This is a genomic window from Arenimonas donghaensis DSM 18148 = HO3-R19 (assembly GCF_000743535.1).
Taxonomy (GTDB): domain Bacteria; phylum Pseudomonadota; class Gammaproteobacteria; order Xanthomonadales; family Xanthomonadaceae; genus Arenimonas; species Arenimonas donghaensis.
Window position 1 is genome coordinate 1 of record NZ_AVCJ01000048.1, and the last position, 98,953, is coordinate 98,953.

The window sequence follows — 98,953 nt, forward strand, 5'->3', positions numbered from 1 at the left end:
CGCCCGCCCCTCCGGCTCCCCCGGCGCCCCCCGCGCCCCCGAGTCCGCGCGCCGCACCCACGCCGCCGCCTCCGCCGCCGCCCGCTGAAAATGCATCGGTCGTTTTCGCTGACGGCGTCGTGTCCCGCATCGCCACCCGGGCGCCGCGGGTCGACTGAAGGCCGAGGATTGCGGCGAGGGTTCCCGCGGGGTTCAATGCACATTGAACCTTCGCGGAACCTCCCTTGAATCGAAACCAGTCCCTTGCCCTCGCGCTGGGCCTCATCGGCGTCGCCGCGGCGCTGGCGTGGCGCTGGCATTCAGCCTCCGGGCCGGAGATGCCTCTTCCGCCGGCCGCCGACGTGCCCGCTGAAAGCGGGCACCCGGTTGATCCGCCACCGGCAGGCACCCCCGTCGCCGTGGCGCGCTTCGACGACGCTGGCCCTGCCCGCCCATTGGCCATGCCGGGGCCCATCGAGGACCTGGCCGCCCGCGCCGGCGCCGGCGATGCCCTCGCGGCCTGCCAGCTGGCCCGGGAACTGGGGGAATGCCGGAGCAAGAAGTTCCTGAGGGACATCGCAACGGAATCGGACGAGTACGGGTCAACGCCACGCTGCGAGGTGCTCTTGGCGCAGCACCGCGACAAGCACTTCGACTGGTTGCGCCAGGCGGCCCACGCCGGCGAACCGGAGGCCATGCTGCGCTATGCGCAAGGCGAGGGGTTCGGCATGTCCGGCGCCAGCTTCGACTACCTGCGCTCACCGAGGTTCGACACCTGGCGGCGCGAAGCCCCGGCGATGCTGGAGGCGTTGGTCAAGGCCGGCTACCCGGAAGCGCTGGTCACCCGGATGATGGCCAACGATCCGCTGATGGGCGGACCCCTGGCCGGCGCGCTGCCTCCCGACCCCGTCACCGACCAGGCCTATGCCGACCTTTTCCTGCTGTTGCAGGGCGACGGGAGGTTGCGGGCGCTGGCCCAGGCACGACTGCGCAACCAACCCGACAGCGTGGTGCGCGAACAGGCCCGGGACCTGGCCATGCGCTGGCACCAGGACTACTTCAAGGGCCACACCTACGATTTCCAGGCGTTTGAAGCCAACGGTGGATTCGCTTTGATGCAGGCGCAGGGCAAGACCTGCAGCGTCGCGCCCGGCGAGGCGACGCCATGAGCCGGCGCCGCCGTTGGCTCGGATTCGTATTGCTGGCGTTGGCTTGCGTCGGGGCGGTCACGCTGTGGACCCGGAGCGATGACCCGCCGCGCGCCCTGGCCGAACAGCAGCCCACGCCGGCGGAGCCGGATGTATCGCGGACGCCGACGTCCGCCGTGAATCCTGCCAGTCCGGCGAGCACCGAACCCCTGCCACCCGAAACCCTGGCCCTCTCCCAACGCCTGGCCGAGCTCGAACGGCTGGCCGAGGCTGGCCATCCGGAGGCGAGCTGCCAGCTCGTGGTCGAACGCCTGCGCTGCGGCTTCCTGCAGCGCTGGCAGCCCGAACGCGGCAATCGCTCGCGCGAGCTGCAGCTCGAGGCCCAGGGCCAGCTTGAAGAAGCCAATCGCGCCGCCGAAGCCACGCTGTTGCGGATCGAGCAAAAAAACGCCTGCGGCACCGCACCGCCGATCGAGTCGGTCGATTCGCTGGCCCTGCTGGGTCCGGCCGCTGCCGCGGGCCACGCGCCGTCGGCGGTGCTGTATTTCGAACTGGGCCACGAGTTCCGGAACGAGCGCGGCATCTTCCGGCACCCGCACTTTGACGGCTGGCGCCGCAATGCGGCCCGGCACCTGCAGGCTGCCTTCGAAGCCGGCCATCCGGGCGCCGCCCGGGCACTCGGCCGGGCCTACCTGGACGACGGCGATTTCGCCAACGGCCTGGTGCCGGATGACCCCCGCCGTGCGTTCCTGCACCTGCAGCTGGCGGCGCTGCTGGACGGTCAGCAGGGGCGGCTCGTACCGGAGCGCTCGATGGGCCTGGACGCCGACGAGCGTGCCCGGCTCAAGGCCGAAGCGATGCGCCTGCACCGCGACCGCTTCGGCGGACGCACCTACCAGGGCCCCGAGCTTTCCGCGCGCGGCCCGTACCGGCAGCCCGGATTCAGCGCCTCGGATTTCTGCAACCTGCCGCGGCCGCAGTAACCCGGGCGCGGGCCCGGCTTCACTGCGCCGACGACGTCGTTACGCGCATCGCGACGCGGGCAAGCCAGGTGGACTGATCCGGCAGCGCTTGCCCGGGGCAGCAGCGCGGGTTTGAATGGGCCTCCTCCCCCGGGAATGCAGGCGCATGCCAGGCAGTCGGTCGAGCAAGGCTTGGATCTACGCGCTTTTATTGCTCCTCTTGGCCGCTGCCTGGTGGCTGGCCTACGCCCGTCCGGACGACAACCGGCCTGCGCCTGCCGCTAGTACCACCGAGGATATCCCCGCGGTGTCCCGCACCGCGCCCGCTGACCCGATGCGCGTCGGCACCGTCGTCGACGCACCGCGCCTGCCGCCCGAACTCGACGACCTGCGCATCCGCGCCGAAAGCGGCGACCACGTTGCTGGCTGCCGGCTCGGCGCGCGCCTGGTCTACTGCGGGTCGGTCGTGGAAGCGACCAGCGAACGCGTCATCCAGTTCCACCGGGACATCGAGGAAAGAGCCAGCCAGGCCGGCGACCTGGAGAAGGCGAACCGCGCCGCCGAAAGCCTGCTCAGGTCGGTCGAGCTCGCGCGCCATTGCCAGGGGCTTCCGGAACGTCCCGACCTACTCGGCTACCACTACCTTCGCCAGGCCGCGCTCGGTGGCAATGCCGATGCGATCATCCTGCACGCCAGCGGCAGCAGCCTGGGAACTTCCATGCGGCATGGCTGGGACTTTCTCCGCGACGGGCGTTTCGACCAGTGGCGCAGCGAAGCCCCCGCCATGCTGCAGAAACAAATAGAAAAAGGTGACCCGGCGGCGGTGCTCGCGCTGGTCAAGGCTTACAACGACAGCACAATGCTCGCGTGGATCCTGCCGCCGGACCCTGATCGGGCATATGCACTGGACCGGCTGGCGGAAATGCTGATCGATCCGCCGGGGCATGCCCCCTCCCTGGACATGCGTTCCCTGCCCACACGTGCACAGTTTGCCGGCGCACGCGAGACAGCCCGGGAGTGGCACGCGACCTATTTCGGCGGGCGCAAGTACGCCTCCGGTCCCCAGCTGCAACGCCTTGTCCCGCCGGCAAGGGACTGGCGGGACGAAGGGCCTGCCTCAGACACCTGCACCGGCGCGGAATCGTGGCCATGAAAATACTCCGGCCAATCATTGTCCTCTCGCTTGCAACCTTGCTGGTGTGGGTCGTCTTCGGGCTGTGGCCACGATCCGCGGAGGAAGACGCTGGCCCAGCAGAAAGGGGCGATGCCAATGCCACTGCCGGGAAACCGGCGCCGGCGATGACCGCGGCGGGAGAGGGCGAGGATCTTCCGCCCTTGCCTCCCAAAGGCATACCCATTGACCAGGCTGCGCCACTCCTGGCCGCCCATGCCCGCGCAGGGCATGCCCGTGCTGCCTGCCGGCTGGCGCTGGAACTGCTCAGTTGCCGCTTCACGCTGGGCCAGGACGGCCTGCGTGGACTCCATTCCCTCAGCGCGGAGCGGCACGCTGCGCAAGGAAACCTGGAGGCGGCGATCCGGATCGACCAGCAGAGCATGGCAGTAGCAGAAAGCGCGAGCGCGTGTCGCAGGGTCGAACCCGCGCTCCACGAAGACGCCGTGTCCTTGCTGTCGCAGGCGGCCAGGGCCGGCGTTCCCTATGCCATGTACCTGTATGGCACCGGCGAGCATTACCGCTACCGGGACATCGGGTTCGCCGCCACGCCGGAGTTCGACCAATGGCGTCGCTCCGCCCCTGGCATGATGCTGGCGGCGCGCGACGCCGGCATTCCCGAAGCCGCCGCGTTTCTCGCCCGGGCCTATTCGCAGGATGTCGGCCTGGCGTATGCGCTGTTTCCCGACGACCAGGTCCAGGCCAACGCGCACTGGCAGCTGCAGTCCTTGCTCGGCTCCGGCGCCACGTCGGGGCATTTCCCCTTCATGTTCGACCGCCTGGACGCCGCGCAGGAACGCGAAAGCATCGAGCGCGCGCGTCGATGGCACAAAGAGGCTTTCGCAAGCGGTGTTTTCCACAACCTGTCGAGCTCCGACATGCCCTACTTTCCAGGCACGCACGGATCGATGGCGTCCTCGGATTGCCAGGGTCCCGCGCCCCGGACTTCAGTAGGGACTCTCCGGCAAGCCGGCGATTGAATGCGACGCTCTGCCCGGGCCGTAATGGGCCTTGCACCCCTGCTGCTCCGACGCCGGCCCGCGTCCCGCCCAAGCCACAGCCGTCCTGGCCTGGAGCCGGGCCTCATTGCGCCGACGGCGCCAGCACGTACTTGTCGAATACAGCCTGGATGTCGCCTTCGGCAATCTGCTCACCTTTCTCCACCTTGCCGGCCTGGGTGAAGGTCGCGACGATCACCGGCATGCCGTCGACCTCGGTCTTGAGATGCACGCCGTCGTTGGCGTCGAAGCGCGCCTGCCACAGCGCGCGCACCTTCGCCCAGTAACCCTGGGTGGCGTCCCAGTAGCGATAAGCCGGCCCGAAGTCGAAGTCTTCCACCTTGCGATAGTTGTTGAACCCGAACTCACGCACCAGCGTGTGGTCGGTGCTGCCGTCGGCGCGGCGCACGACCTTGGTGTTGTCCTGTTCGTGGGTCCAGCCGCCGGGGACCATGGTGTGGCGGTTCTCGACGTTGAGCGCGTTGTAGTCCTCACGGGTGGTGTACTCGCGCCGCGGCAGCGGTCGCCAGCTGCGGTCCGAGGTCCAGGTGGCGACGCCGTACTTGTGGTTGAAGCGACCGGTGCCGCAGTAGCGCGGGGCGTCGCTGACCTCGAACACGCACTGGGTCCAGGCGCCGCGCGTGCTGGCGGGATCAATTGCACGCATGCGCCAGGTCTGGTCGGCGGTGAACTCGAAACGTTCGGTGGCCTGGTAGTGCCAGTCCTGGCGCCAGTGCTTGGTGACGTGGCCGTCCCTGGACACCAGCAGGTGCTGGAGCACGATGCGATCGCCGGCGTCTTCGACCAGGATCACCACTTCGTTGGCACCACTGTGCTTGGCGGGACGGGTCTGGTAGCCGGACCGGAGCGCCACGGTCTCCTGGAAATCGAAGCTGACTTCGTATTCGCCAAGCATCGAGAGGATCGCCTGCCGGTCGGCGTCGTAGTCGGCGGCAAGCACCGGTGCAGGCGGAGTGGAGGCCCCGACCGCAGTCGGCGCAGAAGCGGGCGTGGTCGCGCAGGCCGCCAGGGCCAGCGCCGTCGTGGCGAGCAAAAGATAGCGGGTCATCGTGGGTCTCCGTGGTTTACCACTGAACGTGCAGGCTGAGCGCCACGTGGCGCCCGGGTCGGGTGTAGCGGTCCAGGACAGCGCTGTTGGCGGCTACGCCGGGCACGTCGGCCCAGTCCCAGACCTTGCGGTCGCCGAGGTTGAACAGGCCCAGGTTGACCGTGGCGCCGGGCGCGAAGTCCCAGTGCGCGAGCAGGTCGAGCACGCCGTAGCCGGGCGGCGCAAAGGCCGGCTGGCCGGGAGAGAGTTCGGCCAGCCGGTCCTTGCGCTGCGCGAAGCTGCCCACCAGCTCGACGCCCCAGGCCCGGGCTTCGTAGCCGAGCCCGAGCACGGCGCGCGCCGGGTCGACCGAACGCAGCGGTTCATCGGCCACGCGGTCGTCGCCGTGCTGCCAGGACAAGGCCGTGCGCAACCGCCACCCCTCCAGCCCGTCCGACAGCGCGCCCAGGTCCAGGCCGGCCTTGAGTTCGGCGCCGCGGATACGGGCCTCGTCGACGTTTTGCGATTGGAACACCATCAGCCCCAGGTCGTTGAAGCCGACGAAACGCAGCGACTCGATGAAGTCCTGGTAGTCGTTCTGGTACGCCGACAGGCTGGCCCACAAGGCTTCGCCGCCGTAGCGCAGGCCGGCTTCGATGCCATCGCTGGTCTCGGGCTTGAGATCGGGGTTGGGGATGGCGGTGTAGCCGAAGGCGAAGTTGGTGAAACCGAGGTTGACGTCGTTGTAGGGCGGCGAGCGAAAGCCGCGGGCGTAGCCGCCGAACAGCGACCAGCGGTCGGCGAAGTGCCAGACGGCGCCGAGCTTGGGCGACACGCTGGTTTCCTCGATGCCCGATAGCGCCACGCCCGGATTGTCTTCGCTGAAGATCGGGTCCGCTTGCGGATCCAGTTCGTAGCGGTCCACGCGCAGCCCCGGCACCAGCCGGAAGTCGCCGTCGGCGAACAGGATTTCGTCCTGCAGGTACAGGGCCGCCGCCATGGTTTCGCTGACCGGGAAGTCACGCACCGGGAAGACGTCGGGCATCAGCACCGGGCTTGCCGCGCCGGTGGTCAGGTTGATGGCCAGGCCGTCGCGCTTTTGCCGGAATTCGGTATGGGCCAGGTCCAGGCCGTAAGTCAGCTGGTGGCGCACGCCGCCGGTGGCGAAGTCCTTGTGCGCGGTGAACATCACGCCCTGCACCCGCTGGTCGAAATTGAACTCCCGTTCGCGGCGCGTGTTGTTGCTGCGGTCCTCGAACGTGTACTGGGTGGTTTCGCTGTCCTGGCGATAGACCTGCCAGTCCAGCGCATCGGCCCAGGCCGCGTCGATCACGTCGATTTCGTGCGCCAGCGCGATGCGCGCACGGGTCTGGTGGTCTTCGCCCACCAGCGCCAGGGTCGTGGCATTGACCGACGAAAGTGCCTGGGTGTCGGTGGTGTCCTCGTTGCCCTCCACGGTCAGGCGGAACCGCTGGGTACCGTTGGGAGCGAACACCAGCTTGCCCAGCAGCGACTTGCCGCGCGTGTCCTGCGGGTTGGGTGCCGTGCGACCGGCGCCGGTGGATTGATCGTCGCCAAAGTTTTCGGTTTCCCGGCCCTTGCGCGTGCTGACGGCCAGCAGGCTCGACCAGCGTTCACCGGCAAAGGCGGTGGTCGCACCGGCGAACAGGCCCGTGTTGTCGCCCTGGTAGCCGAACGTGAGCCCGACGTGCTGGTCGCGGCCGTCGTCCAGGTAATCCTCGGGATCCTTGGTGACGAAGGACACCACGCCGCCGAGGGCGTCCGAGCCATACAGCGCACTGGCCGGGCCGCGCACGATTTCGACGGCCTTGAGCGTGTCGAGGTCGACGACGTTGCGGTTGGCGTTGGAAAAGCTGCCGATCGAAAACGCGTCCGGCACCGCAATGCCGTCGGTCTGCATGCGCACCCGGTTGCCGTCCAGGCCGCGGATGCGGAATCCGCCCAGTCCGAAGCGACCAAAACTCGAGGTCACCGACACGCCGGGTTCGTAGCGCACGAGGTCCTTGAGGTCGCGCGCCAGCAGCCTGTCCAGCTCATCGCGATCGAACACGCTGACCGTAGTGGGCACCTCGTCGAGCGCCCGCTCGGTGCGAGTGGCGGTGACCGTGATGGTTTCGAGCGTGGCGGTGGCGCCGTTGTGCGTGACGGCAGCGGCGCCGACGGCGGGCGCGGCCAGAAAGGCCAGGGCCAGCCCGAGCGCCTGGGCCAGGGGGGTGCGATGCATGGCGTGGGTTCCTGCGTGCGGCCATCGCGGCGAGGGCGACGGCGCGTTCCGGTGGTCGGCTGGCAACGCAGGAGGCCGATGAAGGCCTGGAGGAGCGGCTGGCTGGTCCGCACATGATAATCATTCGCATTTGACTCGGTCAACCGGTCCGCGAATGCCGTTATCATTCGCCCCACCTTGGACGCATTGCTCGTATCCACCCTCGCCGTCGCCATCGCGGAAATCGGCGACAAGACCCAATTGCTCGCGCTCGTGCTGGCGGCTCGCTACCGCAAGCCCTGGCCGATCGTGGCCGGCATCCTGGTCGCCACCGTGCTCAACCACGCGCTGGCCGGCTGGCTGGGCGCGCTGGTGTCGGGCTGGGTCAATCCCGATTACCTGCGCTGGGGCGTGGTGCTGTCCTTCCTCGCCGTCGCGGCCTGGGCGCTGGTGCCGGACAAACTGGACGAGGACGACGCCAAGGCGCCGCGCTTCGGGCCCTTCGTGGCCACGCTCATCGCCTTCTTCCTGGTCGAGATGGGCGACAAGACCCAGGTCGCCACGGTGGTGCTGGCGGCGCAGTACGAACCGCTGTGGCAGGTCGTGGCCGGCACGTCGCTGGGCATGATGCTGGCCAATGCGCCGGTGGTGGTGCTGGGGGCACGTTTTGCCGCGAAGTTGCCGCTCAAGGCGGCACGGTACGCCGCGGCGGCGCTGTTCGCGGGCCTGGGGCTGTGGGTCGCCTTCGCCGGCTTGCCGGGCTGAGCCGGCGCACGCGCTTACCGCCGACCAGGCACGCGGGTATGCTGGCAGCCAAACCCACCAGGCCACGACCCCCGGCGTGAGTACCCTGCGCGAAACCCTCGAGGACCTTACCGGCGCCCTGCGCGAACGTCCCGACGACCTGCTCCTGGAAATCGGCGCCGGCGGCGAATTGCTGGTGGCCCGCCTGCGGGTGTTCGTGTCCTGCCTGTTGATGCTGCTGCCCGGCCTGAACTGGCTGGGCGGTGGCCTGGTCAATGATTCGCTGGCCGGCCTGGCCGGCACGCTCGGCGTCCTGCTGTTCTCCCTTGCCTGGCTGCGGCTGGCCTTGCGCAGCCGGCGCCCGGCATGGCTGCCGATGCTCTCCTCCTGCTTCGACGTCAGCCTGGTCAGCGGGGTCCTGCTGCTGCTTGGCCTGTGGAGCACCCCGGTGGCCACGGTCAACAGCACGGTGGTCTGGTCCTGCTACCTGCTGGCCATCTTCGCCACCGCCCTGCGCCACGACCTGCGCGTGACCCTGGTCGCGGGCGTGCTGGCGATGGTGCAGTCGGCCCTGCTGTGGACCTGGGTGATGACGACCGCAGACGGCCCGCTGGTGTCGGCCGATTACGGCAGCGTGTCCAGCTCCACCCAACTGCAGCGGCTGATGCTGCTGGCGGTCGCGACCGTGGTTTCGGCGGTGATCGTGTTCCGGGCCCAGCGCCTGGCGCAGTGGTCGGCCACCGACGGCCTCACCGGCCTGCACAACCGCAACTACCTCAACTCCCAGATACCCACCAAGGTCGAGGCGGCGCGCCGCGAAGGCCGCACCCTGAGCCTGGCCCTGATCGACCTGGACAACTTCCGCCACATCAACGCCGAGCTCGGCCACCTGGCCGGCGACCGCGCCCTGCGCCATGCAGTGGCGGTGATCCGGCGCGAACTGGGCCGCGAGGAGCCGATGATCCGGGCCGGTGGCGAGGAATTCGTGCTCATCATGGCCCTGCCCATCGGCGCCGCCTGGGAGCGCATGGAGGTCCTGCGGCGCAAGCTCGAGGCCGCGCCCTTCGTGCCTGAACCCGACGTCGAGCCGCGCCGGCTGACGCTCAGCGCCGGCCTGGCCAGCTGCCCGCAGGACGCCAACGACCTGTCGGGCCTGATGAAACGCGCCGACGAACGCCTGCGCGCCGCCAAGGCCGCGGGCCGCAACCGGGTGCTGGCCCGGGACGGGGAATGATCGCCCCTTGAATCGCGCCTTGCCCGGGCCGGGGGCGTGAACTAACCTGCCGCATCCTTCCGCGGCTTCCTATCCCATGGTTTCCAGCATCTTGTTCGGCCTGTTCGGGCTGTCGGTCCTGATCGGCATCGCCTGGCTCTTCTCCAACAACAAGCGGGCCGTGGACTGGCGCCTGGTGCTGACCGGCATCACGCTGCAGATCGCCTTCGCCGCACTGGTGCTGCTGGTGCCGGGCGGGCGCGAGGTGTTCGACTGGCTCGGCCACGGCTTCGTGAAGATCCTGGAGTTCGTCTCCGCTGGTTCGACCTTCATCTTCGGCAGCCTGATGGACACCCAGACCTACGGGTTCATCTTCGCCTTCCAGGTGCTGCCGACCATCATCTTCTTCGCGGCGCTGATGGGCGTGATGTACCACCTGGGCGTGATGCAGTTCATCGTGCGCATCATGGCCGCCGCCATCACCAAGGTGATGAAGGTGTCGGGTGCGGAAACCACCAGTGTCTGCGCCAGCGTCTTCATCGGCCAGACCGAAGCACCGCTGACGGTGCGCCCGTACATCGCGCGCATGACGGAGTCCGAGCTCATCACCATGATGATCGGCGGCATGGCGCACATCGCCGGCGGCGTGCTGGCGGCCTACGTCGGCATGCTCGGCGCCGGCGATCCCGAGCAGGGCGCGTTCTTCGCCAAGCACCTGCTGGCGGCGTCGATCATGGCGGCGCCGGCCACCCTGGTGATCGCCAAGCTGCTGATCCCGGAAACCGGAAACCCGCTCACCCGCGGCACGGTGAAGATGGAAGTCGAAAAGACCACCAGCAACGTCATCGACGCCGCGGCCGCCGGCGCCGCCGACGGCCTGCGCCTGGCGCTGAACATCGGCGCGATGCTGCTGGCTTTCATCGCCCTGATCGCGCTGATCAACGCGCCGCTGACCTGGGTGGGTGAAGTCACCGGCCTGGCCGCCGTCCTGGGCAAGCCCACCGACCTGGCGACCATCTTCGGCTACCTGCTGGCGCCCATCGCCTGGGTGATCGGCGTGCCGTGGCAGGACGCGAACACCGTCGGCTCGCTGATCGGCCAGAAGATCGTCATCAACGAATTCGTCGCCTACCTGCAGCTGGCCGAAATCGTCAACGGCCGCGTCGAAGGCGTGGAGCTCACCGAGAAGGGTCGCCTCATCGCCACCTACGCGCTGTGTGGCTTCGCCAACTTCAGCTCGATCGCCATCCAGATCGGCGGCATCGGCGGCCTGGCGCCGGAGCGCCGGCAGGACCTGGCGCGCTTCGGCCTGCGCGCCGTGCTCGGCGGCACGCTCGCCACGTTCATGACCGCCACCATCGCCGGCGTGCTGATGTCCCTGGGTGCCTGACATGGCCGGACGGGTGCTGGTGGTGGGCTCGTTCAACCTCGACCACGTCTGGTCCGTCGACGCCTTGCCCGCCCCGGGCGCAACCCGGCTGGCCAGCTACGCCGGCGGGCCGGGCGGCAAGGGTTTCAACCAGGCCGTCGCCGCCACGCGTGCCGGCGCCGAGGCCAGCTTCGTCACCGCCCTGGGCGAAGACGCCGGCGCCGCCGTTGCCCGGCAGCTGGCCGACGAGGAAGGCATCACCCTGCTGGCCGAGACCTTCCCCGAGGCGCCCTCGGGCACGGCCGGCATCTTCGTCGATGCCAGCGGCCGCAACATCATCGCCGTGGCGCCGGGCGCCAACGCCCTGCTGTCGGACGCGCACGTCGCGTCGCTGGACGACGAGCTTGCAGCCGCCAACGTCGTGCTCGCCCAGCTCGAAGTGGCCCCGGCCGCGGTGCACGAGGCGCTGGAACGCGCCCGCGCCCACGGCGCCACTACCGTGCTCAATCCGGCGCCAGCCAACGCCCCGACGACATCGGCGATGCTGGCGCTCGCCGACGTGCTGACCCCGAACGAAACCGAATTCGCCGGCCTGCTGGGCCGCCATGGCAACCGCTCGGCCGACCCGGCCACCCTGCACGCCTGCACCGACGAAGCGCTGCACGCGCTGTGCCAGTCGCTGCAGCCCGCCACCTGGGTGATCACCCTGGGCGGCCACGGCGCCTTTGTCTCGCACGCACCCGCCCAGCTGCACGGCGACGACGCAGCCGCCTACCGGGTGCCCGCCCACCCCGCGCGCGTGGTGGACACCACCGGCGCCGGCGACGCTTTCAACGGCGCGCTGGCCGCGGCGCTGGCTGGCGGGCCATCGGCGCCCTTCCGCAGCGCGGTCGAATTCGCCACCCGCTATGCGGCCCGCTCGACCGAACGCCACGGGGCCGCCCTGGCCATGCCCAGGGGGCACGAACTGGGTTAAGTCGGTTGCGAGTGCGAATCATTCTTATTATCATGCGCGCCGAATTCCTGTCCGGATCGCGCCATGCCCCGTCTTGCCCTGCTCACCGTCGCCGTCCTCGGCGCCCTCTCGCCAACCGCCCGTGCCGATGACGACCTGGCCGTCCTGGACGAGGTCACCGTCTCGGCCAGCACCAGCCGGATGCCCTGGTCGGAAGCGGCCCTGCCCAACACCATCACGGTGATCGACCGGGCCCAGCTCGAGCAGCAGCTGGCCCTCACCAACGACCTGTCCCAGGTACTGGCGAACCTGATTCCCGCGTTCGCGCCCTCGCGCCAGAAGATGACCAGCTTCGGCGAGTCGCTGCGCGGCCGGCAGCCGCTGTACATGGTCGACGGCGTGCCGCAGTCCACGCCGCTGCGCGATGGTTCGCGCGACGCCCACACTATCGATCCGGCGATGATCGAACGCATCGAGGTCATCCACGGCGCCAATGCCCTGCAAGGCCTGGGCGCGTCCGGCGGCATCATCAACATCATCACCAAGCGCGCGCCGCGCGAGGACGGGGCGACCTGGAACGACGTTTCCCTGGGCGCCAGCACCGCGCTGCCGACCGAAAGCGACGCCGTGGGCACCCGCGCGTCCTGGCTGCTGGGCACCCGCCGCGGCGCGGTGGACTTCGTCGGCGGCGCCTCGCACGGCACCGAAGGCCTGCACTACGACGGCGATGGCCGGGCCCTGGCCGTGAACGGCGTGCAGGGCGACCTGATGGACTCCAGCTCACTCAACCTGTTCGCCAAGCTGGGCTGGGCCCTGGCCGACGACCGTCGCCTGCAGCTCACCGCCAGCCATTACGAACTCGAGGGCGACGGGCGCTATGTCTCGGTGGACGGCGATATCGCCACTGGCCGGCCGGCCACGTCGGTGCGCGGCGAACGGCCGCTGGAGCCGCCGGGCAATCGCTCCGACCAGGTGGCCCTGGACTACACCGACCGCGACCTGGCCGGAGGTTACCTGCAGGCCCAGGTCTACTGGTTCGACTTCGCCGCCCGCTACGGGTCGTCGCCCTGGGTCGATTTCTTCCGCAACGATCCCGGCTCGATCTGGCAGGACCAGTCGCGCAATCTTTCCGAAAAGCTCGGCGGCAAGTTCAGCTGGTCGCACCCGGAACTGCTGGGTCTGCCGCTGCAGGCGACCTTCGGCCTGGACCTGGCCAAGGACACGACGGAGCAGGAGCTGATTGAAGCGGGACTGGCCTGGGTGCCGGAAACCACCTATTCCTCGGTGTCGCCGTTCGCCCAGCTGGTCTGGACCCTCGGCGATGTCAGCCTGGTCGGCGGCCTGCGCCATGAGCGCGGCGAGCTGGAGGTCGACGACTACACCACGCTGCCGATCTACGGCGCCCAGCGCGTCACGGGCGGCAATCCCAAGACCACCGAAACCCTGGGCAACGCCGGCATCACCTGGCAGGCCACCCACGCCCTGGCCTTCTACGGCTCCTACGCCGAGGGCTATACCGTGGCGGACATCGGCCGCGTGCTGCGGGCGATCAACGTGCCGGGCCAGGCGGTCGACCGCCTGGTCGACCTGTCGCCGGTGGTCGCCGACAACCGCGAGATCGGCGTGGACTACGACGACGGACGCTGGACCGCGCACCTGGCGGCCTACTGGTCCGACTCCGACCTGGGTTCGCTGCTGGTCTACGACCCGGTGTCGGACAACTACAACGTGCGTCGCCAGACCACGGAAATTCGTGGCATCGAAGGCAACGTGGCCCTTCGCCTGGATTCCGGCGACCGCCTGGGCCTGGCCTATGCGCGCACCGAAGGCCGCTACGACCGAGACCAGGACGGCCGCGTGGACACCGACCTGGAAGGCATCAACATCAGTCCTGACCGCGCCACCGTGTTCTGGGAGCGCGCCTGGACCGACCGCGTCGCCACCCGTCTGCAGGCCAGCCATGCCTTCGACCGCGACTTCGATCGGTTCGGTGCCCAGGTCGCGTCCTTCGACGGTTACACCACGCTCGACCTGCAGGCGCGCTTCGGCCTGCCGGTGGGCAGCCTGTCGGTCGGCGTCGAGAACCTGCTGGGCGAGCAGTACATCAGCTACTTCTCGCAGACCACGCCGTCCAACGACGACTACGTCGCCGGCCGCGGCCGCGTCCTCAGCCTCGCCTGGTCGCACCGCTTCTGAGCCCGGGCATGGCACCGCGACAGGCGACGCCGCGCCCGCCCGGCCGCTTCGGGCGGCGCGTGCGCGCGGTCGTTTCCTGGCTGCACCTGTGGCTGGGCCTGGTGGCCGGCACGCTCTTCGCCCTGGTGGCGCTGGCCGGTTCGGTGCTGGTGTTCCACACCGAGCTGCTGGTCGCGGGCGAACCGCGGCTGGCCGCGCATGAACCCATCGCCGACGGCGCCGTCATGGGCCGGCTGCTGCACCAGTGGTCGCCGCACGGCCTGACCGTGCTCGACCTGCCCCGCGACGACCTGCCGGTCTGGCAGGCCTACTTCGCCGACGGCCGCCGCGCCTATTTCGCGCCCGAGGATGGCGAACTGCTGCTCGTGCGCAGCCACCACGATGACGGCTTGATGTGGCTGCACCATTGGCACGTCGAACTGCTGGGCGGCCCCGTCGGCAAGGAAGTCCTGGGCGTGGCCGGCTGGGTGGCGATGTTCCTGCTGCTGGGCGGGCTGTACCTGTGGTGGCCCCGGCCCGGGCGCCTGGGCGAGCACCTGCGATGGCGCAAGGGCCCGCCGGCGCGGCGCTGGCTGAGCTGGCACCGCAGCACCGGCGCGATCGCGCTGCCGCTGCTGGTGCTGGCCACCCTCACCGGCCTGGGCATGATCTACCACGCGGGTTTCCGGGCGGTGATCGTCGGCGCACTGGGCGCCGCGCCGGCACCGGTGGCGGCGACGCCCGCGGTAACGCCAGCGGCGACCGACTGGACGCGTGCGCTGGCGCAGGCCCGGGCCGCACTGCCCGGGAGCCGGCTGGCGCGCGTCGCCGTGCCGGCAGCCGGGACCACGACCGTCAGTTTCCGCGGCCAGGCCGTCGGCGAATGGCATCCGGTGGGCCGCAGCGTGGTGGTGGTCACCCGCGACGGCAGGCAGGTCCTGCTGCGCCACGACGCCACCGCCGACCGCGCGGGTGCGCGGCTGACCAACGCCATCTATCCGCTGCACGTGGCCGCCGTCGGCGGCCTGCCGATGAAACTGGCGATGGTCGCGGCGGGCTTGCTGCCGGGCTTCCTGCTGGTCACCGGTTTCCTGTTCTGGCGCCGCCGGCGGGCGCGCAGACAGGGCACCCGGGCAGCGGGGACGCCGGGCGGCTAGAATGCCGCCCCATGCAGATCGGCCCCTACGCCATCGAACCGCGCGTGGTGCTGGCTCCGATGGCCGGCGTCACCGACAAGCCCTTCCGGATGCTGTGCAAGCAACTGGGCGCGGGCCTGTGCGTGTCGGAGATGACGACCTCGGACCCGCGTTTCTGGAACACGGCCAAGTCCCTGCACCGCATGGACCACGCCGGTGAGCCGGCGCCGATCAGCGTGCAGATCGCCGGCACCGTGCCCGAAGTGATGGCGGACGCGGCGCGGCACAACGTCGAACACGGCGCGCAGCTGGTCGACATCAACATGGGCTGCCCGGCCAAGAAGGTCTGCAACGCCTGGGCCGGGTCGGCGCTGATGCGCGACGAGGCGCTGGTGGCGCGCATCCTGTCGGCGGTGGTATCGGCGGTGGACGTGCCGGTGACGCTGAAGATCCGCACCGGCTGGGCCGCCGACCAGAAAAACGCGCTGGCCATCGCCCGCATCGCCCAGGACAGCGGCATCGCGGCGCTGGCCGTGCACGGCCGCACGCGCGACCAGCAGTACACGGGCGTCGCCGAGTACGACACCATCGCCGCGGTCAAGGCCGCGCTGCGCATCCCGGTGCTGGCCAACGGCGACATCGACTCACCGCAGAAGGCCGCCTTCGTGCTGCGCCACACCGGCGCCGACGCGGTGATGATCGGCCGCGCCGCCCAGGGCCGGCCGTGGATCTTCCGCGAGGTGGCGCATTACCTGGCGACCGGCGATACGCTGCCCGAACCGACCGTCGCTGAAGTGCGCGACATCCTGCTGGGGCACCTGCAACACCTGCACGCCTTCTACGGCGAGGAATCGGGCGTACGCATCGCCCGCAAGCACCTGGGCTGGTACGCGAAGGACCGCCCGGAAAATGCCGCCTTCCGCGGCGTGGTCAACCGCGCCACCACGGCCCCGGAGCAGCTGCGCCTGACCCGCGACTACTTCGACGCGCTGGTCGCCGGCGTGTCGCCGGAATTCGCCGCGGCGGCCTGAACCAGCGGGGTGCCGGCGGCGATCGCCGCTATTTCGGCCTCGGGCCGGGTCCAGATGCGGTCCCACATCGCCGCCAGGCGGCGCCGCGCCTCCCAGGGCCACTGCGCCTGCTCGGGAACGATGGCGCGCCAGCCGCTGCCATGTTGCTCGGCGACGACGAAGCGAAAGCTGTAGTCGGGCTCGGCGCCCATGCGCAGGTCGGACAGCACCAGCTTGCGGTCGCGGACCTCGGCCTTCATGTAGCCGTGGTTGAACCATGCCAGCCGTTGCACGACCGGCAAATCCCGTGCCCGGGCGTAGGCCACGGTGTCGGACCGGTATTGGCGAAAGACCATGGGCCCCTCGTCCGCGACGAGCGAACGCTCCCCTTCCAGATAGCCCTTCGGCGTCATCACCACCACGCGCCACAGCAGCGTGTTGAACGGCATCGGCACCGAGAACCGGGGCGCGTCCTGCAGGCCGACCGTCGCCAGCGTGGCTTCGGCGGCGCGGTCCACCAGCGCCTTGGCCACCAGCGACCAGCCCAGGTAAACCGAACTCAGCGCCAGGCCGACCACCAGGGCCTTCTGCGCCGCAGGACGCCAACCGCGTACCAGCGCGACCAGGCAGCCGAGCAGCAAGGGCAGCGTGTAAAGCGGATCGATGATGAACAGGCTCGACCACATCGCCGGCGACGGCGGCAGCGGCCACCACAGCTGGGTGCCGTAGACGGTGAACGCATCAAGCAGCGGGTGCGTTACCAACGCCAGGGTGATGGCCCAGTACCAGCGTTTGGGGGCTTCGGCGACGCGCCCGCCACTTTGCTTGAACAGCCACCACAGCAGCGCCGCCAGCGGCACCAGCACCAGCAGCGAATGCGAGGGTCCGCGATGCCAGGTCATGTTGGTCACCGGGTCCAGGCCCATGAACCACATCGGCAGCGAATCGAGGTCGGGCAAGGTACCGAGCGCGGCGCCGGCAGCCAGGGCGGCGCGGCGATGCCGGGCCGGGGCGATGGCGCCCGCGACGGCGGCGCCCAGGACGATCTGGGTGAGCGAATCCATGGCCGGATGCTAACCGCTGCGCGGGTCGCCGCGGCGTGAGGCGCAAGAAGCGGATAGCAGGCAGGGCCGCCGCGCCCTAACTTGCCGTCACCCCACCCAGGAGAACCCCATGGACATCCGCATCCGCGGCCTCGAGGCCGCCCCTTTCCACGCCCTGATGCAGCTGCCGCCCGAGGCCCAGGCCGAGCATCTGGCGACGATGCGCACGGCCGACAGCCACCCGGGTTTCCCCTGCCGCGTCAGCCTGGACGACGCCCAGCCGGGGGAAACCGTCCTGCTGGCCAACTTCCAGCACCAGGACGCCGCCACGCCCTTCCGGGCCAGCCACGCGATCTATGTGCGCCTGGCCGCCAGGCAGGCCTACGACGCCATAAACACCGTGCCGCCGGCGCTGGCCCGCCGCACGCTGTCACTGCGGGCCTTTACCGCCGGCGGCTGGCTGGTGGGCGCCACGCTGACGCCCGGCACCGACGCGCTGGACGCCGCGCGAACGCTGCTGGCCCGCGACGAGGTGGCCTACCTGCACGCGCACTACGCGGCGATGGGGTGTTACGCCGCCTGGCTGGGCCGTGCGGCCTGAAGCCTGGGTCGGGCACGGCCGGGCAGCCGCGCCAGCTCGCTGCCGTCGTGACGCAGCAGCACCAGGCTGCCGTCGGGCTCTTCGGCCAGGGCGGTGAGGCTTTCGACCCAGTCGCCGTCGTTGGCGTAGACCAGGCCGCCGCGCTGGAACAGGCCGGCGCGATGGATGTGGCCGCAGACGATGCCGTCCAGGCCACGGCGGCCGGCGTCGTCGAGGCCGGCCTGGACGAAACGCGCGATGTAACGTTCGGCGGCGCCGCTGCGCGACTTCAGGAAATCAGCCAGCGACCAGTAGCGCAGGCCCAGGCGCCGGCGCACGCGATTGGTGAGCCGGTTGCCGGCCAGGATGCGTTCGTAGAGCCAGTCGCCAAAGCGTTCCTGCAGGTTGCCGAACTGGGTGAGCGCGTCGTAGTCGTCGCCGTGGGTCACCAGCAGGCGCCGGCCGTCGCCGGTGACGTGGATGGTGCGCCGGCGCAGGCGCATGTTCGGCAGCACCAGGCCGCAGAAGTTGCGGATGGGGCGGTCGTGGTTGCCGGGCACGTAGACCAGTTCGGTGCCGGACCGGGCCAGGGCGTGCAGGCCTTCGATGACCTGGCGCTGGTGCGGGCCCCAGGCGGCCCGGCGTTCGGCCAGCCACCACAGGTCGACGATGTCGCCGACCAGGTACAGGCGCCGCGTGCGCAGGGTCGCCAGGAAGTCGGCCAGTTCGGCCGCGTGGCAGTGCGCCGAGCCCAGGTGCACGTCGGAGATGAAGACGGCCCGGTGGCGGGGGGCCGTCGCGGTGCTCACGCGGCCTCCGGCCCGGCCAGGGGCATGGCCTCGGGCGGTGCCAGGTAACGGCCACGTTTGCGCGGACGGACCTGGGCCAGGTCGAGTTCGATCAGGCCATCGACGGCGTTGTTGAAGTCCGGGTCGACACCGAAGGCCAGGAAGCGTGCGCCGCCTGGCTCGCAGAGTTCGGTGTACTGCTTGTACAGGGTCGGCACGCGGGCACCGAGCGCGCCCAGGTTGGCCTTGAGCAGGCGGAAGGCGTCGTCGGCACCCAGTTCGCCGAAGTCAGGCGGCGCGGCCAGGAAGCGGAAGGGGCGGTTCGCCGCCACGCCCTGGCCGTCGTCGCCGAAATAGCGCGCGTAGTAGCCGACCATCTGCTCGCGCGCCGCCAGCGGCAGGTCGGCGCTCATCGACACCGGCCCGAACAGGTAGCGCACGCCCGGCTGGTGGCGCAGGTAGGCGCCGATGCCCAGCCACAGGTAGTCCAGGCTGCGGCTGCCCTGGTAGGCGGGTGCGACGAAGCTGCGGCCCAGTTCCATGCCCTGCATCAGCCGCGGCAGCAGGTGGCACGGATAGGTGAACAGGGACGCGGTGTACAGGCCCCGCAGCCCGCGTTCGGCGAACACACGCTCGCAGGGTGCGACGCGATAGCCGCCGGCGATTTCCAGGGCTTCGCCGTCCCAGAGCACGATGTGGTCGTACCAGGTGTCGTAGGCATCCAGGTCCAGGCGTTGGCCGGTGCCTTCGCCGGCCGCGCGGAAGGTGAGTTCGCGCAGGCGGCCGATTTCGCGCAGCAGCGGGGAGTCGGCGGCGAGCGGGCCGCCGTGGATGCGTTTGCCGTCCGGCGTCTGGCCCAGCAGGGGCAGTCGCGAGAGCTCGCGCACCAGCAGCCGGCGGTCGACGGCGTGGGCCAGCGGCTGGGGACCGGCGGGCCGCGTTTCCCGGCGCGAGCCGATGGCGCTGACGGCCCGGCGCACGGCCCTGAGTGCGAGGCGATCGGTTACGTCCGGGGCGATGCAGCGGGCCTGGCCAATGCGCAGGCCGATGCGGCTGCCGCGGCGGGCGAACACCTCCCGGGCCAGCATCAGCATGCCCGCGGGGCGGTACAGCGCCGACACGCCGTAGAAGAACATCGAATTGCGCGCCTGCACTTTCACCGGCAACACCGGCGCCCCGGTGCTGCGGGCGAAGCGCAGGAAACCCCGGCGCCAGCGGCCGTCGCGGATGCCGCGCCAGCCCAGGCGCGAGACTTCGCCGGCCGGGAAGACGATGACGCACTGTTCCTGTTCCAGCGCCGCCTCCACCGCGCGCAGCGAGTCCGGCGTCGGCCGCCCGCCGAGGATGCGAACCGGCAGCAGCAGGTCGCGCAGCGGCGACACCGTGCCCAGCAGGTCGTTGGCGACCACGCGCACGTCCTTGCGCACGCTGCCGACCAGGTGCAGCAGGGCTAGCGCATCCAGGGCGCCGCTGGGGTGGTTGGCGACGACCAGCAGCCGACCGGTTTCCGGGATGCGTTCGCGCTCGACCTGGTCCACCGTGTAGCGCACGTCCAGGTAGCGCAGGGCCGATTCGACGAAGGCCAGGCCGCGCAGGTGACCGTGTGTTTCCAGGAAATCCCTGGCCTCGGCGAGCCGCGAAGCCTTCTGCACCCTGGCCACGAGCGGCTTCACCAGCCCAGCGTGCGGGCCACGGAACCAGGCGGGATGGCGGGATGCCAGTTGGCGCTCGAGATCAAGCATGTGATGTCCACGAACCCGGGAAATTGCCGCGAAGCTTGCGTGGGCGCCCTTGCAGCCCGGTTACCCGCAGGCGTCAGCCCGGTGACAGCCGTGGCCATGAAACAAAACAGGCCGGGCACCTGGCCCGGCCTGTCGGTGTTACCCGGTCGACGCAAATCAGCGCGCGGCGACCGCCTCGACGAAGTCAATTACCAGCGCGACGCGGCGGTTGGCCAGGCCGTCGTCGCCCCAGGCGCCGGGGCGGATCTGGCGGTTGTCGGCTTCGCCGTAGCTGACCGTGCGCACCTGGTCGGCGTCCAGGCCCTGGGAGACCAGGAAGTCGCGCACGGCGTCGGCACGGCGCTGGCCCAGGCGCTTGTTGTAGCTGGCCGAGCCGGCCGGGTCGGTGAAGCCTTCGACCGTGACCAGGACGCCTTCGTGATGCGCGGCCAGGGTCTTGGCGAAGTCGGCCAGCATCGGCTTGTCGGCTTCACGGACCTCGGCCTTGCCGTAGGCGAAGTGGGCGGTGGTTTCGACGTGCAGCCGGCCCTCAAACTGGGCGAAGCGGGCGTCGTAGTCGGCAAAGCGCTTCTCCAGCGTGGCCTGGATCTGGTCCAGGCGCTGGTCGTGGCGGGCGTCGTTGGCGCGCAGCTCGGCGATGGTGGCGTCGTACTCGTCGCGCTTGACGTAGCTGGCACAGCCCACAAGACCGGCTACGACAAAAGCGGCGACCAGGGGGCGCAGGCCGCGGGTAAGGGTTCGGACAGGGGTTCGCATGCGGGGTATTCCTCATGTGGCCGGGGGTGGCAGACCCGACCCTACCCCCCTCCCCCGCCAGGGCCAAGCCCGGGGCTTAACGCTGCGGAAACGGCGCGGCCGGCAGGATGCACCCCGGGGCCAGAGCATGTATCATCTCGCCCCTTCATCCATCCTTTCATCGCAATCAAAGGATATAAGCCCGAATGTCCAGCTACCTCTTCACCTCCGAGTCGGTTTCCGAAGGCCACCCGGACAAGCTCGCCGACCAGATTTCCGATGCCGTGCTGGACGCGATCCTGACCCAGGACCCGCATGCCCGCGTTGCCTGCGAAACTCTGGTGAAGACGGGCGCCGCGATCGTCGCCGGCGAGATCACCACCACCGCCTGGGTGGACATCGAGGACCTGACCCGCAAGGTCATCAACGACATCGGCTACGACAACTCGAACGTCGGCTTCGACGGCCACACCTGCGCCATCGTCAACATGATCGGCAAGCAGTCGCCGCACATCGCCCAGGGCGTGGACCGCAAGAAGCCTGAGGAACAGGGCGCCGGCGACCAGGGCCTGATGTTCGGCTACGCCTGCAACGAGGCGCCGGAATACATGCCGGCCCCGATCTATTATGCCCACCGGCTGGTCGAACAGCAGGCCAAGGTGCGCAAGTCCGGCAAGCTCAAGTGGCTGCGCCCGGACGCCAAGAGCCAGGTGACCCTGCGCTACGACGGCAACAAGATCGTCGGCCTCGACGCCGTCGTGCTTTCGACCCAGCACGAGCCGGGCGTGAAGCAGAAGGACCTGGTGGCGGGCGTGATGAAGCACATCCTCGAGCCGGTGCTGCCCAAGGCGTGGCTCAAGGCGCTGCCGAAGTCGAAGATCCACATCAACCCGACCGGCAAGTTCGAGATCGGCGGCCCGGTGGGCGACGCCGGCCTGACCGGCCGCAAGATCATCGTCGACACCTACGGCGGCATGGCCCGCCACGGCGGCGGCGCGTTCAGCGGCAAGGACCCGTCCAAGGTCGACCGTTCGGCCGCCTACGCCGCGCGTTACGTCGCCAAGAACGTGGTCGCCGCCGGCCTGGCCGACAAGTGCGAAGTGCAGGTGTCCTACGCGATTGGCGTGGCCGAGCCGACCTCCATCTCGGTCACCACCTTCGGCACCGGCAAGATCAGCGACGAGAAGATCGAGAAGCTGATCCGCCAGCACTTCGACCTGCGCCCCTACGGCATCATGAAGATGCTCGACCTGCTGCACCCGATCTACCGCCTCACCGCGGCCTACGGCCACTTCGGCCGCAAGCCCAAGCAGATCACCTACACCGACGCCAAGGGCAAGAAGCACACCGCCACGGCGTTCTCGTGGGAGAAGACCGACAAGGCCGAAGGCCTGCGCAAGGCCGCCGGCCTCAAGAAGTAACCGGCATCCCTGTAGGAGCGCCTTCAGGCGCGAATCTTGTGACCAAAACGGGCCGCGAAAGCGGCCCGTTTTCATGCCAGAACCGGCTGCATTCATCCCCCCATCGCGAGACAACGATATAATGCCGGCCGGCCCCCCGGGGCCCACCCCGCCGAGGGGCGCTGCAAGCCCGGCCCCGCAAGGGGGCAAGGGATCAGGCTCGGCGAAGGTTCCCGTACAACCGCGCCCGTTAACTTTGAGACGAGCCTTCGGGGCTGAAGCCCCTCCCACAGGGGTTGCCCTGGGCCTCTCGATAACGACGGAGCTTCAACCCATGAACGCTGTCACTCCCCTCAAGCACGACTTCAAGGTCGCCGACCTGTCCCTGGCCGATTGGGGCCGCAAGGAAATCGACATCGCCGAGCACGAGATGCCGGGCCTGATGTCCATCCGCCGCAAGTACGCCAAGGACGCCCCGCTCAAGGGCGTTCGGGTCACCGGCTCGCTGCACATGACCATCCAGACGGCCGTGCTGATCGAAACCCTCAAGGACATCGGCGCCGACGTGCGCTGGGCGTCCTGCAACATCTTCTCCACCCAGGACCACGCCGCGGCGGCCATCGCCCAGACCGGCACCCCGGTGTTCGCCTGGAAGGGCGAGACCCTGGAAGAGTATTGGGACTGCACCCTCGACGCCCTGTCCTTCCCGGACGGCAAGGGCGGTTTCCTCGGCCCGCAGATGGTCGTGGACGATGGCGGCGACGTCACCCTGCTCATCCACAAGGGCTACGAGCTCGAGAAGGGCGACGACAGCTGGGTCAACACCAAGGGCGCCAGCCACGAAGAGCAGGTGATCAAGAACCTGCTCAAGCGCGTCGCCCGCGAGCGCCCGGGTTTCTGGACCACCGTGGTCAAGGACTGGAAGGGTGTTTCCGAAGAAACCACCACTGGCGTACACCGCCTCTACCAGCTGGCCGAAGCCGGCAAGCTGCTGGTGCCGGCCATCAACGTCAACGACTCGGTCACCAAGTCCAAGTTCGACAACCTCTACGGCTGCCGCGAGTCGCTGGCCGACGGCCTCAAGCGCGCGATGGACGTGATGCTGGCCGGCAAGGTGGCCGTGGTCTGCGGTTACGGCGACGTCGGCAAGGGTTCGGCCCATTCGCTGCGCGCCTACGGTGCCCGCGTGGTGGTCACCGAGATCGATCCGATCTGCGCCCTGCAGGCGTCCATGGAAGGCTTCGAGGTCAACACCGTTGAATCGACCCTGGGCCGTGGCGACATCTACGTCACCACTACCGGCAACAAGGACGTGCTGACGCTCGAGCACATGAAGGCCATGAAGGACCAGGCCATCGTCTGCAACATCGGCCACTTCGACAACGAAATCCAGGTGGATGCGCTGTACAACTCGGGCGCCAAGAAGACCAACATCAAGCCGCAGGTCGACAAGTTCACCTTCGACAACGGCAACTCGATCTTCCTGCTGGCCGAAGGCCGCCTGGTGAACCTGGGCTGCGCCACCGGCCACCCCAGCTTCGTCATGTCCAACTCCTTCGCCAACCAGACCCTGGCCCAGATCGAGCTGTGGGCGAACAAGGAAAGCTACGAGCCGAAGGTCTACATCCTGCCCAAGAAGCTGGACGAGGAGGTGGCGCGTCTGCACCTTGAGAAGATCGGCGTGAAGCTGACCACCCTGACCACCGAACAGGCGGAATACCTGGGCGTGGCCAAGGAAGGGCCGTACAAGCCGGAGCATTACCGCTACTAAGGGATTCGCGCCTGAAGGCGCTCCTACAGAGTGGAACGGACGGGCGCCTCGGGGCGCCCGTTCTTTTTGGGCGGCCGCACGGCCTGTGAATGTAGGTTTTGCCGTCTTCCTTCGTGGAGCGACCTGTTCCTACGTATGAGGCACCTAACGAGGCCAGTGCAAGCGACCAGCAGCAGTTCCGCCGTTCCATGTGGAATGGCCGGTTGCCTGAACCCGGCGTTGCCGTCCATCTCCCGAAGAAGGATCCGCGCATGAAAACCGCTTGTCTTGCCATGGCCATCGCCCTGGCTACTACCCCGTTCGGATCCGCGCAGTCCCTGGCCGCCGAGCCCCGCTACGCCACCGGCAATCCCGCCGACTGGCCAGCTGAACTGGACGCGGTCGTCGCGGCCCCGGACAACCACGAAGTCCTGCTGGAAAACGACACCGTGCGCGTGCTTTCGGTGACGCTCGCCCCGGGCGAGGTGGAGCCGCTGCATTCGCACCGCTGGCCCAGCGTGCTGCACATCCAGTCGGCCGGGCATTTCACCGACCACGATGCCAAGGGCCAACTGATCTTCGATTCGCGGCAGGCGCCGGCGCCAATGAAGCTGCCGCTGACGATGTGGAAGGGCCCGGAGGCGCCGCACTCGCCCACCAACCTCAGCGAAGACGTCACCATCCGCTTGCTGCGGGTCGAGGTGAAACACCCGGCGCCGCCGCGCCTGCAGAACGCCGGCAGCTTCCCGCAGGACGGTTCGCTGGTGCGCCCGGAAGACGGCGTCATCCTCGCCGACGGGCGATTGCTGGTGGCCGACCAGGCCCATGGCCTGGTGTCGCTGGATACCCAGGGCAAGAAGCAGCCCTTCGGGCGGTTCGCTGAAGCCGGCTACCGGCACGCACCGCCGGCGCATGCCGCCGGGCCCAACGGCGTGGCCCTGGAGCCCGACGGCGTGCACGTGCTGGTGGCCGATATCTTCACCGGCGCGATCTGGCGCGTGGACACGCGCAACCAGGACGTCACCCGCGCCTACCAGCACGAGTTCGGCGTCAATGCCGCCCGCCGCGACAGCACGGGCGCCCTCTGGTTCACCCAGTCCACCCGCAACCAGCCACCGGATTCGGAAGCGCGCATGTTCGCGGCGGTCAACGAAGCGCCCCGGGATGGCGCGCTGTTCCGCATCGCGCCGGCCACCTCAGGCAGCGCGCCGGTGGCCGAACTCAAGGCCTCGGACCTGAACTTCGCCAATGGCCTGGCCATCGACGAGGCCGCGGACCAGATCTATGTCGCCGAAACCATGGGCAACCGCATCATCCACTTCCCGCTCTCGGCCGCCACGGGCGAGCTGGGTGAACGCCGGGTGCTGGCCAGCCTGCGCACCCCGGACAACATCGAACTCGACGGCAGGGGTCGCCTGTGGGTCGCGTCGCCCGTGGGCAATGCCCTCTACGTCGTGGATACCCAGTCCGGGGAATGGACCACCGCCTTTCACCCGCAGGCCGAGGCCTATGCCCGGATGATGGTGGAATGGGAACGCCGCACGGATCTTGGCGAACCCCGCCTGCCCTTGTTCGGGCCCGACATGTGGTCGTCGATGCCTGGCCTGGTGACCGGGATGATCCTTTCTCCCGACGGCCAGCCGGCCTATGTGACCGGCCTGGGCAACGCGCTCGTCAAGCTCGAGGCAGCAGGCACGCCGACGCCCTGACCAGCACAGGCCCCTGGCCGCGACCGGGGCTCAGCGTCCCGCGCGGCCGGGGCGCACCCGGGTGGCCTGCATGTCGTTGCCACCCTGCCGGAACAGCAGGCCGCGCACCTGGCCGTCGTCGTCGCGCTGGAACAGGAAACTGGCGTCGATGACCTTGGCGAAAAACTCGTTGTCGCTGCGGGCGAACACCGGGAACGCCTCCTGCCCCTCACCCGAGGCCAGCAGCGACAGGCCCTGCCCCTGCACGGTGACGGTGATCGAAAAGTTGGCGAAGGCATATTCACCCGCGTACTCGGCCAGCACGTCGGCGGCGACGGCGACACCGTTGATCGATTCCATGCCCGCGATGTAATGCCCGGCGATGGCATCAATGAAGGTTTCCGGCGAGGCACCCATCAGGTTGGTCAGCACGACGATCGCCAGGTCGTCTTCGGGATAGACCAGCAGCGCGGCCCGGTTGCCGCCCACCAGGGCCACGGCCGGGTGGTCGGCGCGGTCAACCACCTGCCAACCCACCGCGTAGCCATTGATGAAACGGCTGAAGCCGGCGGTGTTGCCATCGGCCAGCCGGGCCGGGGTCCACAGCAGCTCCAAACTCCCTGGCTGCGCGAACACGTCGCCGGCCTGCAGGGCCATCACCCACTGCGCCAGCTCGGTGGCGCTGGAGCTCATGCCCGCGGCCAGGCGCAGGCTGGGCGGGAACTCGGAATAGACCGTGCTCAGGTCGCCGGTGATGTCGTAGGTATAACCCCGCGCCTGCCCCGGCACCACGCCCTGGAAATGCGCGAATCCCGCCGCTTCGGTGCGGGGCATGGCCGCCTTGCGCAGCTGGTTTTCAACGATGAAATCGGTGAACGGCTGGCCGGCGACGTTCTGGATCAGTTTTCCGATCAGCAGGTAATTGGTCTGGTTGTAGCGGAACCGGGTATTGGCCGGGAATTCCAGCGGCTCCAGCTGGACGGCTTGCCACGCGGCCTCGGCCCCGGCGATCGGGATGAAGTAGCCGGCTTCGCCCATGATGTCGGGCAGGCCGGAGGTATGGCTCAACAACTGCTGCACTGTGATCGGCCTCCAGGGGGCGGGCAGGTCCGACACGTAATCGCCGATGGGGCCGGCAAGATCAACCTTGCCCTGCTCCACCAGCTGCATCACCGCCACGCCGGCAAAGCCCTTGGTCATCGAGTTGATGGTGAACACCGTGTCGTCGTGCACGGCCACCGAATCCTGCAGGTTGGCCACGCCGTAGCTCGCCGACTTGACCAGCTTGCCGTTCTTCACCACCGCCAGCTGTAGTCCGGGAATGCGATGGACGGCCATCATCGTGGCCATCAGCTCGTCCACGTCGTCGGCCTGCACGTGGCCGACGGCGAGCGACAGAACGCAGGCCGCAAGCCAGCGGCAGGCTCGTCCGTTGCCCGCTTGCGATGTCGCCTGGTTACCCGGTTTCATGGCTTTGCACCTTCCCTGGCGAGGTTCGCCGTTCGATGCCCAGCATACCCAGTCCAAGCCGGGCCACCCCGTGCCGCAAGACACCGCCAGGCCAGGCGGCATCCCGGGCCGCGTGTTAGCGTTGCCCCTGGCTTGGCGTACGGCGAAGGCATGGGCTCACCCCTGAAAACCGTCGGCATCGACCGCGGCGACAAGGTCACTCGGCTGGAAGCCTTCGTGGACGCGTCATTCGCGTTCGCGCTGACGCTGCTGGTGATCTCGGTGGACGCCGTGCCGGCCAGCGTTGAAGAACTGACGGTGGCCCTGAAGCAGATCCCCACCTACGTGCTCAGCTTCAACCTGATCGCACAGTTCTGGTCAACGCACGCCCGGTGGAGTCGCTGGTTCGGCATCGACGAGGAGGTCTCGGACCGCATCAGCCTGTTCCTGGTGCTGGTGCTTTTGATCTTCGTGTACCCGCTGAAGATGGTGTTCAGCGCGTTCTTCCACGCCATCAGTGGCGGCTGGTTGCCGGCCAGTTTCACGCTGCAGGCCGACACCGACCTGTTGCTGATGTTCCAGGTTTTCGCCGTGGGCTACGGCACGATGGCGATGCTGGTGGCCATGTTGTTCGGTCGCGCCTTGCGCCTGGCCGACAAGCTCGGTCTTTCCGCGCTCGAGCGCCTGCTTGCCCGCCACCATCGCAGCAACTGGTGGGTCGTGGCGGGTTTCTGCGGGCTGTCCTTCCTGCTCGCCACTTTCATGCCACCGGCCCTGCAAACGGGGCAGTGGCTGGGCCTGCCGGGCTACATCCTGTTCTCGCTGTTCGTATTCCAGTTCGTGCGTTGGCGGGTGTTCAAGCGCCAGGTGGCCCGGCTGCCGACCGGCTAACGCCAGTTGGCGTGGGTGTCCCAGAAGGCGACGGCGCGCTTGTAGGCCGCGCGATCGATCGGCACCCCGCTGCCGCCCTCCTCCACGCCCAGCGCGTTGCGCAGCATGGTGATCGGCACCATCGGGATTTCGGCCGGCTCCATCGTGTACAGGCAGCCGACGATGCCCCAGTCGGCGTCGATGGCGGTGCCCTCCTTCGCCAGCTGATCGCGGTCGTAGAGGATGGGCACCAGGCAATTGGCCACCGGTGGCTCCAGGCCTTCGAACCAGCGCACCAGCACCGGCAGTTCGGCCGGCGTGCGGGCCTCGTAGGCGCTGCGCAGCTGGTGGCGGTTGTCCGGGGTGATGGGGATGGCCGAGCAGCGGGTCGAGGTCCAGTTGCGGTGCACGTGCAGCTGGCAGAAGGGTGCGTAACCGGGCAACACGACCTCGGGCGCCTCGCGGTTGAGGTGCTCGACGAAGGCCTCGGCCGTGATGTCCTGGATGGCGGTGCGGCGGCCGTCGCCGGGGAACAGGCGGCGGCGGGCGAAGTCGGTCATGGCGATGGTCATGGGTGGCACCCGTTCAAGAGGGCCACAGGGTAACGGCTGCCGGAGCGGCCCGCATTTCGCGTTCCCCTGGGGACGCCCGAAGGAAAGCCCCGCCATGAACGTCGCGCATACCCTGCTCCTGCCCCTGCTGTTGCTCGCAAGCCCCGTCTTCGGCGCCGCCGGTGCCGAACCGGTGATCGACATGCATGCCCATGCCTTCGCGCTGGAAGTGCCGCCGGGCACGGGTGCCTGTGCCGGCGACCAGGGCATGCCGGCACCCACCCTGGACCCCCGCGACGAGTTCAGCCCCGACCTCCTGGGCGGTTGCGAACAGTCGATGCCGGCGCCCGCCGACGATGCGGCGCTGATGCACGAATCCCTGGCCGCGTTCCGCCGGCACAACGTCCGCCGCGCCGTCATCGAAGGCAGTGTCGAAAACGTCGCCACCTGGCGCGCCCAGGCCCCCGGGCTGTACCTGCCCGGCGTCGGCTTCGGCAAGCGCCAGGACCTGACCATCGAGGAGCTGCGCGCCCTGCACGCCGCCGGCCAGCTCGCCGTGCTGGGCGAGGGCTATCTCCAGTACCGCGGCCATCCCCCCACCGACGAACGCTATGCCCCCTACTTCGCCTTGGCCGAGGAGCTGGACATCCCGGTGGGCCTGCACCTGGGGGAAGGGCCGCCTGCAGGCGCCCGCTTCCCCGGCTACGAGACCTACCGGGTAGCGATGGGGTCACCGCTGCTGCTCGAACCCGTGCTGCGCAAGCACCCGCGCATGCGCCTCTACGTCATGCACTACGGCTCCCCGCTGGTGGATGAAATGATCGCGATGATGTTCACCTATCCGCAGCTGTACGTAGACGTTTCGAGCAACGTCGCGTTCCTGCCGCGTGCGCAGTTCCATGACCACCTCAAGCGCCTGGTCGACGCAGGCATGGGCAAGCGCATCCTGTTCGGCAGCGACCTGATGTACTGGCCGGGCGCCATCGGCGCGTCCATCGATTCGATCAACCAGGCGCCGTTCCTGAGCCAGACGCAGAAGCGCGACATCCTCTACAACAACGCAGCACGCTTCCTGCGCCTGACCCCGGAAGAAATCGCCGCCGACCATGCGCCGTTACCGGACGGGGAATAATACTTCACATTCATCCGGATGAAAGGATATAGTCGGCCGCAGGCCCGCCCGAACCTGCGTCCATGACCGCCATCAGCCTCGAGTTCTACCCGCCCAAGAACGACGACCAACGCGCCCAGCTCGAGCGCACGGTGCGCAAGCTCAAGCCGCGCTCGCCCGAGTTCGTGTCGGTCACCTTCGGCGCCGGCGGCTCGACGCTCAGCTACACCCCCGAAACCGTGCGTGGGCTGCGCGCCCACCATGGCCTGGACGCCGTGCCGCACCTGAGCTGCGTGGGCGGCACCCGCGCCGAGCTCGGCGAACTGCTCGACACCTACAAGGCCATGGGCTGCACCCGCATCGTCGCCCTGCGCGGCGACCTGCCCTCGGGCATGGCCCGGGCCGGCGAGTTCCGCTACGCCGCCGACCTGGTGGCCTTCATCCGGGAGACCCACGGCGACCACTTCCGCATCGAAGTGGGCTGCTACCCGGAAACCCACCCCCAGGCCGAGTGCGCCCTGTCGGACCTGCGCAACTTCAAGGCCAAGGTCGCGGCCGGCGCCGATTCGGCCATCACCCAGTATTTCTTCAACGCCGACGCTTATTTCCGCTTCGTCGAGGACATGCGCGCCGGCGGCATCGACATCCCGATCATCCCGGGCATCATGCCGATCTCTAATTTCAGCCAGCTGCGCCGCTTCTCCGAAGCCTGCGGCGCGGAAATCCCGCGCTGGATGGCCAAGCGCATGCAGGCCTACGGGGACGACGCCGACAGCATCCGCGAATTCGCCGCCGATGCCGTGGCCGCGATGTGCCGGCGCCTGGTCGAGGGCGGCGCACCCGAACTGCACTTCTATACGCTGAACCTGGCCCGGCCGACCGAAGCCGTGCTGTCGCGCCTGGGCTGAGTTTGGCGCTAGGCTGCGCGGCATGCCCCGCATCGCGCCGCTGCTGCTGCTTGCCGCCCTGCTGTTCGCGCCGTTGGACGCGGCGGCGCAGACCGTATTCCGCTGCGTCGGCCCGGACGGCCGCAGCGTGTACAGCGACCAGCCCTGCCAGTCCCTCGGGGCCGTCGAACGCCAGGCCCCGACCCGTCCGGCCGCGGTCTCGGCCCAGGGTTTCACGACCGGCACCGGCACCGTGGCGCCGGGCTGCGCCCGCAGCCTCGATGCGCTGCTGCTGGGCGTGCGCGGCGCGCTCGAAGCCCGCGACGTCAATCGCCTGGCCACCCACTACCACTGGGCTGGCACCAGCGCGCGGGGCGGCCGCTACCTGATGGACGAACTCGAGCGCATCGCTGCCCGCCCGCTGATGGCCATCGACTTCGTTTTCCCGCAGCCGCCCGCGGCCCTGCCCGAGGGCTTCGACTTCGGTCCCGGCGCCGCCTCGCAGCCGCAGACGGCCGTGCCGGAGGCGCTCCCCGCCAACCCGGCGGAGGCAAGCCCGACGACGAGACCGCGCCGCCCCGAGGCCCTGCGCATCGAACAGGCCAGCAGCGCCACCGACCCCGGCGCCGTGCGCACCGATTTCCTGCTCCGTCGCCATGCCGGCTGCTGGTGGATCGAGCTATAGCGCACACACCGGGCCAGGGCGGCACGGCTAGAATGCCGGCTTCGCCCAGGAGCCCGCCCATGAACTACCCCGAACACATCTGGCACAACGGCCACATCAAGCCCTGGGCCGAGGCCACGGTGCACGTCATGGCGCACGGCCTGCACTACGGCAGTTCGGTGTTCGAAGGCATCCGCAGCTACGCCACGCCGCAGGGCCAGGCCATCTTCCGGCTTACCGAGCACCTGAAGCGTCTTTACGCCTCGGCGAAGATCTACGACATGGCGGTGCCCTACGACCTCGACACCCTGGCCCAGGGCTGCCGCGACGTCATCCGCGCCAACGGCCTGGAAAAGGCCTACCTTCGCCCGATCGCCTACCGCGGCCTGGGTGGCTTCGGCCTGTCGGCGGAAACGCCGGTGGACGTGGCCATCGCCGCCTGGCACATGGGCCCCTACCTGGGCCCGGAAGTGCTTGAAACCGGCATCGACGCCTGCGTCTCGAGCTGGCAGCGCTTCGCGCCCAACACCATCCCGGCCGGCGCCAAGGCCGGCGGCAACTACCTCAACGGCCAGCTGGTCGCGCGCGAGGCGCGGCGGCTCGGCTTCGGCGAAGGCATCGCCCTGGCCTCGACCGGCCTGCTCAGCGAGGGCGCGGGCGAAAACCTGTTCCTGGTCTTCGACGGCGCGCTGCACACCACGCCGGTCAGCGCGGCGCTGCTCAATGGCATCACCCGCAATTCGCTGATGACCCTGGCGCGCGACGCCGGCCTGGACGTGGTCGAGCGCGACATGCCGCGCGAGTACCTCTACCTGTGCGACGAGCTCTTCATGTGCGGCACCGCCGCCGAGATCACGCCCATCCGCAGCGTCGACGGCCGCCCGGTCGGCAACGGCAAACCGGGCCCGGTCACGCGGCGCATCCAGGACCTGTTCTTCGGCCTCTTCGACGGCGCCACGCCCGACAAACACGGCTGGCTCGAGAAGGTCTGAGGCCCCTGTGGGAGGGACTTCAGTCCCGAAGCTTCTGGCTCAAAGAGCTTCGGGACTGAAGTCCCTCCCACAATGGGATTAGTCGTCGGTGAAGCGCAGGATGGCGACGGCGCCCCGTTCCGGGCGCGGCGCGATGCTCACTTCCCAGCCATAGAGTTCGCACAGGCGACGCACGATGGACAGGCCGATGCCGCCGCCGACGGTGCCGCCGGCGCCTGAACCGCGATAGCCCCGCTCGAACAGGCGCGCGGCGTCTTCCTCGCTCAGGCCCGGGCCGGTGTCCTCGATGCGCACCTGGTGGGCTTCCACCACCAGGCGCACTTCACCCTCGGCGGTGTATTTGCAGGCATTGCCCAGCAGGTTGCCGATGGCGACCGCCAGCACCGCCTCGGGCGCTTCGACCATGGCGTGCTCGTCGCCCTCGCACAGCACTTCCAGCGGCTTGCCGCCGAGCTGGGTGCGGGCGGCGTCGGCCAGCTGCTGGCACAGCTTCACCAGGGGCGTATGGCCGGTGCCGCGCTCGTTGCGCGACAGCATCAGCAGGGCGGTGGTGAGGTCGGTGCATTGCTGGGCGGCACGCTCGATGCGAAGCAGCCGCTGGCGCATCTTGTCGGGCAGGTCGGGATTGGCCAGCAGCAACTCGGCGGCGCCGCTGATCACCGCCAGCGGCGTGCGCAGTTCGTGGCTGACGTCGGAATTGAATTCGCGGTCGCGCTTGACCATGGTGGTCATGCGCTCGGCATAGTCGTCCAGGGCGGCGGCCAGTTGCCCGACCTCGTCCTCGGCGAAATGCGGCGCCAGCTTCTCGGGTCGTTCCCGGCCAGCCAGGCCTTCCAGCCGTCGGGCCAGCTCGGTCACCGGGCTGATGACCCGCTTGGACGACCAGACCCCGATCACCAGCGACAGCACCGAGAACAGCGCCACCACGCCCACCAGGGCGTAGGTGAGCTGCTGCTGGCTGGTGCGTTCCTGGGAGATGTCGTAGGTCAGGAAGAACCAGTGTTCGTCGTCCTTCTTGACCGCCAGCTTGTAGGTCCGGGTCCGGCCGCGAGGGTCGGTGTCGGTGATTTCGTGCACGCCCTCGGGCAGGTCGCGCCAATTGAAGGGCACGTTGCCGAACCGACGCTTGCTGTAGACGATGCCCCAGATCTTCTCGAACGGCAGTCCCAGGGCGCCATCGGGATTTTCATAGAATTGATCGGCGTAGTCGCCGACGTTTTCGTACAAGGCCTCGCCGATCAGCTGGTCCTCGAGCTGCTCGCGCAGCAGCACCGTCGCCACGGCGAACAGGCCCGTCAGCCCGAAGCCGAGCAGGAAGAAGGACAGGATGATCCGGCTGCGGAGTCTCCGCCGGTAGCGCATGGCCTAGCCCGCGTCGGGATCGGCGATGCGGTAACCGATGCCGTGCCGGGTCTGGATGAGCGCCTTCTCGAACGGCTTGTCCACGGCGGCCCGCAGGCCGTGGATGTGCACGCGCAGCGAATCCGAATCGGGAAGTTCTTCGCCCCAGACGCGGGTCTCGAGCTCCTGGCGGGTCACCACCGACGGCGACGATTCCATCAGCGCCTGCAGGATCTTGAGCGCCGTCGGGTTGAGCTGCAGCAGCTTGCCGCCGCGGCGCACTTCCAGCGTGTCGAGGTTGTATTCGAGGTCGGCGACGTTGAGCACGCGCGGCTGCGCGGCCTTGCCACGCCTGGCCAGCACGGCCAGGCGGGCTTCGACTTCCTGCAGCGCGAAGGGTTTGACCAGGTAGTCGTCGGCGCCTGAATCAAAACCCTCGAGCTTGTTGTCCAGCGAGTCCCGGGCCGTGAGCATCAGCACCGGGGTCTGCTTGCGGCCTTCCTGGCGCAGTTTGCGGCAAACCTCCAGGCCGTCCATGCCCGGGAGGTTCAGGTCCAGGACGATGGCATCGAAGTCGTTGACGACCGCGAGGTGCAGGCCGGTGACGCCGTCGGCGGCGTAGTCGACCGTGTGGCCGCGGTCCTCGAGGTAATCCCCGAGGTTGGCGGCGATGTCGCGGTTGTCTTCAACGACCAGGATGCGCATGGGTCAGTTGTTCGCCGGACCGATGCCGTTCTGGATGTTGCGCTGCAGGTGGTCCTGGTCGGCTTCCATGCGGCGTCGACGCTCGGCGACGGTCTGGCACTTGGTCACGCGGCGGTGGCTGCCGGTCGGGCGGCTGTGGTCGCAGACCAGGCGGCTGTCGGCCTTGGCCTGGGTCAGGATGGTGTTGATGCGTTCCTGTTCGTTGAAAACGGTGACCTTGGCCGGCTCGGCCAGCTCGGCCACCGAATCCACGCCTTCGAGTTCACGGGAAATGCGGTCGAGCGCTTCGCGCACTTCGGCGCGGTCGCGGTTGTTGATTTCCGCGTAGGTCTTGCCGTCGGCGAGGTCTTCCTCGATCTCGGCGCGCTGTTCGGCGAAGTCACCCTCGGCAAGCGCCAACTGGGACTCCTGGGCGGCGAATGCAAAGGTCGGCACGGCGGCCAGCAGGAAGGCAATCAGGGTCTTCTTCATCGAGGGGTCTCCTAGGGCAGGGTCTTATCGGGGGTTGAACGTTTGATTCTTACCACACGTCAAGGCCATGTAAACAGCCGAAGGTCCTGATTCGCGGGCAAAGAAAGGCCCGGGAGGCGCCTTGGCGACTGACCCGGGCCGAAAGGTTGCTTACTGCCCCGATTGCCGTAAATCCATCGATGCCGCTCTGACGAGGAGGACCACTGGTTTACCGGCCGAGCAAGCCTAGGCGCGAGGGTATTAAGGACTCGTTAAATCCGCTTCACGCTTTGGTTAATCCGCGGGTCCGCCGACGGGGGGTGCGGCTCGGCCTCAGGACCCCGCCCGCCGTGAACTCGACGATGGCGCCGGCCACGTCCACGCCGGAGGCGGCTTCGATGCCCTCCAGGCCCGGGGATGAGTTCACTTCGAGCACCAATGGGCCGGAATTCGACCTCAGTAGATCGACGCCTGCAACGCCGAGCCCCATCACCCGGGCCGCCCGCAGGGCGGTGTCGATTTCGGCCTCGGTCAGCTCCACCGGGCTGGCGCTGCCCCCCCGGTGAAGGTTGGACCGGAACTCGCCCTCCCCGGCCTGGCGGCGCATGGCCGCAACCACCCGGTCGCCCACGACGAAACAGCGCAGGTCGGCGCCCTTGGCTTCGGCCACGAACTCCTGCACCAGGAAGTTGGCGTACAGGCCGCGGAAGGCTTCGATGACGCCGCGCGATGCGCTGGTCGTTTCGGCCAGGATGACGCCGTTGCCCTGGGTGCCTTCGTTGAGCTTGATCACGTGCGGGGGCTTGCCCAGCATGCCCATCAGGTCGGTGGTGTCGTCGGGGTTGTCGCCGAACACCGTCAGCGGCAGCCCCAGGCCCTCGCCGGCCAGCATCTGGTGGCAGCGCAGCTTGTCGCGGGCGCGCAGGATGGCGTCGGACGGATTGGGGCTGTAGGCACCCATCAATTCGAACTGGCGCAGCACCGCGGTGCCGTAGAAGCTGACCGAGGCGCCGATGCGCGGCACCACCGCGTCGATGCCGGCCAGCTCCTTGCCCTTGTAGCGCATCTGGAAACGCCCGGGCGCGATGGACATGTAACAGCGCAGCGGGTCGAGCACGCGCACGACGTGGCCCCGCTCGCGGGCGGCCTCGGCGAGGCGCTGGGTGGAGTAGAGCTTGGCGTTGCGCGACAGGATGGCGAATTTCACTGGGGGGGTACCGGGGCGTGTTCGCCCTGCAGGAAGGAGGCGGCGGGATCGACCACGAAGCGGCCGGCGAGCGCGGTGCGCCCCAGCAGCATCGGGAAGAGCATGTTGCGGCGCTGGGCCAGGTTCACCTCGGCCAGCCAGTCCAGGCCGGCCAGGTGCAGACGGGTCCGTATGAAGATGCGTTCGCTGCGGTGGCCGCCCGAGTCGGTGACCTTGCGGCGCTCGAGCACGCGCGCTTCGGCCTGTGCCTGGGGCGCGTGGTAGCGGCCGGTATCGAGCACGAAGCGCACCCATTCGACGCCATCGCGTTCGAAGCTTTCCTGGGACTCGACGTGCAGCGACGAGCTGCGCGCCCCCGTGTCGACCTTGGCCCGGACGGCGGTGATGCCCAGATCGGGCAGCGCCAGCCATTCGCGCCAGCCAAGCGGCAGCGATTTCGGCACGGCGTCCTCCAGGCGGGGCGAGGGCCCCAAGCGGACGATGGCGGCGCGCGGCCGGCATCGTGGGTGGAGCGGGTGATGGGAATCGAACCCACGTTAGCAGCTTGGGAAGCTGCAGTTCTACCATTGAACTACACCCGCGTTCGGCCGCGATTATGCCGGTGGCCCCGGGCACCCGCAATGCGCGCCGGCAGTCGCGGCGGACGATACAATCGGCGCATGCACATCATGCTCAATGGCCAGTCAACGCAAGTCGCCGAAGCCATGACCGTCGCCGGCCTGCTCGAACACACCGGCCTGGCCGGTCGCAAGGTGGCGGTCGAGGTCAACCAGGAGGTCGTGCCGCGCAGTCGCCACGCCGACCACCCGCTGGCCGAGGGCGATCGGGTCGAGATCATCCACGCCATCGGCGGCGGGTGAGATTTCCCTGAACATCATCTTAAAAAAGGGTTAACCCGCCCGGCAAAAGCGGCCATAATCAGGGGCATGACCCGCGAACACGACTCCCGGCCCGCCGATCCGCTGGTGATCGCCGGCAAGACCTACCGCTCCCGCCTGCTGACGGGCACCGGCAAGTTCGCCGACCTCGAGCAAACCCGCCTGGCCACCGAGGCCGCCGGTGCACAAATCGTCACCGTCGCCATCCGCCGCAGCAACATCGGCCAGAACCCGGGCGAACCCAACCTGCTCGAAGTCCTGCCGCTCGACCGCTACACGCTCCTGCCCAACACCGCCGGTTGTTACACCGCCGACGACGCCGTGCGCACCTGCCGGCTCGCGCGCGAACTGCTCGACGGCCACAAGCTGGTGAAGCTTGAAGTGCTGGGCGACCCCAAGACGCTCTACCCCGACGTCGTGCAAACCCTGGCCGCCGCCGAGATCCTGGTGGCCGACGGTTTCGACGTGATGGTCTACACCTCCGACGACCCCATCCTGGCCAAGCGCCTTGAAGAAATCGGCTGCGTGGCGGTGATGCCGCTGGCGGCGCCGATCGGTTCCGGCCTGGGCGTGCAGAACCGCTGGTCCATCCTTGAAATCGTCGACAACGCCAAGGTGCCCGTGCTGGTGGACGCCGGCGTCGGCACCGCGTCCGACGCCGCCATCGCCATGGAACTGGGCTGCGACGGCGTGCTGATGAACACCGCCATCGCCGGCGCCAGGGACCCGGTGCTGATGGCCAGCGCCATGCGCAAGGCGGTGGAAGCCGGACGCGAGGCCTTCCTGGCCGGCCGCATTCCGAAAAAGCGCAACGCCAGCGCCTCCTCGCCGCTGGACGGGCACTTCTTGTAAGGATGGGCGGGCGCATGACCGGAACCAACGACGACAGCGCCCCGGACCCGACCGCGCGGCATCGCCCCATCCGCAGCTTCGTGCTGCGCCAGGGCCGGCAGACCGAAGCGCAGAAGCGCGCCTTCGACCTGCACTGGCCCGGCTACGGGCTGGACTATCGCGGCCAGCGCCGCGACTTCGACGCCGATTTCGGCCGCCAGGCGCCGCGCGTGGTCGAGATCGGCTTCGGCAACGGCGAGCAGCTGCTGTTTTCCTGCGAACGCGAACCCGACCGCGACTTCATCGGCATCGAAGTGCACGGGCCCGGCGTCGGCCGCCTGCTCAACGCCGCCGCGGCCGCGGGGCTGCACAACCTGCGTATCTACCAGCATGACGCCGTCGAAGTCCTTCGCGACGAAGTGGCGCCGGACTCACTGGACGAGGTGCGCATCTACTTTCCCGACCCCTGGCACAAGAAGCGCCACAACAAGCGGCGCCTGGTGCAGCCGCCCTTCGTCGACCTGCTCTGCCAGCGGCTGCGGCCCGGCGGCCTGCTGCACATCGCCACGGACTGGGAGAACTACGCGCAGCACCTGTGGGAAGTACTGGACGCCGAACCGCGCCTGCGCAACCGCGCCGGGCCCGGCGGCACGACGCCACGCCCCGACTGGCGGCGGCAGACGCATTTCGAGACCCGCGGCCTGAAGCTGGGCCACGACGTCTGGGACCTGCTCTACGACCGCTGCTGAGGACGCCGCCCACGCATGGACACCAGCCTGACCCTGACCCGCGACATGATGCTCGTGCTGGGGCTGGTCGGCTTCACCATCGTGATGTTCATGATCGAACGCATCCGCGCCGACGCCACCGCCCTGGTGGTGCTGGTGCTGCTGGGCCTCACCGGCCTGGTGCCGGCCAGCCAGCTGTTCGACGGTTTCTCGGGCAACGCGGTCATGGCGGTCATCGCCACCATGATCCTGGGCGCGGGCCTGGACCGCACCGGTGCGCTCAACCGGCTGGCGGTCTGGCTGCTGCGCATGTCCAAGGGCATGGAGGAGCGGTTGATCCTCTACACCTCGGCCATGGCCGGCCTGATGTCGGGCTTCATGCAGAACCCGTCGGTGATGGCGCTGTTCCTGCCCGTGGCATCGCGCCTCTCGGGCCGCACCGGCCTAAGCCTCTCGCGCCTGCTGCTGCCGATCGCGGCGGCGATCGTCATGGGCGGCGGCCTCACCATGATCGGCAGTTCGCCGCTGATGCTGCTCAACGACCTGCTGCTGGTCGCCAACCGAAACCTGCCCTCGGGCGTGGCCACGCTCGAACCGCTGGAGATGTTCGCGCCGCTGCCGGTCGGCCTGGCGCTGCTGCTGGCCGCCCTGGGCTACTGGCGCTGGCTCGGCAAGCGCTGGTTCGCCAAGTCCGAGGACAAGGGCGTCGCCCCCAGCCGCACGCAGAGTTATTTCGCCCGCGCCTACGGCATCGACGGTGACGTTTTCGAGCTGACCGTCACCGCCGAAAGCCCCCTGGTCGGCATGAGCGTGGGCGAGGCGGAAGCGCAGCGCGACGCGCCGCTGCTGCTGGCCCTGCTCAGCGGCAACGAGGCCCGGCTGGCACCGCCGGCCGACCAGATGATCTGGGTCGGCAGCGTGCTGGGTGTCATGGGCCCGCGCGAAGCCATCCAGGACTACGCCCAGAAGAACCTGCTGCGCATGTCGGCGCGGTTGCGGCATTTTTCCGACCTGTTCAACCCCAGCCGGTCGGGCATTTCCGAAGCGGTGATCCCGCCGACGTCCAGCTTCCTGGGCAAATCGCAGTCGCAGCTGCAACTGCGCAAGCGCTTCGGCATCAGCCTGCTGGCGATCAACCGCGACGGCCAGGTCTGGCGCGAGGACATCCGCAAGATGGACCTCAAGGCCGGCGACATGCTGGTCTTCCACAGCATCTGGACCGACCTGGCGCAGGCCAGCGAAAGCCGTGATTTCGTCGTGGTCACCGACTACCCCAAGGGCGAACAGCGTCCGCAGAAACTGTGGTGGGCGCTGGCGGTCTTCGTGGGCGCGATGGCATTGGCGCTGTCGACCCTGGTGCCGGTGCCGGTGGCGCTGATGACCGGCGCGGCGGCGATGATGCTGGTGGGCGTGCTGAACATGGACGAGGCCTATGCCGCGGTCAGCTGGAAGACCGTGTTCCTGATGGCCTGCCTGATCCCGCTGGGCTGGGCCATGGACTCCACCGGCGCCGCGGCCTGGATCGCCCAGCAGATCCTGGAACGCATCGGCAGCGACGTACCCATCTGGGTGCTTGAAGCCGCCTTCGGGCTGCTGGCGACGGCCTTCGCCCTGGTCATCGGCAACGTCGGCGCCACCGTCGTGGTGGTGCCCATGGCCATCAACGTGGCGCTGGCCGCGGGCGGCAACCCGATGGCCTTCGCGCTGGTGGTGGCGCTGTCGGCGTCGAACAACTTCCTCAGCGTTTCCAACCCGGTGCTGGCGATGGTGTCGGGACCGGCCGGCTACCGCGCCAAGGACCTGTGGCGCACGGGTGCGCCGCTCACCCTGGTCTACCTGGCCATCGTGCTGCTGATGGTCAACCTGATGTTCTAGCCGGCCGCGGCCACGACCACGGCCACCGGCACCAGCGAAGCGCCGACGCAGGGACCCGCCACGCATTGACCCTGCTCAAGTTCGAAGCTGGCGCCGTGCGCGGCGCAGACCAGCCGGCCCTTGTCGACCAGGAACTTGCCCGGCGCCCAGTCCAGGCGACGGCCGGCATGGGGACAGACGTTCAGCCAGGCCTTGACGTCTTCGCCGCGCCGCAGCACGACAAGCGATTGGCGTTCCCCGTCCAGCCCGACCTCGGTTTCGGACAGGCCTTCGGGTGGCCAGTCGGCCAGCTCGATTAACGAACCACTTACACTTTCCACGCAGCCCCTCGCCATACTTCCCGTCCCCGAGTTTGCCACGGCGACGCATGAGCTTCTTCTTCCACCGCGTTTTCAGCTACTGCCCTTCCAAGCCCCGTCACCCGCTGATGCGCGTGCTGGTCGGCCTGCTGGGCCTGGCCTTGCTGCTGGTGCTGGTCGCCTTCGGCCTGGTGATCGGCCTGGGCATGCTGCTGTTCGCCGCCGCGCGCCGCCTGTTCGTCGCCACCCGCCGCCCGGCGCCCAAGCCGGCCGCCGACGTGATCGAAGGCGAGTACACCCGCGTGCGCGACCCGCACACGCCGCTGCACCTGCGCTGACGCGGTATCCTTGTGGGAGGGACTTCAGTCCCGAAATGCTTCGGGACTGAAGTCCCTCCCACAAGAAGCCACCTTGCCGTGAACGATACCGTCATCCCCCTCCCCGCCCCTACCTTGCTGCCCGTGCGGGGCGGCGGCGACTTCCCCGTGCGGCGCATCTACTGCGTCGGCCGCAACTTCGCCGACCATGCCGCGGAAATGGGCGCCAGCGTCGACCGCGGCAATCCCGTGTTCTTCCACAAACCCGCCGACGCCATCGTCGCCGGTGGCGGCGACGTGCCCTACCCGCCGGGCACGACCGACCTGCACCACGAAGTCGAACTGGTGGTGGCCCTGGGCCGCGACGCCGACGGCGTGGTCGCGGTGGACGGCGCGCTCGAGCTGGTCTTCGGCTACGGCGTCGGCCTGGACCTGACCCGTCGCGACCTGCAGGCACGTGCCAAGGCCAAGGGCCTGCCCTGGGACACCGCCAAGGGATTCGACCACTCCGCCCCCGCCAGCGAACTGGTGCCGGCGGGCTCGGCCGGCGACCTGGGCCAGCGGCTGCTCTGGCTCGACGTCAACGGCGAACGGCGCCAGCAGGCGACGCTGGGCAGCATGGTCTTTTCGGTCGCCGAGGTGATCAACGAACTCTCGCGGCTGTATGCGCTCAAGGCCGGCGACCTGGTCTTCATGGGCACGCCCGCCGGCGTCGCCGCGCTGCGGCAGGGCGATCGCTTCCGCGCCGGGATCGAAAACCTGGTCGAGTTCGAGGGCCGTATCACCTGATGCGCCGTCCGGTGTAGATTCACTGTCGAACCCGAAACCACCGACGGAGAATCCGCATGGGAATGGCCAAGGAATTCAAAGAGTTCGCGCTGCGTGGCAATGTCGTCGACCTGGCGGTCGGCGTGGTCATCGGCGCCGCATTCGGCAAGATCGTCTCGTCCCTGGTCAATGACATCGTCATGCCGGCCCTGGGCTATTTCATCGGCGGCGTTGACTTCGGCGACCTCGCCTATGAACTCAAGGCGGCCACCGTGGATGCCGCGGGCACCGAAATCCCTGCGGTCCTGGTCAAATACGGCGCCTTCATCCAGACCGTGGTGGACTTCGTGATCATCGCCCTGGCGATCTTCGTCGCGATCAAGGCGATGAACTCGCTCAAGCGCAAGGAAGCGGCGTCGCCCGAACCGCCGCCGGCGCCCAGCGAAGAAGTGAAACTGCTCACCGAGATCCGCGACAGCCTCAAGTCGCGCTGATCCCAACTGAACTATCCCGACGCCGGCCCCCGGGGCCGGCGTCGCCATGATGGAGAAACCGGATGCGATTGACCCGAACACTGCTCGCCCTGTCCCTGCTGGCCACCGCGCCGGCGTTCGCCGCCACGGGCCTGGATGCCGGGGACATCGCCGCGGCCGAAGGCCTGCGCGAGCGTGCGATGCGCGGCAGCGAAGCCTGGAACGTGGTCGAATCACTGACCACCGAAGTCGGCCCGCGCCTGGCCGGCACGCCGGCCGACGCGCTGGCCGTCGAGTGGGCCGAGGCCAAGCTCAAGGCCATGGGCTTCGACCGGGTCTATCGGGAACCGGTGACCTTCCCGGTATGGCTGCGCCACCATGAGCGCGCCGAAGTGCTGGCGCCCTACCCGCAGCCGCTGGTGGTGACCGCCCTGGGCGGCAGCGTCGGCACCGGCGACACGCCCCTGGACGCCGAAGTGGTCGCCTTCGCCTCGCTTGATGCGCTCAAGGCGGCCCCTGAAGGCAGCCTCGAGGGCAAGATCGCCCTGATCACCTACCGCATGGTGCGCTTCAAGGACGGCCGCGGTTATGGCCCCGCCGTCGGCGCCCGCAGCAATGGCGCGGTCGAGGCCGCGCGCAAGGGCGCGGTGGCGGTGCTGATCCGCTCGGTCGGCACCAGCTCCGACCGCTTCGCCCACACCGGCACCATGCGCTACGTCGCCGACGTACCGCGCATCCCCGCGGCCGCCCTCTCCAATCCCGACGCCGACCTGCTTGAACACATGCTGGCGCGCGGCAAGCCGGTGCGCCTGCGCCTGGACATCGCCGCGGAGACGGTGGCCGACTACACCTCGCACAACGTCATAGGCGAGATCCGCGGCCGCGACCTGCCCGACGAAGTCGTCACCATCGGCGGCCATCTCGACTCCTGGGACCTGGGCACCGGTGCCATCGACGACGGGGCCGGCATCGCCATCACCTTCGCCGCCGGTGCGCTGATCGGCCAGCTCGAGCAGGCACCGCGCCGCACCGTGCGGGTGATCGCCTACGCCAACGAAGAACAGGGTCTGTACGGCGGCAAGGCCTATGCCGAAGCGCGCGCCGCCGCCGGCGAAGTCGGCGACCACCAGCTCGGTGCCGAAAGCGACTTCGGTGCCGGCCGCGTGTACGCCCTGCGCGCAGGCGTGGACCCGGCTGCCTGGCCGGTGATCGAAAAAATCGGCGAAGTGCTGGCGCCGCTGGGCGTGGCCACCGAACGCACGGGCGGCAGCCCGGGCCCGGACGTCGGCCCGATCGTGGCCAAGGGCGCGCCCTGGGCCCAGCTGGCCCAGGATGGCATCGACTACTTCGACTACCACCACACGGCCAACGACACCCTGGACAAGATCGACCCGCGCGCCCTCGACCAGCAGGTGGCGGCCTACGCAGTGCTCGCCTACCTGGCCGCGGAAACCGACGTCGACTTCGGCAGCCTGCCGGTCAAGACCGAATAAGGGTCGGGCCTAGTCCAGCAGCTCCGACCCGAGCACTTTCGAGGGTCGCCCGATGAGCCGGGCGGCCTCTTCGCGCAGGTCCTCGCGGGAGACTTCACGCAGCGGCAGGACGGCGCGAACGAGGTCGTCGAGGCTGCGCTTGCCCTTGCTGGCCTTGCGGATCTCGGCGTCGAGTTCACGCAGCAGCTGTACGCCGCGGGCGGTGCGCGGCCCGTACGAGCGGTTCGAAGTCAGCGAGGTCACCTGCCGGCTATGCCGGGCCATCCATTCCTGGGCCTTGTCGGCACGTGCCGGGCTGAGCAGGCCGGCGCGGCGCATCAGCTCGATCGAGTAGTACTCGGCCACCGCCTCGGTGATCCAGTCGTCGCCGTCGGCGCCGCGCAGGCGGGTGAAGACGTGGGTCAGCTCGTGCACCAGGGTGCTCGTGCCGTTTTCGCTGATCACCGGCCGGTCGGCGTGCAGGTACAGCGAACGCGGCCCGGACAGCCCACCCCGCCACATCGGGTCGCCGGCGCTGACGATCAGGACCTTCAGCGGCAGCTTGCCGTAGAGGGCCTCGAACTCGGGCACCAGCACGTTGAAGAAGGCCAGCATGTCGTTGCGCCGGACTTCGTCGCCCTTGGGGCCGGCGACGCTGATCTCGATGTTGTCGAACTGTTCGCGCCGGGTGCCGACGTCGCCCGCGATGATCCACCCGGTCGGGCGGTCGAAATTGCGTTCGGGGTTGACCACCACGAAGGATTTGCCGTCGCGGCTGCGCTTGAACGGCGTGTCGACGTTGGTCCAGCCCTTGGGCAGCTGGAAGCGCAGGCGGGCGCGCGAGTCGGCACCCTTGGTCGCCAGCACCGTGGCGGGCGGGACCAGGTCGTCGCCGCGCATCAGCACCCAGTCGTCGGTGATGCGGGCGTCGTAGCCACCGTCGCGACGCTTGTGGTCGATGTGGTGCAGGAAACGCAGGCGGGCCGGCTCGCCGCGTGGCGGCAGCCAGGTCACCAGGTCGCCCTTGCGGGTGACCTCGCCGTCGCCGCGGATGTTCGAATAGCGGTCCTCGGGCATGCGCAGGCGCAGCCGCCGGACCTCGCCGGTGCCCGGCGTGAGCCGGATGCTGACGTCGGCCTGGCCCTTGGCGGGCAGGAAGCGCACCAGGTAATCGACCTTGTATTCGGTTCGCTCGGCCAGGGCGATCGAGGGCAGCAGCAACAGGGCCAGGGCCAGGACGCGCAGGCGCGAAATGCAGGACAGGATCATTTTCATCCGCCGGATTATGCCGGCACCGGGCTGAATTGCCGGTTCACGCTTTGCGCTGGCGCCACCACTCGGCCAGGAACACGCTGGTGGCCGAGGCCACGTTGAGGCTTTCCACCGCGCCGGTGCCGGGGATGCCCAGGCGCAGCGCGGTGGCGTCGGCGAGCAGCGGGTCGACGCCGGTCTGTTCGGCACCCATCACCAGCAGCAGCCGCTCGGGCAGGGTCGCCGCATGCAGGGGCTGGCCGCCGCGCACCACGGTGGCGGCCGCCAGGAAGCCGGCCGACTGCAGCTGGGCCAGGCTGTTGTCGGCACGGCCCAGGCGCACCACCGGCACCGCCTCGGCGCCCCCTTCGGCCACGCGTGCGGCGGCACCGGACAACGCCAGCGGCGAGTCCTTGGGCAGCAGCAGCCCGGCCACGCCGAAATGCGCCGCCGAGCGCAGGATGGCGCCCAGGTTGTGCGGGTTGCCGACGCCGTCGAGCCACAGCGCCAGCGCCGGGCCTGCGGGAAGGTCACGCAGCCAGGCCGAAAGCGACAGCTCCTGTGCCGGCATCATCGCGAACACCAGGCCTTCGTGGTGGCTGCTGGCGGCGAGTTTTTGCAGGTCCTCGTCGCCGACCACCGAATAGCCGATGCGGTGTTTCACGCAGTGCGCCAGCACGTCCTTGAGTTTGGGGATGCGCGATTCGAGCAGCCAGACCTTGCGCAGGTCGTCGGGCCGGCGCGCGAAGGCGGCCAGGCAGGCGTTGACGCCGTAGATCCGCTGTTCCCGCGGCGGCCGCGGTTCGGAAGCGTCGGCCGGGCGTGCCTCCGGGCGCGGCGAGGGCCGGGACGGCGACGCGGCCGGCCCGGCGGCCTGGCGGTCGCGTTCGCGCTCGCGCTTGTCGCGTCGCTGGGTCGGCGGGCCGCGGTAGGGACCGGTGCCGCGCGGGGGTCGGGAATCGTTCATGGCCACAGTCTAGCGGACGACCCGGCCAGCGGGCCGTCCGGGCGACTCAGGCATGGCCGCCCACGGCCGGCGTTTCCCGCTCGAGTGCCTCGAGTTTGCGCGCCACGGCCTCGGGCGAACGCGTGTAGGGCGCCAGCAGGGAATAGAAGGCCGGCACCACGAACAGCGACAGCAGGGTCGAGAACGCCACGCCGGCGATGATGACGATGCCGATGGTGGCGCGGCTGGCGGAACCGGGCCCACCGAAGGCGACCAGCGGCACGGCGCCCATCATGGTGGCGATGGAGGTCATCAGGATCGGGCGCATGCGCACCGAAGCCGACTCGACGATGGCGTCGCGGATGGCCATGCCCTCGTCGCGCAGCTGGTTGGCGAATTCGACGATCAGGATGCCGTTCTTGGCCGCCAGCCCGACCAGCATGACGATGCCGATTTGGCTGAACAGGTTGAGCGAGCTGCCGAAGACCCACAGGCCCAGCAGCGCACCAAGCACCGCCAGCGGCACCGTCAGCATGATCACGATCGGGTGCAGGAAACTTTCGAACTGCGCCGCCAGCACCAGGTAGACCACCAGCAGGGCCATCGCGAAGGTGAAGACCACCGCGCCGCCCGCCTTCTGGTACTCGCGCGACTCGCCCTTGTAGTCGAGCTGGGCGCGTTGGGGCAGCTCTTCGTCGGCGGTCTGGCGCACCCAGTCCAGGGCCTCGCCCAGGGTGTAACCCGGCGCCAGGCCGGCCGAGAGGCTGATCGCGCGCAGGCGGTTGAAGCGATTGAACTCGCCCGGCTCGGCCAGTTCGACCAGGCTGACCAGGTTCGACAGCGGCACCAGTTCGCCGCTGTTGCCCGAACGCACGTACAGGTTGTCCAGGTCGGCCGGCGACGCGCGGTCCTCGCGCTGCGCCTGCAGGATGACGTCGTATTCCTCACCATCCTCGACGTAGGTGGTGACGCGGCGCGAGCCCATCATGGTCTCGAGCGTGCGGCCGATCTCCAGCACCGATACGCCCAGGTCGGCGGCGCGGGCGCGGTCTATTTCGACGCGCAGCTGCGGCTGGGTTTCCTTGTAGTCCGAATCGGCGCCATACAGGCCGGGGTTCTGCTCCATGCGCGCCAGCATGCGGTCGCGCCACTCGGCGAGTTCGACGTAGTCCGGGCCACCCAGCACCACCTGCAGGGGCTGCCCGCCGCTGCGCACCAGGCCGGTGCGCACCTGTGGCCGCGCCACGACGCCGGGCAGCTGGTTGAGCTCGCCGCGCACCTGTTCGACCAGCCCGCTGGTGTCGACACCACGCTCGTCCCAGGGCTTGAGCAATACGATCGCGCGGCCGGTGTGCATGGTGCCGCCCGCGCCCCAGCCCCCGGGCACGGCGGTGTTGACGCGGTCGATGGGCTGGCCTTCGCCGGTGTACTTGAACAGGATTTCCTCGACGCCCTGCATCTGCTCGACCGTGTAGTCGTAGCCGGCACCCTCGGGGCCCGAGACGCTGACGAAGAAGGCGCCGCGATCTTCCGGCGGCGACAGCTCTGCCGGGATCACCTGCACCAGGAAGGCCGACACGCCGAGCGTGCCCAGCAGCACGATTCCGAACAGCAGCGGCTTGCCGACCGTTCGCTCGACCGCGCGACGGTAGCCGCGACCCAGTGAATCGAGGTGTTCCTGGATCCAGCGGTTCAGTCCACGCGGTTTGCTGTGCGGCCGCACCAGCAGCGAACACATCATCGGCGTGAGCGTCAGCGCCACGAAGGCGGAAATGATGACCGCCCCGGCGAGCGCCACCGACAGCTCGCGGAACAGACGGCCGGTATTGCCTTCCATGAACCCGATCGGCAGGAATACCGCCGCCAGCACCGCCGTGGTGGCGATGACCGCGAAGGCCACCTGCTGGGTGCCGCGGCGCGCCGCGACCAGCGGGGGCTCGCCCAGGTCGGCCCGGCGCTGGACGTTTTCGAGCACGACGATGGCGTCGTCCACCACCAGGCCGATGCACAGCACCAGCGCCAGCAGGGTCAGCAGGTTGATCGAGAAGCCGAAGGCCCACAGCGCGATGAAGGCCGCCACCAGGCACACCGGCACCGTCACCGCCGGGATGATCGCGGCACGCACGCTGCCCAGGAACAGGTAGATCACCACCAGCACCAGCCCGATCGCCTCGAACAGGGTCCAGTAGACGCGGTTCACCGCGGCATCGATGAAGATGGTGCTGTCGAAGGCCACGAAGATGCTGGTGCCCTCGGGCAGCGTGTCCTGGATCGCCGGCAGCACCGCCTTGACCTCGCGGGCGACGTCCAGGCTGTTGGCGGTCGAGGTCTTGATGACGCCGAGGCCGACATTGGGTTGGCCGTTGCCGCGGAAATAGGCCCGGCGCTCGGACGAGGCCCGTTCGACCCGGGCGACGTCGCCCAGGCGCACCAGGTAGCCGTCCTCGCCCTTGGCCAGGGTGAGCTTGGCGAAGTCGGCGGGGTCTTCGTAGCCACGCATGACGCGCAGGGTGAAGTCGCGGTCCTGAGACTCGATGCTGCCGGCCGGCAGCTCGACGTTCTCGCGGCGCAGGGCGCTCTCGACGTCGTTCACCGTCAGCCCGCGCGCGGCCAGGGCCTCGCGGTCGAGCCAGATGCGCATCGCATAACGCTGGCGGCCACCGACGCGGACCTGGGCGACGCCGTCGATGCTCGACAGGCGGTCGACGACGTAGCGCTCGGCGTAGTCGCTGAGCTCGAGCGTGTCGAGCTTTTCCGAGTTCATGTTCAACCAGATGATGACGTCGGCGTCGGCTTCGACTTTCTCGATTTCCGGCGGGTCGGCCTCCGGCGGCAGGCGGTCGCCGACCCGGCTGATGGCGTCGCGCACGTCGTTGGCCGCGGCTTCGATGTCGCGGCCCAGCGAGAATTCCAGGCTGACGTCGGCTTCGCCGTTGCGGCTGCGCGACTCGATGGTCTCGATGCCTTCGATGCCGGCCACGGCATCTTCGAGGATCTGCGTGATGCGGGTTTCCACCACCGCCGCCGAAGCGCCCGGATAGCCGACTTCCACCGAGACGATGGGCGGGTCGATGTCGGGCAGTTCGCGCAGGGTCAGGCGGGTGAAGGCGATAAGCCCCAGCACCACCAGCAGCAGGCTCATGACCGTCGCGAAGACCGGGCGCTTGATCGAGATGTCGGAAAGGACCATGGCCTGCCCCGGCTCAGCCCGCGGCCGTCGCGGCGGCGGCGGCGTCGACGTCGGTGATGGCGCTGCCGTCGCGCAGCTTCACCGCGCCGTCGATGACGATGCGGTCGCCGGCCGACAGGCCCTCCAGGATCTCGACCTCGCCACGACGCCGCTGTCCCAGTTCGACCTCCACCTGCTCGACGGTGGCGTCGTCGCGCACGCGGAAGACATGGGCACTGCGCGAGACCTGGATCACCGCGATCTCGGGCACCACCAGGGCCTGGCGTTCGGGCTGGAAGACCTCGACGGTGAGCAGCATCCCGGGCCGCAGCAGCAGGTCGGGATTGGGCAGGTTGGCGCGCACGGTGACCGCGCGCGTGACCGGGTCCACCCGGGAATCGATGGTCGTCAGCTCGCCGGTGAAGTCCTGGTCCGGAAAGGCCACGGAGCGGGCGTGCACGGCCTGGCCGGGCTTGAGCGCCGAGAGGAAGGATTCGGGCACCGCGAAGTCGAGCTTGATCACCGAAACATCGTCGAGGCTCGCGATGGTGGTGCCCGGCGTCACCAGGGTGCCCGGACTGACCTGGCGAAAGCCCAGCACGCCGTCGAAGGGCGCGGTGATGACGCGATCCGAGAGTCGCGCGCGGGTAGCGTCGAGCCGCGCCCGTGCCGACTCCATCGCGGCGCGCTGGGTGTCGAGCTGGCCGGCGGGGATCAGCTTCTGCGCCGCCAGCTGCTGCTGGCGCCGGAACTGGGTCTGGGTCTCCCGGAACTCGGCCGCGGCTTCTTCCAGGCCCGCGACTTCCACGCGTCCGGAAAGATCGACCAGGATGTCGCCGGCCTTGACCAGGTCGCCGTCCTGGAAGTTCACCTTGACCACGGTTTCCGTGACCTTGGCCGTCACCATCACCGACTCGTTGGCCCGGGCCGTGCCCAGGGCCTGGATGGTGTCGCGCCAGGGCTTGGCCTGCACCTGCAGCGTGGTGACGGTCGCCGGCGCCGAAGCGCGGCCGCCGGCCTCTTCCTCGCCACAGGCGGCCAGCAGGGCCAGCAGCGGCAGGGAAACCAGGAACTTGGGCAGGATCGTGCGGCCAGTCCTCATCGCGGGGCGGTGTCCTTGTTGAAGGGCTATCAGGAAAAGACCCGAGACCCGGGGGAAAGTTCGGCTCGCAGCGCCGGGCGTCGCCGGATTGTAAGGACGCGGCGTGCAGGCGGCGCGACGACGGCCAGAAAGACAAACGCCGGCGCAGGGCCGGCGTTGACATGCACGCTGTAGGGCGACGGCCGGGAGCCGCCGCCCCACAGGCCGGTCAGCCCTTCTTCCACTGCCCCAGCGCGGCCTGGCCGTTGGCCTTGGCGCGGGCGAAGACGGTGTCCTGGGCGGCCTTGGTGTTGCCGGCCATGTCCTTGGCCCACAGCTGCAGGGCGGCGGACTGCATGGCGCGGCCGTAGCTGAAGCTCAGCGGCCAGGGCTTGCTGCCCATCTGGTTCATGGCGTTGAGGTGGGCGGTGGCGTCGTCGTCGCTCTGGCCACCCGACAGGAAGACGATGCCCGGCAGGGTCGCCGGCACCGACGACTTCAGGCAGCGCAGGGTCATCTCGGCGACGTCCTCGATGCCGGCCTGGTCCGGGCAGGACTTGCCCGCAACGACCATGCTGGCCTTGAGGATGGTGCCTTCGAGCATGATGTTGTGCTCGTAGAGCGCGCCGAACAGCGAGCGCAGGGTGACCTCGGTGATCTCGTAGCAGGTCTCGACGTCGTGGTCGCCGTCCATCAGCACTTCGGGTTCGACCATGGGCACGATGCCGGCTTCCTGGCACAGCGCGGCGTAGCGGGCCAGCGCATGGCAGTTGGCGTCGATGCAGGTGCCCGAGGGCATGTCTTCGCCGATGGTGATGACCGCGCGCCACTTGGCGAAACGCGCACCCAGCTTGCCGTATTCCTTCAGGCGGTCGCGCAGGCCGTCCAGGCCTTCGGTGACCAGTTCGCCCGGGAAGCCGGCCAGCGGCTTGGCGCCCATGTCCACCTTGATGCCCGGCAGGATGCCGGCGTCCATCATGACCTTGGTGAAGGGCACGCCGGCCTTGGCGGACTGGCGCAGGGTCTCGTCGTACAGGATGGCGCCGGAGATGTAGTCGCCCAGCTTCGGGGTGGTCAGCAGCATCTCGCGGTAGGCGCGGCGGTTTTCTTCCGTGCACTCGATGCCGACGCCGTCGAAACGCTTCTTGATGGTGGCGGTGGACTCATCGATGGCGATGATGCCCTTGCCCGGGGCCACCATGGCCTGGGCGGTTTCGGCGAGCTGGTCGATACTCATGGCGGGATCCCGGGGTTGGCTGGAAAGCCCATGATTATACCCCTCTGTGGGAGGGACTTCAGTCCCGAAATGCGTCGGGACTGAAGTCCCTCCCACACAAGGCGCTCCTACAACTCGCCCAGGCCCTCGGCGTCGCCGCCCGGACCCACCTTGAGCAGGCGCAGGGTATTGGTGGCCCCGTGCAGCTCCATGTGGTCGCCGCTGGTGATGATGACCCGGTCGCCCTCGGCCAGCAGGCCCAGCCCAAACAGGTGCCTGAGCGCGCCGCGGGCGGCTTCGCGGGTGCTCTGGCCGGCGCTGTCGAAATCCACCGGGAATACGTCGCGGACCAGGGCCATGCGCCGGCGGGCGCCGTCGTGCCGGGACAGGCCGAAGATCGGCACCTTGGACCGGAACCGCGACAGGAATCGGGCCGTGCCGCCGGATTCGGTCAGCGCCACGATGCCGCGCACTTCGACGTGTTCGGCCAGGAACATGGTGGCCATGGCGATGGCCTGGTCGGCGCGTTCCAGGCCGCGCTGGGCCTTCTCGAAGTCGGTGTCGTGGTCGAACTGGCGCTCGGCGCCCAGGCAGATGCGCACCATGGCCTCGACCGCCTTGACCGGGTAGTTGCCCGAGGCGGTTTCGGCCGAGAGCATCACCGCATCGGTGCCGTCGATGACCGAATTGGCCACATCCAGCACCTCGGCGCGCGTCGGGATCGGGTTGTCCACCATCGACTGCAGCATTTGGGTCGCGGTGATCACGATGCGGTTGTGTTCGAGCGCGGTGCGGATGATTTTTTTCTGCAGGCCCGGCAGCTCGGCGTCGCCGATCTCGACGCCCAGGTCGCCGCGCGCGACCATCACCACGTCGGACGCGCGGGTGATCTCGACCAGGTTCTCGATGGCCTCGGCGCGCTCGATCTTGGCCACCATGAAGGCGTCCGATCCCGCTGCCGCGGCCAGCGCCCGGGCTTCGTCCATGTCGGCGGCCGAACGGCAGAACGAAACCGCGATGAAGTCCACGCCCAGGCCGGCGGCGATGCGGATGTGCTGCTTGTCCTGGTCGGTCAGCGCGCCCAGCGACAGGCCGCCGCCGAGCCGGTTCAGGCCCTTGCGGTCGGACAGCGTGCCGTCGGTCAGCACGCGGGTGCGGATGCGGTCGCCGTCGATGGCAACCACTTCCAGCGCCACCAGACCGTCATCGAGCAGCAGCGTGTCGCCGGCGGCGACGTCGTTGACCAGTCCCAGGTAGCTCACCCCGACCTGGCTGGCATCCCCGGCCGGCGCATCGGCGCGGCAGACCAGGGTGAAGGGGTCGCCCGCGGCCAGCGCGACCTTGCCGCCCGCGAATTTTTCGATGCGGATCTTCGGACCCTGCAGGTCGGCCAGGATGCCGACCTCCCGGCCCTGCTCGGCCGCCGCTTCCCGTATCGCCGCGACGCGGGCGGCGTGGTGCTCGGGCGTGCCGTGCGAAAAATTGAGCCGGACCACGTTGACGCCGGCGCGGATCAGTCCGGCGAGCACCGCCGGTGGGTCCGTGGCCGGGCCCAGGGTGGCGAGGATCTTGGTGCGGCGCAGCGGCTGGCTCATTGTTCGGTTCGGTGGTATCGACGGACCTAAGCTAGCACGCGGCCATCGCAAACAAGGGGCGCAGGGCGTCCGGCGAACCGGCCAGGTGGGTGGCACCGGCTTCGCGCAGTTCGGCTTCGTCGCCGAATCCCCAGAGCACGCCCACCGACGGCATGCCGTGGTGGCGGGCACCGTGGATGTCCATGTGCCGGTCGCCGACCATCCAGCAGCCGTCCGCGGCCAGGCCCAGGCGCGACAGCGCCTCGCCGATCAGTTCGGGCTTGTGGCTCAGCCGTCCACAGGGCGTGGCGCCGATGATGTCCTGGAAATGACCGCCGAAGGGCAAGTGTTCGACGATGCGCCGCGCATGCGGTTCGTTCTTGGCGGTGACCACGGCCAGGCGATGGCCGTCGGCGGCCAGGGCCGCCACGACGTCGCCGATGCCGGCATAGATGGCATGCTCGCGCCAGCCCGTGGTATCGAAACGCTCGCGGTAATACTCGACCGCCAATTCCACCCGGGCCGGGTCACCCAGGCGCGGCGCGAAGCTGTCGCGAAGCGGTGGGCCGATCCAGCCGCGCAGTTCGCCCTGTGCCGGCGCGGGCTCGCCCAGGCGCTCGAAAGCGTGCACGACGCAGCGGGTGATGCCTTCGACCGAATCGATCAGGGTGCCGTCGAGGTCGAAGAAGATCGTCGCCATGTCAGCTTGCGCGGGCCTTGAGCGCGGCGACCGCGGGCAACTCCTTGCCTTCGCAGAACTCCAGGAAGGCACCGCCGCCGGTCGAGATATAGCTGATGCCGGCTTCCACGCCGTACTTGTCGACCGCCGCCAGGGTGTCGCCGCCGCCGGCGATGGAAAACGCCTCGGAGCCGGCGATGGCGTGCGCCAACACTTCGGTGCCCTTGCCGAAGGCGTCGAATTCGAACACCCCGACCGGACCGTTCCAGATCACGCTGCCGGCGTCCCGGATCATCTGCGCGTAGCGCGCGGCGGTGTCCGGGCCGATGTCGAGGATCATGTCGTCCGGGCCGACCTCGGCGACGGCCTTGACCGTGGCCGGCGCATCGGCGGCGAAGGCCGGCGCCACCACCACGTCGGTCGGCACCGGGATGTCGGCGCCGCGGGCCTTGGCGTCGGCCATGATCTGGCGCGCGGTGTCGAGCAGGTCGGCTTCGCACAGCGACTTGCCGACCGGATGCCCCATCGCGGCGATGAAGGTGTTGGCGATGCCGCCGCCGACGATCAGCTGGTCCACCTTCGACACCAGGGCTGAAAGCAGTTCGAGCTTGGTGCTGACCTTGGAGCCGGCGACGATGGCGATCAGCGGGCGCGCCGGCGCCAGCAGGGCCTTGGCCAAGGCATCGAGTTCGGCCATCAGCAGCGGGCCACCGCAGGCGACCTTGGCAAAGCGGATGGCGCCGTGGGTCGACGCCTGGGCGCGGTGGGCGGTGCCGAAGGCGTCCATGACGAACACATCGCACAGCGCCGCGTATTTCTTCGCCAGCGTTTCGTCATCGGCCTTCTCGCCGACGTTCATGCGGCAGTTCTCCAGCAGCACCAGCTGGCCCGGCGCCACCTGCACGCCGTCGGTCCAGTCCTTCACCAGCGGCACCTCGCGGCCGAGCAGCTCGCCCAGGCGGGCGGCGACCGGCGCCAGCGAATCCTCCTGCGTCCACACGCCTTCCTTGGGCCGGCCCAGGTGCGAGGTGACCATCACCGCCGCACCCTTCTCCAGTGCCAGCTTCATCGTCGGCAGGGCGGCGGTGATGCGCTGTTCGGAGGTGATGCGGCCATCCTTGACCGGGACGTTGAGGTCCTCGCGGATCAGGACGCGCTTGCCGGCCAGGTCGAGGTCGGCCATGCGGAGGATGGACATGGGAAGGCTCCGGGTACGGGAAAGCCGGCATTTTCCCCCGCGCCGGCCGCCGCCGGCAAACGCCGTGGCCGCATGGGAGAATGGGGCCATGGATCAAGACACCGACCCGCCCGTGATCGAAGGCGCCCGGGTCCGTCTGCGGCCGCTTCGCCGCACGGACGCCGCGGCGCTGTTCGCGCTGTACAGCGACCCCGCCGTTTGCCGCTTCTGGAGCTTCGCGCCCTGGACCTTGCCGGCGCAGGCCGAGGCCTGGCTGGACGAACGCATGGGCTGGCGGCCGCCGGCGACCTTCGGCTGGGCCCTGGCCGATCGCAGCGACGATGCCCTGGTGGGCACCACCAGCCTGTTCTCGCTGAGCGGCCCGAACCGGCGGGCCGAGCTGGGTTATTCCCTGCTGCCGGCGCGCCAGGGCCAGGGCCTGGCCCGCGAAGGCGTCGGCCTGGCGCTGGCGCACGCCTTCGGCCCCCTGGGCCTGGAGCGCGTGGAAGCCGACGTGGATCCGCGCAACGAACCCTCCTGGCGACTGCTTGAACACTTCGGCTTCCAGCGCGAGGGCCTGCTGCGCCATCGCTGGCGGGTCGGCGACGAGTTCGCCGACTCCTGGATCTACGGGCTGCTGCAGCACGACTACCGGAGGGCGGCATGAGCCCCGCCCTGCAGTCGGCGCTGGCCGCCCTGCGCCGGGGCGAGGCCATTGGCCTGCCCACCGAAACCGTCTACGGCCTGGCCGCCGACGCCGCCAACCCCGACGCCGTGCGACGCATTTTCGCGCTCAAGGGCCGGCCCGCCGACCACCCGCTGATCGTGCATGTCGCCGGCGCGCAGGCGCTGGACGACTGGGCCATCGACATCCCTGAGGCCGCCCGGCGCCTGGCCGCGACGTTCTGGCCCGGTCCGCTCACCCTGATCCTGCGCAAGCAGCCGCGGGTGCCCGACGTGGTCACCGGCGGCCAGGATTCGGTGGGGTTGCGCTGCCCCGACCACCCGCTGGCCCTGGCCCTGCTCGACGCGTTCGGCGGCGGCCTGGCGGCGCCGTCGGCCAACCGGTTCGGCCATGTCAGCCCGACCACCGCCGCGCACGTGCGCGCCGAGTTCGGCGAGGCGGTGCCGGAAGTGCTCGACGGCGGCGACTGCACTGTGGGCATCGAAAGCACGATCGTCGACTTCACCGGCGACGCGCCGCGCATCCTGCGCCCGGGCATGCTCGACCGCGAACACATCCAGGCCGTCATCGGTCCGGTGCAGGCCGGCCCGGCCGCCGACAGCCCGCGCGCCTCGGGCACGCTCGAGGCGCACTATGCGCCGCGCACGCCCTTGTTGCTGCTGGCGCGCCCCGCGCTGGCGCGGGAAGCCGCCGAGCAGCAGGCGCTGGGCAAGGCCGTGCAGGTGCTGGCGCTGGGGCAACTGCCCGACGCAACCCCGGGCCTGGCGCTGCCCGCCGATCCGGCCAGTTATGCCCACGGCCTGTACGCCGCCCTGCGCGAACTCGACGGACGCGGCGCCAACCTGCTCATCGCCGAGCGCCTGCCGGACACCGAGGCCTGGCTGGCCATCCGCGACCGCCTGCGCCGCAGCGCCGCCGGGGCGGGTGGAAGCGAGGCGACCTGAGGCAAAAAAAACCCCGGCCGAAGCCGGGGTTCTTCGAGCAACAGTGATCGGGACTGAAGTCCCTCCCACGGCGGGCCGGCGTTACTTGGCGGCCATCAGCGCCAGCGTGGTGTCGAGCATGCGGTTGGAGAAACCCCACTCGTTGTCGTACCACGAGCACACCTTCACCAGCGTGCCGCCCATGACCTGGGTCAGGGTGCTGTCGTAGACCGAGCTGTGCGGGTCGTGGTTGAAGTCGATCGACACCAGGGGCTTGGTGTTGAAACCCAGAATGCCCTTGAGCGCGCCTTCGCTGGCTTCCTTGAGCACCTTGTCGATTTCTTCCTTGCTGGTCTCGCGCGCGGCCACGAACGAGAGGTCCACGACCGAAACGTTGATGGTCGGCACGCGCATCGAGAAGCCGGTGAGCTTGCCGTTGAGCTCGGGCAGCACCAGGCCGACCGCGGCGGCGGCGCCGGTCTTGGTCGGGATCTGGCTCTGGGTCGCCGAACGGGCGCGGCGCAGGTCCTTGTGGAAGACGTCCGTGAGCACCTGGTCGTTGGTGTAGGCGTGGATGGTGGTCATCAGGCCGTGCACCATGCCGATCTTCTCGTGCAGCACCATCGCCAGCGGGGCCAGGCAGTTGGTGGTGCAGGACGCGTTGGAGATGACGGTGTCGGACGCCTTGAGGTTGCCGTGGTTGACGCCGAAGACGATGGTGTTGTCCACGTCCTTGTCGCCCGGGGCCGAGATGATCACTTTCTTGGCGCCGGCGGTGAGGTGGGCGCCGGCCTTGGCCTTGGAGGTGAACAGGCCGGTGCACTCGAGCACCACGTCCACGCCCAGCTCGCCCCAGGGCAGCTTGGCCGGGTCGCGCTCGGCGCAGACCTTGATCCGGTCGCCGTTGACCACCAGGTCGCCGCCTTCCACCGACACCGTGCCGGGGAACTTGCCGTGGGCGGTGTCGTACTGGGTCAGGTGGGCATTGGTCTCGGCGTCGCCCAGGTCGTTGATCGCCACGATGGTGATCTCGTGGTTGCGCTTGGCTTCGTACAGCGCGCGCAGGATGTTGCGACCGATGCGGCCGTAGCCGTTGATGGCGACCTTGATGGACATGTCAGCTCCTGGACCGGCCCGGCCGGCGAATGGGTGGGTGGAAACCCCGCATTCTACCAAGCGCGGCCGGTGGTGCCCAAACCCGGACCGGGGCGAGGGCGCGGTGGCCATCGACCCCGCAGGGCCTGTGGCGCCACCGTTGCCTGGCCGTACGGAACCGGGTGATGGCAGGATTCATGGCCGCTGGCGTAAAGTCCGCGGCCATGAAGCCGAACCTGATCGCCCTGACGCTGGCCCTCGCGCTGGCCGCGCCCCCTGCCCTGGCCTGGAGCCGGCAGGGCCACCAGCTGGTCGGCGAAGTGGCCGAGCGCCAGCTGTCGCCGGAAGCGCTGGCCGAGGTCCGGACCTTGCTGGCCGACGAACCGGAACCCAGCCTCGCCGGCGTTTCGACCTGGGCCGACGAAATCCGTGCGGCCAGGAGTCCGCTGGGCGAGCTGAGCAAGCGCTGGCACTACATCAACATCCCGGGCAAGGACTGCGACTACATGCCCGCCCGCGATTGCCCGGAAGGCGATTGCGTCATCGGCGCCATCAATGCCCAGGCCCGGGTGCTCGCCGACCGCTCGCAGCCGAAGCAGGCGCGCGTGGAGGCCCTGAAGTTCCTGGTGCATTTCGTCGGCGACGCGCACCAGCCGATGCATGCCGGCCATCCGCACGACCGCGGCGGCAACAACCACCAGCTCCACTACACCGGCAAGGGCTCGCCCGAAGGCGAAGGCACCAACCTGCACGGCGTCTGGGACTACTGGGTCGTGCAATCCGCCGGCCTGGACGACGCCGCCTACGCCGACCGCCTGATGGCGCTGCCGGCCCCCGCCGACCCGGCCCTCGGTGCCGACAACCCGGCCCAGGCCTGGGCCCTGGAATCATGCCGCCTGATCCAGGCCGAGGCGCTGTACCCGCGGGATCGCCGGATCGGCGACGACTACCTCGACCAGCACCGCCCCCTGGCCGAGGCGCGCCTGCGCCTGGCAGGAACGCGCCTGGCGGAACTGCTGGAAAACGCCCTGGCGCCCTGAGGTTTCAGGCGCCTTCCGCGCCGGGCGCCGCCTCCGGCGCCACGGCCGGCGGTTCGAACCGCACCGGCACCATCACCCAGCCCGGGACCGCCTTGCCGTCCTTCATGGCGGGGTTGAAGCTCCACGTGCCGGCCGCGTCGGCGGCGCTGCGGGCGAGCGCTGAATCCGCGGGCACCGTGGTCTTGTCGGGATCCACCTGCACGTCCTGCGCCTTGCCATCGGCACCCACCAGCACCCGCAACATGACCACGCCCCCTTGTCCGGCGTCGGCCGCGGCCTTCGGATATGACGGGGCCTCGCCGACGATGCCGGACTCGGCCATGTTGTTGCCGCGCGGCGCGTCGGCGGGCTGCACGGCCCAGGCCAGGCCGGAAACGACCAGCGCCAGGCCGGAAGCGAGGAAAAGCCCCGCCTGGCGGCGGCGCGTGGATACCGGGGAATTCTTCAGCATGGTCAGTCGCTCCTTGAGTGGATGGCTGCCGGACCAGGTGCAGCCCAACGGCAGCGGCTGGTCGGCCAGTTCGGTCTTGAGCATGGCGTCGCCGTAGGTGCGGCGGTGGCCGGGATGGCGGCGCAATACGACGGCGTCGCAGGACAACTCCTGGTCCTGCCGGAAAAGGCCAGCCGACAGGTGGATCAGCGGGTTGAACCAAAGCAGGCAGCGCAACAAGCCGAAAAGCATGTTCACCGGCACGTCGCCCCGCCGCAGGTGCAGGAGTTCGTGCGCCAGCACGAGCTCACGTTCAATGGCGCTGTAGCGCTGGTCGAAATCGCCGGGCAGCACGATGCGCGGACGCAAGCCGAGCACGGCCGGCAGCCCGCGTATCGCCAGGCTTTGCACCAATCCGTCGGGACGCCGGCGCAGGGGGCCCAGGCCCGCCACGAAACGACGTTGGCACGACAGCAACCAGGCACCGGCGAGCAGCGCGCCCGCCAGCCAGGCGAAGGCCAGGCCCGCCGCAGCTTCCCCGACCGGCACCGGCAACCGCCCCGGATCCGCGGGCAGCGCCTGCACGACCGCGCTGCGCAGCGTGACCAATTCCGGCGACAGGCCCGGGGTCGGCAGCGCCACCGCCAGCAGCGAAAACGGCAGCAGCAACCAGAGGGCATAGGCCGCTTCGGCGCCGAAGCGGCGGCGCACCGCCTTGCGAAGCACAAGGACCAGAGCCAGGGCAGCCGCACTGGCGACCGCCGCCTCGGCCAACATCACGAGCAGGTCAGCGATCATCGTCGAGGTCCTCGAGCAGTTGGCGCAGTTCGGCCAGGTCCTTCTTCGACAGTTTTCCGCGCTCGGTGAAGTGCGCCACCATCGGCGCGATGCGCCCGCCGAACAGGCGGTCGACCAGGCCTTCGCTTTCCTGGCCCAGCCAGGCCTCGCGGTCCAGCACCGGGGCGTAGAGGTAGCGGCGGCCGTCGCGTTCGGCGCGGATCGCGCCCTTCTTCAGTAGCCGGTTGAGCAAGGTCTTGACCGTCGGTTCCTGCCAGCCCTGGCCGGCGGCCACGGCGGCGAAGACGTCTTCGGCCGCCAGGGGGCTTTGGTTCCAGAGGGCCTGCATGACCACGGATTCGGCGTCGCTGATCTGCATGTTGATTACACCCGTAAACTTTCCCGTAGATTACGCGCGTAATCGTTCATGTCAAGTGCTCCCGGGCCGGGTGCGATACTGGGCCCTGTCCTTGCCCGGAAGCCGCATGCCCGACCCCCACCCCCACCCTTCCGACCCGGCCCTGGACGCGGCCGTGGACCGCCTGCTGGCCCACGCCGGCGGGCACCTGGTGCTGGCGGCGCCCCTGGGCCTGGGCAAGCCGCATCGCCTGTTGAACGCGATCACCCGGCGGGTGGCCGCGGAACCCGCGACGTCACTGCATCTGCTGACCGCCTTGTCGCTCACCCCACCGTCGGCCGGCAAGGGCCTGCAGCGGCGCTTCCTGGCGCCCTTCATAACGCGGCACTTCGGCACCGACTTCCCGGTGCTCGACTACGCCATGGCCATGCGCCGGGACGCACTGCCCCCGAACATCCGGGTCGAGGAGTTCTACGTGCAATCCGGGGCCCTGCTTCACTCCGGCCAGGCCCAGCGCGACTACGTCAGCCTCAACTACACCCACGTCGCCCGCTCGGTCGCCGAACGCGGCGCCAATGCCCTGGTGCAGAAGGTGGCGCGCGAACCTGGCGGCCTTCGCCTGAGCCTGAGCTGCAATCCCGACCTCACCTTCGACCTGCTCGATGAAGTCGTTCGCCTGGGCAAACCGCGGCCCCTGCTGGTCGCGGAAGTGGATCCGGGGCTGCCCTGGCTCGACGGCCCCTGCACGGTCCCCGCCACCTTTTTCGACCTGGTGATCGAACACCCGGCGCCCGCGCCGCCGCTGTTCGCCCTGCCGCGCGAACCGGTGGCCGACGCCGACTACGCTATCGGCCTGTACGCCAGCGCCCTGGTCCGCGACGGCGGCACGCTGCAGATCGGCATCGGTTCGCTGGCGGATGCGCTGTGCCATGCGCTGGTGCTGCGACACACGCGCAACGCCGACTACCTGGCGGCGCTGGAAGCACTGTCGCCCGGACTCGCCCGTTCGCCGCTGGTCCGCGACGTGGGCGGCACCGCACCCTTCGCGCTGGGCCTGTACGGCGCCAGCGAAATGGTCAACGACGGTTTCCGCGCCCTGGCGCAGGCCGGCGTGCTCAAACGCCGCGTGCTCGACGACGTCGGCGCCATGGCCCGCATCAACCGCGGCCAGGCAACGGCGCACGACGTCGAGCGGCTCGCCCGTGACGGTCGCTGGCTCGACGGCGCCTTCTACCTGGGTTCGACGGCGCTTTACGACTGGCTGCGCCGGATGCCGCCTGAACAGGCCCGCGGCATCGGCATGACCCGCGTTTCCCATATCAACCAGCTCTACGGCGGCGACGAGGCGCTTGAACGCGAGCAGCGCCGCGACGCACGTTTCTTCAACACCTGCATGATGATGACGGCGCTGGGCGCCGCGGTCTCGGATGCGCTCGAGGATGGACGGGTCGTGTCCGGCGTCGGCGGCCAGTACAACTTCGTGGCGATGGCGCATGCGCTGCACGATGGCCGCTCGGCACTGATGCTGCGGGCCCGGCGCGGCCAGGGCCGCCGGGCCACCGCCAACGTGCGCTGGAACTACGGCCACGTCACCATCCCCCGCCACCTGCGCGACATCGCCATCACCGAATACGGCATCGCCGACCTGCGCGGCCGCAGCGACCGGGACTGCATGGTGGCGATGGCGGCGCTTGCCCATGCCGACGACCAGGCCGCGCTGCTCGACGCCGCCCGCGCCGCCGGCAAGCTCGAACGTGGCTTCACCGCGCCGGACGCCTGGCGCCAGAACACCACCGGCTCGCTGGCGGACCGGCTGGCACCGCTGCGCCGAAGCGGCGTGCTGCCCGACTACCCGATGGGCAGCGACTTCACGGCCGAAGAAGAACGCATCGTCGCCGCGCTGGGCTGGCTGCGCGCACGCACCGGCACCTTCGCCGGGCGCGTTGCCACCGTGATCGCGGCCCTCGCCGGTGAACAGGCCCGCGACGAAGCCGCGCTGGCACGCATGGGGCTACAGGCGCCCCGCGGCCCTGGCGAGCGGCTGGAAGCGAGGCTGTTGCGGCATGCGCTGGCCAGGACCCGGCTCCAGCCCGCCAGGCCTGGGCGCGACTAGACTGTTTCGACATCCACGGGAACACCGCCATGCGCCACGCCACCGTCAAGCCGCACTATCACGAGGACTCCGGCACCTGGAGCTACCTGGTCTCGGACCCGGGCAGCGGAAAGGCGGCGCTGGTCGATCCGGTACTGGACTTCGACCCCAAGGCCGGACGCACGTCCACGGCCAGCGCCGAACAGCTGCTGGCCTCGGTGGAAGAAGCCGGCGTGCAGGTGGACTGGATCCTGGAAACGCATGCGCACGCCGACCACATCAGCGCCGGGCACTGGCTCAAGTCGCGATTGCCAGGGGCCAGGCTGGCCATCGGCCAGGGCATCCGCACCGTGCAAAAAACCTTCCGGCCCATCTTCAACCTGGGCGAACACTTCCCGGTGGACGGCTCGCAGTTCGACCACCTGTTCGGCGACGACGAGGTATTTTCGATCGGCCAGGTGGGTGCGCGCGTGATCCCGGTGCCGGGCCACACCAATGACTCGGTGGCCTACCTGATCGGCGACGCCCTGTTCACCGGCGACTCCCTGTTCATGCCCGATGGCGGCACCGCCCGCTGCGATTTCCCGGGCGGCGACGCCGCAACGCTGTACCACTCGATCCAGCGGCTGTTTTCCCTGCCCGACGACACCCGCGTCTTCGTCTGCCACGACTACGGTCCCGGCGGGCGCGAACCGCGCTGCGAAACCACCATTGGCGAACAGAAGCGCGCCAACGTCCACGTACGGATTGGCACCGACCAGGACCAGTTCGTGCGCATGCGCACCGACCGCGACGCCAGCCTGTCGATGCCGCGGCTCATCCTGCCCTCGGTGCAGCTCAACATCCGCGCCGGCGAACTGCCCGAGCCCGAAGAAAACGGCGTGCGCTACCTCAAGCTGCCGCTCGACCTGCTGTAGCGGCGCCTGGCCGACGGCACCTGTGCCCTTGGCCGCCCCTCAGGCCGCCAGGTGCTGGCGGGTCCAGCGCACGATGTTGTTGGCATCCATGGCGCCGGACTGGCGGGCCAGTTCGCGGCCATGCCGGAACAGGATCAGCGTCGGGATGCTGCGGATGCCGTGGCGCTGGGCCAGGGTCGGTGCCACCTGGGTGTCGACCTTGGCCAGGCGCACCTGCGGTTCAAGCTGGCCGGCGGCGCGTTCGAACTGCGGCGCCATCATCTGGCAGGGACCGCACCAGGGTGCCCAGAAATCCACCAGCAGCGGCAGTTCGCTGCGTTCGGCGTGGTTGGCGAATTCGTCCACGCCCAGCACCAGCGGATGGCCCGTGAACAGCGGCTCGTGGCAGTGGCCGCAGCCGGGGCCTTCGCCCAGGCGGGAGACCGGCACGCGGTTCATGCCATTGCAGTGCGGACAGGCCAGGGTGACGGGACGGCTCATGGCCGTGCTTCCGTGGTGGAAGGCACCTCCACCCAGACCAGGCCGCGCAGGTCACCTTCGAGGAAACCGGTGGCCCGGTCTTCCGGATACAGGGCCGCCAGGCGTTCGGCGATAGGGGGAGCGATGTTGTCGCCATGGCACATCAGGCAGGCGGCCTCGACGCGGATGCCGCGGGCCATGCGCAGTTCGACACCCGCCGGCACATCGTCGCGGATCACCGCCATCTGCGATTCGGGCGCACCACCGGTGTTCACCGCCCGCTGGAAGGAATCGAGAAGTTCGCCCTGCCAGCCGCCGTGGGCGTTTCCCGGGTTGCGGTTGCGGCCGGCGACGGCCACGCGGCCCAGGCGCACGCCGTGCGTGGCCATCACTTCGTCGGCGATGCGCGGGGCCTGGTCATGGCAGAAGCTGACAGCACCGGCGGCGCCGTCCTGGCTCATCGCCGCGCGCAGTTCATTGCGCAGGCGGTCGCCAAATTCCCTCATGGCCGCCTGGCCGCGGGCCTGGGCGTCGGGTGTCGCTTCTTCGGCGGGTGCGGGTGCGGGCGTCGGCTCCGGCACTGCAGCCGTTTCGGCCGAAGGTGTCGTCGCGGTCACGGCCTCCGGCGCCAGCTCGCTGCCACAGCCGGCAAGCATCGCCAGCACCAGCACCGGCGAGTATCGCGTCATGGAATTCATGCACCTGTCTCCAGTTTGCGGGCACGTGCGCTCAGCAGCACGTAATACAGCAGCGGGATCACCACCAGCGTCAGCACGGTCGAAACCAGGATGCCGAAGATCAGCGCAATGGCCAGGCCGTTGAAGATCGGGTCATCGAGGATGAAGAAGGCCCCGGCCATGGCTGCCAGTCCGGTGAGCACGATGGGCGGCGCACGCACGGCACAGGCCTCGACCACGGCGTCGGCCAGGGCGTGGCCTTCGGCGATGGACTGGTTGATGAAGTCCACCAGCAGGATCGAGTTGCGCACGATGATGCCCGCCAGCGCGATCATGCCGATCATGCTGGTGGCGGTGAACTGCGCGCCCAGAAGCGCGTGCCCGGGCATCACCCCGATCACGGTGAGCGGGATCGGCGCCATGATCACCAGCGGCACCAGGTAGTCGCGGAACTGTGCCACCACCAGCAGGTAGATGAGCAGCAGGCCGACCGAATAGGCCAGTCCCATGTCGCGGAAGGTTTCATAGGTGATCTGCCACTCGCCGTCCCACTTGATCGAAAAGCCCCGTGTGTCGGTCGGCGCGGCGAGGAAATGCTGTTCGACCGACGTTGCCGCCAGCGGCGTGTCGGCGACCTGGCCGACCAGGTCGAACATGCCGTAAAGCGGGCTGTCGATGGCACTGGCTTCGTCGCCGGTGACGTACACGACCGGCAGCAGGTCCTTGCGATGGATCACCGGCTCCCAGGGCAGGCGTTGCACCGTCACCAGTTCCGATAGCGGCACCAGGCGGTCGTCGCCGGCACGCACGCGGAGGGTCAGCAGCTGTTCCAGGCTGGCCTGGTCACCCGCAGGAAGGCGCAGGCGCACCGGCACCGGATACTTCGACGCGCCGTCGCGCAGGTAGGTGGCGTCATTCCCGGAAACACCGAGCTGCAGGGCCTGTGCGATCGCCGCCTGGCTGACGCCCAGCCGCGCCGCGCGGTCGCGGTCGACCAGAACCAGTTCCCGTTCGGCGTCTGCCTCGACGGTGCTGTCGACGTCCACGATGCCGTCGGTGGCCGCGAAGCGGGCCTGCAGGTCGCGGGCGATATCGCGGGCACGGTTGGCGTCGGGGCCATAGACCTCGGCCACCAGCGGCGCCATCACCGGCGGCCCCGGCGGCACTTCCACGACCTTCACCGAAGCGCCGTAACGACGGCCGATGCCGGCCAGCGCGGGCCGCACCGCCAGGGCGATCTCGTGGCTCTGGCGGTCGCGTTCGTGCTTGCCGACCAGGTTCACCTGCAGGTCGCCGACGTTGGCGCCTTCGCGCAGGTAGTACTGGCGCACCAGGCCGTTGAAGTTCACCGGCGCCGACGTGCCGGCGTAACCCTGGATGTCCAGCACCTCAGGCACGTCGTTGAGCACCTGCGCCATGTCCAGCAACAAGGCATTGGTGCGCTCGAGCGGCGTGCCTTCGGGCAGGTCCACGACCACCTGGAATTCCGACTTGTTGTCGAAGGGGAGCATTTTCAGGACCACCAGCTGCACCACCGCCAGGCCCGCGGCGACCAGCACGGCCATGCCGATTCCCGCGAACAGCATGCGCCTGCGGCCCTTGCCGCGACCGGCGTCCAGGAAGGGGCGCATGACCCGCTCGAACAGGCCGCGCACACGGCGCGAGATCGGTGTTTCGTGTCCGCCGCCTTCGCCGTCGTGCACATGGCGCGAGAGCAGCTTGAGCGACAGCCAGGGCGTTACGGTCAGCGCAATGGCCAGCGACAGCAGCATGCCTACCGAGGCGTTGATCGGGATCGGTCGCATGTACGGGCCCATCAGGCCCGACACGAAGGCCATCGGCAGCAGCGCGGCGATGACCGTGAACGTGGCCAGGATGGTCGGGCTGCCGACTTCGTCCACCGCCGGCGGGATGGCTTCGAGCAGGCCCTTGCCGCCCAGGCGCATGTGCCGGTGGATGTTCTCGACGATGACGATGGCGTCGTCCACGAGGATACCGATCGAGAAAATGAGCGCGAACAGCGACACCCGGTTGATGGTGAAGCCCATCGCCCAGGACGCGAACAGCGTCAGGGCCAGGGTCAGGACGACGGCGCTTCCGACCACGATGGCCTCGCGCCAGCCCAGGGTGAACAGCACCAGCAACACCACCGACAGGGTGGCGAAAGCCAGCTTCTGGATCAGCTTCATCGCCTTGTCGTTGGCCGTGTATCCGTAGTCACGGGTAACGGTGGCGTGCACGCCCTGCGGAATCACCGACGCTTCGAGGTCCTTGAGCCGGCTGGCTATCGCGGTGGTAATGTCGGCGGCGTTGGCGCCAGGCTTCTTGGCCACCGCGATGGTGACGGCCGGCGCGACGCCGCCGCCGGGACGCAGCCGGCTTTCCGGGGCGGTGTACCAGGCGTACTGGCTGGGCAGGTCGGCGCCGCGATGGATGGCGGCGACGTCGGAGAGGTAAAGCGGCCGGCCGTCACGCAGGCCGATCACCAGTTCGGCGACCTGCTGTGCGTCGGCCAGGTAGCGGCCGGCGGTCATGGGCAACACGCCGGCGGCGGTGACCCGCTCGCCGGCCTGGAGGACCACGTTGGCGGCCGACAGCGCGCCGGCCAGGTCGTCGGCGGTCATGCCATACGACGCCAGCCGGGTTGCGTCGAGTTCGACCACGACCATGCGCTGGGGTGCGCCGATGGTGTAGACGTCGCGGGTGCCGGGTACGCGCTTGATTTCCGATTCCAGCGTGTGCGCCACTTCGGCCAGCTCGACGCCGCCGCGGGCAGGGTCGTCGGTCCAGAGCGTCACCGCCATCACGGGCACGTCGTCGATGCCCATCGGACGGACCAGCGGCTGGCCAACGCCCAGGCCGGGCGGCGCCCAGTCGGCGTTGGAGTAGACCTGGTTGTACAGGCGCACCAGCGCGTCCTGGCGCGGCACGCCGACCGCGAATTCGACGGTGATCAGGGACGAACCGGCGCGACTGGTCGAATAGACGTGTTTGACGCCGTCGATCTCGGCCAGCACCTGTTCCAGCGGCACGCTGACCAGGTTTTCGACATCGGCGGCCGGCGCACCCGGGAAGGGCACGATGACGTTGGCCATGGTGACGTCGATCTGCGGCTCTTCTTCGCGCGGTGTGATCATGGTGGCGAACAGGCCCAGCAACAGGCCCGCCACCGCCAGCACGGGCGTCAGCGGATTGGCCTGGAAGGCGCGGGCCAGGCGTCCGGACAGGCCGAAACGCGGCTCAGTCATCGCCGGCCTCCCGGCCCGCGTTCGCCAGGTGCGCCAATGCCTCCAGGGGATCGGCGGCGATGCGCTCGCCCTCCGCCAGGCCGGCCAGCACTTCGACTTCGTCATCGCGGCGGTGGCCCAGGCGGACCTGGCGCAGCACCACGCGGTTGTCGGCGCCCACCACGTAAACCGCGGTGACTTCGCTTCGCGTCACCAGCGCCGACGCGGGCACCCACAGGTGGCGCGCTTCGCCGGTCTTGAAGGCGACCTTGACGGTCATGCCCGGCTGCAGTCCGGTCTCGGCCTCGGGAAGTTCCACCCGCACCTTGAAGCTGTGCGTGCCCGGATCGGCGTACGGGAATACGATCAGCTGGTCGGCTTCCAGTCGCTCACCGCCTGGCAGCACGACGGTGGCCGTTCCGTGCTCGCGCAGGGCGGCGACGTCGCTTTGCGGCACCTCGACGTTGACGCGAAGCTGCTGCAGGGACAGGCCGGACACCAGCGCCTGGCCCGGCTGGACCGATTCACCGACCTCGACGTGGCGCTCGGTCAGGATGCCCGAATACGGCGCACGGATGACGGTGTAGTCAACCTGTTCGCCGGCCTCGCTGACGCCGGCACGTGCCGATTCGAGCGCCGCGCGGGCGGCGTCCCGGCGGGCACGGGCCTGGTCAAGCGTGGCCCGTGCCAGAAGCTGTCGGGACACCAGCTCCTGGGTTCGGCGGAAGGCCGCCTCGGCTTCGGTGTAGTCCGCCTGCGCGGCGCTCAGCGAGGCCGAGGCGCGACGCTGCGCGGACACCTGCTCGACGTCGGTGAAACGCACCACGACCTGCCCTGCCTCGACGTAGTCGTTCACGTCAAAGGGAAGCTCCAGCACCCGGCCACGCGTCTGTGCCGACAGCGTCGCCTGGTTGACGGCCTCCACCACGCCGTCCCAGCTGCGTTCGCGTGCCGAAGTGCGCGCAGCCACGGTCAGGGTTTCAAAGTCCACCGGGGGTGCCGGAGCTGGCTCGTCCGGCTCGCTGGCACAGGCCACCAGGAAGACGGCGGCAAGTACGGCGGTGGCAGCCAGGGCACGGGTCGTGGTCATCGTCTACCTCACTTGAAGGCGCAGCCGGAGCTGAAACCAAGCTTGCGGAAGATCATGGCCGCGGGGCAGAAGCCGGTGAAGGCCGATTGCAGCATGTTCAGGCCAATGAAGGCCGTGAACAACAGCCACCACGGCGAGACGAAATACACAAGCAGGGCGCTGGCAAGGATCATCACGCCAGCGAAGGCCATTACGGCACGATCGAGGTTCACGGGGTTCTCCAGGGTTCGGGGTGGGCTTGGCGTGCTCACTTCAGGCGCTCGATGCCGAGCGCCTTGAGCACGTACTTCTCGTAGAGCGGCTCGGTGTTTCCGGACTTCATCTTCGACAGGAAGTACTTCTCGTAGGCGATCTTGGCCACGTGCACCCATTTGCCGACCTTGGCCCAGGTGACGTTGCGCGGCGGGTTCTGCGGCAGCGCGACGAAGGCGGCGCCGGTGTCGCCCATGTCGGCCAGGCAGACGGCGTTCCAGGTGGCCTTGTTCAGGGCTGGCTTGCCGGCCAGTTCGGCGGCGATGTTTTCCGCGATGGCCGTCACCATCGATTCGATCATGAAGCCGGTCTTGGGCGCGCCGGTGGGCACCGGGGTCGCTTCCACCGGCGGAATCGCCACGCATACCCCGGCCGAGAAGACGTTCGGATAGGCCGGGTTGCGCTGGAACGCGTCGATTTTCACGAAGCCGCGCGGGTTGCACATGTCCGTGGCCGACCGCACCGCCTCGACGCCGGTGAAGGCCGGCAGCACCATCGAGTACTTGAACGGCAGTTCGTGGGTGGCCAGCGGCTGACCGCGCGCGTCGATTTCTTCGGCATGCATCATGCCGTCCTCGACGCGGGTGATCTTCGCGTTGGTGATCCACTTGATGTGGCGCTGCCTGAGCTCCGACTCCAGCAGTCCCTTCGAGTCGCCGACGCCGCCCAGGCCCATGTGGCCGATGTAGGGCTCGGGGCTGATGTAGGTCATCGGCACCTTGTCGCGCAGCTCGCGCTTGCGCAGGTCGGCATCGAGGATCATTGCGAACTCGTAGGCCGGGCCGAAACAGCTGGCACCGGGAGCCGCACCGATGATGACCGGACCCGGATCCTCCAGGAATTCCTGGTAGGCCTCCCAGGCGGCGGAGGCGTGCGCAGTCGTGCACACGGACTGGGTGAAGCCGCCATGCGGCCCCAGTCCGGGCACTTCCTCGAAGGCCAGGTGCGGGCCGGTGGTGATCACCAGGTAGTCGTAGGCCAGCTCACGTCCATCGTTCAGGCGCAGCTTGTTCTGGTCCGGCAGCACTTGGGCCGCGCCGCCGGGCTCGAAGCCCACGTCCTTCCTGGCCAGGTAGGGCCGCACGCCGATCTGGGTGTCCGAAGGCTTGCGCCAGCCCACCGCCACCCAGGGGTTGGACGGGGTGAAGCTGAAATATTCGCCCTCCCCGACCACGGTGATGGGATGGTCCTTGCCCAACAGGGCGCGGAGCTCGTAAGCGGCGCTCATGCCACCAATGCCGGCGCCGAGCACAACGATACTGGCCATGCCTTCCTCCCGGGCCGCTAAATGCGGCTACGCTAAATTAGGATTAGCTTAATTAGATTTGTGGCATGATGTCAACATCCACGACCAGGCAGACCCATGCGACCGTCCACCCGCAAGCCCTCCCCCGAACCCGCCGGCACCTCGGCCGAGTTGATGGAATCGGCCTCCGAAGCCGCCGCCGAGCTGCTCAAGGCCATGGCCAACCCGCAGCGCCTGCGGGTGCTGTGCCTGCTGGTGGAGAGGGAGATGTCGGTGGGCGAGATCAACGCCCTGGTGCCGATCAGCCAGTCGGCGCTGTCACAGCACCTGGCGGTGCTGCGCGAGAACAACCTGGTGGCCACCCGGCGGGAAGCCCAGACGGTTTTCTACTCCGTGGCCGATGGCACGGTGCACGACGTCATCGAGGTGTTGCACCGGAACCTTTGCGGTCCGGCGCAGGGCTGAAGCCGTGGCCGCCCGGCGGCCAGCGGGTCAGGCCAGGGCTTTCGCGGCGTCGACCACCGCGTCCACGGTGATGCCGAAATGCGCGAACAGCTTGTCCGCCGGCGCCGAGGCCCCGAACTGGTCGATGCCGACCACGGCACCGTCCAGGCCGACGAACTGGCGCCAGTAGCCGGTAACGCCGGCTTCAACCGCCACGCGCTTGCGGCACCAGCCCGGCAGCACGCCCTCGCGCCACTCCAGCGGCTGGCGTGCGAACACCTCGGCGCAGGGCATCGACACCACCCGCGCCTTGATCCCGTCGCCGGCCAGACGGCACATGGCTTCCATCGCGAGCTCCACTTCCGAACCCGTGGCGAGCAGGATCAGGTCGAACGTCGCCTCGCCCGGATCCGACAGCACGTAGCCGCCGCGGGCGATGTCGGCCACCTGCTGCGTGTTCCGCGGCTGGTGGGCCAGGTTCTGGCGGCTGAAGACCAGGCAGCTCGGCCCGTCCTTGCGTTCGATCGCCGCCTGCCAGGACACCGCCGACTCGACGGCATCGCAAGGACGCCAGACGTCGTTGTTGGGGATGTAGCGCAGCGCAGCGAGGTGCTCCACCGGCTGGTGGGTCGGGCCGTCTTCGCCCAGGCCGATCGAGTCGTGGGTGAACACGTGGATGGCGCGGGTCGGGATCAGCGCCGACATGCGCAGGGCGTTGCGCGAGTAGTCGGAGAACACCAGGAAGGTGGCGTCGTAGGGGATGAAGCCGCCATGCAGGGCCAGGCCATTGCTGATGGCCGACATGCCGAACTCGCGAACGCCGTAGTGCACGTAGTTGGCGCTGGCGTCGCCGCTGGTGACCGACTTGCTGCCCTTCCAGAGCGTGAGGTTGGAGTGCGCCAGGTCGGCCGAACCGCCGATCAGTTCCGGCAGCAGCGGACCGAAGGCATCAAGCGCCATCTGCGACGCCTTGCGCGAGGCAACGACCGGTCCCTCCTGCTGCAGCTTGGCCACATAGGCCTGCGCGGCGTCGGCGAAGTCTTCCGGCAGTTCACCGTGGGAGCGCCGCACGAGTTCGGCGGCCAGCGCCGGGTAGGCCTTGGCATAGGCGTCGAACTGGCGGTTCCACTGTTCCTCGCGCACCAGGCCGGCATTGCCCGCACGCCAGCCATCGCGGATGTCGGCCGGGATTTCGAAAGGCGCGTGCGGCCAGCCCAGGGCGTCCCGGGTCGCGGCCACTTCGTCCTTGCCCAGCGGCGCACCGTGGCTCGATTCCTTGCCGGCCTTGCCGGGGGAGCCGAATCCAATCGTGGTGCGGCAGCAGATGAGCGTGGGCTTGCCGGTCTCGGCCTGGGCGGTCTTGATGGCCTGGCTGATTTCCTGCGGATCGTGGCCGTCCACCTTGCGGATGACCTGCCAGCCGTAGGCTTCGAAGCGCGCGGCGGTGTCGTCGGTGAACCAGCCGGCGGTATCGCCGTCGATCGAGATGCGATTGTCGTCCCAGAAGGCGATCAGCTTGCCCAGGCCCCAGGTGCCGGCCAGCGAGGCCACCTCGTGGGAGATACCTTCCATCAGGCAGCCGTCGCCGAGGAAAACCCAGGTGTGGTGGTCGACGATGTTGTATTCGGGCCGGTTGAAGCGCTGCGCCAGCAGCTGTTCCGCCAGCGCCATGCCGACGGCATTGGCCAGGCCCTGGCCCAGCGGGCCGGTCGTGGTTTCGACGCCGGGCGTGTGGCCGTACTCGGGGTGGCCGGCGGTCTTGCTGTGCAGCTGGCGGAAGTTGCGCAGCTCATCCAGCGGCAGGTCGTAGCCCGACAGGTGCAACAGGCCGTAGACCAGCATCGAGCCATGCCCGTTGGAGAGCACGAAGCGGTCGCGATTGAACCACTTGGGGTTGTTGGGGCTGTGGCTCAGGAAATCGTTCCAGAGCACCTCGGCGATGTCGGCCATGCCCATGGGCATGCCGGGATGGCCGGACTTGGCGGCCTCGACGGCATCGATGGCCAGGAAACGCAGGGCGTTGGCGAGGTCGCGGCGGGAAGGCGTGGTCATCAGGGCGTCCAGGGCGTGGGGCCCGGGGCCGGGCCAACGGGGCGATATTGTCGCCGACCCGGCCGCCGATGTCGCGCTTGAACCCGCCCCGCCGGGATGTTAGCCGGCGGCCGCGGCCTCGGGCGCGGCTTCACGCACGCCTTCCTCGCTGCGGCCGATCACCACGGAACCGACCATGTCGCCGCCCACGTTCACCACCGTGCGGCACATGTCCAGCAGGCGATCGACGCCCAGGATCAGGCCGATGCCCTCGGGCGGGATGCCGAACATGGCCAGGATCATGGCGATCACGGGCAAGGAGCCACCGGGAACGCCGGCGGCACCGATGGAACCGAGCATGCACAGCACCAGGATCATGGCCTGCTGGATCAGGTTCAGTTCGACGCCGAAGAACTGCGCCAGGAACAGGACGGTGACGCCCTCGAAAAGCGCGGTGCCGTTCATGTTGGCGGTCGCACCGAGCGTGCAGACGAATCGCGCGACCCGGGGTGGAACCCCGAGACCCTGGACACTGCAGGCCAGCGTGGTCGGCAGGGTGGCGCTCGAGGACGAGGTCGAGAATGCCGTCAGCAGCGCCGGCTGGGCGCCACGGAAGAAGGCGACCGGCGACATGCCGCCGAACACCCGGAGCAGGATCGGGAAGACCACGAAAAAGTGGATCGCCAGCGCGGCCAGCACGGTGCCGACGAATCGCGCCAACTGGACCAGGACGTCGAAGCCCAGCTTGGCCGTGATTGCGAACAGCAACGCCGCCACCGCCCACGGCGCCAGCCGGATCACCCAGTCGATGAGCTTCAGGCAGATGTCGTAGATGCCCTGGACCGCCGACACGAAGGACCTGGTGCCTTCGCTGCGGATGACGGTGGCGGCGATGCCGAACATCAGCGCGAAGAACATCACCGCGATCAGGTCGCCATTGGCGGCGGCTTGCACCGGATTGCGGGGCACAATGTTGAGCAACACGTCCAGCCCGCTCACCGCTTCGCGGCCGGCGGCGATCTGCGAGGCCCGGTCGCCGGCGCCGGCCATGATCTCGGCGCCCAGCTCGGGCGGGATGCCCTGCCCGGGGCGGATCAGGTTCACCATCAGCAGGCCGATGACCACTGCGATGGTCGTGACCGCCAGGATCCAGACCAGGGTCTTGCCGCCGATGCGGCCAAGCGAGCGCGGGTCGCCGATCTCCACCACGCCCAGCACCAGGGCCGAAAACACCAGCGGGATGACCAGCATGAACAGCAGCCGCAGGAACAGTTGGCCCACGGGATCGGCGACGTAGGTGACCACGAGGTCCAGCCAGCCGGCGTCTGCGGCGAAGAGGTTCGCGGCGAGTCCGAGCACGGTGCCGGCGACGAAGCCGATCAGCATGCGGGTATGCAGTGACATCGAGGGCATTGCTGGCGCTCCGTGCGATCTGGTGGCGGGTCCTGGACGAAGCTTACCCTAGCCGCCGAAGCGGCCCGGCACCGGATCGGCCAGTATTTGCGCCAGGGTCCGTGGCCGGCCGATCAGGTAGCCCTGGGCGTAGTGGCAGCCGAGCCGCCGCAGTGCCTCGAGCTGTGGTCGGGTCTCGACGCCTTCGACGACGATCTCGGCCTGCAGCGCCCGTCCCAGCTGCACGATGGCTTCGACCACCGCCATCGCCCGGGGATCGGCGACCATGTTGCGCGAAAACGCCTGGTCGACCTTGAGCACGTCGAAATCCAGGCGATGCAGGTGGGCCAGGTGCGAATAGCCGGTTCCGAAGTCATCCAGCGCCACCTTGATGCCGTGGGCGTGGCACAGCGCGATGACCTCGCCGACCAGGTCATAGTCCAGGACCTGGCTTTCGGTGATTTCCAGCTTCAGGGTGCCGCGGGGCAGGCGTGCGGCATCGGCGCGGGCGACGATGCGTTCGACCAGGCCCGGGTGCGACAGCTGCCGCGCGGAGACATTGACCGCCACGAACGGCTGCCCGTGCCCGGCCTCGACCAGCCGCGCAACCGACTCGCAGGCGGCGTCCATGACGTATTCGCCGACGGGCACGATCAGGGAGGTCTCTTCGGCCAAGGCAACGAACTCAGCGGGCGAGATCGGACCCCGCTCGGGATGGTGCCAGCGCACCAGGGCTTCGTAACCGGCGATCCTGCCGCTGTCTACGTCCATCAGCGGCTGCAGTCCCAGCTCGAGCCCGCGCGCCGCCAGGGCCTCGCGCAGCTGGGATTCGAGCCGGATCTTGCTGACACCCAGTCGCTCGGACGTCGTCATCGGCGCCGTCGGCGCTTCCACGCCCTGGCCCTGCAGCGCCGCCAACGCACCGCGGTAGCGCTTGAGCTGGCCCTCGAGCAGGGAACGAACAATGGGATCGGTGGCGGCCAGGCGTTCGGCGATCTGGCTTCGATCAATGGGAAAAAGCACGGCCTCGCCGATGGCGGTGGCCGTGGCCGTGCGCGGCGAGTCGTCGATGACCGCCATTTCACCCACCAGGTCGCCCGGGCCCAACAGGCTCAGCACGACGTCCTTGCCGCGCTGCCGGGCCTTGACTTCGATGCCGCCGCTTTCGATCAGGTAGGCACAGTCCGGCGGATCACCTTCCCGGAACAGGACCTGGCCAGGCGTAAGCGTTGTGCGCAGCGTCGAAGACATGATTCACCTGTACCAAAACAACAGGGCCGCTTGCGCGGCCCTGTTGCTGGTTCTGTGCAGGGCCGGATCAGCCCGGACGGTGAGCGACCTGCAGGACGCGCGGCGTGACGAAGATAAGGAGCTCGGCCTTCTCGACGCCGCGGGTCTTGTTCTTGAACAGGTTGCCCAGCACCGGCAGGTCGCCCAGGAAGGGCACCTTGCGCAGGTCCTCGCGGTTGCTGAACTCGTAGACGCCGCCGACAACCACGGTCTGGCCGTTGTCGATCAGCACCGCGGTGCTGACTTCGCGACGGGCGATCTGCGGCACGAAGCCACCGGCCGGGTTGGCGATCAGCTCGCTGACCTCGTCCTTCTTCACCGCGAGGTTCAGGTAGACGCGGCCGTCGGAGGTGATGGTCGGGGTGACCTTGAGCTCGAGCAGCACTTCCTTGAACTCGACGGTCGCCTGGGCGACCGCACCCGGCGTGGTGGCCGGCTGGATGGTCAGGTAGGCCACTTCGTCACCCTGGCGGATCACGGCTTCACGCTGGTTGGCGGTGATCACGCGCGGATTGGACACCACTTCGCCGCGACCTTCTTCCTCGAGCGCCGACAGCTCCAGGTCCAGGGCGATGTCCTGGCGCAGGATGCTGAGGTTGAGGATGCCGGCCGCCGGATTCACCGGCAGGCTCACCTGGAAACCGGAGTCGGTGGTCGTCTCGTTGCTGTTGGCCAGCGTGCCGGTACGGTCCTGGATGCCGAACATCACGCCCAGCTCGCGGGCGAAGACTTCGGTGGCCACGACGATGCGGGCCTCGATCAGGACCTGGTCGACCGGACGGTCGAGGATCGAGAGCATCTTGCGGACTTCGTCCACCTTGCTCTGGATGTCCACGACCAGCAGCGTATTGGTGCGCGAGTCGAAGCTGACCGAACCACGGGGCGACAGGAAACCACCGCCGACGCCGCGATTCTGGCCGCCGCCGCCCGTCGTCTGGGCCTGCTTGCTGTCTTCGGTCAGCAGGCCAGCGAGATCTTCGGCGATGCCGTAGTTGATGGGGATGTACTCGGTCACCAGCGGCTCGCGGACTTCATTGGCGATACGCGCGTCGGCAACGGCCTGTTCGAAGTCGGCGATTTCCTTCTGCGGAGCCACCCAGACGACGTTGCCGTCGCGGCGCTGGTCGAGCTGCTTGGCGCGCAGCACGATGTCCATCGCCTGGTCCCAGGGCACGTTGATCAGGCGCAGGGTGACGTTACCCTGCACGGTGTCGGCGGCCACCACGTTGAGGCCGGATTCTTCGGCGATCAGCTGCAGCACCGTGCGCACCGGCACGTCCTGGAAGTTGAAGGTCACCGGGCGACCGGCGTAACGCTTGGTCTCCGGGTCACCGTCGACCGCGCCAGCCGCGCGACCGGGGGCACCGGCCACGACCGGACCCTGGGCGGCGCCACGCTTGGGCGTCACTTCGATCACGTACTCGTTGCCGGTCTGGTAGGCCATGGACTCCACCGCGCCGTTGGTGTGGATCACCAGGCGGGTGCTGCCGGCGTTGGCGTTGGGCTCGAGGCTCTTGACCGGGGTCGCGAAGTCGGTGACGTCCAGGCGGCGGCGCAGGGCCTCCGGGATGCTTGCGTTGGCGACGTCGACGACCAGGCGGTTGTCTTCGGTGCGCAGGTCGGCGGCCGCACCGTCGCCGCTGAACTTAAGGATGACCCGGCCGGCGCCGTTCTCGCCGCGACGGAAGTCGATGTTGGCGACCTGCAGGTCGGTCGCGACCTTCTTGGTCGGATCCGGGCCGCTGGCCAGGCTGTTGGCCTGGACACCGGCATCCACCGTCAGCACCAGCAGGTTGCCGGCGGCGCGGGTGGTGTAACCGGCCGGGCGGAACAGGTCCACCACGACGCGGGTCCGGCCACCGGCCTCGACGGCGGAAACCGCCGACGTTGCGCCGCTGCCGATCACGATCCGACGCTTGTCCAGGCCATTGCTGGTCTCGGGAAGGTCCATCGCGATACGCGGGGGCGTATCGGTGGTGAATGCCTGGACGTCGCCGACGGGTTCAGAGAACTCGAGGGTAATGTCGACCTTGCCTCCGGGGGCCGAGGCGTAACGCACGTCTTGCAGGACGTTCGCCGCCAGCGCCGAAAGCGACGTCGCCATGCCGACGGCGAGCGCTCCCATGGCCAGCACCCAGCGACGCTTGGTGCCCATCCCCTCGCCCATCGTTTTATTCGCGGTCATCGTGCATTCCCCCAATCAATTGTCTTCAAGGGCGATACGGGCCTGGCGTTCCAGCCAGCCTCCCGCCCCATCCGGTACGAGTTCGACAATCTCGATGCGATCTTCATAGACCGCGGTGATTCGACCGTCGTTGAGACCCAGGTAGTTGCCGGCCCGCACGCGATGCGTGACGTTGTCCGGTCCCATCACCAGGCCAACCACGTCGGTGCCACCACCGATCGTGCCGACCATGTCCAGGCTGTCGAGCGGGAAGGCCTCCAGGACCTCCTTGCGCCGGTTCGGGTCGGGCCGCATCGCATTGTTGCTGTCGCGATCCGCGCTCGGCGCACTGAACGGGTCGCGCATGTCCTGCGCGGCGTATTCAAAGGTTTCGAACTGCTTCATCACCGGCAGCGGGTCCAGCGGCGGCGCCGGGCGAGCCTTGACCTCGGCCACCCAGGCCTCGAGGTCGCGCTTGCCACGGGTGCACGCCGACAGGGACAGCGCGATGGCCGCGATCAGCAGCCCGCTCATGGCTTTACGGGTCATGGACGGGGCCATCACTGGGAGCCTCCCTGGGATTTGGACGCCTTGGCATCTTCCTCGTCTTCATCGAGGTAGCGGTAGGTCTTGACCGTGCCCGAGAGCACCAGCGTGCCCGACGAGCCCTCGCGCGGCTGCAGCGAGATGTCGTGCATGGTCATGATGACCACGCGCGGCAGCGAGGCGACACCACTGACGAAGGCACCGAACTGGTGGTAGGTGCCCACCATGCGCAGCTGGATCGGCTTTTCGGCGTAGAACTCGCGCTGGCTTTCGGAGCCCGGCTGGAACAGCTCGTTGTTGATGCCCGCCGCGAGCGCGGTCTGCGAAATGTCGACGATCAGGTCGGGCATCTCGTTCTTGCTCGGCAACTGCCGCAGCATCTGCTGCAGCATCACTTCCATCTGGGCAAGCTGCTGCTTGAGCGGTTCGAGGTTGGCGGCCCGGCCCTGCTTGCCCTGGAACTCTTCGCGCAGCTGGACTTCGGTGGCCTCTTCCTTCTCGAGGCTCACGCGCTTGTCGCTGACGAACAGGTACCAGCCCAGGCCGATGATCAGCGCGACGATGAGCACGCAGGCGCCCACCTTCACTTGCATGGGCCAGGCACCGGAATTGTTGAAGTCGAGGCTACGCAGGTCGATGTTCTTGCTCACTGGACACCTCCCGCGACGGCGTCGCCTTCGTTGGCGACGGCCTCTTCTTCGCGCTTGGGCGTCACCATTTGCACCTTCAGCGAGAAGGCGTTGGGCAGGCCCTTGTCACCACCCTTGGTTTCGATGATGGAAAGATCCGGGTTGGCCATCCAGCCCGATTCCTCCAGGTTGCGCATGTAGGAACTGACCCGGGCGTTGGACTGGGCCGAACCTTCCAGCGTCAGGACCTGGCCGGACTGCTTGATCGAGTTCAGCTTGACGCCTTCGGGGATGGTACGCACCAGCTGGTCGAACAGGTGGACCATCTGCGAGCGGCTGGACTGCAGTTCCTCGATCACCTGCTTGCGAGCGAGCAGGTTGGCCTTCTTCTTGTCGAGGGCCTCGATTTCCTTGATCTGGGCGTCAACGAGCTTGATCTGGTCGCGCAGGTACTGGTTGCGATCCTGCTGGCCCTCGATCTGGCCGTTGTAGTACATGACGATCAGGAAGCTGATGAGCAAGCCCGCCGCGGCCGAAAGGCCGAGCATGGTGACGAATTCCTTCTGGCGCTGTTTGCGCCGTTCGGTTCGCCAGGGAAGCAGATTGATTCTGGCCATCAGTCGAAACTCCTCAGGGCCAGGCCGCAGGCGATCATCAGCGCCGGGGCGTCCTGCGCCAGGGCGTGTGCCTGGACGCGGGGGCCGAGCGCCATGTTGGCGAGCGGGTTAGCGATGACGGTCGGGACGCCCAGCTGTTCCTCGACCAGGTTGGCGATGCCGGCGATCGAGGCGCAGCCGCCGGCCAGGACCACCTGGTCGACGCGGTTGAAGTCGCTGCCGGCATAGAAGAACTGCAGCAGTCGGCTGACCTGCTGGACCAGTGCTTCCTTGAAGGGCTCGAGCACCTCGACTTCATAGCTTTCCGGCAGGCCGCCCTGGCGCTTGGCCAGGCCCGCCTCGTCGTAGCTCAGGCCGTAGCGGCGCATGACTTCGTCGGTGAGCTGCTTGCCGCCGAAGACCTGCTCGCGGGTGTAGATGCTGCGCTGGGCGCGCAGCACGTTGAGCGTGGTCATGGTGGCGCCGATGTCCACCAGGGCGACGATCGCGTCCTTGGGCACCGACAGCTGGTCGGCGACCAGCTTGAAGGCGTTCTCCATCGCGAAGGCCTCGACGTCGACGACCTTGGCGGTGAGCCCGCCCAGTTCCAGGGCCGACTGCCGCAGTTCGACGTTCTCGGTCCGCGAGGCGGCCAGCATCACCTGGACCATCTCCGGGTTGTTCGGCACCGGGCCGATGACCTCGAAGTCGACGCTGACTTCCTCGATCGGGAACGGGATGTAGTTCGACGCTTCGAGCTGCACCTGGTCCTCGAGGGCGTCCTCGTCCAGGTCGCCCTGGATGGGGATGATCTTGGTGATCACCGACGAGCCCGAGACCGCGGCCGCGGCGTGCCGGGCCTTGGTGCCGGACCGGGCCACCGCGCGCTTGATCGCCTCGCCGACGGCCTCGACCTCGACGATGTTCTTCTCGACCACGGCGTTGGGTGGCAGCGGTTCGACCGCGTAATGCTCAACGCGGTACCGCCCACCGGACTCGGTGAGCTGAAGTAGCTTGACGGCGGTGGAACTGATGTCCAGGCCGACCAGCGGTGTCTTGGCATTTCCGAAAAGACCCACGGTTTCTCCCCTTCCGACGGGCGCTTACACACGAATGGTGCGCCAATACATTAAATAACGAAAAATTCCCAAATGGCAATGCCCCCCCCCCGCCGGATCTCCCCGCAGCCGCCTTGGGCGACCCCGGGCTTCCCCATCTAGACGCATTCCGGGCCCGATTCCGGCCGTCCCCCAACGCCCGGCCGGGCCCTGCCTCGTTCTATACTCCCCGACCCACGCCGCTGTAAACCTCGGAGGGGCCCTGGATGGCCCGATTCAAACGCCTGCTCCGGCGGGCAATGATCCTGTTCGCCGGACTGGCCGTGCTTGGCCTGGTCGCCCTTGGCATCCTGTATTGGCTGATCGCTCCGCGCCTGCCGGACGTCCAGGAATTGCGGAACGTGCAGCTCCAGGTGCCGCTTTCGATCTACACCCGCGACGGCCGCCTGATCTCGGTCATCGGTGAGACTCGGCGCTTCCCGGTCGAGATCGAGGACGTGCCCGAGCGGGTCAAGCAGACCTTCATCGCCATCGAGGATGCCCGTTATTACGAGCATCCCGGCGTCGACTGGCGCGGCATCGCGCGCGCCGTGTGGCTGCTGGCGACGACCGACGACAAGCGCGTGCCCGGCGGCAGCACCATCACCCAGCAGGTGGCGCGCCAGTTCTTCCTGAGCACGGAATACTCCTACACCCGCAAGCTGACCGAGATTTTCCTTGCCCTGAAGATGGAGCGGGAACTGAGCAAGGACGAGATCCTGGAGCTCTACCTCAACAAGAGTTTCTTCGGGAACCGCGCCTACGGCATCGCCGCCGCCGCCGAGTTCTACTACGGCAAGTCGCTCGACCAGCTGACCCTGGCCGAGGCCGCCACCCTGGCCTCGATCCCCAAGTTCCCGTCTTCGGGCAACCCGATCATCAACCCCGAACGCGCCCTGATTCGCCGCAATTACGTGCTCCAGCGCATGCGCGAGGAAGGCATGATCAGCGAGGCCGAGGAACTGGCGGCGCGTGCCGAACCCATGCACGCGAGCCCGCACGAGCCGGCGATCGAGGTCGAGGCCCCTTACGTGGCCGAGATGGTCCGGGCCGAGATGGAGCAGCGCTACGGGGCCGAAGCCACCACCAGCGGCCTGAGCGTCTACACCACCCTCGACGGCGACGACCAGGCCACGGCCGTGCGCTCGCTGCAGGCGGGCCTGCTCGAATACGACCGCCGGCACGGCTACCGCGGCCCCGAGGCCCAGCTGGACCTGGCGGACGACGAAACCCTGGAATCCCTGCGCGCCAAGCTCAAGCCCTATCCCACCCTGGGTGGCCTGCAGGCGGTGCTGGTGACCGGGTTCGAGGGTGAAAGCGCCCGCCTCCTGACCGCCTCCGGCACCGAACTCACGCTGGACCCGGAAGCCACGCGCTGGACCCGCAAGACCCCGGACCAGCTGTTCAAGCGCGGCGACCTGATCCGGCTGGCACTGGATGGCGAGTCCGGTGAACTGCGCCTGGCGCAGATCCCGCAGGCCCAGGCCGCGCTGGTTTCCCTGCAGCCCGAGGACGGTGCCGTGCGCGCCCTGGTCGGTGGTTTCAGCTTCGGCCTGAACAAGTTCAACCGTGCCACCCAGGCCCAGCGCCTGCCGGGCTCGAGCTTCAAGCCCTTCGTTTACGCGGCCTCCTTCGAACGCGGCTTTTCGCCGGCCAGCATCGTGCTCGACGCGCCGGTGGTCTTCCGCGACCGGGCCGGCAATGTCTGGCGCCCGCAGAACGACGCCGGCAATTTCGCCGGCCCGATGCGCCTGCGCGAAGCGATGGTGCAATCGCGCAACCTGGTCTCGGTGCGGCTGCTCGACGCCATCGGCGTGGACTTCGCCAGTCGCTACATCACCCAGTTCGGCTTCAGCCAGGAAAGCCTGCCGCCGAACCTGTCGATGTCGCTGGGCACGTCCTCGCTGACCCCGCTGTCGATCGCCCGCGGTTACACGGTGTTCGTCAACGGTGGCCACCTGGTCGACCCCTGGTACATCGAGCGCGTGCTCGACCGCGACGGCCGCGTGCTCAGCGAACACGTCCCGGTGCGCGCCTGCATGAACTGCCCCGGACGCGGCGGCGGCGATGCCGGCGGCGGCCGGGACACCACGGTGGTGGACGGCTTTGATTTCGGGCCGTCCCAGGCACCGTCGACGGCCGACGCCGGGGAGACGCCGGCGGCCGACGAAACCGCGCCGGAAGGCCCGGTTTCACTGGCGCCGCGGGCCATCGACGAGCGCACGGCCTTCATGATCCAGTCGATGCTGCGTGATGTCGTGCAGCGCGGCACGGGCCGGGCCGCCACCGCCATCGGCCGCCCCGACATCGGCGGCAAGACCGGTTCCACGAACGACTACCGCGACGCCTGGTTCTCGGGTTTCGGCGGTGACCTGGTGACCACGGTCTGGGTCGGCAAGGACGATTTCTCCACCCTGGGTCGCGGCGAATACGGCGGCAAGGCGGCGCTGCCGATCTGGATCGGCTACATGGATGCCGCGCTCAAGGACGTGCCGCTGTTCGAGCCCGAAGTGCCCACGGGCATCGTCACGGCCTCGGTGGACGCCGGGTCCGGACGGCTGGTGCCGGAAGGCACGCCCGGCAGCGTGCGCGACTATTTCAAGCGCGAAGACTACGACCGCATCACCGCCCAGGGTTTCGACATCGAACCGGTCCTGAGCAATGAAGAGGCGTTCGACATCTTCTGACCCGGCGGCGGCGCAGGCGCGCCGCCGGCAGGTCGCCAGCGAGGCTGCCCGGCTGCTGGCCGATGGCACCCAGGACATCGCCGTCGCCCGGCGCAAGGCCGCCGAGCGCCTGGGAATCCGCGATCCGGCCTCGCTTCCCGATGCCGACGAAATCCGCGAGGCCCTGATGGCCCATCGGCGCTTGTTCGCACCCGGCCAGCTTGACCCGGCAAGGCTGGCACGCCAGCGCCGGGCCGCGCTGATGGCCATGGAGCATTTCAGCGATTTCGAGCCCCGCCTGGCCGGACCGGTCCTCGATGGCAGCGCCGGCGCCGATGACCCGGTGATACTGCATCTGCACGCCGACGATCCCGACGCCGTGGCCAGGATGCTGGCCGACCGGGGCGCGCCGGCCCGCCAGCGCCATCGACGCCTGGTCCTGGCCGACGGCAACCGGGCCGACCTGCCCTGCTGGGAACTGCTCGCCGACGGCCAGGCCTTCGAACTATGGGTCCTGCCGGCCAGTGCGGCCCGCCAGGCGCCGCGCGACCCGCTGGGAGGGGGTGCCCTGCCCCGCGCGTCGCGAACGGCCGTAGCGCAGCTGCTGGGCGCCGACGCCTGAAACGCGAACGCCCCGCGCGAGGCGGGGCGTCCGGTTCGGTCCAGGTCGCTTCGGGTCAGCGCTTGGCCAGGTCCACGTAGTCGCGGCTCGCGGCGCCGGTGTAGATCTGGCGCGGACGGCCGATCTTGGCTTCCGGGTCGGTCTGCTGTTCGAGCCAGTGCGACACCCAGCCGGCGGTGCGGGCAATGGCGAACATCACCGTGAACATTTCGGTCGGGATGCCAAGCGCCTTGTAGATGATGCCGGAGTAGAAGTCGACGTTCGGGTAGAGCTTGCGCTGCACGAAGTAGTCGTCCTTGAGCGCGGCTTCCTCCAGGCGCATGGCGACCTCGAGCAGCGGGTCGTCCACGCCCAGTTCCTCGAGCACCTGGTGGCACATCTCGCGGATGATCGTCGCGCGCGGGTCGAAGTTCTTGTAGACGCGGTGGCCGAAGCCCATCAGACGGAAGCCCGATTCCTTGTCCTTCGCACGCGCCACGGCCTTGGAGACGTCCTCCGGGCGGCCGATTTCGTCGAGCATCTTGAGCACCGCCTCGTTGGCGCCGCCGTGGGCGGGCCCCCAGAGCGCGGCCACGCCGGCGGCGACGCAGGCGTAGGGGTTGGCACCGGTGGAGCCGACCAGGCGCACGGTGGACGTGGAGGCGTTCTGCTCGTGGTCGGCGTGCAGGATGAACAGCAGGTCCAGGGCGCGCGCGGCGACCGGCTTGAGCTCCAGCGGGCCCGAGGGCACCTCGAACATCATGTGCAGGAAGCGGTCGACGTACTCGAGGTTGTTGCGCGGGTAGCGGATCGGCCAGCCGATGGAATGGCGGTAGCAGGCCGCCGCGATCGTCGGCACCTTGGCGAGCAGGCGGATGGCCGCCAGGCGGCGCTGTTCCGGGTCTTCCAGGTCGAGGTCGTCGTGGTAGAACGCGGCCAGCGAGCCGACCATGCCGCAGAGCATGGCCATCGGGTGGGCGTCGTGGCGGAAGCCGTGCAGGAAGCTCTTGAAGGCCTCGTGCATCATCGTGTGGTGGGTGACTTCGTGCTCGAACTTGGCGAACTGCGCCTTGTCCGGCAGGTCGCCGTTCATCAGCAGGTAGCTGGTTTCCAGGAAGGACGAGTGCTTGGCCAGCTGTTCGATCGGGTAGCCGCGATAGAGCAGCACGCCTTCGTCGCCGTCGATGTAGGTCACCGCGCTGCGGCAGCTGGCCGTGGCCACGAAGCCGGGGTCGTAGGTGAACATCCCGGATTCCTTGGGCAGCCGCGTGATGTCGACGCAGGGTGCGCCGAGGGTGCCTTGGTGGACGGGGAGATCGATGTTCTTGCCGGCGGCGTTGAGCACGACGCTCTTGTTGTCGGACACGTGCAGACTCCTTTCAGGGATGTGCGGGCCGCAATCCGGGAAGGTGCTGGCGCGGCGCCCGCTACAGGAAATCGACGGTGCCGCCGGGGCGGCTACCATTCGCATAAGTATCGCACGCCGAAGCGGCGAAGTCAGTGACGCCGGACCGGTTCCGGACCCTCTGGCTGCAACGCAAAAGGCCACCCGTGGGGGTGGCCTTTTCTGACGCGGGCCGCGGGGCGGCCCGGTGCCGGGCGCTTACTTGGCGTAGCGCTTGCGGAAGCGATCGACGCGGCCGCCGGTGTCCATCACCTTCTGCTTGCCGGTGTAGAACGGGTGCGACGCCGAGCTGATGTCGATCTTGACCAGGGGGTATTCCTTGCCGTCTTCCCACTTCACCGTTTCCTTGCTGGAAAGGGTGGAACGGGTGAGGAAGGCGAAGTCGGAGGACAGGTCCTGGAAGACGACTTCTTTGTAGTTCGGATGGATGTCGGCCTTCATGGCTGGGGCTCCGCCGGTTATTCGTGAGGAAAGACCGGAATTATAAGCTGGATCCGGCGGCCGGGGCAAGCTGACCGCGGCCCGGCGCTCAGGCGCCCAGGCCGGCCCGGACCTGGGCCTCGTAGGCCGCCTGGTCATAAGCCAGCAGGATGCGGGCATTGGCGGGCCGGCCGGTGCGCTGCTGCCAGTCCACCACGGTGGCGCCCCGGCTGTGCCGGCCCTCCAGTTCCACCGCCAGGTGGCGGTCCTCGGCCTTCACGACCCCCTCCGGTCGCAGCGCCACGGCCATGGCCAGCGAATCGGCGCTGACCCAGCGCCCGCCGCGGCGGTCCTCGGCCCGCTTCCGGTTGGCGCGGGAAATGTCGGCGTAAAAGCGCGCCCGGGCGTCGCCGGCACCCAGCCAGGCCTCGATGTCGGCGTGCAGCAGCCCGTGCCGCAGCACGACCTCCCAGTCCACCACCTCGGCCATCGGGAAGGCCCGGAACACCACGTCGGCCGCCTCGGGGTCGAAGGCGATGTTGAACTCGGCCGGGACCGAAGTATTGCCCTGCCCCGTCACCGCGCCGCCCATCACCACCAGCCGGCCGATCCGGGCCGGCAGGCCCGGGTCCAGGCGCAGGGCCAGGGCCAGGTTGGTCAGCGGCCCCAGGGCCACCAGCAGCAGCCGGCCGCTGTGTTCACGCGCCAGCCGCAGGATCGCCAGGGCGGCGTGCTCGTCCTCGGCCGGGCGCGCGGCCGGGCTGTAGCCGGTATCGCCGAAGCCGTCCTGGCCGTGCACGTAGGCGGCGTCTTCGGCCGGGTGCACCAGCGGCACCGGGCAGCCGGGGTAAACCGGTACGTCCACGCCGGCGACTTCGCAGAGCTTCAGGGCATTGGCGACGGTATGCGCCAGGCCGACGTTGCCGGCGGTGATGGTCAGTCCGAGCAAGTGGTGGCGCGGGTCGGCGAAGGCCATCAGCAGGGCCAGCGCGTCGTCCACGCCCGGGTCGGTATCGATCAGCAGCGGGATGCGTTCGGTCATCCGGGGATTATCCCCGAATCGCTGCCGCGGCGGGCTCAGGCCCCGGCGAAACGCGCCGCTCCGCCCACCCAGCGCGCGACCACCCGCTCGGCCAGCGCCGGCGACTCGGCCAGCAGCTGCTCGGCGGCGCGGTGCACTTCCGGCAGCAGGTCGGCGTCGCGCACCAGTTCGGCGACCCGGAAACTGGCCAGGCCGGTCTGGCGGGTGCCGAGCAGCTCGCCGGGACCGCGCAGTTCCAGGTCCTTCTCGGCGATCAGGAAGCCATCGGTGCTGGCGCGCATCACTTCCAGCCGCTCGCGCGCCAGCGCCGACAGCGGCGGCTTGTACATCAGCACGCAGCTCGAGGCGGCGGCGCCGCGACCGACGCGGCCGCGCAGCTGGTGCAGCTGGGCCAGGCCCAGGCGCTCGGCGTTCTCGATGAGCATCAGGCTGGCGTTGGGCACGTCCACGCCGACCTCGATCACCGTCGTGGCCACCAGCAGGTGCAGTTCGCCGGACTTGAAGCGGGCCATCACGGCCTGTTTCTCCGCCGGCTTCATGCGCCCGTGCAGCAGCCCCAGCCGCAGTTCCGGCAAGGCGACGCCCAGCTGGTCGAAGGTGGACTGCGCGGCCTGGGCCTCGACCTCCTCGCTGTCCTCGATGAGCGTGCAGACCCAGTAGGCCTGGCGCCCCTCGGCACAGGCGGCGCGGATGCGCTCGACCACCTCGGCCCGGCGCTCGCCGCTGACCGCCACCGTGGTCACGGGCGTGCGGCCGGGCGGCATCTCGTCGATCACCGACACGTCCAGGTCGGCGTAGGCCGACATCGCCAGGGTGCGCGGGATGGGCGTGGCGGTCATCACCAGCTGGTGCGGCACCTGCGATCCGGACAGGCCCTTGTCGCGCAGAGCAAGCCGCTGGTGCACGCCGAAACGATGCTGTTCATCGACGATCGCCAGCGCCAGCGACGAAAACGCGACGCTCTCCTGCATCAGCGCATGGGTACCGACCACCACCTGGGCGCGGCCACTGGCGATTTCTTCCAGGGCCGCGGCGCGTGCCTTGCCGGTGACCTTGCCGGCCAGCCAGGCCACGCGCAGGCCCAGGGGTTCGAACCAGGCACGGAAATTGGTGAGGTGCTGCTCGGCCAGCAGCTCGGTGGGCGCCATCAGCGCCACCTGGCGGCCGGCTTCCACGGCATTGGCCGCGGCCAGCGCCGCGACCACGGTCTTGCCGCTGCCGACGTCGCCCTGCACCAGGCGCAGCATCGGTTCGGGCCGGGCCATGTCCCTGGCGACCTCGTCGAGCACCCGTCGCTGTGCACCGGTGAGATCGAAGGCCAGGCGCTGCCCCAGCGCCCTGGCCAGCTTGCCCGGCGGCCGCACCGGCATCGCGCCGTGGGCGCGCAGCGCGATGCGCTGGCGGCGGAGGCTCAGGTGGTGCGCCAGCAGTTCCTCCAGGGCCAGGCGGCGCTGGGCCGGGTGGCGGCCGACGGCGAACAGGGCCAGGTCGGCGTCCGGCGGCGGGCGGTGTGCGGTCAGCAGGGCTTCGCGCAGGCTCGGCAGGCCGAGGCGTTCGCGCATGCCCTGGGGCAGGAGCTCGAGTTCGGCCGTCTCGGGCAATTGTTTCAGCGCCTCGCCGACCAGCCGGGACACCGAAAGCGGACCCAGCCCTTCGACGGCCGGGTAGACCGGGTCGAGCGAATCGCGCGGGCTGGCCTCGGCGTCGTCGGCCAGCAGGCGGTAGCTCGGATGCACCATTTCCAGGCCGTGCTGGCCCGGCCGGACCTCGCCGTAACACAGGATCCGTCGCCCCGGCACGAACTGCGCGACCTGGGCCTTGCCGAAGTGGAAAAAACGCAGCACCAGGGTGCCGTGGGAATCATCGCCGATCGCCACGCGCAGCATCGGCCGGTAGCGGAAGCTGCGCTCGACCGCCTCCACGCGCGCCAGTACCTGCGCCGGCTGGCCGGGCCGCAGCGATCCGATGGCCTGGATGCGGGTGCGGTCCTCGTAGCGCAGGGGCAGGTGCAGCCACAGGTCCTGCAGGGTCTGCAGGCCGCGCGCGAGGAGTTTTTCAGCGACCTTCGGTCCCACCCCGGGCAGGGTCGAAACCGACTGCGCGCCGACGGGGGCCAGCCCGGGTGCCTCGGTGCCGCTGCGGCGCGGCCGTCGTTTCATGCCCTAGCCGGTGACCAGCACCGCGTCGACCTCGACGCGCGCCCCCCTGGGCAGGCCGGCCACCTGGATGGTGGATCGCGCCGGGTACGGCGCCTGGAAATAGTCGGCCATCACCTCGTTGATCGCGGCGAAGTCCGACATGTCGATGACGTAGATGCCGATGCGGGCCACGTCGTCCAGGCTGCCGCCGGCGGCCTCGCAGACCGCCTTGAGGTTGTCGAACACGCGCCGGGCTTCGGTGGCGATGTCGGCCTGCACCAGCGCACCGCTGGCCGGGTCGAGCGGGATCTGCCCCGACAGGTAGACCGTGCCGCCGGCGCGCACGGCCTGGGAGTAGGGGCCGATGGCGGCGGGCGCCTGTTCGGTGGAGATGGCGTTGCGGGGCATGGCGGACCTCGGCGTCGGGGGTGGACGACCATTGTAGGAGCGCCCCGCCGCCACCCGCCAGCCGCGATCAGAGTCGCTGCACCCCGTGCACGACGCCCAGACGCCGGATGCGACGGATGACGTCGGCCAGGTGCTTGCGATGGCTGACTTCGATGGAGAACTCCATCACCGACACCGTCAGGTCGCGTTCGCGGTATTCGACCGCGTCGATGTTGGAGTCGCTTTCCGCGACCGCGGCGGCCACCTGGGCCAGCACGCCGGGCTTGTTCTCGACCTCGATGCGCAGGATCACGCGGTAGTCGCCCTCGACGTTGCGGTCCCAGGCCATGGGCACGCAGCGCTCGGGGAACTTGCGGTACTCGGCGACGTTCGGGCAATCGGTGCGGTGCACCACCACGCCCTTGCCGGCGCTGAGGTAACCCATGATCTCGTCGCCCGGGATCGGATGGCAGCACGCGGCGAAACTGAGCACGCCGCGTTCGTTGCCGGTGATCATGATGCGCTCGGTCGGCGCCAGCGTCGTTTCCTCGCCGGGCAACGGCAGGTCGTCCTGGCCGTTGGCCATCATGCGCGCCACCTGCGCCGGCATGCGGTTGCCCAGGGCGATGTCGGCGAGCAGTTCTTCCAGGCGCCGGTAGCGCAGGTCGGCCAGCAGCTGTTCGATGCGGTCCGCCGGCACCCGGTCAAGCGAACTCTCCATGGCCTCGAGCGCACGGTCGAGCATGCGGTGGCCCAGGTCCACGGCGTCTTCGTGCTCGAGCCGCTTGAGGAAATGGCGGATGGCGGTGCGCGCCTTGCTCGAGACCACGTATTCGAGCCACTGCGGCCCGGGCGAGGCCGAGGGCGCAGTGATGATCTCGACGCTCTGGCCACTGGCGAGCTTGGTGCGCAGCGGCACCAGCTTCTTGTCGACGCGGGCGGCGACCGCGTGGTTACCGACGTCGGTGTGCACGGCATAGGCGAAATCCAGCGCGGTGGCGTTGCGCGGCAGCGCCATGATGTCGCCCTGGGGCGTGAACAGGTAAACCTCGTCGGGGAACAGGTCGACCTTGACGTTGTCCAGGAACTCCAGCGACGAACCGGCTGCCTGCTGGGTGTCCATCAGGTTGCGGATCCAGTCCTGGGCCCGGGTCTGGGCGGCGCTGCTGCCCGAGCCGGAACTCTTGTAGAGCCAATGCGCGGCGACGCCGCGCTCGGCCACCTGGTCCATTTCGTCGGTACGGATCTGCACCTCGACCGGCGCGCCATACGGACCGAACAGCACCGTGTGCAGGCTCTGGTAACCATTGGCCTTGGGGATGGCGATGAAGTCGCGGAAGCGGCCTTCGAGCGGCTTGTAGACCGAGTGCACGGCGCCAAGCGCGTGGTAACACTGCATCACCTCGTGCACCACGATCCGGAAGCCGAAGACGTCGAGCACTTGGTCGAGGCTTTTGTGCTCCTGCTTCATCTTGGTGTAGATGCTCCAGGGCGACTTGACCCGACTCACCAGCGAGTGCGGGAGCTGTTCCTTGGCCAGGCGCTGCGCCAGCTGGGCCTCGACGGTGGCCAGGGCTTCGCGACGCATCACCGGCTGGGAGGCGATGCGCCGGGAAATCACTTCATGGCGCTTGGGATGCAGGGCCCGGAAGCCCAGGTCCTGCAGCTCGGCCTTGAACTTGTTCATGCCCAGTCGCTGGGCGATGGGCGCGTAGATCTCGAGGGTTTCGCGGGCGATGCGCCGGCGCGAATCGGCGGCCATGGCGTCGAGCGTGCGCATGTTGTGCAGGCGGTCGGCCAGCTTGATCAGGATGACGCGCAGGTCGCGCGCCATCGCCAGCATCATCTTGCGAAAGCTCTCAGCGGCAGCCTCCTGGCGGTCGCGGAACTGCAGCTTGTCGAGCTTGGTGACGCCATCGACCAGTTCGGCCACCGCCGGGCTGAACTCGCGCTCGATCTCGCTTCGCGGCAGCGGCGTGTCTTCCAGCGCGTCGTGCAGGATGGCGGCGCAGAGGGTTTCGGCGTCGAGCCGCAGGTCGGCCAACAGGGACGCGACCGCCACCGGATGGGTGATGTAGGCCTCGCCGGACTTGCGAATCTGCCCCTCGTGGGCGCGGGCGCCTACTTCGTAAGCGCGGCGAACCCGCAGGACCTGCTCGGGCGGCAGGTATTCGGCCAGCCGGCGCTCGAGCGCCAGCACCGCGTCGGGACACGGGTCCGGACACGGGGCCTGAGCCAGGGTTGGCTTGGAAAACGAAGACATGCCCGGAGCCTACGCGGGCGCGGGAAAGGCATCAATGCCGGGGGCTGCAGCCGGCCCGGCAGGGCGGATCAGAGGTCGTCGCCGCCCTTGCCCAGGTCGTCGTCCACCACTTCGGCGGCGGCCCATTCCAGGGCTTCACGCTCGGCACGCTCGCGCTCGGCGCGCTCGACGTCGTCGATCATGGCCTGGTCGACCTTGCGGGCGGCGATTTCACGCAGCGCCAGCACGGTGGGCTTGTCGTCGTTCTCGGAGTTGTCCAGCGCCGGCTCCACGCCCTTGGCCAGCTGGCGGGCGCGCTTGGACGCCATCAGGACCAGCTCGAAACGATTGTCCACGACGGACAGGCAGTCTTCCACGGTAATGCGGGCCATGGGATCTCCTCAGCCGCGGGGCCCGGCCGGGGCACCACGGAAAATCAATGAGTTACGTGAACCGGGCATTCTACCCCTGGCCGGCTTCCCCTGCAATCAGGCCAGCAGGTCGCGGATCAGGCCGGCGTGGCGCCGGGCCTGGACCGGTTGGCGCAGGCGGTGGGCGACGAAGATCGCCCGCAGCTCGGCCGCGGCGGCGTCGAAGTGCTCGTTGACGATGACGTAGTCGAACTCGTCGTAATGGCTCATTTCCTCGCGCGCGGCGGCCAGCCGGCGGGCGATGGTCTCCTCGCTGTCCTGGCCCCGGTTGCGCATCCGGGTCTGCAGGGCGTCCCGGGACGGCGGCAGGATGAAGACGCTGACGCTGTCGGGCACCTGCTCGCGGACCTGGCGTGCGCCCTGCCAGTCGATCTCCAGCAGCACGTCCTTGCCCGAGGCCAGCTGCGGCTCCACCGACTGCCGGGCCGTGCCCTTGTAGTCGCCGTGGACCAGGGCATGTTCGAAGAAGTCACCGTCGGCGACCATGCGCTTGAATTCGTCCTTGCTGACGAAGTGGTAGTGCTGGGCGTGCCGCTCGCCGGGCCGCGGCGCGCGCGAGGTGAAGGAAATCGACAGGGCGATGCCCGGCTCCTTGGCCAGCACCGCGTTGACCAGGCTGGACTTGCCGGCCCCCGAGGGCGCGGCGACGATGAAGAGCGTGCCCCTGGGCGTGTTCATTCGAGGTTCTGCACCTGTTCGCGGAGTTGTTCGATCAGCACCTTCAGTTCGACCGCGGCCTGGGTGGTGCGGCTGTCCACCGACTTCGAACCCAGGGTGTTGGCCTCGCGGTTGAACTCCTGCATCAGGAAGTCCAGGCGACGGCCGACGGCTTCGGGCAGGCCGAGCACGCGCCGGGCCTCGGCGACGTGGCTGGCCAGGCGGTCCAGCTCTTCGTCCACGTCGATCTTCTGCAGGTTCAGCACCACTTCCTGCTCCAGCCGGCCCGGTTCCAGCGGCTGCTTGAGGTCGGCGAGCTTGCCGTCGAGCTTGGCGCGCAGGGCGACCCGGATCTCCGGCAGCCACTCGCGGACCTGGCCGGTGATGCGCTCGATGCCGTCGATGCGCTCGCTCATCACCGCGGCGAGCTTGGCGCCTTCGCGTTCCCGTGCGGCGACGAATTCGGCCAGGGTGTCCTCCAGCAGGGCCAGGGCGTCGGCCTGCAGGCCGGCCTGGTCCAGGGCTTCTTCTTCGACCACGCCGGGGTAGCGCAGCAGTTCGGTGAATTCGGTGCGCAGCGCGGGGAAACGGGCCTGCGTCGCCTGGGCGGCCGCTGCCAGCTGGTCGAGCAGCGGCTGGTTGAGCCTGAGTTCGCCGCGACTGCCGGCGGCCGGCCGGAAGCGCAGCACCAGGTCGACCTTGCCGCGCGTGACCTTCTGGGACACGCGTTCGCGCAGCGCCGGCTCGATCGCCCGCAGTTCCTCGGGGGCGCGCACCACCAGTTCGTGGAAGCGATGGTTGACGGCGCGCAGCTCGCAGGCCAGCTGGCCACCGGTGGCGGCGCGCTCGCAGGCGGCAAAGGCGGTCATGCTGCGGATCATGGGCGGGGCCGGTGGGAAACAGCCCGAATGGTAATCTAGCCGGCCAAAGATTGCCGGATCACCGCCGATGACTGCTTCCTCCCGCCCCAGCGGCCGCGCCCACGATGAACTTCGCGCCATCGGTATCGAACGCAACTACACCCGGCATGCCGAAGGCTCGGTGCTGGTGAGCTTCGGCGACACCCGCGTGTTGTGCACCGCCAGCGTCGAATCGCGCGTGCCGGGCTTCCTGCGCGGCAAGGGCGAAGGCTGGGTCACCGCCGAGTACGGGATGCTGCCGCGCGCCACCAACACCCGCAATGACCGCGAGGCCTCGCGTGGCAAGCAGGGTGGCCGGACGCTGGAGATCCAGCGTCTGATCGGGCGGAGCCTGCGCGCCTGCGTCGACCGCCGCGCGCTGGGCGAACGCACCATCACCCTGGACTGCGACGTGCTGCAGGCCGACGGCGGCACCCGCTGCGCGGCCATCACCGGCGCCTACGTGGCGCTGTGCGACGCGATCAGCTGGCTCAAGGCCAAGGGTGAAATCACCCGCGACCCGGTCGTGGGCGCCGTCGCCGCGGTGTCGGTGGGCATCTGGCAGGGTACGCCGGTGCTCGACCTGGACTACCGCGAAGACAGCGGCTGCGACACCGACATGAACGTCGTGATGAACGACGGCGGCGGCTTCATCGAAGTCCAGGGCACCGCCGAAGGCCATGCCTTCCGCCGCGGCGAACTCGACGCGATGCTGGCCCTGGCCGAAAAAGGCGTCGCCGACCTGGTCGCCCTGCAGCGTGCCGCGCTGGCTGCCTGACGCATGCCGCAACTGGTGCTCGCTACCTCCAACCCGGGCAAGCTGGCCGAGCTCAGGCCGCTGCTGGCCGAGTTCGGCCATGCGCTGGTGACCCAGGGCGAGCTGGGGGTCGATGATGCGGTCGAAGACGGCAAGACCTTCCTGGAAAACGCGCTGATCAAGGCGCGGCACGCCTGCCTGGCGACCGGGCTGCCGGCGCTGGCGGACGACTCGGGGCTGGTGGTGCCGGCCCTGGGCGGTGCGCCGGGCATCCACAGCGCGCGGTATGCCGGCAAACACGGCGACTCGGCCGGCAACATCGCCAAGCTGCTCGAAGCCATGCACGAACTGCGCGACGAGCAGCGCGAAGCCCACTTCAGCTGCGTCCTGGTGCTGCTGCGCCACGCCGACGACCCCGAACCGCTGGTGGCCCAGGGTCGGTGGTTCGGGCGAATCCTGCCGGCGCCGCGCGGCGGGGCCGGTTTCGGCTACGACCCCGTGTTCCTGGACCCGGCCAGCGGCAGGACCGCGGCCGAACTCGACGCCGCCACCAAGAACCGCACCAGCCACCGCGGCCAGGCCATCGCCCGCCTGCGCGAACTGCTCGCCGGGGCATGAGCGGCCTGCTGGTGCCACCGCCGCTGTCGCTGTACATCCATGTCCCGTGGTGCGTGAAGAAGTGCCCGTACTGCGACTTCAACTCGCATGGGAAAACCGGCGAACTGCCGGTGAAGGCGTACGTGGCCGCGCTGGTGCGCGACCTCGAGCAGGACCTGCCCCTGGCCTGGGGACGGCCGGTGCACAGCGTGTTCTTCGGCGGCGGCACGCCCAGCCTGTTCCCGCCCGAAGCCATCGGCGACATCCTCTCGGCCTGCAGCGCCCGCCTGCGTTTCGCGCCCGGCGCCGAGGTGACGATGGAATGCAATCCGGGCACGGCCGAATTCGGCCGCTTCGAGCACTACCGCGCCGCGGGCGTGAACCGCATCAGCTTCGGCATCCAGAGCTTCGACGACGGCTGCCTTCGCCGGCTGGGCCGCATCCATGACAGCCAGGAGGCCGAGCGCGCCGTGAAGCTGGCCCAGGACGCCGGCCTGGACAACCTCAACCTCGACCTGATGTATGCGCTGCCCGGCCAGGACCTGGCCATGGCCCTGCACGACGTCGAGCGTGCGGTGGCGCTGCAACCCGCGCACCTGTCCCATTACCAGCTGACGATGGAACCGAACACGGCCTTCGCGGCGCGGCCGCCGGCCGGCCTGCCCGACGAAGACAGCGCCTGGGACATCCAGGAACACTGCATCCAGGCCATGGCCGCCGCCGGCTACGCACAGTACGAAGTCAGCGCCTATGCCCGGCCCGGCCGCCAGTGCGCGCACAACCTCAACTACTGGCGCTTCGGCGACTACCTGGGCATCGGCGCCGGCGCCCACGGCAAGATCAGCCTGGGCGCCACCGGCGAGATCCGGCGGCGCTGGAAACCCAAGAACCCGCGCGACTACCTCGCCCACGCCGGCACGCCGGACGGCATCGGCGGCGACGACGCCATCGCCCCGGCCAACCGGCCCTTCGACTACATGCTCAATGCGCTGCGCCTGGTGGAAGGCTTCAGCCTGGCCGACTTCGAGGCCCGCACCGGACTGGGTCGCGACCAGGTCGCCACCGAGCTCGAACACGCCCGCCAGCGTGGCTGGCTCGAGGCCAGCGGCGATCACTGGCGACCCACCGAACTCGGCCAGCGCTTCACCAACGATGTGATCGGCCTGTTCCTCAGGGACTGAAGCGCGCTCACGCGCCGCTAAGGCGCAGGACGGCAAGGTGGGCCGCATGCTCGACACCATCGTCCTGACCTGCCCGCACTGCGGGGAACGTTTCGAAACCGTGGCCGACCCGTCGGCCGGCGACACCGAATACGTGGAGGACTGCTTCGTCTGCTGCCGGCCCATCACCGTGCGCCTGCACGTGGGCGGCGACGGCGGCCTCGCGGGTTTCGAAGCCGACCGCGACGACTGACCCGGTCTTGATCTAGAATTCACCCGCCCCTGGTGCTCGGGAAGCCGGTCTGAATCCGGCGCTGCCCCCGCAACGGTAGGCCAGCTAAGCCTTTCAGCAAGCCACTGTGCCCCCGGGCATGGGAAGGCGGAAGGCCGGCGCGACGCCCGTCGCGCCACTGGCAAGCCCGGAGACCGGCCGGGGGCTGGCTGCCGGCGCGTCCGGCGGCCACCACGGCGCGTCGCGGAGGGCGGCGGGGCGGCGCCATGGCCCCGGCCCTGTGCGTTCCCCTCTTCCCTGTGCACGCGCCACGACCCGCGGGTGAGCGTCACAGGAGGTTTCACCATCATGTTTTCCCCAGCCAACCACCACGCCCTGTGCGTGGCCGTCGCCTTGTCCCTTTCCGCCCCGGCCATGGCCCGGGACGCGCGCACGCTTGATGCCGTCCAGGTCACCGCCAACCGGGTCGAACGCCCGGTCACCGAAACCCTGGCCTCGGTCACGGTGATCACCCGCCAGGAGATCGAGACCAGCCAGGCTCCCGACCTGATCGACCTGCTGTCGCGCCAGGTCGGCGTCGACATCGCCCGCACCGGCGGCCCGGGCAATGCCAGCACCGTGTTCCTGCGCGGAGGAAACGCCCCCCATGCCCTGGTGCTGGTGGACGGCGTGCGCGTCGCCTCCACGGGCCAGGGCGTGTTCGACTTCGCCCACCTGCCTATAGAACAGATCGAGCGCATCGAGATCGTGCGCGGTCCGCGGGCGGCGATCTGGGGTTCGGACGCCATCGCCGGCGTCATCCACATCTTCACCCGGGACCCTTCGGCCGCGTCGGCGCGGGTATTCGCGGGCAGCTACGGCCGGATCGGCGCCAATGCCGGCACCGGCGTCGGCGACGACGACCGCGGATGGGGCCTCACCGCCGGCTGGCAGCGCTTGCGCGGCTTTTCCGCCAGCAATGCCGACGCCTGGGGCTTCGACCCCGACGACGACGGCTACCGCAACCTCAACCTGGGGCTGCGCGGTCGCAGCACGCTGGGCAGCCAGCGCCTGGCGTTCAATGCCATCGCCACCGAGGGCGACGTCGAATTCGACCAGGGCACCACCCGGGCCCGGAATCGCTCCGTCGGGCTCAGCCTGGGGGGCGACCTGGGCGCGAACTGGAGCCACCAGCTGGCCCTGGGCCACGCCCGCGAGGACCTCGACACCGTTTCGGGCTTCAGCAACGCCTTCCGCAGCCGGCGCAGCCACCTGGACTGGGTGAACACCCTGGCCCTGGGCGCCACCGGCACCCTGAACCTGGGCGTGAACTGGCAGGACGAGCAGGGCATCTCCTCGAACGTCTTCGACGGCGAGACGTTCTCGCGCAGCCGTCGCAGCCAGGCCGCCTTCGCCAGCTACGGTGGCCGCTTCGGCAGCCAGCTGCTCGACCTGTCGGTCCGCCACGACGACAGCGACCAGTTCGGTGCGGCCACCACCGCCAATGCGGCCTGGGGTCTGGCCTTCGGCGACGCCGGCCTGTTCCGTCTGTCCTGGGGCGAGGGTTTCCGGGCCCCGAACTTCAACGAGCTTTATTACCCGGACACCGGCTATGGCTTTGCCGGCAACCCCGACCTGCACCCCGAACGATCGAACACCTGGGAGGCGGGCCTGTCGCTGGGGCTGGCCCCGGGCCACCGCCTGGACCTGTCGGCCTATCGAACCCGCGTGCGCGACCTGGTCGCCTTCGCGGCACCGGGTACCAACAACGCGATCAACATCAACCGCGCCCGCATGGACGGCGTCGAGCTTGAGTACCGCTACGACGGCGCGTCCTGGACCTACGGCGGCAACCTCGCCTGGCTCGACACCGAAGACGAGGCCACCGGACTGGCGCTGCTGCGCCGGGCGCGGCACAAGGCCCACGCCGACATCGGCTACCGTTTCGGCAACGGCCTCGAGCTCGGCCTCGACGGCGACTACGCTTCGTCGCGGCGCGACTTCGGCGGCGATCCGGGGGCCTACGCCATCGCGCACCTGCGCCTGGCCTGGACGGTTTCGGCCTCGTGGCGGCTCGAAGCACGCATCGAGAACCTGACCGATCGCGACTACACCCTGGTGCAGGGTTACAACACCCCGGGGCGCAGCGTCGTGCTCGGATTGGTCTGGAACGGCAAACACTAGTCGTTCCGGCCACCCGCGTCAGCGGTGACGCGGGTGGCCCGGCCCTAGGCGTGGGCGCCCGGGTGTGCCTAGAATCGCGCTGGGGAATCACTCGGAGAGACGGATGCCCGCATCCGCACCACCTCCGCACGCGCCGGCCCCGACGCTGGCGTCGCGGCCACTGCCGGACAGGGTTCGCAGCCTGTTGGGCGGCATCCTTGAGTATGCGTCCGATGAAATCGAACGCACGCTCGTGGGAACGCTCAACGAGTTCGAGCAGCAGCTGTTCAAATACGCTGAACAGGCCCGCAGCAACATCGTGCAAACGCGCTGGCTGGAAGCGCAGCGGCTGGTCAAGCGCACGCGGCCCGACCTGGTGCCGCGCTTCCTGATCGCGCTGGAGGCCGAGCTCGCCTGCATCAAGGATCCGCCCGGCCAGAAGCCGCTGATCGGCGGCTTCCGTTTCAACCGCGACGAAATGGCCCTGGTGGACAACCTGGAGATGGACGAGGCCACGGTGCTGGCCGAGGTCGCGGGCCGCGTGGAAGTACGCAACAGCCTGCCGCTCTACCTGCTGGGGCAGCGTTTCGGCGTGCTGGCGGGCAAGCCGGCCTTCGATGCCGAGACCCTGCCGGTCGGGCCGCACAGCCTGTCGCGCATGCTGCGCCAGGCCGCCGAATGCCTGGAGCTGAGCGCCGAGCATCGCGCGCTGCTGTACCGCACCTTCGAACGCCACCTGTCGCCGCTGTACGGCACCTTCATCGAATCGATCAACACCTACCTGTCCCGCAACGGCGTGCTGCCCAACCTGCACTACGTTCCGGTCCGTGCACGGCCGATGGCGGCTGCCAGCCCGGCGAAGCCCCGGCAGGCGCCGGCCAGCGACGCCAGCACGCCTGCC

At 69.1% G+C, this 98,953-nt stretch carries 90 protein-coding genes, 1 tRNA gene and 2 riboswitches; of the genes, 42 read left to right on the forward strand and 49 right to left on the reverse strand.

Annotated features, from left to right (window positions below; translation table 11 throughout):
* Positions 1 to 224 precede the first annotated feature (224 nt).
* The 4 genes from N788_RS11610 (at position 225) to N788_RS11625 (ending at position 4,240) form a co-directional block, all read left to right on the forward strand.
* The gene (locus N788_RS11610) at positions 225 to 1,148 is read left to right on the forward strand and encodes a hypothetical protein (protein WP_034225275.1); all 924 of its coding nucleotides are present in this window, start codon (positions 225 to 227) and stop codon (positions 1,146 to 1,148) included.
* Entirely contained in the window at positions 1,145 to 2,110 is a 966-nt protein-coding gene (locus tag N788_RS11615) for an SEL1-like repeat protein (RefSeq protein WP_152560472.1), read from the forward strand. Before N788_RS11610 ends, N788_RS11615 begins: the two co-directional genes overlap by 4 nt.
* Positions 2,111 to 2,396: 286 nt before the next feature.
* Positions 2,397 to 3,242 carry a hypothetical protein gene (locus N788_RS11620; RefSeq protein ID WP_152560473.1) on the forward strand — a complete coding sequence of 282 codons (846 nt, stop codon included), beginning with the start codon at positions 2,397 to 2,399 and terminating at the stop codon, positions 3,240 to 3,242.
* Positions 3,239 to 4,240 (forward strand): hypothetical protein, encoded by a 1,002-nt coding sequence (locus tag N788_RS11625; RefSeq protein ID WP_152560474.1) that lies wholly within the window; start codon positions 3,239 to 3,241, stop codon positions 4,238 to 4,240. The genes N788_RS11620 and N788_RS11625 overlap by 4 nt, the downstream gene beginning before the upstream one ends.
* Positions 4,241 to 4,343: 103 nt before the next feature.
* Here N788_RS11625 and N788_RS11630 read toward each other — a convergent pair whose 3' ends face one another.
* Together N788_RS11630 and N788_RS11635 are read right to left on the reverse strand one after the other, a co-directional pair.
* Positions 4,344 to 5,327, reverse strand: a complete 984-nt coding sequence (locus N788_RS11630; protein ID WP_244444131.1) for a DUF6607 family protein — start codon at positions 5,325 to 5,327, stop codon at positions 4,344 to 4,346.
* 16 nt (positions 5,328 to 5,343) lie between these two features.
* Positions 5,344 to 7,551: a TonB-dependent hemoglobin/transferrin/lactoferrin family receptor gene (locus tag N788_RS11635; protein WP_034225282.1), complete on the reverse strand. Its 2,208-nt coding sequence runs from the start codon at positions 7,549 to 7,551 to the stop codon at positions 5,344 to 5,346.
* Positions 7,552 to 7,728: 177 nt separating this feature from the next.
* Between N788_RS11635 and N788_RS11640 the strand changes: the two genes are divergently transcribed.
* The 7 genes from N788_RS11640 to dusB all read left to right on the forward strand — a co-directional run bounded on the left by N788_RS11640 (position 7,729) and on the right by dusB (position 16,153).
* A complete protein-coding gene (locus N788_RS11640; RefSeq protein ID WP_034225284.1) occupies positions 7,729 to 8,295 on the forward strand; it encodes a TMEM165/GDT1 family protein in 567 nt (188 codons plus the stop codon).
* A gap of 76 nt (positions 8,296 to 8,371) precedes the next feature.
* Positions 8,372 to 9,508, forward strand: coding sequence for a GGDEF domain-containing protein (locus N788_RS14060; RefSeq protein ID WP_051924610.1), 1,137 nt, complete (start codon positions 8,372 to 8,374; stop codon positions 9,506 to 9,508).
* Positions 9,509 to 9,584: 76 nt separating this feature from the next.
* Positions 9,585 to 10,877, forward strand: coding sequence for a NupC/NupG family nucleoside CNT transporter (locus N788_RS11650; protein WP_034225286.1), 1,293 nt, complete (start codon positions 9,585 to 9,587; stop codon positions 10,875 to 10,877).
* Position 10,878: 1 nt separating this feature from the next.
* Entirely contained in the window at positions 10,879 to 11,832 is a 954-nt protein-coding gene (locus tag N788_RS11655) for a ribokinase (RefSeq protein ID WP_034225288.1), read from the forward strand.
* Positions 11,833 to 11,895: 63 nt separating this feature from the next.
* Positions 11,896 to 14,007, forward strand: coding sequence for a TonB-dependent receptor (locus N788_RS11660; RefSeq protein WP_034225290.1), 2,112 nt, complete (start codon positions 11,896 to 11,898; stop codon positions 14,005 to 14,007).
* A gap of 8 nt (positions 14,008 to 14,015) precedes the next feature.
* On the forward strand, positions 14,016 to 15,143 hold the full coding sequence (locus N788_RS11665; protein ID WP_034225292.1) for a PepSY-associated TM helix domain-containing protein: 1,128 nt from the start codon (positions 14,016 to 14,018) through the stop codon (positions 15,141 to 15,143).
* An 11-nt stretch (positions 15,144 to 15,154) separates the two neighbouring features.
* Positions 15,155 to 16,153 carry a tRNA dihydrouridine synthase DusB gene (gene dusB / locus N788_RS11670; RefSeq protein ID WP_034225294.1) on the forward strand — a complete coding sequence of 333 codons (999 nt, stop codon included), beginning with the start codon at positions 15,155 to 15,157 and terminating at the stop codon, positions 16,151 to 16,153.
* Here the strand turns inward: dusB and N788_RS11675 are convergent.
* A complete protein-coding gene (locus N788_RS11675) occupies positions 16,099 to 17,196 on the reverse strand; it encodes a metal-dependent hydrolase (protein WP_051924611.1) in 1,098 nt (365 codons plus the stop codon). The genes dusB and N788_RS11675 overlap by 55 nt on opposite strands.
* 109 nt (positions 17,197 to 17,305) lie before the next feature.
* Between N788_RS11675 and N788_RS11680 the strand changes: the two genes are divergently transcribed.
* Positions 17,306 to 17,776: a DUF1203 domain-containing protein gene (locus tag N788_RS11680; RefSeq protein WP_034225296.1), complete on the forward strand. Its 471-nt coding sequence runs from the start codon at positions 17,306 to 17,308 to the stop codon at positions 17,774 to 17,776.
* Here N788_RS11680 and N788_RS11685 read toward each other — a convergent pair.
* The 3 genes from N788_RS11685 to N788_RS11695 all read right to left on the reverse strand — a co-directional run bounded on the left by N788_RS11685 (position 17,746) and on the right by N788_RS11695 (position 21,041).
* A complete protein-coding gene (locus N788_RS11685) occupies positions 17,746 to 18,564 on the reverse strand; it encodes a UDP-2,3-diacylglucosamine diphosphatase (RefSeq protein ID WP_034225299.1) in 819 nt (272 codons plus the stop codon). The genes N788_RS11680 and N788_RS11685 overlap by 31 nt on opposite strands.
* The gene (olsF, locus tag N788_RS11690; RefSeq protein WP_034225301.1) at positions 18,561 to 20,285 is read right to left on the reverse strand and encodes a bifunctional ornithine lipid synthase OlsF; all 1,725 of its coding nucleotides are present in this window, start codon (positions 20,283 to 20,285) and stop codon (positions 18,561 to 18,563) included. Before olsF ends, N788_RS11685 begins: the two co-directional genes overlap by 4 nt.
* Before the next feature lie 156 nt (positions 20,286 to 20,441).
* On the reverse strand, positions 20,442 to 21,041 hold the full coding sequence (locus tag N788_RS11695; protein ID WP_034225303.1) for an OmpA family protein: 600 nt from the start codon (positions 21,039 to 21,041) through the stop codon (positions 20,442 to 20,444).
* A gap of 185 nt (positions 21,042 to 21,226) precedes the next feature.
* Here N788_RS11695 and metK point away from each other — a divergent pair, with 185 nt between their 5' ends.
* The 3 genes from metK (at position 21,227) to N788_RS14065 (ending at position 25,879) form a co-directional block, all read left to right on the forward strand.
* Positions 21,227 to 22,441 carry a methionine adenosyltransferase gene (metK, locus tag N788_RS11700; protein WP_034225305.1) on the forward strand — a complete coding sequence of 405 codons (1,215 nt, stop codon included), beginning with the start codon at positions 21,227 to 21,229 and terminating at the stop codon, positions 22,439 to 22,441.
* 147 nt (positions 22,442 to 22,588) lie between these two features.
* Positions 22,589 to 22,676, forward strand: a riboswitch (S-adenosyl-L-homocysteine riboswitch).
* 78 nt (positions 22,677 to 22,754) lie between these two features.
* Positions 22,755 to 24,191: an adenosylhomocysteinase gene (gene ahcY / locus N788_RS11705; protein WP_034225306.1), complete on the forward strand. Its 1,437-nt coding sequence runs from the start codon at positions 22,755 to 22,757 to the stop codon at positions 24,189 to 24,191.
* Between the two features lie 251 nt (positions 24,192 to 24,442).
* A complete protein-coding gene (locus N788_RS14065) occupies positions 24,443 to 25,879 on the forward strand; it encodes an SMP-30/gluconolactonase/LRE family protein (RefSeq protein WP_152560476.1) in 1,437 nt (478 codons plus the stop codon).
* Positions 25,880 to 25,909: 30 nt separating this feature from the next.
* Here N788_RS14065 and N788_RS11715 read toward each other — a convergent pair whose 3' ends face one another.
* A complete protein-coding gene (locus N788_RS11715; protein WP_160171926.1) occupies positions 25,910 to 27,328 on the reverse strand; it encodes a serine hydrolase domain-containing protein in 1,419 nt (472 codons plus the stop codon).
* Positions 27,329 to 27,478: 150 nt separating this feature from the next.
* Between N788_RS11715 and N788_RS11720 the strand changes: the two genes are divergently transcribed.
* Positions 27,479 to 28,198 carry a TMEM175 family protein gene (locus tag N788_RS11720; RefSeq protein WP_160171927.1) on the forward strand — a complete coding sequence of 240 codons (720 nt, stop codon included), beginning with the start codon at positions 27,479 to 27,481 and terminating at the stop codon, positions 28,196 to 28,198.
* Here N788_RS11720 and N788_RS11725 read toward each other — a convergent pair.
* Positions 28,195 to 28,749: a DUF3228 family protein gene (locus tag N788_RS11725; RefSeq protein WP_034225307.1), complete on the reverse strand. Its 555-nt coding sequence runs from the start codon at positions 28,747 to 28,749 to the stop codon at positions 28,195 to 28,197. The genes N788_RS11720 and N788_RS11725 overlap by 4 nt on opposite strands.
* Before the next feature lie 94 nt (positions 28,750 to 28,843).
* Here N788_RS11725 and N788_RS11730 point away from each other — a divergent pair, with 94 nt between their 5' ends.
* From N788_RS11730 to N788_RS11745, 4 genes are all read left to right on the forward strand, one after another.
* Positions 28,844 to 29,860 (forward strand): amidohydrolase family protein, encoded by a 1,017-nt coding sequence (locus tag N788_RS11730; protein WP_051924615.1) that lies wholly within the window; start codon positions 28,844 to 28,846, stop codon positions 29,858 to 29,860.
* 62 nt (positions 29,861 to 29,922) lie between these two features.
* On the forward strand, positions 29,923 to 30,747 hold the full coding sequence (gene metF, locus N788_RS11735) for a methylenetetrahydrofolate reductase [NAD(P)H] (protein WP_034225308.1): 825 nt from the start codon (positions 29,923 to 29,925) through the stop codon (positions 30,745 to 30,747).
* Between the two features lie 22 nt (positions 30,748 to 30,769).
* Positions 30,770 to 31,411 (forward strand): DUF4124 domain-containing protein, encoded by a 642-nt coding sequence (locus tag N788_RS14070; RefSeq protein WP_051924616.1) that lies wholly within the window; start codon positions 30,770 to 30,772, stop codon positions 31,409 to 31,411.
* 59 nt (positions 31,412 to 31,470) lie between these two features.
* Positions 31,471 to 32,382, forward strand: coding sequence for a branched-chain amino acid transaminase (locus tag N788_RS11745; RefSeq protein ID WP_034225309.1), 912 nt, complete (start codon positions 31,471 to 31,473; stop codon positions 32,380 to 32,382).
* A 78-nt stretch (positions 32,383 to 32,460) separates the two neighbouring features.
* On the opposite strand, the gene N788_RS11750 is transcribed toward N788_RS11745, so the two are convergent.
* The 6 genes from N788_RS11750 to N788_RS11775 all read right to left on the reverse strand — a co-directional run bounded on the left by N788_RS11750 (position 32,461) and on the right by N788_RS11775 (position 36,666).
* Positions 32,461 to 33,744, reverse strand: a complete 1,284-nt coding sequence (locus tag N788_RS11750) for a sensor histidine kinase (protein ID WP_034225310.1) — start codon at positions 33,742 to 33,744, stop codon at positions 32,461 to 32,463.
* A gap of 3 nt (positions 33,745 to 33,747) precedes the next feature.
* The gene (locus N788_RS11755; RefSeq protein ID WP_034225311.1) at positions 33,748 to 34,428 is read right to left on the reverse strand and encodes a response regulator transcription factor; all 681 of its coding nucleotides are present in this window, start codon (positions 34,426 to 34,428) and stop codon (positions 33,748 to 33,750) included.
* 3 nt (positions 34,429 to 34,431) lie between these two features.
* Complete coding sequence (locus tag N788_RS11760; protein WP_034225312.1) at positions 34,432 to 34,899, reverse strand: hypothetical protein; 468 nt, start codon at positions 34,897 to 34,899, stop codon at positions 34,432 to 34,434.
* Between the two features lie 262 nt (positions 34,900 to 35,161).
* The gene (rimK, locus tag N788_RS11765) at positions 35,162 to 36,085 is read right to left on the reverse strand and encodes a 30S ribosomal protein S6--L-glutamate ligase (protein WP_034225313.1); all 924 of its coding nucleotides are present in this window, start codon (positions 36,083 to 36,085) and stop codon (positions 35,162 to 35,164) included.
* On the reverse strand, positions 36,082 to 36,528 hold the full coding sequence (locus N788_RS11770; protein ID WP_034225431.1) for an ATP-dependent zinc protease family protein: 447 nt from the start codon (positions 36,526 to 36,528) through the stop codon (positions 36,082 to 36,084). Before N788_RS11770 ends, rimK begins: the two co-directional genes overlap by 4 nt.
* 64 nt (positions 36,529 to 36,592) lie before the next feature.
* Positions 36,593 to 36,666 (reverse strand) — tRNA-Gly (locus tag N788_RS11775).
* Between the two features lie 78 nt (positions 36,667 to 36,744).
* Here N788_RS11775 and thiS point away from each other — a divergent pair.
* From thiS to N788_RS11795, 4 genes are all read left to right on the forward strand, one after another.
* Positions 36,745 to 36,945, forward strand: a complete 201-nt coding sequence (gene thiS, locus N788_RS11780) for a sulfur carrier protein ThiS (protein ID WP_034225315.1) — start codon at positions 36,745 to 36,747, stop codon at positions 36,943 to 36,945.
* 66 nt (positions 36,946 to 37,011) lie between these two features.
* On the forward strand, positions 37,012 to 37,815 hold the full coding sequence (locus tag N788_RS11785; RefSeq protein WP_034225317.1) for a thiazole synthase: 804 nt from the start codon (positions 37,012 to 37,014) through the stop codon (positions 37,813 to 37,815).
* Between the two features lie 14 nt (positions 37,816 to 37,829).
* Positions 37,830 to 38,543: a tRNA (guanosine(46)-N7)-methyltransferase TrmB gene (gene trmB / locus N788_RS11790; RefSeq protein WP_034225319.1), complete on the forward strand. Its 714-nt coding sequence runs from the start codon at positions 37,830 to 37,832 to the stop codon at positions 38,541 to 38,543.
* 15 nt (positions 38,544 to 38,558) lie between these two features.
* Complete coding sequence (locus tag N788_RS11795) at positions 38,559 to 40,397, forward strand: SLC13 family permease (protein WP_034225321.1); 1,839 nt, start codon at positions 38,559 to 38,561, stop codon at positions 40,395 to 40,397.
* On the opposite strand, the gene N788_RS11800 is transcribed toward N788_RS11795, so the two are convergent.
* Positions 40,394 to 40,732, reverse strand: coding sequence for a Rieske (2Fe-2S) protein (locus N788_RS11800; protein ID WP_084696031.1), 339 nt, complete (start codon positions 40,730 to 40,732; stop codon positions 40,394 to 40,396). The genes N788_RS11795 and N788_RS11800 overlap by 4 nt on opposite strands.
* Positions 40,733 to 40,764: 32 nt before the next feature.
* Between N788_RS11800 and N788_RS11805 the strand changes: the two genes are divergently transcribed.
* From N788_RS11805 to N788_RS11820, 4 genes are all read left to right on the forward strand, one after another.
* A complete protein-coding gene (locus tag N788_RS11805) occupies positions 40,765 to 41,034 on the forward strand; it encodes a hypothetical protein (protein ID WP_034225323.1) in 270 nt (89 codons plus the stop codon).
* 78 nt (positions 41,035 to 41,112) lie between these two features.
* Positions 41,113 to 41,802, forward strand: a complete 690-nt coding sequence (locus N788_RS11810; protein ID WP_051924618.1) for a fumarylacetoacetate hydrolase family protein — start codon at positions 41,113 to 41,115, stop codon at positions 41,800 to 41,802.
* A gap of 56 nt (positions 41,803 to 41,858) precedes the next feature.
* Positions 41,859 to 42,275 (forward strand): large-conductance mechanosensitive channel protein MscL, encoded by a 417-nt coding sequence (mscL, locus tag N788_RS11815; RefSeq protein ID WP_034225325.1) that lies wholly within the window; start codon positions 41,859 to 41,861, stop codon positions 42,273 to 42,275.
* A gap of 62 nt (positions 42,276 to 42,337) precedes the next feature.
* A complete protein-coding gene (locus tag N788_RS11820) occupies positions 42,338 to 43,747 on the forward strand; it encodes a M28 family peptidase (RefSeq protein WP_034225328.1) in 1,410 nt (469 codons plus the stop codon).
* 9 nt (positions 43,748 to 43,756) lie between these two features.
* Here N788_RS11820 and N788_RS11825 read toward each other — a convergent pair whose 3' ends face one another.
* The 8 genes from N788_RS11825 to N788_RS11860 all read right to left on the reverse strand — a co-directional run bounded on the left by N788_RS11825 (position 43,757) and on the right by N788_RS11860 (position 54,840).
* Positions 43,757 to 45,001, reverse strand: coding sequence for a M61 metallopeptidase family protein (locus N788_RS11825; RefSeq protein WP_211250724.1), 1,245 nt, complete (start codon positions 44,999 to 45,001; stop codon positions 43,757 to 43,759).
* 37 nt (positions 45,002 to 45,038) lie between these two features.
* Positions 45,039 to 45,944 (reverse strand): TrmH family RNA methyltransferase, encoded by a 906-nt coding sequence (locus N788_RS11830; protein WP_084696032.1) that lies wholly within the window; start codon positions 45,942 to 45,944, stop codon positions 45,039 to 45,041.
* Positions 45,945 to 45,990: 46 nt separating this feature from the next.
* Positions 45,991 to 49,113, reverse strand: coding sequence for an efflux RND transporter permease subunit (locus tag N788_RS11835; RefSeq protein ID WP_034225330.1), 3,123 nt, complete (start codon positions 49,111 to 49,113; stop codon positions 45,991 to 45,993).
* Between the two features lie 13 nt (positions 49,114 to 49,126).
* Positions 49,127 to 50,194 (reverse strand): efflux RND transporter periplasmic adaptor subunit, encoded by a 1,068-nt coding sequence (locus tag N788_RS11840; RefSeq protein ID WP_034225332.1) that lies wholly within the window; start codon positions 50,192 to 50,194, stop codon positions 49,127 to 49,129.
* A gap of 208 nt (positions 50,195 to 50,402) precedes the next feature.
* Entirely contained in the window at positions 50,403 to 51,410 is a 1,008-nt protein-coding gene (locus N788_RS11845; protein ID WP_034225334.1) for a class I fructose-bisphosphate aldolase, read from the reverse strand.
* A gap of 107 nt (positions 51,411 to 51,517) precedes the next feature.
* Positions 51,518 to 52,984 carry a pyruvate kinase gene (gene pyk / locus N788_RS11850; protein ID WP_034225337.1) on the reverse strand — a complete coding sequence of 489 codons (1,467 nt, stop codon included), beginning with the start codon at positions 52,982 to 52,984 and terminating at the stop codon, positions 51,518 to 51,520.
* 31 nt (positions 52,985 to 53,015) lie between these two features.
* Positions 53,016 to 53,663: an HAD hydrolase-like protein gene (locus N788_RS11855; protein WP_034225353.1), complete on the reverse strand. Its 648-nt coding sequence runs from the start codon at positions 53,661 to 53,663 to the stop codon at positions 53,016 to 53,018.
* A 1-nt stretch (position 53,664) separates the two neighbouring features.
* Complete coding sequence (locus tag N788_RS11860) at positions 53,665 to 54,840, reverse strand: phosphoglycerate kinase (protein WP_034225355.1); 1,176 nt, start codon at positions 54,838 to 54,840, stop codon at positions 53,665 to 53,667.
* 88 nt (positions 54,841 to 54,928) lie between these two features.
* Between N788_RS11860 and N788_RS11865 the strand changes: the two genes are divergently transcribed.
* Both N788_RS11865 and N788_RS11870 read left to right on the forward strand, forming a co-directional pair.
* Positions 54,929 to 55,486: a GNAT family N-acetyltransferase gene (locus N788_RS11865; RefSeq protein ID WP_034225357.1), complete on the forward strand. Its 558-nt coding sequence runs from the start codon at positions 54,929 to 54,931 to the stop codon at positions 55,484 to 55,486.
* Positions 55,483 to 56,448: an L-threonylcarbamoyladenylate synthase gene (locus N788_RS11870; protein WP_034225358.1), complete on the forward strand. Its 966-nt coding sequence runs from the start codon at positions 55,483 to 55,485 to the stop codon at positions 56,446 to 56,448. The genes N788_RS11865 and N788_RS11870 overlap by 4 nt, the downstream gene beginning before the upstream one ends.
* 81 nt (positions 56,449 to 56,529) lie before the next feature.
* Here the strand turns inward: N788_RS11870 and gap are convergent, their stop codons facing one another.
* A complete protein-coding gene (gene gap, locus N788_RS11875) occupies positions 56,530 to 57,543 on the reverse strand; it encodes a type I glyceraldehyde-3-phosphate dehydrogenase (RefSeq protein ID WP_034225360.1) in 1,014 nt (337 codons plus the stop codon).
* A gap of 203 nt (positions 57,544 to 57,746) precedes the next feature.
* Here gap and N788_RS11880 point away from each other — a divergent pair, with 203 nt between their 5' ends.
* Positions 57,747 to 58,562, forward strand: a complete 816-nt coding sequence (locus N788_RS11880; protein ID WP_034225362.1) for a S1/P1 nuclease — start codon at positions 57,747 to 57,749, stop codon at positions 58,560 to 58,562.
* A 4-nt stretch (positions 58,563 to 58,566) separates the two neighbouring features.
* Here N788_RS11880 and N788_RS11885 read toward each other — a convergent pair whose 3' ends face one another.
* Positions 58,567 to 59,790 (reverse strand): TonB family protein, encoded by a 1,224-nt coding sequence (locus N788_RS11885; protein WP_051924619.1) that lies wholly within the window; start codon positions 59,788 to 59,790, stop codon positions 58,567 to 58,569.
* Complete coding sequence (locus tag N788_RS11890; RefSeq protein WP_034225363.1) at positions 59,780 to 60,148, reverse strand: BlaI/MecI/CopY family transcriptional regulator; 369 nt, start codon at positions 60,146 to 60,148, stop codon at positions 59,780 to 59,782. Before N788_RS11890 ends, N788_RS11885 begins: the two co-directional genes overlap by 11 nt.
* Positions 60,149 to 60,254: 106 nt before the next feature.
* On the opposite strand from N788_RS11890, the gene N788_RS11895 reads away from it, so the two are divergent.
* Complete coding sequence (locus tag N788_RS11895; RefSeq protein ID WP_034225364.1) at positions 60,255 to 62,240, forward strand: acetyl-CoA hydrolase/transferase C-terminal domain-containing protein; 1,986 nt, start codon at positions 60,255 to 60,257, stop codon at positions 62,238 to 62,240.
* A 29-nt stretch (positions 62,241 to 62,269) separates the two neighbouring features.
* On the forward strand, positions 62,270 to 63,136 hold the full coding sequence (locus N788_RS11900; RefSeq protein WP_034225365.1) for an MBL fold metallo-hydrolase: 867 nt from the start codon (positions 62,270 to 62,272) through the stop codon (positions 63,134 to 63,136).
* Between the two features lie 39 nt (positions 63,137 to 63,175).
* On the opposite strand, the gene trxC is transcribed toward N788_RS11900, so the two are convergent.
* The 6 genes from trxC to N788_RS11930 are packed head-to-tail and all read right to left on the reverse strand — an operon-like array spanning position 63,176 to position 70,108.
* The gene (trxC, locus tag N788_RS11905) at positions 63,176 to 63,616 is read right to left on the reverse strand and encodes a thioredoxin TrxC (RefSeq protein ID WP_034225366.1); all 441 of its coding nucleotides are present in this window, start codon (positions 63,614 to 63,616) and stop codon (positions 63,176 to 63,178) included.
* Positions 63,613 to 64,293: a c-type heme family protein gene (locus tag N788_RS11910; RefSeq protein WP_051924620.1), complete on the reverse strand. Its 681-nt coding sequence runs from the start codon at positions 64,291 to 64,293 to the stop codon at positions 63,613 to 63,615. The genes trxC and N788_RS11910 overlap by 4 nt, the downstream gene beginning before the upstream one ends.
* Complete coding sequence (locus N788_RS11915) at positions 64,290 to 67,520, reverse strand: efflux RND transporter permease subunit (RefSeq protein WP_034225367.1); 3,231 nt, start codon at positions 67,518 to 67,520, stop codon at positions 64,290 to 64,292. Before N788_RS11915 ends, N788_RS11910 begins: the two co-directional genes overlap by 4 nt.
* On the reverse strand, positions 67,513 to 68,589 hold the full coding sequence (locus N788_RS11920; RefSeq protein ID WP_034225368.1) for an efflux RND transporter periplasmic adaptor subunit: 1,077 nt from the start codon (positions 68,587 to 68,589) through the stop codon (positions 67,513 to 67,515). The genes N788_RS11915 and N788_RS11920 overlap by 8 nt, the downstream gene beginning before the upstream one ends.
* Before the next feature lie 8 nt (positions 68,590 to 68,597).
* Positions 68,598 to 68,801: a YgaP family membrane protein gene (locus tag N788_RS11925; RefSeq protein WP_034225369.1), complete on the reverse strand. Its 204-nt coding sequence runs from the start codon at positions 68,799 to 68,801 to the stop codon at positions 68,598 to 68,600.
* A gap of 35 nt (positions 68,802 to 68,836) precedes the next feature.
* On the reverse strand, positions 68,837 to 70,108 hold the full coding sequence (locus tag N788_RS11930; RefSeq protein WP_034225371.1) for an NAD(P)/FAD-dependent oxidoreductase: 1,272 nt from the start codon (positions 70,106 to 70,108) through the stop codon (positions 68,837 to 68,839).
* A gap of 96 nt (positions 70,109 to 70,204) precedes the next feature.
* Between N788_RS11930 and N788_RS11935 the strand changes: the two genes are divergently transcribed.
* Positions 70,205 to 70,552 (forward strand): ArsR/SmtB family transcription factor, encoded by a 348-nt coding sequence (locus N788_RS11935; protein WP_425476485.1) that lies wholly within the window; start codon positions 70,205 to 70,207, stop codon positions 70,550 to 70,552.
* A 27-nt stretch (positions 70,553 to 70,579) separates the two neighbouring features.
* On the opposite strand, the gene tkt is transcribed toward N788_RS11935, so the two are convergent.
* The 8 genes from tkt to N788_RS11975 form a co-directional block, all read right to left on the reverse strand.
* Positions 70,580 to 72,583 carry a transketolase gene (gene tkt / locus N788_RS11940; RefSeq protein WP_034225373.1) on the reverse strand — a complete coding sequence of 668 codons (2,004 nt, stop codon included), beginning with the start codon at positions 72,581 to 72,583 and terminating at the stop codon, positions 70,580 to 70,582.
* Between the two features lie 99 nt (positions 72,584 to 72,682).
* Positions 72,683 to 73,966 carry a dicarboxylate/amino acid:cation symporter gene (locus tag N788_RS11945; protein ID WP_034225375.1) on the reverse strand — a complete coding sequence of 428 codons (1,284 nt, stop codon included), beginning with the start codon at positions 73,964 to 73,966 and terminating at the stop codon, positions 72,683 to 72,685.
* A gap of 57 nt (positions 73,967 to 74,023) precedes the next feature.
* The gene (locus N788_RS11950; RefSeq protein ID WP_051924621.1) at positions 74,024 to 75,205 is read right to left on the reverse strand and encodes an EAL domain-containing protein; all 1,182 of its coding nucleotides are present in this window, start codon (positions 75,203 to 75,205) and stop codon (positions 74,024 to 74,026) included.
* A gap of 67 nt (positions 75,206 to 75,272) precedes the next feature.
* The gene (locus N788_RS11955; RefSeq protein WP_244444132.1) at positions 75,273 to 77,429 is read right to left on the reverse strand and encodes a type IV pilus secretin PilQ; all 2,157 of its coding nucleotides are present in this window, start codon (positions 77,427 to 77,429) and stop codon (positions 75,273 to 75,275) included.
* Between the two features lie 15 nt (positions 77,430 to 77,444).
* Positions 77,445 to 77,957 carry a pilus assembly protein PilP gene (locus N788_RS11960; RefSeq protein WP_034225449.1) on the reverse strand — a complete coding sequence of 171 codons (513 nt, stop codon included), beginning with the start codon at positions 77,955 to 77,957 and terminating at the stop codon, positions 77,445 to 77,447.
* Between the two features lie 11 nt (positions 77,958 to 77,968).
* Positions 77,969 to 78,547, reverse strand: a complete 579-nt coding sequence (locus tag N788_RS11965) for a type IV pilus inner membrane component PilO (RefSeq protein WP_051924622.1) — start codon at positions 78,545 to 78,547, stop codon at positions 77,969 to 77,971.
* A gap of 53 nt (positions 78,548 to 78,600) precedes the next feature.
* Positions 78,601 to 79,200: a PilN domain-containing protein gene (locus N788_RS11970; protein ID WP_084696034.1), complete on the reverse strand. Its 600-nt coding sequence runs from the start codon at positions 79,198 to 79,200 to the stop codon at positions 78,601 to 78,603.
* Positions 79,200 to 80,258, reverse strand: coding sequence for a pilus assembly protein PilM (locus tag N788_RS11975; protein WP_034225379.1), 1,059 nt, complete (start codon positions 80,256 to 80,258; stop codon positions 79,200 to 79,202). Before N788_RS11975 ends, N788_RS11970 begins: the two co-directional genes overlap by 1 nt.
* A gap of 245 nt (positions 80,259 to 80,503) precedes the next feature.
* On the opposite strand from N788_RS11975, the gene N788_RS11980 reads away from it, so the two are divergent.
* Both N788_RS11980 and N788_RS11985 read left to right on the forward strand, forming a co-directional pair.
* Positions 80,504 to 82,963: a penicillin-binding protein 1A gene (locus N788_RS11980; RefSeq protein WP_034225381.1), complete on the forward strand. Its 2,460-nt coding sequence runs from the start codon at positions 80,504 to 80,506 to the stop codon at positions 82,961 to 82,963.
* A complete protein-coding gene (locus tag N788_RS11985; RefSeq protein WP_051924623.1) occupies positions 82,938 to 83,564 on the forward strand; it encodes a hypothetical protein in 627 nt (208 codons plus the stop codon). The genes N788_RS11980 and N788_RS11985 overlap by 26 nt, the downstream gene beginning before the upstream one ends.
* Positions 83,565 to 83,619: 55 nt before the next feature.
* Here N788_RS11985 and N788_RS11990 read toward each other — a convergent pair whose 3' ends face one another.
* The 9 genes from N788_RS11990 to N788_RS12030 all read right to left on the reverse strand — a co-directional run bounded on the left by N788_RS11990 (position 83,620) and on the right by N788_RS12030 (position 93,146).
* Positions 83,620 to 84,909 carry a citrate synthase gene (locus N788_RS11990; RefSeq protein ID WP_034225383.1) on the reverse strand — a complete coding sequence of 430 codons (1,290 nt, stop codon included), beginning with the start codon at positions 84,907 to 84,909 and terminating at the stop codon, positions 83,620 to 83,622.
* Between the two features lie 237 nt (positions 84,910 to 85,146).
* Positions 85,147 to 85,389: a type B 50S ribosomal protein L31 gene (locus tag N788_RS11995; RefSeq protein WP_034225384.1), complete on the reverse strand. Its 243-nt coding sequence runs from the start codon at positions 85,387 to 85,389 to the stop codon at positions 85,147 to 85,149.
* Positions 85,390 to 85,477: 88 nt separating this feature from the next.
* The gene (locus tag N788_RS12000; RefSeq protein WP_034225387.1) at positions 85,478 to 86,410 is read right to left on the reverse strand and encodes a nucleoside hydrolase; all 933 of its coding nucleotides are present in this window, start codon (positions 86,408 to 86,410) and stop codon (positions 85,478 to 85,480) included.
* 35 nt (positions 86,411 to 86,445) lie between these two features.
* Positions 86,446 to 88,569, reverse strand: coding sequence for an ATP-dependent DNA helicase RecG (recG, locus tag N788_RS12005; protein ID WP_051924624.1), 2,124 nt, complete (start codon positions 88,567 to 88,569; stop codon positions 86,446 to 86,448).
* Between the two features lie 3 nt (positions 88,570 to 88,572).
* Positions 88,573 to 88,956 (reverse strand): RidA family protein, encoded by a 384-nt coding sequence (locus N788_RS12010; RefSeq protein WP_034225389.1) that lies wholly within the window; start codon positions 88,954 to 88,956, stop codon positions 88,573 to 88,575.
* A 67-nt stretch (positions 88,957 to 89,023) separates the two neighbouring features.
* A complete protein-coding gene (locus tag N788_RS12015; protein ID WP_034225391.1) occupies positions 89,024 to 91,198 on the reverse strand; it encodes a RelA/SpoT family protein in 2,175 nt (724 codons plus the stop codon).
* 68 nt (positions 91,199 to 91,266) lie between these two features.
* Positions 91,267 to 91,569 (reverse strand): DNA-directed RNA polymerase subunit omega, encoded by a 303-nt coding sequence (rpoZ, locus tag N788_RS12020; protein WP_034225393.1) that lies wholly within the window; start codon positions 91,567 to 91,569, stop codon positions 91,267 to 91,269.
* Between the two features lie 96 nt (positions 91,570 to 91,665).
* Positions 91,666 to 92,286: a guanylate kinase gene (gmk, locus tag N788_RS12025; RefSeq protein WP_034225395.1), complete on the reverse strand. Its 621-nt coding sequence runs from the start codon at positions 92,284 to 92,286 to the stop codon at positions 91,666 to 91,668.
* Positions 92,283 to 93,146, reverse strand: a complete 864-nt coding sequence (locus N788_RS12030; RefSeq protein ID WP_034225396.1) for a YicC/YloC family endoribonuclease — start codon at positions 93,144 to 93,146, stop codon at positions 92,283 to 92,285. Before N788_RS12030 ends, gmk begins: the two co-directional genes overlap by 4 nt.
* A 67-nt stretch (positions 93,147 to 93,213) precedes the next feature.
* Between N788_RS12030 and rph the strand changes: the two genes are divergently transcribed.
* From rph to N788_RS12060, 6 genes are all read left to right on the forward strand, one after another.
* Positions 93,214 to 93,942, forward strand: coding sequence for a ribonuclease PH (gene rph / locus N788_RS12035; protein WP_034225398.1), 729 nt, complete (start codon positions 93,214 to 93,216; stop codon positions 93,940 to 93,942).
* A gap of 3 nt (positions 93,943 to 93,945) precedes the next feature.
* A complete protein-coding gene (gene rdgB / locus N788_RS12040) occupies positions 93,946 to 94,539 on the forward strand; it encodes an RdgB/HAM1 family non-canonical purine NTP pyrophosphatase (protein WP_034225400.1) in 594 nt (197 codons plus the stop codon).
* Positions 94,536 to 95,699 (forward strand): radical SAM family heme chaperone HemW, encoded by a 1,164-nt coding sequence (gene hemW, locus N788_RS12045; RefSeq protein ID WP_034225401.1) that lies wholly within the window; start codon positions 94,536 to 94,538, stop codon positions 95,697 to 95,699. The genes rdgB and hemW overlap by 4 nt, the downstream gene beginning before the upstream one ends.
* A 46-nt stretch (positions 95,700 to 95,745) precedes the next feature.
* Positions 95,746 to 95,931, forward strand: coding sequence for a CPXCG motif-containing cysteine-rich protein (locus tag N788_RS12050; RefSeq protein ID WP_034225403.1), 186 nt, complete (start codon positions 95,746 to 95,748; stop codon positions 95,929 to 95,931).
* A gap of 13 nt (positions 95,932 to 95,944) precedes the next feature.
* Positions 95,945 to 96,127: riboswitch (cobalamin riboswitch) on the forward strand.
* Between the two features lie 131 nt (positions 96,128 to 96,258).
* Positions 96,259 to 98,073, forward strand: a complete 1,815-nt coding sequence (locus N788_RS12055; RefSeq protein WP_034225404.1) for a TonB-dependent receptor domain-containing protein — start codon at positions 96,259 to 96,261, stop codon at positions 98,071 to 98,073.
* 103 nt (positions 98,074 to 98,176) lie between these two features.
* Positions 98,177 to 98,953, forward strand: a 777-nt coding sequence (locus N788_RS12060) for a DUF1631 family protein (protein WP_034225405.1), incomplete at its 3' end; no start/stop codon positions are given.

Excerpts from the sequence above, each read along its gene's own strand:
- rph (WP_034225398.1), top strand. The coding sequence starts at position 93,214 with ATGACTGCTTCCTCCCGCCCCAGCGGCCGCGCCCACGATGAACTTCGC.
- trmB (WP_034225319.1), top strand. The coding sequence starts at position 37,830 with ATGACCGGAACCAACGACGACAGCGCCCCGGACCCGACCGCGCGGCAT.
- N788_RS11695 (WP_034225303.1), bottom strand. The coding sequence starts at position 21,041 with ATGCGAACCCCTGTCCGAACCCTTACCCGCGGCCTGCGCCCCCTGGTC.
- gap (WP_034225360.1), bottom strand. The coding sequence starts at position 57,543 with ATGTCCATCAAGGTCGCCATCAACGGCTACGGCCGCATCGGTCGCAAC.
- N788_RS11950 (WP_051924621.1), bottom strand. The coding sequence starts at position 75,205 with ATGTCTTCGACGCTGCGCACAACGCTTACGCCTGGCCAGGTCCTGTTC.
- N788_RS11915 (WP_034225367.1), bottom strand. The coding sequence starts at position 67,520 with ATGACTGAGCCGCGTTTCGGCCTGTCCGGACGCCTGGCCCGCGCCTTC.
- N788_RS11820 (WP_034225328.1), top strand. The coding sequence starts at position 42,338 with ATGCGATTGACCCGAACACTGCTCGCCCTGTCCCTGCTGGCCACCGCG.
- N788_RS11630 (WP_244444131.1), bottom strand. The coding sequence starts at position 5,327 with ATGACCCGCTATCTTTTGCTCGCCACGACGGCGCTGGCCCTGGCGGCC.
- N788_RS11845 (WP_034225334.1), bottom strand. The coding sequence starts at position 51,410 with ATGAGTATCGACCAGCTCGCCGAAACCGCCCAGGCCATGGTGGCCCCG.
- N788_RS12050 (WP_034225403.1), top strand. The coding sequence starts at position 95,746 with ATGCTCGACACCATCGTCCTGACCTGCCCGCACTGCGGGGAACGTTTC.
- N788_RS11725 (WP_034225307.1), bottom strand. The coding sequence starts at position 28,749 with ATGACCATCGCCATGACCGACTTCGCCCGCCGCCGCCTGTTCCCCGGC.
- N788_RS11715 (WP_160171926.1), bottom strand. The coding sequence starts at position 27,328 with ATGAAACCGGGTAACCAGGCGACATCGCAAGCGGGCAACGGACGAGCC.
- N788_RS11730 (WP_051924615.1), top strand. The coding sequence starts at position 28,844 with ATGAACGTCGCGCATACCCTGCTCCTGCCCCTGCTGTTGCTCGCAAGC.
- N788_RS11985 (WP_051924623.1), top strand. The coding sequence starts at position 82,938 with ATGAAGAGGCGTTCGACATCTTCTGACCCGGCGGCGGCGCAGGCGCGC.
- N788_RS11755 (WP_034225311.1), bottom strand. The coding sequence starts at position 34,428 with ATGCGCATCCTGGTCGTTGAAGACAACCGCGACATCGCCGCCAACCTC.
- N788_RS11960 (WP_034225449.1), bottom strand. The coding sequence starts at position 77,957 with ATGACCCGTAAAGCCATGAGCGGGCTGCTGATCGCGGCCATCGCGCTG.
- N788_RS11675 (WP_051924611.1), bottom strand. The coding sequence starts at position 17,196 with ATGGATTCGCTCACCCAGATCGTCCTGGGCGCCGCCGTCGCGGGCGCC.
- N788_RS11920 (WP_034225368.1), bottom strand. The coding sequence starts at position 68,589 with ATGACCACGACCCGTGCCCTGGCTGCCACCGCCGTACTTGCCGCCGTC.
- N788_RS11945 (WP_034225375.1), bottom strand. The coding sequence starts at position 73,966 with ATGTCACTGCATACCCGCATGCTGATCGGCTTCGTCGCCGGCACCGTG.
- N788_RS11880 (WP_034225362.1), top strand. The coding sequence starts at position 57,747 with ATGAAGCCGAACCTGATCGCCCTGACGCTGGCCCTCGCGCTGGCCGCG.
- tkt (WP_034225373.1), bottom strand. The coding sequence starts at position 72,583 with ATGACCACGCCTTCCCGCCGCGACCTCGCCAACGCCCTGCGTTTCCTG.
- N788_RS14070 (WP_051924616.1), top strand. The coding sequence starts at position 30,770 with ATGCCCCGCATCGCGCCGCTGCTGCTGCTTGCCGCCCTGCTGTTCGCG.
- N788_RS11935 (WP_425476485.1), top strand. The coding sequence starts at position 70,205 with ATGCGACCGTCCACCCGCAAGCCCTCCCCCGAACCCGCCGGCACCTCG.
- gmk (WP_034225395.1), bottom strand. The coding sequence starts at position 92,286 with ATGAACACGCCCAGGGGCACGCTCTTCATCGTCGCCGCGCCCTCGGGG.
- N788_RS11615 (WP_152560472.1), top strand. The coding sequence starts at position 1,145 with ATGAGCCGGCGCCGCCGTTGGCTCGGATTCGTATTGCTGGCGTTGGCT.
- N788_RS14065 (WP_152560476.1), top strand. The coding sequence starts at position 24,443 with ATGAAAACCGCTTGTCTTGCCATGGCCATCGCCCTGGCTACTACCCCG.
- N788_RS11900 (WP_034225365.1), top strand. The coding sequence starts at position 62,270 with ATGCGCCACGCCACCGTCAAGCCGCACTATCACGAGGACTCCGGCACC.
- metK (WP_034225305.1), top strand. The coding sequence starts at position 21,227 with ATGTCCAGCTACCTCTTCACCTCCGAGTCGGTTTCCGAAGGCCACCCG.
- N788_RS12055 (WP_034225404.1), top strand. The coding sequence starts at position 96,259 with ATGTTTTCCCCAGCCAACCACCACGCCCTGTGCGTGGCCGTCGCCTTG.
- N788_RS12010 (WP_034225389.1), bottom strand. The coding sequence starts at position 88,956 with ATGCCCCGCAACGCCATCTCCACCGAACAGGCGCCCGCCGCCATCGGC.
- N788_RS11800 (WP_084696031.1), bottom strand. The coding sequence starts at position 40,732 with ATGGCGAGGGGCTGCGTGGAAAGTGTAAGTGGTTCGTTAATCGAGCTG.
- N788_RS11650 (WP_034225286.1), top strand. The coding sequence starts at position 9,585 with ATGGTTTCCAGCATCTTGTTCGGCCTGTTCGGGCTGTCGGTCCTGATC.
- mscL (WP_034225325.1), top strand. The coding sequence starts at position 41,859 with ATGGGAATGGCCAAGGAATTCAAAGAGTTCGCGCTGCGTGGCAATGTC.
- N788_RS11995 (WP_034225384.1), bottom strand. The coding sequence starts at position 85,389 with ATGAAGGCCGACATCCATCCGAACTACAAAGAAGTCGTCTTCCAGGAC.
- N788_RS11760 (WP_034225312.1), bottom strand. The coding sequence starts at position 34,899 with ATGAAGAAGACCCTGATTGCCTTCCTGCTGGCCGCCGTGCCGACCTTT.
- N788_RS11955 (WP_244444132.1), bottom strand. The coding sequence starts at position 77,429 with ATGACCGCGAATAAAACGATGGGCGAGGGGATGGGCACCAAGCGTCGC.
- N788_RS11720 (WP_160171927.1), top strand. The coding sequence starts at position 27,479 with ATGGGCTCACCCCTGAAAACCGTCGGCATCGACCGCGGCGACAAGGTC.
- N788_RS11965 (WP_051924622.1), bottom strand. The coding sequence starts at position 78,547 with ATGCAAGTGAAGGTGGGCGCCTGCGTGCTCATCGTCGCGCTGATCATC.
- N788_RS11840 (WP_034225332.1), bottom strand. The coding sequence starts at position 50,194 with ATGAGGACTGGCCGCACGATCCTGCCCAAGTTCCTGGTTTCCCTGCCG.
- N788_RS11895 (WP_034225364.1), top strand. The coding sequence starts at position 60,255 with ATGCCCGACCCCCACCCCCACCCTTCCGACCCGGCCCTGGACGCGGCC.
- N788_RS11745 (WP_034225309.1), top strand. The coding sequence starts at position 31,471 with ATGAACTACCCCGAACACATCTGGCACAACGGCCACATCAAGCCCTGG.
- N788_RS11750 (WP_034225310.1), bottom strand. The coding sequence starts at position 33,744 with ATGCGCTACCGGCGGAGACTCCGCAGCCGGATCATCCTGTCCTTCTTC.
- N788_RS11635 (WP_034225282.1), bottom strand. The coding sequence starts at position 7,551 with ATGCATCGCACCCCCCTGGCCCAGGCGCTCGGGCTGGCCCTGGCCTTT.
- hemW (WP_034225401.1), top strand. The coding sequence starts at position 94,536 with ATGAGCGGCCTGCTGGTGCCACCGCCGCTGTCGCTGTACATCCATGTC.
- N788_RS12030 (WP_034225396.1), bottom strand. The coding sequence starts at position 93,146 with ATGATCCGCAGCATGACCGCCTTTGCCGCCTGCGAGCGCGCCGCCACC.
- N788_RS11830 (WP_084696032.1), bottom strand. The coding sequence starts at position 45,944 with ATGAACGATTCCCGACCCCCGCGCGGCACCGGTCCCTACCGCGGCCCG.
- N788_RS11980 (WP_034225381.1), top strand. The coding sequence starts at position 80,504 with ATGGCCCGATTCAAACGCCTGCTCCGGCGGGCAATGATCCTGTTCGCC.
- N788_RS11785 (WP_034225317.1), top strand. The coding sequence starts at position 37,012 with ATGACCCGCGAACACGACTCCCGGCCCGCCGATCCGCTGGTGATCGCC.
- dusB (WP_034225294.1), top strand. The coding sequence starts at position 15,155 with ATGCAGATCGGCCCCTACGCCATCGAACCGCGCGTGGTGCTGGCTCCG.
- N788_RS11865 (WP_034225357.1), top strand. The coding sequence starts at position 54,929 with ATGGATCAAGACACCGACCCGCCCGTGATCGAAGGCGCCCGGGTCCGT.
- N788_RS11890 (WP_034225363.1), bottom strand. The coding sequence starts at position 60,148 with ATGCAGATCAGCGACGCCGAATCCGTGGTCATGCAGGCCCTCTGGAAC.
- N788_RS11660 (WP_034225290.1), top strand. The coding sequence starts at position 11,896 with ATGCCCCGTCTTGCCCTGCTCACCGTCGCCGTCCTCGGCGCCCTCTCG.
- olsF (WP_034225301.1), bottom strand. The coding sequence starts at position 20,285 with ATGCTTGATCTCGAGCGCCAACTGGCATCCCGCCATCCCGCCTGGTTC.
- trxC (WP_034225366.1), bottom strand. The coding sequence starts at position 63,616 with ATGAGCCGTCCCGTCACCCTGGCCTGTCCGCACTGCAATGGCATGAAC.
- recG (WP_051924624.1), bottom strand. The coding sequence starts at position 88,569 with ATGAAACGACGGCCGCGCCGCAGCGGCACCGAGGCACCCGGGCTGGCC.
- N788_RS11825 (WP_211250724.1), bottom strand. The coding sequence starts at position 45,001 with ATGAAAATGATCCTGTCCTGCATTTCGCGCCTGCGCGTCCTGGCCCTG.
- N788_RS11870 (WP_034225358.1), top strand. The coding sequence starts at position 55,483 with ATGAGCCCCGCCCTGCAGTCGGCGCTGGCCGCCCTGCGCCGGGGCGAG.
- N788_RS11805 (WP_034225323.1), top strand. The coding sequence starts at position 40,765 with ATGAGCTTCTTCTTCCACCGCGTTTTCAGCTACTGCCCTTCCAAGCCC.
- ahcY (WP_034225306.1), top strand. The coding sequence starts at position 22,755 with ATGAACGCTGTCACTCCCCTCAAGCACGACTTCAAGGTCGCCGACCTG.
- N788_RS11835 (WP_034225330.1), bottom strand. The coding sequence starts at position 49,113 with ATGGTCCTTTCCGACATCTCGATCAAGCGCCCGGTCTTCGCGACGGTC.
- thiS (WP_034225315.1), top strand. The coding sequence starts at position 36,745 with ATGCACATCATGCTCAATGGCCAGTCAACGCAAGTCGCCGAAGCCATG.
- N788_RS11655 (WP_034225288.1), top strand. The coding sequence starts at position 10,879 with ATGGCCGGACGGGTGCTGGTGGTGGGCTCGTTCAACCTCGACCACGTC.
- N788_RS11930 (WP_034225371.1), bottom strand. The coding sequence starts at position 70,108 with ATGGCCAGTATCGTTGTGCTCGGCGCCGGCATTGGTGGCATGAGCGCC.
- N788_RS11855 (WP_034225353.1), bottom strand. The coding sequence starts at position 53,663 with ATGGCGACGATCTTCTTCGACCTCGACGGCACCCTGATCGATTCGGTC.
- N788_RS11860 (WP_034225355.1), bottom strand. The coding sequence starts at position 54,840 with ATGTCCATCCTCCGCATGGCCGACCTCGACCTGGCCGGCAAGCGCGTC.
- rpoZ (WP_034225393.1), bottom strand. The coding sequence starts at position 91,569 with ATGGCCCGCATTACCGTGGAAGACTGCCTGTCCGTCGTGGACAATCGT.
- N788_RS11680 (WP_034225296.1), top strand. The coding sequence starts at position 17,306 with ATGGACATCCGCATCCGCGGCCTCGAGGCCGCCCCTTTCCACGCCCTG.
- metF (WP_034225308.1), top strand. The coding sequence starts at position 29,923 with ATGACCGCCATCAGCCTCGAGTTCTACCCGCCCAAGAACGACGACCAA.
- N788_RS11885 (WP_051924619.1), bottom strand. The coding sequence starts at position 59,790 with ATGATCGCTGACCTGCTCGTGATGTTGGCCGAGGCGGCGGTCGCCAGT.
- N788_RS11625 (WP_152560474.1), top strand. The coding sequence starts at position 3,239 with ATGAAAATACTCCGGCCAATCATTGTCCTCTCGCTTGCAACCTTGCTG.
- N788_RS11795 (WP_034225321.1), top strand. The coding sequence starts at position 38,559 with ATGGACACCAGCCTGACCCTGACCCGCGACATGATGCTCGTGCTGGGG.
- N788_RS11910 (WP_051924620.1), bottom strand. The coding sequence starts at position 64,293 with ATGAATTCCATGACGCGATACTCGCCGGTGCTGGTGCTGGCGATGCTT.
- rdgB (WP_034225400.1), top strand. The coding sequence starts at position 93,946 with ATGCCGCAACTGGTGCTCGCTACCTCCAACCCGGGCAAGCTGGCCGAG.
- N788_RS12015 (WP_034225391.1), bottom strand. The coding sequence starts at position 91,198 with ATGTCTTCGTTTTCCAAGCCAACCCTGGCTCAGGCCCCGTGTCCGGAC.
- N788_RS11970 (WP_084696034.1), bottom strand. The coding sequence starts at position 79,200 with ATGGCCAGAATCAATCTGCTTCCCTGGCGAACCGAACGGCGCAAACAG.
- N788_RS11665 (WP_034225292.1), top strand. The coding sequence starts at position 14,016 with ATGGCACCGCGACAGGCGACGCCGCGCCCGCCCGGCCGCTTCGGGCGG.
- N788_RS12000 (WP_034225387.1), bottom strand. The coding sequence starts at position 86,410 with ATGACCGAACGCATCCCGCTGCTGATCGATACCGACCCGGGCGTGGAC.
- pyk (WP_034225337.1), bottom strand. The coding sequence starts at position 52,984 with ATGAGCCAGCCGCTGCGCCGCACCAAGATCCTCGCCACCCTGGGCCCG.